The 113,840-nt window shown below is 56.9% G+C and carries 106 protein-coding genes and 1 pseudogene (2 of these 107 only partly in view); 76 read left to right on the plus strand and 31 right to left on the minus strand.

The features are described from left to right. Positions 1-468, plus strand: partial view of an ATP-binding protein gene (locus FQB27_RS08750; protein WP_169560573.1) — the end only. It extends 1,425 nt beyond the left edge of the window; only the last 468 of its 1,893 coding nucleotides appear in the window; its start codon lies off the left edge, out of view; it ends in the stop codon at positions 466-468. 16 nt (positions 469-484) lie between these two features. On the opposite strand, the gene FQB27_RS08755 is transcribed toward FQB27_RS08750, so the two are convergent. Next, complete coding sequence (locus tag FQB27_RS08755) at positions 485-1,279, minus strand: DUF1428 domain-containing protein (RefSeq protein ID WP_169560575.1); 795 nt, start codon at positions 1,277-1,279, stop codon at positions 485-487. A gap of 82 nt (positions 1,280-1,361) precedes the next feature. Here FQB27_RS08755 and FQB27_RS08760 point away from each other — a divergent pair, with 82 nt between their 5' ends. Further along, positions 1,362-1,811, plus strand: coding sequence for a MarR family transcriptional regulator (locus FQB27_RS08760; protein WP_169560577.1), 450 nt, complete (start codon positions 1,362-1,364; stop codon positions 1,809-1,811). A 27-nt stretch (positions 1,812-1,838) separates the two neighbouring features. Here FQB27_RS08760 and FQB27_RS08765 read toward each other — a convergent pair whose 3' ends face one another. From FQB27_RS08765 to FQB27_RS08775, 3 genes are read right to left on the minus strand one after another with little or no spacing between them, the layout of a single operon-like run. Then, positions 1,839-2,717: an alpha/beta fold hydrolase gene (locus tag FQB27_RS08765; protein ID WP_169560579.1), complete on the minus strand. Its 879-nt coding sequence runs from the start codon at positions 2,715-2,717 to the stop codon at positions 1,839-1,841. A 10-nt stretch (positions 2,718-2,727) separates the two neighbouring features. After that, positions 2,728-4,101 carry a sigma-54-dependent transcriptional regulator gene (locus tag FQB27_RS08770; protein WP_169560581.1) on the minus strand — a complete coding sequence of 458 codons (1,374 nt, stop codon included), beginning with the start codon at positions 4,099-4,101 and terminating at the stop codon, positions 2,728-2,730. Continuing rightward, positions 4,101-6,482 (minus strand): ATP-binding protein, encoded by a 2,382-nt coding sequence (locus FQB27_RS08775; RefSeq protein WP_169560583.1) that lies wholly within the window; start codon positions 6,480-6,482, stop codon positions 4,101-4,103. The genes FQB27_RS08770 and FQB27_RS08775 overlap by 1 nt, the downstream gene beginning before the upstream one ends. A gap of 336 nt (positions 6,483-6,818) precedes the next feature. On the opposite strand from FQB27_RS08775, the gene phnD reads away from it, so the two are divergent. The 5 genes from phnD (at position 6,819) to FQB27_RS08800 (ending at position 11,902) form a co-directional block, all read left to right on the plus strand. Then, on the plus strand, positions 6,819-7,835 hold the full coding sequence (gene phnD, locus FQB27_RS08780) for a phosphate/phosphite/phosphonate ABC transporter substrate-binding protein (protein ID WP_169560585.1): 1,017 nt from the start codon (positions 6,819-6,821) through the stop codon (positions 7,833-7,835). A gap of 161 nt (positions 7,836-7,996) precedes the next feature. Then, positions 7,997-8,800 carry a phosphonate ABC transporter ATP-binding protein gene (phnC, locus tag FQB27_RS08785; RefSeq protein WP_169560587.1) on the plus strand — a complete coding sequence of 268 codons (804 nt, stop codon included), beginning with the start codon at positions 7,997-7,999 and terminating at the stop codon, positions 8,798-8,800. Continuing rightward, the gene (phnE, locus tag FQB27_RS08790) at positions 8,797-9,597 is read left to right on the plus strand and encodes a phosphonate ABC transporter, permease protein PhnE (RefSeq protein ID WP_169560589.1); all 801 of its coding nucleotides are present in this window, start codon (positions 8,797-8,799) and stop codon (positions 9,595-9,597) included. Before phnC ends, phnE (FQB27_RS08790) begins: the two co-directional genes overlap by 4 nt. Then, the gene (gene phnE / locus FQB27_RS08795) at positions 9,594-10,415 is read left to right on the plus strand and encodes a phosphonate ABC transporter, permease protein PhnE (protein ID WP_206374473.1); all 822 of its coding nucleotides are present in this window, start codon (positions 9,594-9,596) and stop codon (positions 10,413-10,415) included. Before phnE (FQB27_RS08790) ends, phnE (FQB27_RS08795) begins: the two co-directional genes overlap by 4 nt. Positions 10,416-10,564: 149 nt before the next feature. Next, positions 10,565-11,902, plus strand: a complete 1,338-nt coding sequence (locus FQB27_RS08800; protein WP_169560590.1) for an adenylate/guanylate cyclase domain-containing protein — start codon at positions 10,565-10,567, stop codon at positions 11,900-11,902. A 9-nt stretch (positions 11,903-11,911) separates the two neighbouring features. Here the strand turns inward: FQB27_RS08800 and FQB27_RS08805 are convergent, their stop codons facing one another. Continuing rightward, positions 11,912-13,063 carry a sensor histidine kinase gene (locus tag FQB27_RS08805; protein ID WP_169560592.1) on the minus strand — a complete coding sequence of 384 codons (1,152 nt, stop codon included), beginning with the start codon at positions 13,061-13,063 and terminating at the stop codon, positions 11,912-11,914. 203 nt (positions 13,064-13,266) lie between these two features. Further along, a complete protein-coding gene (locus FQB27_RS08810; protein ID WP_169560594.1) occupies positions 13,267-13,665 on the minus strand; it encodes an HIT domain-containing protein in 399 nt (132 codons plus the stop codon). A gap of 246 nt (positions 13,666-13,911) precedes the next feature. Here FQB27_RS08810 and FQB27_RS08815 point away from each other — a divergent pair, with 246 nt between their 5' ends. The 7 genes from FQB27_RS08815 (at position 13,912) to FQB27_RS08845 (ending at position 21,655) form a co-directional block, all read left to right on the plus strand. After that, positions 13,912-15,504 (plus strand): class I adenylate-forming enzyme family protein, encoded by a 1,593-nt coding sequence (locus tag FQB27_RS08815; RefSeq protein WP_169560596.1) that lies wholly within the window; start codon positions 13,912-13,914, stop codon positions 15,502-15,504. A gap of 164 nt (positions 15,505-15,668) precedes the next feature. Next, positions 15,669-16,577: an SAM-dependent methyltransferase gene (locus tag FQB27_RS08820; protein WP_169560598.1), complete on the plus strand. Its 909-nt coding sequence runs from the start codon at positions 15,669-15,671 to the stop codon at positions 16,575-16,577. 125 nt (positions 16,578-16,702) lie between these two features. After that, positions 16,703-16,828 (plus strand): type B 50S ribosomal protein L36, encoded by a 126-nt coding sequence (ykgO, locus tag FQB27_RS08825; protein ID WP_169544712.1) that lies wholly within the window; start codon positions 16,703-16,705, stop codon positions 16,826-16,828. 157 nt (positions 16,829-16,985) lie between these two features. Beyond that, entirely contained in the window at positions 16,986-18,476 is a 1,491-nt protein-coding gene (locus FQB27_RS08830; RefSeq protein ID WP_169560600.1) for an FAD-linked oxidase C-terminal domain-containing protein, read from the plus strand. A gap of 9 nt (positions 18,477-18,485) precedes the next feature. After that, positions 18,486-19,718 (plus strand): FAD-binding protein, encoded by a 1,233-nt coding sequence (locus tag FQB27_RS08835; RefSeq protein ID WP_169560602.1) that lies wholly within the window; start codon positions 18,486-18,488, stop codon positions 19,716-19,718. A 3-nt stretch (positions 19,719-19,721) separates the two neighbouring features. Then, positions 19,722-21,014 carry a glycolate oxidase subunit GlcF gene (glcF, locus tag FQB27_RS08840; RefSeq protein WP_169560604.1) on the plus strand — a complete coding sequence of 431 codons (1,293 nt, stop codon included), beginning with the start codon at positions 19,722-19,724 and terminating at the stop codon, positions 21,012-21,014. A gap of 140 nt (positions 21,015-21,154) precedes the next feature. Beyond that, complete coding sequence (locus tag FQB27_RS08845; protein ID WP_169560606.1) at positions 21,155-21,655, plus strand: tetratricopeptide repeat protein; 501 nt, start codon at positions 21,155-21,157, stop codon at positions 21,653-21,655. A 54-nt stretch (positions 21,656-21,709) separates the two neighbouring features. Here the strand turns inward: FQB27_RS08845 and pyk are convergent, their stop codons facing one another. Beyond that, positions 21,710-23,146, minus strand: a complete 1,437-nt coding sequence (pyk, locus tag FQB27_RS08850; RefSeq protein WP_169560608.1) for a pyruvate kinase — start codon at positions 23,144-23,146, stop codon at positions 21,710-21,712. Between the two features lie 256 nt (positions 23,147-23,402). Between pyk and FQB27_RS08855 the strand changes: the two genes are divergently transcribed. The 6 genes from FQB27_RS08855 to FQB27_RS08880 all read left to right on the plus strand — a co-directional run bounded on the left by FQB27_RS08855 (position 23,403) and on the right by FQB27_RS08880 (position 27,234). Continuing rightward, entirely contained in the window at positions 23,403-23,924 is a 522-nt protein-coding gene (locus FQB27_RS08855; RefSeq protein ID WP_169560610.1) for a hypothetical protein, read from the plus strand. 102 nt (positions 23,925-24,026) lie between these two features. Further along, positions 24,027-24,779 (plus strand): N-formylglutamate amidohydrolase, encoded by a 753-nt coding sequence (locus FQB27_RS08860; protein ID WP_169560612.1) that lies wholly within the window; start codon positions 24,027-24,029, stop codon positions 24,777-24,779. 22 nt (positions 24,780-24,801) lie between these two features. Next, positions 24,802-25,938: a carboxylate-amine ligase gene (locus FQB27_RS08865; protein ID WP_169560915.1), complete on the plus strand. Its 1,137-nt coding sequence runs from the start codon at positions 24,802-24,804 to the stop codon at positions 25,936-25,938. 35 nt (positions 25,939-25,973) lie between these two features. Continuing rightward, the gene (locus FQB27_RS08870; RefSeq protein ID WP_169560614.1) at positions 25,974-26,270 is read left to right on the plus strand and encodes a DUF1244 domain-containing protein; all 297 of its coding nucleotides are present in this window, start codon (positions 25,974-25,976) and stop codon (positions 26,268-26,270) included. Positions 26,271-26,376: 106 nt separating this feature from the next. Beyond that, positions 26,377-26,685 (plus strand): DUF2312 domain-containing protein, encoded by a 309-nt coding sequence (locus FQB27_RS08875; protein ID WP_169560615.1) that lies wholly within the window; start codon positions 26,377-26,379, stop codon positions 26,683-26,685. A 183-nt stretch (positions 26,686-26,868) separates the two neighbouring features. Further along, positions 26,869-27,234, plus strand: a complete 366-nt coding sequence (locus tag FQB27_RS08880; RefSeq protein ID WP_169560616.1) for a hypothetical protein — start codon at positions 26,869-26,871, stop codon at positions 27,232-27,234. Positions 27,235-27,281: 47 nt separating this feature from the next. Here FQB27_RS08880 and FQB27_RS08885 read toward each other — a convergent pair whose 3' ends face one another. Further along, the gene (locus FQB27_RS08885; RefSeq protein WP_169560617.1) at positions 27,282-30,749 is read right to left on the minus strand and encodes an indolepyruvate ferredoxin oxidoreductase family protein; all 3,468 of its coding nucleotides are present in this window, start codon (positions 30,747-30,749) and stop codon (positions 27,282-27,284) included. A 186-nt stretch (positions 30,750-30,935) separates the two neighbouring features. Between FQB27_RS08885 and FQB27_RS08890 the strand changes: the two genes are divergently transcribed. From FQB27_RS08890 to FQB27_RS08925, 8 genes and pseudogenes are all read left to right on the plus strand, one after another. Further along, positions 30,936-31,919, plus strand: coding sequence for an NAD-dependent epimerase/dehydratase family protein (locus tag FQB27_RS08890; protein ID WP_169560619.1), 984 nt, complete (start codon positions 30,936-30,938; stop codon positions 31,917-31,919). 7 nt (positions 31,920-31,926) lie between these two features. Beyond that, entirely contained in the window at positions 31,927-32,400 is a 474-nt protein-coding gene (locus FQB27_RS08895) for a PaaI family thioesterase (protein ID WP_169560621.1), read from the plus strand. A 2-nt stretch (positions 32,401-32,402) separates the two neighbouring features. Then, on the plus strand, positions 32,403-32,849 hold the full coding sequence (locus FQB27_RS08900) for a PaaI family thioesterase (protein ID WP_169560623.1): 447 nt from the start codon (positions 32,403-32,405) through the stop codon (positions 32,847-32,849). Positions 32,850-32,902: 53 nt separating this feature from the next. After that, positions 32,903-34,678, plus strand: a complete 1,776-nt coding sequence (locus FQB27_RS08905) for a M3 family oligoendopeptidase (protein WP_169560625.1) — start codon at positions 32,903-32,905, stop codon at positions 34,676-34,678. A 243-nt stretch (positions 34,679-34,921) separates the two neighbouring features. Continuing rightward, the gene (locus tag FQB27_RS08910; RefSeq protein WP_169560627.1) at positions 34,922-35,050 is read left to right on the plus strand and encodes an aa3-type cytochrome c oxidase subunit IV; all 129 of its coding nucleotides are present in this window, start codon (positions 34,922-34,924) and stop codon (positions 35,048-35,050) included. 105 nt (positions 35,051-35,155) lie between these two features. Then, complete coding sequence (locus FQB27_RS08915; RefSeq protein ID WP_169560628.1) at positions 35,156-36,310, plus strand: Re/Si-specific NAD(P)(+) transhydrogenase subunit alpha; 1,155 nt, start codon at positions 35,156-35,158, stop codon at positions 36,308-36,310. Positions 36,311-36,321: 11 nt separating this feature from the next. After that, positions 36,322-36,606, plus strand: a pseudogene (locus FQB27_RS08920) (NAD(P) transhydrogenase subunit alpha part 2); the annotation flags it as partial. Positions 36,607-36,618: 12 nt separating this feature from the next. Continuing rightward, the gene (locus FQB27_RS08925) at positions 36,619-38,010 is read left to right on the plus strand and encodes an NAD(P)(+) transhydrogenase (Re/Si-specific) subunit beta (protein WP_169560632.1); all 1,392 of its coding nucleotides are present in this window, start codon (positions 36,619-36,621) and stop codon (positions 38,008-38,010) included. Between the two features lie 446 nt (positions 38,011-38,456). On the opposite strand, the gene rpsU is transcribed toward FQB27_RS08925, so the two are convergent. Beyond that, the gene (gene rpsU / locus FQB27_RS08930; protein ID WP_169560634.1) at positions 38,457-38,657 is read right to left on the minus strand and encodes a 30S ribosomal protein S21; all 201 of its coding nucleotides are present in this window, start codon (positions 38,655-38,657) and stop codon (positions 38,457-38,459) included. Between the two features lie 421 nt (positions 38,658-39,078). On the opposite strand from rpsU, the gene FQB27_RS08935 reads away from it, so the two are divergent. Both FQB27_RS08935 and FQB27_RS08940 read left to right on the plus strand, forming a co-directional pair. Then, positions 39,079-39,735, plus strand: a complete 657-nt coding sequence (locus FQB27_RS08935) for a COQ9 family protein (RefSeq protein ID WP_169560636.1) — start codon at positions 39,079-39,081, stop codon at positions 39,733-39,735. Between the two features lie 39 nt (positions 39,736-39,774). Continuing rightward, positions 39,775-40,506: an SDR family oxidoreductase gene (locus tag FQB27_RS08940; protein ID WP_169560638.1), complete on the plus strand. Its 732-nt coding sequence runs from the start codon at positions 39,775-39,777 to the stop codon at positions 40,504-40,506. A 28-nt stretch (positions 40,507-40,534) separates the two neighbouring features. On the opposite strand, the gene FQB27_RS08945 is transcribed toward FQB27_RS08940, so the two are convergent. Continuing rightward, positions 40,535-41,623: a 5-(carboxyamino)imidazole ribonucleotide synthase gene (locus FQB27_RS08945; protein WP_169560640.1), complete on the minus strand. Its 1,089-nt coding sequence runs from the start codon at positions 41,621-41,623 to the stop codon at positions 40,535-40,537. A 9-nt stretch (positions 41,624-41,632) separates the two neighbouring features. Further along, positions 41,633-42,139 (minus strand): 5-(carboxyamino)imidazole ribonucleotide mutase, encoded by a 507-nt coding sequence (purE, locus tag FQB27_RS08950; RefSeq protein WP_206374477.1) that lies wholly within the window; start codon positions 42,137-42,139, stop codon positions 41,633-41,635. Positions 42,140-42,365: 226 nt separating this feature from the next. On the opposite strand from purE, the gene FQB27_RS08955 reads away from it, so the two are divergent. Next, on the plus strand, positions 42,366-43,088 hold the full coding sequence (locus FQB27_RS08955; protein ID WP_169560642.1) for a GGDEF domain-containing protein: 723 nt from the start codon (positions 42,366-42,368) through the stop codon (positions 43,086-43,088). Positions 43,089-43,207: 119 nt separating this feature from the next. Here FQB27_RS08955 and FQB27_RS08960 read toward each other — a convergent pair whose 3' ends face one another. After that, on the minus strand, positions 43,208-43,417 hold the full coding sequence (locus FQB27_RS08960) for a YdcH family protein (protein ID WP_169560644.1): 210 nt from the start codon (positions 43,415-43,417) through the stop codon (positions 43,208-43,210). Positions 43,418-43,604: 187 nt separating this feature from the next. On the opposite strand from FQB27_RS08960, the gene FQB27_RS08965 reads away from it, so the two are divergent. Further along, positions 43,605-44,186 (plus strand): TIGR02444 family protein, encoded by a 582-nt coding sequence (locus tag FQB27_RS08965; protein WP_169560646.1) that lies wholly within the window; start codon positions 43,605-43,607, stop codon positions 44,184-44,186. On the opposite strand, the gene FQB27_RS08970 is transcribed toward FQB27_RS08965, so the two are convergent. Next, entirely contained in the window at positions 44,183-44,794 is a 612-nt protein-coding gene (locus FQB27_RS08970) for a UbiX family flavin prenyltransferase (RefSeq protein ID WP_169560648.1), read from the minus strand. The genes FQB27_RS08965 and FQB27_RS08970 overlap by 4 nt on opposite strands. A gap of 133 nt (positions 44,795-44,927) precedes the next feature. Here FQB27_RS08970 and FQB27_RS08975 point away from each other — a divergent pair, with 133 nt between their 5' ends. The 3 genes from FQB27_RS08975 (at position 44,928) to FQB27_RS08985 (ending at position 48,566) form a co-directional block, all read left to right on the plus strand. Beyond that, the gene (locus tag FQB27_RS08975) at positions 44,928-45,101 is read left to right on the plus strand and encodes a YdcH family protein (RefSeq protein ID WP_169560649.1); all 174 of its coding nucleotides are present in this window, start codon (positions 44,928-44,930) and stop codon (positions 45,099-45,101) included. Between the two features lie 547 nt (positions 45,102-45,648). Then, positions 45,649-47,544: a ribonucleoside-diphosphate reductase subunit alpha gene (locus tag FQB27_RS08980; protein WP_206374479.1), complete on the plus strand. Its 1,896-nt coding sequence runs from the start codon at positions 45,649-45,651 to the stop codon at positions 47,542-47,544. 62 nt (positions 47,545-47,606) lie between these two features. Continuing rightward, a complete protein-coding gene (locus FQB27_RS08985; RefSeq protein ID WP_169560650.1) occupies positions 47,607-48,566 on the plus strand; it encodes a ribonucleotide-diphosphate reductase subunit beta in 960 nt (319 codons plus the stop codon). Here the strand turns inward: FQB27_RS08985 and FQB27_RS08990 are convergent. Then, positions 48,559-49,074: an NUDIX domain-containing protein gene (locus FQB27_RS08990; protein WP_169560652.1), complete on the minus strand. Its 516-nt coding sequence runs from the start codon at positions 49,072-49,074 to the stop codon at positions 48,559-48,561. The two genes, FQB27_RS08985 and FQB27_RS08990, sit on opposite strands and share 8 nt — an antisense overlap. A gap of 216 nt (positions 49,075-49,290) precedes the next feature. Here FQB27_RS08990 and FQB27_RS08995 point away from each other — a divergent pair, with 216 nt between their 5' ends. The 3 genes from FQB27_RS08995 to FQB27_RS09005 all read left to right on the plus strand — a co-directional run bounded on the left by FQB27_RS08995 (position 49,291) and on the right by FQB27_RS09005 (position 52,535). Further along, the gene (locus tag FQB27_RS08995) at positions 49,291-49,923 is read left to right on the plus strand and encodes a 2-hydroxychromene-2-carboxylate isomerase (RefSeq protein ID WP_284347821.1); all 633 of its coding nucleotides are present in this window, start codon (positions 49,291-49,293) and stop codon (positions 49,921-49,923) included. Continuing rightward, positions 49,920-50,624: a glutathione S-transferase N-terminal domain-containing protein gene (locus FQB27_RS09000; RefSeq protein ID WP_169560654.1), complete on the plus strand. Its 705-nt coding sequence runs from the start codon at positions 49,920-49,922 to the stop codon at positions 50,622-50,624. The genes FQB27_RS08995 and FQB27_RS09000 overlap by 4 nt, the downstream gene beginning before the upstream one ends. Positions 50,625-50,834: 210 nt before the next feature. Beyond that, complete coding sequence (locus tag FQB27_RS09005; RefSeq protein ID WP_169560656.1) at positions 50,835-52,535, plus strand: putative bifunctional diguanylate cyclase/phosphodiesterase; 1,701 nt, start codon at positions 50,835-50,837, stop codon at positions 52,533-52,535. Here the strand turns inward: FQB27_RS09005 and FQB27_RS09010 are convergent. Both FQB27_RS09010 and FQB27_RS09015 read right to left on the minus strand, forming a co-directional pair. Then, the gene (locus FQB27_RS09010) at positions 52,532-53,971 is read right to left on the minus strand and encodes an FAD-binding oxidoreductase (RefSeq protein WP_169560658.1); all 1,440 of its coding nucleotides are present in this window, start codon (positions 53,969-53,971) and stop codon (positions 52,532-52,534) included. The genes FQB27_RS09005 and FQB27_RS09010 overlap by 4 nt on opposite strands. Before the next feature lie 6 nt (positions 53,972-53,977). Further along, positions 53,978-54,949 (minus strand): L-threonylcarbamoyladenylate synthase, encoded by a 972-nt coding sequence (locus tag FQB27_RS09015; RefSeq protein ID WP_169560660.1) that lies wholly within the window; start codon positions 54,947-54,949, stop codon positions 53,978-53,980. Between the two features lie 131 nt (positions 54,950-55,080). On the opposite strand from FQB27_RS09015, the gene FQB27_RS09020 reads away from it, so the two are divergent. The 4 genes from FQB27_RS09020 to FQB27_RS09035 all read left to right on the plus strand — a co-directional run bounded on the left by FQB27_RS09020 (position 55,081) and on the right by FQB27_RS09035 (position 59,718). Next, complete coding sequence (locus FQB27_RS09020) at positions 55,081-56,883, plus strand: acyl-CoA dehydrogenase (RefSeq protein ID WP_169560662.1); 1,803 nt, start codon at positions 55,081-55,083, stop codon at positions 56,881-56,883. A 100-nt stretch (positions 56,884-56,983) separates the two neighbouring features. Then, a complete protein-coding gene (locus FQB27_RS09025; protein WP_169560664.1) occupies positions 56,984-58,042 on the plus strand; it encodes an MBL fold metallo-hydrolase in 1,059 nt (352 codons plus the stop codon). A gap of 28 nt (positions 58,043-58,070) precedes the next feature. Continuing rightward, positions 58,071-58,871, plus strand: coding sequence for an enoyl-CoA hydratase/isomerase family protein (locus tag FQB27_RS09030; protein ID WP_169560666.1), 801 nt, complete (start codon positions 58,071-58,073; stop codon positions 58,869-58,871). Positions 58,872-58,893: 22 nt separating this feature from the next. Continuing rightward, positions 58,894-59,718 carry an SDR family oxidoreductase gene (locus FQB27_RS09035; protein ID WP_169560667.1) on the plus strand — a complete coding sequence of 275 codons (825 nt, stop codon included), beginning with the start codon at positions 58,894-58,896 and terminating at the stop codon, positions 59,716-59,718. 58 nt (positions 59,719-59,776) lie between these two features. Here FQB27_RS09035 and hemA read toward each other — a convergent pair whose 3' ends face one another. From hemA to FQB27_RS09050, 3 genes are all read right to left on the minus strand, one after another. Beyond that, the gene (hemA, locus tag FQB27_RS09040) at positions 59,777-60,994 is read right to left on the minus strand and encodes a 5-aminolevulinate synthase (protein WP_169560669.1); all 1,218 of its coding nucleotides are present in this window, start codon (positions 60,992-60,994) and stop codon (positions 59,777-59,779) included. A 163-nt stretch (positions 60,995-61,157) separates the two neighbouring features. Beyond that, positions 61,158-62,039: a universal stress protein gene (locus tag FQB27_RS09045; RefSeq protein ID WP_169560671.1), complete on the minus strand. Its 882-nt coding sequence runs from the start codon at positions 62,037-62,039 to the stop codon at positions 61,158-61,160. Positions 62,040-62,101: 62 nt separating this feature from the next. After that, positions 62,102-63,550, minus strand: coding sequence for an MATE family efflux transporter (locus FQB27_RS09050; protein ID WP_169560673.1), 1,449 nt, complete (start codon positions 63,548-63,550; stop codon positions 62,102-62,104). Between the two features lie 111 nt (positions 63,551-63,661). Here FQB27_RS09050 and FQB27_RS09055 point away from each other — a divergent pair, with 111 nt between their 5' ends. Next, positions 63,662-64,129: a winged helix-turn-helix transcriptional regulator gene (locus tag FQB27_RS09055; RefSeq protein WP_169560675.1), complete on the plus strand. Its 468-nt coding sequence runs from the start codon at positions 63,662-63,664 to the stop codon at positions 64,127-64,129. Here FQB27_RS09055 and FQB27_RS09060 read toward each other — a convergent pair. From FQB27_RS09060 to pdxH, 3 genes are read right to left on the minus strand one after another with little or no spacing between them, the layout of a single operon-like run. Continuing rightward, positions 64,126-65,730: a bifunctional aminoglycoside phosphotransferase/ATP-binding protein gene (locus FQB27_RS09060; protein WP_169560676.1), complete on the minus strand. Its 1,605-nt coding sequence runs from the start codon at positions 65,728-65,730 to the stop codon at positions 64,126-64,128. The genes FQB27_RS09055 and FQB27_RS09060 overlap by 4 nt on opposite strands. Before the next feature lie 7 nt (positions 65,731-65,737). Continuing rightward, positions 65,738-66,694 carry a cation diffusion facilitator family transporter gene (locus tag FQB27_RS09065; RefSeq protein ID WP_169560678.1) on the minus strand — a complete coding sequence of 319 codons (957 nt, stop codon included), beginning with the start codon at positions 66,692-66,694 and terminating at the stop codon, positions 65,738-65,740. 41 nt (positions 66,695-66,735) lie between these two features. Then, positions 66,736-67,326 (minus strand): pyridoxamine 5'-phosphate oxidase, encoded by a 591-nt coding sequence (pdxH, locus tag FQB27_RS09070; RefSeq protein ID WP_169560680.1) that lies wholly within the window; start codon positions 67,324-67,326, stop codon positions 66,736-66,738. Between the two features lie 223 nt (positions 67,327-67,549). Between pdxH and FQB27_RS09075 the strand changes: the two genes are divergently transcribed. From FQB27_RS09075 to FQB27_RS09105, 7 genes are all read left to right on the plus strand, one after another. Next, positions 67,550-68,029 carry an RT0821/Lpp0805 family surface protein gene (locus tag FQB27_RS09075; protein ID WP_169560682.1) on the plus strand — a complete coding sequence of 160 codons (480 nt, stop codon included), beginning with the start codon at positions 67,550-67,552 and terminating at the stop codon, positions 68,027-68,029. Between the two features lie 81 nt (positions 68,030-68,110). Next, positions 68,111-69,646, plus strand: a complete 1,536-nt coding sequence (locus FQB27_RS09080) for a tetratricopeptide repeat protein (protein WP_169560684.1) — start codon at positions 68,111-68,113, stop codon at positions 69,644-69,646. A gap of 117 nt (positions 69,647-69,763) precedes the next feature. Further along, entirely contained in the window at positions 69,764-70,696 is a 933-nt protein-coding gene (locus FQB27_RS09085; protein WP_169560686.1) for a DnaJ C-terminal domain-containing protein, read from the plus strand. Positions 70,697-70,792: 96 nt separating this feature from the next. Next, on the plus strand, positions 70,793-71,608 hold the full coding sequence (gene fabI, locus FQB27_RS09090) for an enoyl-ACP reductase FabI (protein WP_169560688.1): 816 nt from the start codon (positions 70,793-70,795) through the stop codon (positions 71,606-71,608). 28 nt (positions 71,609-71,636) lie between these two features. Continuing rightward, positions 71,637-72,710 carry a chorismate synthase gene (gene aroC / locus FQB27_RS09095; protein ID WP_169560695.1) on the plus strand — a complete coding sequence of 358 codons (1,074 nt, stop codon included), beginning with the start codon at positions 71,637-71,639 and terminating at the stop codon, positions 72,708-72,710. 81 nt (positions 72,711-72,791) lie between these two features. Further along, a complete protein-coding gene (locus FQB27_RS09100) occupies positions 72,792-73,370 on the plus strand; it encodes a peroxidase-related enzyme (RefSeq protein ID WP_169560697.1) in 579 nt (192 codons plus the stop codon). Positions 73,371-73,477: 107 nt separating this feature from the next. Beyond that, the gene (locus FQB27_RS09105) at positions 73,478-74,242 is read left to right on the plus strand and encodes a hypothetical protein (RefSeq protein WP_169560699.1); all 765 of its coding nucleotides are present in this window, start codon (positions 73,478-73,480) and stop codon (positions 74,240-74,242) included. On the opposite strand, the gene FQB27_RS09110 is transcribed toward FQB27_RS09105, so the two are convergent. Further along, the gene (locus tag FQB27_RS09110; RefSeq protein ID WP_169560700.1) at positions 74,232-75,164 is read right to left on the minus strand and encodes a LysR family transcriptional regulator; all 933 of its coding nucleotides are present in this window, start codon (positions 75,162-75,164) and stop codon (positions 74,232-74,234) included. The two genes, FQB27_RS09105 and FQB27_RS09110, sit on opposite strands and share 11 nt — an antisense overlap. Positions 75,165-75,291: 127 nt before the next feature. On the opposite strand from FQB27_RS09110, the gene FQB27_RS09115 reads away from it, so the two are divergent. Next, positions 75,292-75,687 (plus strand): DoxX family protein, encoded by a 396-nt coding sequence (locus FQB27_RS09115; RefSeq protein WP_169560702.1) that lies wholly within the window; start codon positions 75,292-75,294, stop codon positions 75,685-75,687. A gap of 52 nt (positions 75,688-75,739) precedes the next feature. Here the strand turns inward: FQB27_RS09115 and dusA are convergent, their stop codons facing one another. Then, positions 75,740-76,705: a tRNA dihydrouridine(20/20a) synthase DusA gene (dusA, locus tag FQB27_RS09120; protein WP_169560704.1), complete on the minus strand. Its 966-nt coding sequence runs from the start codon at positions 76,703-76,705 to the stop codon at positions 75,740-75,742. 85 nt (positions 76,706-76,790) lie between these two features. Beyond that, positions 76,791-78,623 (minus strand): potassium/proton antiporter, encoded by a 1,833-nt coding sequence (locus FQB27_RS09125; RefSeq protein ID WP_169560706.1) that lies wholly within the window; start codon positions 78,621-78,623, stop codon positions 76,791-76,793. Between the two features lie 394 nt (positions 78,624-79,017). On the opposite strand from FQB27_RS09125, the gene FQB27_RS09130 reads away from it, so the two are divergent. From FQB27_RS09130 to FQB27_RS09185, 12 genes are all read left to right on the plus strand, one after another. Continuing rightward, positions 79,018-80,382, plus strand: coding sequence for an MBL fold metallo-hydrolase (locus tag FQB27_RS09130; protein ID WP_169560707.1), 1,365 nt, complete (start codon positions 79,018-79,020; stop codon positions 80,380-80,382). 108 nt (positions 80,383-80,490) lie between these two features. Continuing rightward, the gene (gene metG / locus FQB27_RS09135) at positions 80,491-82,188 is read left to right on the plus strand and encodes a methionine--tRNA ligase (protein ID WP_169560708.1); all 1,698 of its coding nucleotides are present in this window, start codon (positions 80,491-80,493) and stop codon (positions 82,186-82,188) included. 660 nt (positions 82,189-82,848) lie between these two features. Next, positions 82,849-83,094, plus strand: a complete 246-nt coding sequence (locus FQB27_RS09140; RefSeq protein WP_169560709.1) for a Flp family type IVb pilin — start codon at positions 82,849-82,851, stop codon at positions 83,092-83,094. 83 nt (positions 83,095-83,177) lie between these two features. Continuing rightward, positions 83,178-83,399, plus strand: coding sequence for a Flp family type IVb pilin (locus FQB27_RS09145; protein ID WP_169560710.1), 222 nt, complete (start codon positions 83,178-83,180; stop codon positions 83,397-83,399). Positions 83,400-83,473: 74 nt separating this feature from the next. Beyond that, a complete protein-coding gene (locus FQB27_RS09150) occupies positions 83,474-83,989 on the plus strand; it encodes an A24 family peptidase (RefSeq protein ID WP_169560711.1) in 516 nt (171 codons plus the stop codon). Between the two features lie 74 nt (positions 83,990-84,063). After that, positions 84,064-84,957, plus strand: coding sequence for a Flp pilus assembly protein CpaB (gene cpaB / locus FQB27_RS09155; RefSeq protein ID WP_169560712.1), 894 nt, complete (start codon positions 84,064-84,066; stop codon positions 84,955-84,957). Positions 84,958-84,970: 13 nt separating this feature from the next. Continuing rightward, positions 84,971-86,383 (plus strand): type II and III secretion system protein family protein, encoded by a 1,413-nt coding sequence (locus FQB27_RS09160; protein WP_169560713.1) that lies wholly within the window; start codon positions 84,971-84,973, stop codon positions 86,381-86,383. Positions 86,384-86,387: 4 nt separating this feature from the next. Beyond that, the gene (locus FQB27_RS09165; RefSeq protein ID WP_169560714.1) at positions 86,388-87,059 is read left to right on the plus strand and encodes a CpaD family pilus assembly lipoprotein; all 672 of its coding nucleotides are present in this window, start codon (positions 86,388-86,390) and stop codon (positions 87,057-87,059) included. A 17-nt stretch (positions 87,060-87,076) separates the two neighbouring features. Then, positions 87,077-88,318, plus strand: coding sequence for a CpaE/TadZ family protein (locus tag FQB27_RS09170; protein WP_169560715.1), 1,242 nt, complete (start codon positions 87,077-87,079; stop codon positions 88,316-88,318). Continuing rightward, positions 88,315-90,237, plus strand: a complete 1,923-nt coding sequence (locus FQB27_RS09175; RefSeq protein WP_206374481.1) for a TadA family conjugal transfer-associated ATPase — start codon at positions 88,315-88,317, stop codon at positions 90,235-90,237. Before FQB27_RS09170 ends, FQB27_RS09175 begins: the two co-directional genes overlap by 4 nt. Further along, positions 90,237-91,238 carry a type II secretion system F family protein gene (locus FQB27_RS09180; RefSeq protein ID WP_169560716.1) on the plus strand — a complete coding sequence of 334 codons (1,002 nt, stop codon included), beginning with the start codon at positions 90,237-90,239 and terminating at the stop codon, positions 91,236-91,238. The genes FQB27_RS09175 and FQB27_RS09180 overlap by 1 nt, the downstream gene beginning before the upstream one ends. A 12-nt stretch (positions 91,239-91,250) precedes the next feature. Then, on the plus strand, positions 91,251-92,228 hold the full coding sequence (locus FQB27_RS09185) for a type II secretion system F family protein (protein WP_169560717.1): 978 nt from the start codon (positions 91,251-91,253) through the stop codon (positions 92,226-92,228). Between the two features lie 97 nt (positions 92,229-92,325). Here FQB27_RS09185 and FQB27_RS09190 read toward each other — a convergent pair whose 3' ends face one another. Together FQB27_RS09190 and FQB27_RS09195 are read right to left on the minus strand one after the other, a co-directional pair. Continuing rightward, positions 92,326-94,062 carry an SPOR domain-containing protein gene (locus tag FQB27_RS09190; protein ID WP_169560718.1) on the minus strand — a complete coding sequence of 579 codons (1,737 nt, stop codon included), beginning with the start codon at positions 94,060-94,062 and terminating at the stop codon, positions 92,326-92,328. Positions 94,063-94,217: 155 nt separating this feature from the next. Beyond that, positions 94,218-94,736 (minus strand): hypothetical protein, encoded by a 519-nt coding sequence (locus FQB27_RS09195; protein ID WP_169560719.1) that lies wholly within the window; start codon positions 94,734-94,736, stop codon positions 94,218-94,220. A 170-nt stretch (positions 94,737-94,906) separates the two neighbouring features. On the opposite strand from FQB27_RS09195, the gene FQB27_RS09200 reads away from it, so the two are divergent. The 8 genes from FQB27_RS09200 (at position 94,907) to phoB (ending at position 103,133) form a co-directional block, all read left to right on the plus strand. Beyond that, a complete protein-coding gene (locus tag FQB27_RS09200) occupies positions 94,907-95,653 on the plus strand; it encodes an SIR2 family NAD-dependent protein deacylase (protein ID WP_169560720.1) in 747 nt (248 codons plus the stop codon). A gap of 85 nt (positions 95,654-95,738) precedes the next feature. Beyond that, positions 95,739-97,103 (plus strand): phosphate regulon sensor histidine kinase PhoR, encoded by a 1,365-nt coding sequence (phoR, locus tag FQB27_RS09205; protein ID WP_169560721.1) that lies wholly within the window; start codon positions 95,739-95,741, stop codon positions 97,101-97,103. A gap of 124 nt (positions 97,104-97,227) precedes the next feature. Then, positions 97,228-98,259 (plus strand): PstS family phosphate ABC transporter substrate-binding protein, encoded by a 1,032-nt coding sequence (locus FQB27_RS09210; RefSeq protein ID WP_169560722.1) that lies wholly within the window; start codon positions 97,228-97,230, stop codon positions 98,257-98,259. Positions 98,260-98,326: 67 nt separating this feature from the next. Further along, positions 98,327-99,568, plus strand: coding sequence for a phosphate ABC transporter permease subunit PstC (pstC, locus tag FQB27_RS09215; protein WP_169560723.1), 1,242 nt, complete (start codon positions 98,327-98,329; stop codon positions 99,566-99,568). Continuing rightward, positions 99,561-100,868, plus strand: a complete 1,308-nt coding sequence (pstA, locus tag FQB27_RS09220) for a phosphate ABC transporter permease PstA (RefSeq protein ID WP_169560724.1) — start codon at positions 99,561-99,563, stop codon at positions 100,866-100,868. Before pstC ends, pstA begins: the two co-directional genes overlap by 8 nt. Positions 100,869-100,888: 20 nt before the next feature. Beyond that, on the plus strand, positions 100,889-101,683 hold the full coding sequence (gene pstB, locus FQB27_RS09225; protein WP_169560725.1) for a phosphate ABC transporter ATP-binding protein PstB: 795 nt from the start codon (positions 100,889-100,891) through the stop codon (positions 101,681-101,683). 26 nt (positions 101,684-101,709) lie between these two features. Continuing rightward, positions 101,710-102,456: a phosphate signaling complex protein PhoU gene (gene phoU / locus FQB27_RS09230; protein WP_169560726.1), complete on the plus strand. Its 747-nt coding sequence runs from the start codon at positions 101,710-101,712 to the stop codon at positions 102,454-102,456. Next, positions 102,453-103,133: a phosphate regulon transcriptional regulator PhoB gene (gene phoB, locus FQB27_RS09235; RefSeq protein ID WP_169560727.1), complete on the plus strand. Its 681-nt coding sequence runs from the start codon at positions 102,453-102,455 to the stop codon at positions 103,131-103,133. The genes phoU and phoB overlap by 4 nt, the downstream gene beginning before the upstream one ends. A gap of 78 nt (positions 103,134-103,211) precedes the next feature. Here phoB and FQB27_RS09240 read toward each other — a convergent pair whose 3' ends face one another. Continuing rightward, complete coding sequence (locus FQB27_RS09240) at positions 103,212-103,853, minus strand: MlaC/ttg2D family ABC transporter substrate-binding protein (RefSeq protein WP_169560728.1); 642 nt, start codon at positions 103,851-103,853, stop codon at positions 103,212-103,214. Between the two features lie 15 nt (positions 103,854-103,868). Further along, positions 103,869-104,729 (minus strand): MlaA family lipoprotein, encoded by an 861-nt coding sequence (locus FQB27_RS09245; RefSeq protein WP_169560729.1) that lies wholly within the window; start codon positions 104,727-104,729, stop codon positions 103,869-103,871. Between the two features lie 296 nt (positions 104,730-105,025). Between FQB27_RS09245 and FQB27_RS09250 the strand changes: the two genes are divergently transcribed. From FQB27_RS09250 to FQB27_RS09270, 5 genes are all read left to right on the plus strand, one after another. Further along, a complete protein-coding gene (locus FQB27_RS09250; RefSeq protein WP_169560730.1) occupies positions 105,026-105,982 on the plus strand; it encodes an ArsR/SmtB family transcription factor in 957 nt (318 codons plus the stop codon). Then, complete coding sequence (metF, locus tag FQB27_RS09255; protein WP_169560731.1) at positions 105,979-106,899, plus strand: methylenetetrahydrofolate reductase [NAD(P)H]; 921 nt, start codon at positions 105,979-105,981, stop codon at positions 106,897-106,899. The genes FQB27_RS09250 and metF overlap by 4 nt, the downstream gene beginning before the upstream one ends. A gap of 50 nt (positions 106,900-106,949) precedes the next feature. Further along, positions 106,950-110,660: a methionine synthase gene (metH, locus tag FQB27_RS09260; RefSeq protein WP_169560732.1), complete on the plus strand. Its 3,711-nt coding sequence runs from the start codon at positions 106,950-106,952 to the stop codon at positions 110,658-110,660. 78 nt (positions 110,661-110,738) lie between these two features. Continuing rightward, a complete protein-coding gene (locus FQB27_RS09265) occupies positions 110,739-111,200 on the plus strand; it encodes a YHS domain-containing (seleno)protein (protein WP_169560733.1) in 462 nt (153 codons plus the stop codon). Positions 111,201-111,258: 58 nt separating this feature from the next. Next, complete coding sequence (locus FQB27_RS09270; RefSeq protein ID WP_169560734.1) at positions 111,259-112,191, plus strand: ornithine cyclodeaminase family protein; 933 nt, start codon at positions 111,259-111,261, stop codon at positions 112,189-112,191. Here the strand turns inward: FQB27_RS09270 and FQB27_RS09275 are convergent. Both FQB27_RS09275 and FQB27_RS09280 read right to left on the minus strand, forming a co-directional pair. Further along, the gene (locus FQB27_RS09275) at positions 112,180-112,695 is read right to left on the minus strand and encodes a hypothetical protein (protein ID WP_169560735.1); all 516 of its coding nucleotides are present in this window, start codon (positions 112,693-112,695) and stop codon (positions 112,180-112,182) included. The genes FQB27_RS09270 and FQB27_RS09275 overlap by 12 nt on opposite strands. A gap of 89 nt (positions 112,696-112,784) precedes the next feature. Then, positions 112,785-113,840, minus strand: the 3' portion of a protein-coding gene (locus FQB27_RS09280; protein WP_169560736.1) for an adenylate/guanylate cyclase domain-containing protein. It continues 108 nt past the right edge of the window; only the last 1,056 of its 1,164 coding nucleotides appear in the window; the start codon falls outside the window, past its right edge — the gene reads right to left on this strand; the stop codon is at positions 112,785-112,787.

Consider the following 113,840-nt stretch of genomic DNA (forward strand, 5'->3'; position numbering starts at 1 on the left):
ACCACGGTCCGCCTGTTCCTTCCCCGATATACAGAAGGGCTGCCTTCCGGGGGGACGGTATACAGGGAAAGCCTGTCAGGAAGCCTTGGTCAGGAAGTCATTCTGTTGGTTGAGGATAATAGCGAGTTGATGGACCTGATTGGTGAGTTGCTGAGATCCTTGCGCTATGAGGTTTTGAGCGCGGCCAGCGCCGACCATGCGTTTGAGGTGCTTCAGAGCGGAAAAACGGTTGATCTGATCCTGACCGATGTCATGCTGCCGGGGCAGACAAACGGGATCGACTTCGTTGCAGAGGCAAGGAAGATGTACGGTCCCATTCCCGCCCTTTACATGTCCGGCTATACCAAGGCCGCGGCCAGCCATCTGGACCGGTTTGAAAAGGATATCACCCTGCTTCAGAAACCGTTCCGAAAAGTTGAACTGGCGGGCCAAATCCGCAAGACCCTGTCCCGCACCGCCGTTTCCTGAAGCCGGGCGGAGGTGTTCAGCCAGCCTGTATGTCTGGATACAGGCCAGCAGGACCGAAACGGTGCTGAATTTTGGAAATACTGCTATGCCGTTCGGGAATCGTAAAGGGGGTAAAGCCACCAAAGACCCGCCGTTGATGATCATAAAGAGAGGACGCCCCTATTTGTTCCATACGGGGGTCAGCCCATATTTTCTGCCATCCTTCATCACGTGCCTTCTTCGATGGCCATTGAACCCAAGACAGGGCGACATTCTCCTGTTCCGTTGCCTGTACGGCACGGAAAAAATCGGTGAGCGTTCCGTTTGGCAGGGAATCTCCCCACGCTTCGGCAACCTGCAGGGCCCCGTGTTCCTTGAAAATGCGGGCGGCGTGCCGGGCCTGCTGTTCGTAGGCGTCCCTGTTCGAGAAGGGCACTGCAAGAAGGGACACATCCATATAGCCTGCGTCCAAGGCGGTGGGGGCCTCGGTTAGGGGGGTGAAGCCCCCAAAAATCATTCTCTTTCCATCGAACGGCATTTCTGTTTCCAGACGGCGTACCTCCTCGTTTTCTGCCATTTTCTGATAGCTGCTGTCGGCCGTTGCCTTGTCGGGAAATTCCAGCAGGGAAAAGACAATGGCTTCGCCCGCTTGTGCCAGGACTGACCGCCGGAAATCCGTGATCTTTCCATCGGGGATGTCGTTTTCCCAATATTCAAGCAGATAGTTTGTGCCGATCTCCTTGAAGTAGGGGGCCAGACTGTCCGTGTGTTGGCGATAGGCGTCCTTGTTTTTGATCGGAATCGCAGCAACGCATCCAATGAAATGTGGCAATGATTTTCCTCCCTTTTCTCGTTTAGCAAAAACCTTTGGGTTCTCGTATTGACAATTAGGTTGGTATCAACATAATTTGCGTATGTCAAATATGAAGCAATTTCCATATGCCGCGACCCTTGATGTCCGGGATCATTGTCTGTGTCTGGCGGCGCAACGGGCTGCACGGGTTCTGGCCCGTAAATTCGATGTGGCTTTTCAGGCGGTCGGGCTGACCAATGGGCAGTTCTCGCTGATGATGTCCTTGAACCGGCCTGCGCCGGGTCTCACGATCGGTGCGGCTGCGTCTTTTCTGGCCATGGACCGAACAACCTTGACCGCTGCCCTGAAGCCACTGGTAAAGCGGGGGCTTGTCGATATGACAGAGGACCCGTCAGATCGGCGCAGCCGTCTTCTGACCCTGACGGAGGAGGGGCATGCCGTGTTGCTGAAGGCCTACCCGATCTGGGAGGCAACCCACCGTGAAATTGACCAGAAGCTGGGTGAACCGGGGGGGGAGGCCTTAAGGGGCGGATTACAGGCTGTCCTCTAGAAAGGGGTGCCTTTTCCGAACGGCTGATTACCGCGCCTTTTCGGTAATGAACTCAAGAACGGTCTGGTTGAAAAGGTCCGGCTCTTCCAGATGGAGGAAATGCCCGGCCTCTGGCAGCAGGACTTTTTTCAGGCCTTCTGGATAAAGCTGTTCCATGCCGTCGGCCAGATCCACCCCCATGCAGCCGTCTTTCATCCCCTGAAAATAGAGGCCGGGAACAGGGATGGGCTGGGTGCCGAAGCCGCTTTTCTTCTGGCCGGGGCGCGCCTTTTCCGGGGCGGGCCCAAAGGTGTGCCGGTAATAGTCAAGGGCGCTTTTAAGGACGCCGGGGCGGCGGAACGTTTCCTTCAGGTGTGCCATATAATCCTCGTCCCGTATCCATCCCGGTGACCAGTCGGCCCACAGGCGGTCAAGAAAGGCGAAATCATCATGCCGAACTGCCGCTTCGGCAAACGGGGAGAGAAAAAAGAACATGTACCACGAACGGCGCTGCTGATCGGGATCGGTGATCAGGGCTTCGGCGAAGCGACGCCCATAGGGCACGGCAAGGGTGACCAGTTTGTGAATACGCTCCGGCGCGCGTAAGGTCGCGGCATAGGCGGCGGTGGCCCCCCAGTCATGACCGATCAGAAGTGTTTTCTCGATATTGAGGGCATCCAGAAGATTAATCACATCAAGGGACGTTTCAGAGGCTGTAAAGCGGGGGTTCTGGTCCCGAATATCCGGGCCGTATCCGCGCATGAAGGGGGCGATGACGCGGTAGCCTTGGTTGCTGAAAAACCGGATCTGGTGTTGAAAGCTGTAGGGGTGATCCGGGAAACCGTGCAGGCAGAGGAGGGCAGGGCCGTCCCCGGCCTCAAGATAGTCCACCGGGGTTCCGGCAATCGTCAGCGTCTTTTTATCCATGATCCCTGTCTCAGTCTGGTTCCGCCTTTACGGCGTTTTTATCGATGCCATATTTTCGAACTCTAAGGTACAGGGTTTTGTAGGGGATTTTCAACTCATCCGCTGTTTTCTGCATGGAGCCCCCATGGGCCGCCAGTGTTCGGAGGATGAGGCTTTTCTCGAATTGTTCAAGGCGCTGTTGCAGGCCATGCCCCTCCGAGGTGGGGGAGGGCGTTTCCTTTCCGCCTGAGGAGCCGGTAAGCGGAAGCCCAAGCACATATCGTTCCGCCGCGCTGATCAGTTCGCGAACGTTGCCCGGCCATGTATGGGACAGCAGGTCCTGATCCAGTTCCGGCGAGACCGGGGGCAGGGGGCGGTCCAGCCTGTCCGCAGCGCGGGACAGGAAGGTGCGAAACAGAACCGGGATATCTTCGTGGCGTTCCCGCAAGGGGGGGATGAAAATCTCGGCCACATGCAGGCGGTAATAGAGGTCTTCGCGGAAGCTGCCAGCCAATGCCCGTTCGTGCAGGTCATCCTTGCTGGCGGCGATGAAGCGGATATCCACGGGGACAATCCTGTTGCCGCCAATGGGCTCAATCACCTTGTCTTGAAGGACCCGCAGCAACCGGACCTGAAGATCAAGGGGCATGGATTCGATTTCATCCAGAAACACCGTGCCCCCATCCGCATGTTCCAGTTTTCCGATCCGCCGCTTGTCGGCGCCCGTGAAGGCGCCTTTCTCATGGCCGAACAGTTCGCTTTCAATCATGCTGCCCGGGACGGCGCCGCAGTTGATGGCGACAAAGTTCCGGTCCTTGCGGGGGCCAAATTCATGCAGGCAGCGGGCAACCTCTTCCTTGCCGGAGCCGGTCTCGCCGCGAATGAGGATGTTGACATCTGTGGTCGCAAGGGCAGCAACGGTTTCCCGCAGCGATACCATTCCGGCGCTTTGTCCGATCAGGCGTTCCCGAATGCCGGTTTGGTCCTGAAGCGAGTTTCGAAAAGCCCGGTTTTCCAGAACAACGGCCCGGTGGCGGGTGGCCCGCTCAACGCATTCGACAAGTTGCCGGGGGTGAACCGGTTTTTGCAGGAAGTCCCACGCACCGTTTCGCATGGCGGTGACCGCCATATCCACATCCCCGTGCCCGGTCAGCATGATGACAGGCAGTTCGCCGTCAAGGGACACGGCCTCTTTCAGAAAGGCATGTCCATCCATTCCCGGCATCCGCACATCCACCACCACCACGGCGGCAAGATGGGGGGAGATTTCCTCAATCGCCTCAGCCGCATTGTCAAAGGTGCGAACGTGAAAGCCGGACAGCTCAAGGGTTTGGGCCGCGCTGGTCAGGACGGCCGGGTCATCGTCAATAAAGAAGACGGCAATGTCCGGGGTTTTGCTTTCCATTACCAGATTTCCTCTGCTTGTACGGGAAGGGTGGCCGGATGCCCTTCTGTCGGCAGCGACAGGGTGAAGGTGGCGCCTTGCCAGTCCCCGTTATTGTGGGCGGTCAGTGTGCCCCCCAGTGTTCTTGCGATATTATACGAAATGGACAGCCCAAGTCCCATCCCCTGTCCGACGTCCTTGGTCGAGAAAAACGGGTCGAAAACATGGGGTAGAACCGCTTCTTCAAGGCCGGATCCGGTATCGGAGAAGGACAGGGTCAGCAGTCCTGTATCCCCGGTCGTTGCGGTGATGGTCAATTCCCGTTCCTCCTTGCCCTGCATGGCGTCAAAGGCGTTGGAAATCAGGTTGATGAAGATTTGCTCAAGCCGCAGGCCGTCGGTCTGCAGGGAAAAGGCCCCTTCCGGGATTTGGCGGCTGACCGTAATGTGGTCCTGACTGATCCGGGTGCTGAACAGATCAAGGGCCCGGCCCAGACATTTTGCCGGGTCCGTGGGGGCAAAGCTGAGGTCGGGCTGCCGTGCAAGGGTGCGGAGGTGCGAAGCAAGCTCAATCATTCGAACCACCTGAACATCCATGTCCTGAAGGGCCTTGCCCGCAGAAGCAAGGTCGCCTTTGTCGATGAGCAGGGTAGCATTGTGGATCCAGTTGGAAACGGCCATCAGGGGCTGGTTCAATTCATGGGAAATGCCCGATGCCATCTTGCCAAGGGACGCCAGCTTGCTGGCCTGTACCAGTTCCTCGCGGGTGTTGCGCAAGGATTGCTCGGCCTTTTTACGGATCATGACCTCCTGCCGCAGTTCATCAACCACGGAGCGGAGGTCAGCGGTTCTGAGGGCAACAGTTTCTTCCAGCTTTTCCTGTGCCTGTTTGCGGTCAGTGACATCATAAATCGTGAAAATCCGCTTGATGCCGGATCGCTGGCGAACGGTTCGGCAGGCGATGTCGCCGGGAAAACAGGTGCCGTCTCGCGTGCGGAAGGTCAGTTCGATGATGGTGGGTATCCAGGTGTCCTGCTGGCCGGGGACCGGTTCATTCCCGGCGCTCAGGAGGGCGGCAAGGGCGGGCCTGTCCTTGTCGCTGATCAGGTCCGCCATGAATTTTTCGGATTGCCCGGATATGTCGGCGGGATAGCCGAAAAGCTGCCTTGCGGTATGGCTGAAAAATTCGATCCGGCCGGCATCATCCGTCATGACCAGTCCGGCAACGGAGCTTTCGATAATGGCACGGGTCTGCTGCTCTTCCACCTCTCTGGCGGTATTGCGGAAGATGACAAGGGCGTCGGCCATGCGGGATATCTCGTCATGACCACGGGTGTCGATCGGGGTATCCAGTTGCCCTTCGGCAATTTTCTGCATGGACTGCCCCAGTTTGGTCAGGCGCCGGACAAGGGACCGCCGAACAAAAACAAGGCTGGCGAAAAAGGCGGTCAGGACCACCACGATCACCGCAAGGGCCAGTTGCGCCGTCCGCAGGCTGATCAGGTTGCGGGCGGTGTCGGTCGCTTCCTTGATGGCATCTTCCGTTCGCTTGACGGTCAGGGACAGGACCAGCCTGATCTGGGTAATCTTGACCTGTATCTTGTCCAGTTCGCGGGTGGCGTTCTCTTCGGTTTGAAGTTGCTGTTCCTTCAAATGGACCAGATTTTGATCCCCGTGGATGTGGGATGTAAAACGGCTGACGGCTTTCTGGACATAACTTGGCATTTGGGCGGCCGTGTCCGTCATGTCCTTTTCAAGTTGTCGCAACTGGTGCACAGAGGCTGAAAACCCTTCAACGGACAGGGTGTTCAGATCGTTGGACAGAATGTCGTGAAAGCGGTTCGACAGACGGTCCAGCGAGACAAGTTCGCTGCCCACGGTTGTGCGGATGGAGGCCATGTTGGAGAGCAGCTTTTGCAGGTGCCGGTGATCGGCCTGAAGCAGGGCCTGTCGGTCCTGCTGAAAACGCAGCAGGCGGATGCGATACTGGGCCGAGGTGTTCAGCAGGGTAAGGCTGGTTTTCAGGCGTTCAACCAGATCGTCAATGCGCCCCTTGTTGTCTTCATCCAGACCTTCCCGTTCGTAGGCGATATTCAGGATGCCCATCCGGTTCAGGTAATCATTCAGACGGCCATAGATGGCGCGCCGCTGGGCCTCGTCCGGGGCGCGGGCCAGTGTTGGTCCCGCCTCATGGAAGCTGTTGGCAATACCAAGCAGGTTGATGGACTTGGCAAGCGAAGGGGTGCGGACCTCACTGAATTCGGTGATCTGGTCCCCCAGTTCCTCAAACGCCAGCCAGGACAGGACAAGGGTGCCGATCATGACCGAGCAGATGACCGCAAATGCCAGATTGACCTTGGCCCCAATACCGCGAGGAATAAATCTTGGCGAAAAACTGCGCATCTGCTTCCTTGACTGACCCGTGATTTCCCTAGTTTTAGGGCGCATTGGGCCCTGCCTGCAAGTGTTTCGGTGGTTGGGCGCGGTGGGGAGGAGAGGGGCGAGGAATAAAATCTGACAAATTTGGCAGATTGTTTGTTTTTCGGCCTGCCAAAATTGTCCGAATGTGTCGCCGGTCACAGAATTAAGCTAACGTAATAAAGTTATAAAATCAGAACCTTGTTTGATTGTTTGCCAAACTGGCGCAATCCTTGCTGATGCGAAATGGAATGCCTGTAGCATCGCACGAAGAGGTGTGGGCAGTTCAAGATGGAAAGAAATCAAGGGAGGATCGTTGTAATGCGTTCCAAATTATTGCTTTGTGCTGCTGTTGGCGGCGCCATGATCATGGGAGCTTCTGCTCCTGCTTTTGCGGATGAAAACTGTCCGCGTGGTTCACTCGATACACTCTATTGTGACGTTGACGGGGACCTTGTCGCCGACTCACCGACCGATGAGTCCAAGTGGAAAGACCCGAGCACGCTGGTCTTTACCTATACTCCGGTTGAAGATCCGGCTGTATATCGTGACGCATTTGCCGATTTCCAGGAGTATCTGTCCAAGGCAACTGGCAAGAAGGTTGTCTATTACACCGTTCAGTCCAACTCTGCTGAAATTGAAGCCATGCGCTCCGGCCGTCTGCATATCGCCGGCTTCTCCACCGGTCCGACCGGCTTCGCCGTCAACCTTGCCGGTGCGGTTCCGATCGCTGTTAAAGGGACACCGGACGGGTTCCAGGGCTATAACCTGATTATGATCACCCGCAAGGACAGCGGTATCAAATCCCTTGCCGACCTGAAGGGCAAGAAGGTTGCGCATACCTCTCCTTCCTCCAACTCCGGCAACCTGGCGCCGCGCGCCCTGCTGCCTGATGAAGGTCTGGTTCCGGGCGAAGATTACGAAATCGTTTTCTCCGGCAAGCATGACCAGTCCGTCATGGGCGTTGTCTCCGGTGACTATGATGCCGCTCCGGTTGCATCCGACGTTTACACCCGGATGGTTGCCCGTGGTGTCGTGAACGGCGACGAGATCGAGGTTCTGTATCGCAGCCCGAAATTCCCGACCTCCTCCTTTGCCTATGCACATGACCTGCACCCGGACCTGGTTCGGAAGATTGTCGGTGCTTTCCACACCTATCGTTTCCCGAAGCCCATGCAGGACGCCTTCAAGGGCGCGGATCGTTTCTACCCGATCACCTACAAGGCTGACTGGGACGTGATCCGCACAATCGCTAACGCAACCGGCGCTTCCTATGACCGTAAGGGTCTGGACGCAATGGCCGCGAAGGAAGCGGAAAAGAAAGCCAAGAAAAAGTAACGCATGACGGGGTCAGGTTGGAATTACCGGCCTGACCTTGTTTTCGGGTGGGACAGCCTGTCGTTTCCGGCCTGCTGTCCGCCCTTGATTAGTTATTGAATTACGCCCCTTCTTCGGATCGGTTTCGGGCCGTCAGGGGGTCAGTTGACAGGAAATCAATTATGAATCAAACGGCTGCCTCGTCTTTGGCACATGCGGATGCTGAGACGTCCCGTGCACTTGTCATCAAGAATCTTGTTAAGGAATATACTCCGGGGAAACCGGTTCTCTCCGGTATTTCACTTGAACTGGAAGCCCGGGGCATCACGGCCATCATCGGGCCTTCCGGAACCGGTAAAAGTACCCTGATCCGGTGCATCAATCGTCTGGTTGATCCGACCAAGGGGGAAATCCTGTTCAAGGGGAAGGACCTGGCAAAACTGAGCGGCAAGCAACTGCGCCTTGCCCGCCGTCATATCGGCATGGTTTTTCAGGAATATAACCTTCTGGAACGCCTGTCCGTCATGGAAAACGTTCTGAGTGGACGGCTTGGATATGTGTCCCCGTTCCGCGCCTGGCTGCGGAAATTCTCGGAGGCGGACATGCAGCGCGCCTTTGAACTTCTGGATCAGGTTGGCATGGCAGACTTCGCCGACCAGCGGGCCGATGCCCTGTCCGGTGGTCAGCGCCAGCGTGTCGCCATTGCCCGCGCCCTGATGCAGTCCCCGGATATTCTTCTGGCCGACGAGCCGACCTCCAGCCTTGACCCGAAAACCTCGGTTGAAATTCTGGACCTGATGACGGAACAGGCGAAAATTCGCAACATCCCGGTTGTCATCAACATCCACGACGTGACACTCGCCAAGCGGTTTGCCGATCGCATCGTTGGCATGTCTTCCGGTCACGTGGTTTATGATGGCGCCCCGGACGGATTGCAGGACGAGCATCTCAAGGCCATCTACGGCGGCGAGGACTGGCTGTCATGACGTCATCCGATACCACCACTGCCGTGCAGAGGAGATACAAGCCAAAGCGCAACTGGCTGGCGACGATCTCCTATATCCTGCTCGGGGTTTATCTGGTTTACGTCCTCAGCCTGTTTGACGTGAACACAGGCCGCCTTGCAGACGGGATGGAGCATGGCGCCAACTTTCTGGGCCGGATGTTCCCGCCCAACTTTGAACGCTACAATCTGCTGATCGAAGGTTTGCTCGAAAGTATGCAGATTGCCATCATCGCCACCACCGCCGGGGTCGTTCTGTCCTTGCCGGTTGGTTTTCTGGCGGCACGCAACCTGATGCCTGCCTGGGTGACCTGGCCTGCGCGTCTTCTGATTGTGGCCTGTCGGTCCTTCCACCCGGTGATTGTTGCGATCCTGTTCGTGAAGGCCGTTGGCTTTGGTGCCCTGGCGGGTACTTTGGCGCTGGTGGTTGCTTCCATCGGCTTCATTGCCAAACTGTTTGCCGAGGCGATCGAGGAAATTTCCCTGAAGCAAATCGAGGCCATCCGGGCCACGGGCGCCCCGTTCGGCAGCGTGATCATTTTTGGTGTTCTGCCGCAGGTCATGGGCCGCTTTATCGGTTTCACCTCCTACCAGCTTGATTCCAATCTCAGAAACTCGACCATGGTCGGGATCGTCGGTGCCGGTGGCATCGGGGGCACCTTGTTTGCTGCCTTCCAGCGGTTCGACTACGACTTTGTATCTGCGATCCTGATCTCCATTATTGCGCTGATCATGGCAGCAGAAGGCATCAACAACATCATGAGGAGGCTTTATCGATGAGCGAGAATACGGCTAACGCCTCTTTCATGGAAAAGAGGACCTGGTCCCGCTTCACCCCCATGGAACGGACCGCCCGGTTCCTGTTCTATTTCGTAACGGTTGCCGCCATCGTTGTGTCTGCACAGACCATCGAAATTATCCCGGAATTCCTGATGGATGCCCCGGAGCAGATTGGTGACATGTTCAACCGCATGTGGCCGCCGGCCCTCAGCTATTATCCAGACAGCATTCACGAGGCGCTGCTGGAAACCATCCATATCGCCACCCTTGGCACCTTGATCGCGCTTATTCTTGCGGTCCCTGTCGGGGTTATGGTTGCCGAGAACGTGACCAAGAATAAGTTCCTGAACTGGTTCGGTCGCCTGATCCTTGTGTCTTCACGCAGCATCAACTCCCTCGTCTGGGCGCTGTTGTTCGTTGCCATCCTCGGCCCGGGACCGCTGGCGGGTGCCTTTGCCATTGCCTTCCGGTCTGTCGGTTTTGTCGGCAAGCTGTTCGGTGAGGCGCTGGAGGAAAGTCACAAGGGGCCCATTGAGGCGCTGGAGGCAAGTGGTTCCCCGTGGTTCAGCACCATGATGATGGGGTACTGGCCGCAGGTCCTGCCCACATTCTGGTCGGTTGCCCTGTTCCGCTGGGACATCAACCTGCGCGAATCCGCTGTCCTTGGCCTTGTCGGTGCCGGTGGTATCGGTGTGGCCCTGAACACGGCACTGGAGCTGTTCTATTGGGATCGTGTCGCCATGGTGCTGATCAGCATGCTGGTGGTTGTCGGTCTGGTGGAGCTTCTGGTGACCCAGATCAGAAAGCGCATTATCTGATCCTTCTATCGGAAAAAAGCAGGTTTGATCCTGTTTGATGGAAAGCCCGGTTCATGTCTTGAGCCGGGCTTTTTTTATAACCGCGGTTATGTTTTTATTTGAGCATTATTAAATGAGGATATACCATCTGGGGTGGAGGCGCAGTCTGGATGCCCATACGGGATATTGATATTGCGGCAACGTTCCGAAAGGCGGAGCAAGCCGGCTTGAGAGTGGCCTTGAAAGGCCGGTTGATTGCGATCGCCATTATCGGCACTTTCTTTGTGCTGTCGCGCATGATGGACCCGGATATCGCCCTAGGATATCTGATCGCCTTTTCCGGTTTTTTTCTGTTGGGGGCCCTGCATCTGAAGCTGCTGGGGTCGCGGTTTGACTGTTACTGGGTCAAATATATCTTCGTGACCATTGATTTCGCGGTTTTTGCGGCCCTGATGGCGACGCAAAAGGTATATCAGTATATGGACCTGCCCGTTGTCATGAATTTCCGTCTGACCTATTTCCCCTTCCTGTATCTGGTGCTGGCCATGGCGGCGTTCAGCCTGTCCCCGTGGCTTGTCCTGTGGGCCGGTGGGGTCGGGGTGGTGGCATGGCTGGGGGCTTGGCTCTGGGCCATTCGGGACATGCCGGTTCGGTTCGATTGGCAGGATATCGGGGCGCAGCCGGACAAGGAAACCTTTCTTTATATCTTCTTCAACGAGAACTTCATTGGATTGGGTAGCCGGGTGCAGGAAAGCATTGCCTTCCTGATTGTCGCGGTCCTGATTTCCATGGTCATCTGGCGGGCCCGCAATACGGTGTTCCGGCAACTGGAACTGGATCAGGAACGCCAGACGATCACCGAGGTGTTCTCGCAATATGTGCCGGAGGAAATTGCCAACGCCCTGATTGCCGACAAGGGTTTGCTGGAACCGGTAGAGCGGGAGGCCACGGTCCTGTTCGTGGATATCGCAGGCTTTACAAAAATGACGGAGGATGATGGCCCCCAGCGGATTGTCAGGGTCCTGAACGAGTATTTCGACGGGGCAACGGCCATAATCTCGCGCCATCAGGGGGTGGTGACCAGTTTTATTGGCGATGCGATTATGGCAACCTTCAACCTGCCGGTGGAAGACCCGGATCATGCCCGCCACGCCATTGACGCGGCCCATGATATTCTGGCGCTGGTGGAGAGGGCGCGGTTCGATGGGAAAAAGCTGGATGTCCGGATTGGCCTTAGCACCGGTCCTGTGATCGGGGGCAGTATCGGCGGTGCCGGACGGCAGAGCTATACGGTGTATGGCGATACGGTCAATCTTGCCTCGCGGCTTGAGGGCATGAACAAGGAGCAGGGAACCCGCCTTCTGATGACGGAAACAACCGTCGAAGCGGCGGGCCATCAGGCCGCCGAAAAGGTGGGTGAGTTGCCGGTTCGGGGATTGGCCCGGCCAGTGAGTGTGTTCAGGAGTTCGGCCTCGTCCCCATCCCCCAGCCCCATCGCTGGTCCGTGAGGGAGACGATTAGGGCAGTGCGAGGGCGCTGTCGGTCTCGCCGGTTTCGGGGGCGGGCAGGTACAAATTGCACTGGGTGCCATTGGTCCCGTCACTTTGAATGTCAAGGCGTCCGTTCTGGACCTCGGTCATTCGGTAGCAAAGGGCCAGTCCCAGTCCTGTACCGCTGCCATCATCGGCGGTGGCCCCCCGGTTTTGCCAGCGTTCTGCCCGGCTGAACAGTTCGAAGATAGAATCCAGAAAGTCAGGATCTATTCCGGGTCCCTGATCCTTGATGGAGACCTTGACCTGTCGGTTGCTGCCTTGGCCGGTAAAGCCGCTTTCAATGGTGATTTCGGAATTTGCGGGGGAATATGTGACCGCGTTGTCCAGTAACCGGATCAGGACATGACTTGTGGCCGTAGCATCAAAAATGGCGGTAGGGGCCTGTTCCGGCGGCGGGGTGCAGGTGATGCCGATATTCTTTGTCTGGGCCTTGGGGCGGGCGACGCTCAGGCTCTGCTCAAGGGCGTCTTCAAGGGATTGTTGCTTCAGGCTGGGGGCATAATCGTCCGCCCTGATACGGGCAATTTCCAGAATGGTATCAATGGTTTTCAGAAGGGTCCTGCCGGAGGTCAGGATCATGCCTGCGAATTCTTCTGCCTGCCGGGCGTCTTTCGCCTGTCCTGATTTCAGAATCTCGGACAGGCCGATAATGGCGTTCAGGGGGGTGCGCAGTTCATGGCTGGTATTGCGCAGGAAGTTGGTCTTGGACTTTTCCGAGGCGATGGCCGCCTCCCGCTGTTGCAGGTAATCGACCGTGCGGATTTCCAGATCCCGGCTTTTTTCCTGCAGGCTGGCATTTTGCGCGATCAGTTCATCCTTCAATTCCCGGACTTCCTGAAGGGTGGATTGCAACACGGCAACCGACAGGGACCAGCGATAGATGCCAATCACGATGAAGGCCACGCCCAGAATATAGCCGCCGAAATTGATGGCAATCTGGAAGGGAACGGCGGCGTTGGGAATGGGGATGATGCCGGTTTTGACAAGTTCGTTGTAGAAAATATCCAGGGCGCCGCCAAAGGCCAGCAACAGAAACCCGCCAATAAAAAAGCGCATCCCCTGTTCTTTACGGGAGATATGGCTCTGGATAAAAGCCACATAGATAAAGATACCCACGAAGAGTACCAATCTTATGGAGGCAAATATCATGGGGGCTCTGTCCATCTTTCAGATACTCTCCTCCGTCATTGCCCTGTCCAACCAACTCGTCTGAACGCTATTATAATAATACTAAAATTACCTTAAAGGGGCGCGGGGGGTGTTCTGGCCGAGAAGTCGCGCCCCCGGATTGGCGCCAACCCACCCCGCCCGGGGGCGGGTTACAGCAGGCTCTGTAATTCCTTCAATCGGGCGGTCAGGGCCTCTTTGTCGTATGGGATGGCCTGTCCCTGTCCCCAGACCGGCCCCGGCCATGCGGCGTCCTCCGGGGTGCGGGCAATGACATGGATATGAAGCTGGGGGACCAGATTGCCAAGGGCGCCTACATTGATCTTGCAGGGGACATACAGGGCGGAAAGGCTTTCGGAAACCGTGCGGATATCGCCCGACACTTTCTGATAGGTGTCCGGGTCCAGATCATGAAGTTCCGTGATGTCGTCAACTGTCGGTACAAGGATCACCCACGGGTAGCGGGCATCATTCATGAGCAGGGCGCGGCAGGCGGAAAGATCACCGATGGAATGGGTGTCGGCCTGCAGTCTGGGATGAAGTTTGAACATGGGGGGCTCTCGCGGTTGAATGACAGGATACTATCGTTGAAGCCTTGGAATGACAAACCGGTTTTACCCTGCTGCAGGGCTCTGGGCGCCTGCGGGCAGGGCCGTGCCGGGAATGAAATAGTCAGTTGGCATCCGGGGTTTTGATGCGTATTCTGGCGCCGTCAAAAGATAACAAGATGGCGATCAGGACAGGTCGGCAGAGGGGAGCCTCGCTGGCATCGTTGCGCCAATAACAAGGAAGTAGATATGACCACTCACCCTCTGCCGGAGACCGGACTTTTCAGCGAGCGCAGCACAGAGGCCCCCTTCATCAGTTTTCCAGAGCGTATCCGAAAAGCGGCCGCCGACCATCCTGACATGGAAGTCCTGAGAGTTGGAGAGCGCGTTCACACCTGGCGGACTTTCATGCCAAGGATCAACAGGGTTTCGAACCTGCTGCAAAGCCGGGGCATCGGGCGCGGTGACAAGGTGGCTGTTCTCGCGACCAGCAGCCTTGAATATATCGAGGTCTTTTTGGGTACCGTTCAGGCAGGCGCCTGTTTGGTCCCCCTGTCCGGCATGGCATCTTCCTCGCAGCTTCAGGGCATGATCGAGGATAGCGGGGCGGCCATGGTGTTTGCCTCGGCCTCGACGCGGGGCCTGATCGACCCGTTTCGGGGGCAGGTCAAGGGTCTCCCCGATGATGGATATGTGGCCTTTGATTTCACGGCAGACGGCTGGGCGGCGTATGAGCAGGTATTGGCGGCGCAATCCGATCAGGAGGTGATCATCCCGATCCAGCCAGAGGACGCGTTCAACCTGATCTACAGTTCCGGGACAACAGGCGTTCCCAAGGGAATTGAGCAGAGCCACCACATGCGCAACCAGCATGTGGCCCGTTTTGAAAAACTGGGCTTTGAGGTTGGCGCTGTGACATTGAGCTCAACCGCCCTTTATTCCAACACCACGCTGGTGGCCATGCTGCCGACGCTGGCGCTGGGGGGGCAGGTTGTCCTGATGCCCAAGTTCAATGTGGATGAGTATCTGAAACTGGCCGAGAAACACAAGGTCACGCACACCATGCTGGTCCCGGTCCAGTATCAGCGGATTCTGGCCTCCCCGGATTTTGACAGCTATGACCTCAGTCATTTCCGGATGAAAATGTCCACAAGCGCCCAGCTTCGGGCCGATGTGAAGGCGGATGCCCTGAAGCGATGGCCGGGCAAGCTGATCGAGATTTATGGCCTCACCGAAGGGGGGATTGGCACGGTACTGGTGGCGACCGACTTCCCGGACAAGCTGGCCTCGGTCGGCAAGCCGGGCGAGGGCGTTGATCTTCGCATCATCAACGAGGCAGGCGAGGAACTGCCGCAAGGCGAGATCGGTGAGGTTGTCGGGCGTTCCGATGCCATGATGACCGGTTATCACAACAAGCCGGAACAGACATCGGACATGCTGTGGACGTCCCCGGAAGGAAAGATTTTCTTCCGCAGCGGCGATATGGGGCGTCTGGACGAGGACAATTTCCTCTATTTGCTGGACCGCAAGAAAGACATGATCCTGTCCGGTGGGTTCAATATCTATGCCGCTGATATCGAGGCGGAGCTGTTCCCGCATCCGGCGGTTGCTGATGCCGCCGTGATTGCTATTCCCAGCGAGGAATGGGGGGAAACCCCGTTGGCGCTGGTGGTGAAAAAAGCCGGGGACCAGACAACGGAAGCGGAACTGATGGCCTGGGTGAATGAGCGGCTTGGCAAAACACAGCGGGTATCCGGTGTGAAATTCCGCGATGACCTTCCGCGCAATACCATTGGCAAGGTCATGAAGCGGGAATTGCGGGAAGAATATAGCGGCAAATAACTGCATGTCTGGAGGGGCAAATTGATTGCATTTGCCCCTTCCTGACTGTTAAACCTCTGTTAACGACAATGTTGCAGTATGGTCGGCATAATCTGGCGGTATTTCGAGGCCGGACAGATAAATGGGGCGTATCGGGTTGAGTACAGGATCAGGCAGCGCGAGAGATGAGTGAGGTGAATAATCTCCCCTTGAAGGAGCGATTGAAGCTCTGGTGGGAGGGATATGAACTGCACAAGGTTGCAAAGAAGGTGGAGGTGGAGCCGGAGCCGGTCCATGATGATGGTCCTCCTACCGTTCACGGCTGGAGCCTGAGTCGTCAAAGGTCCGTTGTCACCCTGTTCGGTGTGGGCATGACCCGCTGTATTCCCGACAATGTCAAGGCACGCCTGACAACCCCCATGGGCATCAACAAGACAATGAGCGTGGTCGAACTTGGGTCCGGCCTGTGCGGGTTTTCCCATTGGGTGGTGGATCAGTACGAAACCTATATCACCGCCTATGAGGAAGATGCCGACCTTGTGGAGGCAGCGTCCACCCAGACACGGATGGCTGGCCTGTCCCGGAATGTCCGGGTAGAGCAGTGCAATTTCGAGAATTTCGAACCCAAGCCCAAGTCTGCCAACGCGGCCTATGCGTCAGAGGCCCTGTTCCATGTGAAGAACAAGCAGGACTGTTTCAACCGGATTCATGAAATGATGAAGCCGGAAGGCCAGTTCATGATGTCCGATTACATGCTGGACGGCAGCAAGGCCGATCACCCTGCCTTGCAGGAATGGTTCGGTCTGGAACGAGAGGTTCCGCATCTTCACGATGTGAGAGAGATTCGCCGCATGCTGACCAAGGCAGGTTTCGAAGTCAGTATCGCAGAGGATACAACAGACGAATACAAGGCCAACGTCTTGAAGGCCTTCTCCGAATATGCCGCCAGAACCGGCCGGGGTGAAAAAAGCGGTCATCTTCATGACTGGGTTCTGAAAGAAGGGGAATTGTGGACAGCACGGGTGAAAGCCATGGAAGCCGGAGCGTTGAAAGTGTTCCGTATCTATGCCCGCGTGCCGGCGCAAATCCTTTAACGCCGTCAGGGCGCCCGCCAGCGGATATGAATCGCAGGAACCGGGCGTTTTCGGCATTGACAGACGGGGGACGGGCAAGTATGGTCCGGCCTTCAAATTTGAACAGTTATTGTAGGGCCTGTACAATGAAAGTCATTAACTCGCTGAAATCTGCGAAGAAACGTCATCGCGATTGCCGCGTAGTCCGTCGCAAGGGTCGTGTCTATGTTATCAACAAGACAAACCCGCGCTTCAAGGCACGCCAGGGCTGATACGCTTTGAAAATAAAAATCTGGCCAGAATTTCTGGATAGTGAAAAAAAACCGCACTGAGCTTCAGCTGCGGTTTTTTTATTGCCCGCATGACACTATAGTCTCTTCAACTAAGAGAATCTGGCCCTGAAGGCCAGACGCAGTGTGGGAAGCCATTATGAAAATGCCGGAACCGGATCAGGAAGTCCTCGCCAAGAGAGACTATCTGGTTCGTCGCTTGAAAGAAATTGTCCGAAACCCGGAAGGTGTGATCGACCGGGAAACGGACCTGCGAGCCTTTGAATGTGACGGGTTGAGCGCCTATCGGCAGCTCCCCATGATTGCCGTGCTGCCGGAAACGAAGGAAGAAGTTGCCGAAATCCTGAAATTCTGTGCCCGCGAAAAGGTCAATGTGGTGCCGCGCGGGGCCGGGACGGGGTTATCCGGCGGGGCCTTGCCCCTTGCGGACGGTGTCTTGCTGGGGCTTGGGAAATTCAACCGTATCCTTGAGGTCGATTATGAGAACCGCTGCGCCGTGTGCCAGCCGGGCGTTACCAATCTGGCCATCACCGACGCGGTCAAGGCCGACGGGTTCTATTATGCGCCGGACCCGTCCAGCCAGATTGCCTGTACCATCGGCGGCAATATCGCCGAAAATTCCGGCGGGGTGCATTGCCTGAAATACGGGCTGACCACCAATAATGTCCTTGGCGTGGAAATGGTGACCATGGAGGGCGAGATCGTCCGTCTGGGCGGCAAGCATCTGGATGCGGAGGGGTATGACCTGCTGGGCATTCTGACCGGATCGGAAGGATTGCTGGGGGTTATTACCGAGGTTACCGTGCGCCTGCTGCGAAGCCCGGAGCATATCTCGGCCCAACTGATCGGTTTCCCCACCAGCGAGCAGGCCGGTGATTGTGTTGGCCGGATCATCGCCGAGGGGATTATTCCCGCCGGGATGGAGATGATGGACCGTCCGGCCATTCACGCGGCTGAGGAATTCTGTCACGCCGGATATCCGCTGGATGTGGAGGCCCTGCTGATCGTGGAACTGGACGGGCCGGAAGTGGAAATCACCTATCTGAATGACCGGATCGGGGAGATTGCCAAGGCATGCGGCGCCACGGTTATTCGCCAGAGCCGGACAGAGGAAGAGCGGATGACCTTCTGGGCCGGACGAAAGGCGGCGTTTCCGGCTGTGGGGCGGATTTCCCCCGATTATATGTGCATGGATGGCACCATCCCGCGCAGCCAGCTTCCCCATGTGCTGGCGCGGATGAATGAACTGTCAGAGCACTACGGGCTGCGGGTTGCAAACGTGTTCCATGCCGGGGATGGGAACCTGCATCCCCTGATCCTTTTTGATGCCAACGTGCCGGGAGAGCTGGAGCGGTGCGAGCAGTTCGGGGCTGATATCCTGAAATTATGTGTTGAGGTTGGCGGCGTCCTGACGGGCGAGCATGGCGTCGGGATTGAGAAGCGCGACCTTATGGGCGAGATGTTCTCGGAAGAGGATTTGAAACAGCAACAAAGACTGAAATGCGCGTTCGATCCGGAAGGGCGCCTGAACCCCGGAAAGGTGTTCCCGGTTTTGCACCGCTGCGCTGAACTGGGCCGGATGCATGTGCATCATGGCCAGTTGCCGTTCCCGGACATTCCCAGATTTTAAGGGCTGAAGATGCGTCAGATAGAAATCAAGACAGAAGACCAGATCAGCGATGTTCTGGAGTGGGCACTGGCGGGCAAGCACCGGCTGGCAATTGCCGGGGCGGGGACCAAGATCGGTATTGGCCGTCCCGTTGAGGCCGATGCAGCCGTTCGGCTGGAGGGGTTGTCCGGGGTGGAGTTGTATGAACCGGCAGAGCTTGTCATGCAGGCACAGGCGGGAACCCGGCTGACGGAAATTCGCGATATTCTGGGGCGTGAAGGGCAGAAACTGGCCTTTGACCCACCGGATTATGGGCCGCTTTTGGGGCACCCGGCCGGGCTTGGCACCATCGGCGGTATTTTCTGTTGCAATCTGTCGGGCGCGGCGCGGGTTAAGGCGGGCGCAGCGCGGGATCACCTGCTGGGTGTTCAGGGCTTTACAGGCCGGGGGCAGGCCTTCAAGACCGGAAGCCGGGTCATGAAAAACGTGACGGGCTATGATCTTTGCAAACTTGTGGCGGGCAGCTACGGCACCCTGACCATTGCCAGCCGCATGACATTCAAGGTGCTGCCCCGGCCAGAGAAAACCCGAACCGTGCTGGTCTTCGGTGTGGGCGAGGCCGAGGCCGTGGCCGCCATGCGCGATGCCCTGTCCTCAGAACATGAGGTGTGCGCCGCTGCCTATCTGCCGGAAGGGGTCGCCCGGCGAAGCGGGGTTTCCTACCTTCAGTCGGAAAACCGTTCAGTTGTGGCTTTGCGGATCGAGGGGCCGGGACCATCGGCTGAGTTTCGCTGCGTGGCCATCCGGGGGCTGATGGCCGCCTATGGTGAGACCGAAGAATTACATGGACAGAATTCCGGAACCCTGTGGCGCTTTGTCGGCGATGTGGGGGCCTTTGTTCAGGATGACCCCGGCGTTGTCTGGAAGGTTTCCGTTCCGCCCGCCGGTGCCCCGGCTTATCTGAAAAGGCTGCGCGAGCATGTTCAGGACATGGAATATTATCTGGACTGGGGCGGGGGGCTGATCTGGATTGCCTTGCCGAACCATACGGCGACCGGGGGCGAGTATGCAATCCGGCAGTCCTTGAACGGGGAAGGGCACGCAACCCTGATCCGGGGCAGTGAGAGCCTGCGCGCTTCCATTGCGCCGTTCCAGCCACAAAATCCGGTCCTGGCCCGGATTTCCGAGAAAATTCGCGAGGGGTTTGACCCTCACCGGATTCTTAATCCGGGACGGATGTATGCGTTTGGCGGAGAAGGCTAGGCCATGAAGACTGATTTTTCCCTTGCCCAGCTCGCCGATCCCCGGTTTGCGGCTTCCAATGATATCCTGCGAAAATGTGTTCATTGCGGTTTTTGTACAGCAACCTGCCCGACCTATGTGGAACTTGGCGATGAACGGGACAGCCCGCGGGGGCGCATCTATCTGATCCAGCAGATGCTGGAAAGCGGAGAGCCGGCGCCGGACAGCACCGTAACGCATGTTGACCGCTGCCTGTCCTGCCTGTCCTGCATGACCACCTGTCCGTCCGGTGTGGACTACATGCATCTGGTCGATCATGCGCGGCAATATATTGAGGAAACCCATGAGCGACCGCTTCGGGAGCGGGTGCTGCGTAAAATTCTGGCGGGTCTTTTGCCATCGCCGACCCTGTTCAGGCTGTCGCTGATCGGGGCGTGGGCTGCCCGGCCTTTCAGAAAGCTGTTCTTTGGCCGGGTTCGGGCCATGCTGGAGATGGCGCCTGCGACGATCCCGTCGCCGTCAACCCTTGACACCCAGCCCCGTCATGAGGCTTCGGGCGGCGGGGCACCGGTGAAACGGGTTGTCCTGATGACGGGCTGTGCCCAGAAAGTCCTGTCCCCCGACATCAATGACGCCACCATCCGCCTGCTGACCCGGTTGGGGGTTGAGGTGATTATCCCCCCGGCGGCCGGATGCTGCGGGGCGCTGCCCTTGCATATGGGGCAGGAGGACCCGGCGCGGAAACTGGCCCGGGACAATATTCAGGCATGGTATGAAGAACAGGAACGGGCAGGGCTGGATGCCATTGTGATCAATACGTCGGGATGCGGGACCACGGTCAAGGATTATGGCCACATGTTTCGCGACGACCCCGGTCTTGCAGAAAAAGCCGCGGTGGTTGCGGGCCTTGCCAAGGATATCACCGAGTTTCTGGTGGATCTGGACCTGAAGCCGGTTCTGGACATGCAGGGCTACAAGGTGGCGTATCATTCTGCCTGTTCCCTTCAGCATGGACAGAAGGTGAAAGAGCCGCCAATGCAATTGCTGCGACAGGCAGGATATACGGTTCTGCCGGTGCCGGAGGCGCATTTGTGCTGTGGTTCGGCGGGGACCTATAACCTGCTGCAGCCAGAGCTGTCGGCCCGCTTGAAAGAACGAAAGGTCCGGAATATTGCTTCGCTTGCACCGGATATGGTTGCTGCCGGGAATATCGGCTGTATTACCCAAATCGCTTCGGGAATGCAGGTGCCGGTTGTTCATACGGTCCAGCTTCTGGATTGGGCAACGGGCGGGCCGAAGCCGGGTGGGGTGAGCTGACCGGCTCGCTCCCCCTTGTCTTGTCCCGGTCCCTGACGGACTGAAATTTTGCCCGTAGGCCTGTGCCGCCCTAGATTTCTCTTATGAGAAACTCAAAAATTCTGTGGGTTGTCTTGTGTCTCATACTTTGGGGTGTCGGGGTGGCTAATGCCCGGCAGGACGATAATCGTCTTGATCCGCTGTTTGAGAAGCTCACCAACGCCACGTCTGTTTCCGAAGGCAAGGATATAGAGCGGGCCATATGGGAAATCTGGCTTGTATCGGGGAATGATGCCGTGGATTCCCTGATGACGCAGGGGATCATGTATCTGTCCCTTGGGCAACTGCCGCAGGCCCTGTTCTTTTTCACGGCAATCACCGAGATGGACCCCGGTTTCGCGGAGGCTTGGAACAAAAGGGCCATGGTCCTGTTCATCATGGGCGATCTGAACGGCTCCCTCAAGGATGTGGGAAGAACGCTGGAACTGGAGCCGCGCCATTTCGGGGCAATGGCCGGGCTGGGTCAGATCATGGAAAGCAAGAGGGCCTACAAGAAGGCATTGGCGGCGTTCGAGCAGGCAATCCGGGTGAACCCGCACATGACAGAAGTCCAGAAACGGGTTCGCCGATTGCGTCTGGAATACGGGGACAGAAAAATCTGATCCCCGCCCAGTTCCCCCGGTGTCCGGGGGGTGTTCGGGTGTTTCCGACTGCGGTCAGGTGGATTGCAGGGGCTTTTCGCCAACCCACGCAATTCTGAGAATATTGGTTGAACCGGGGGTCCCGAAGGGGACACCGGCCATGATGACGATGCGTTCTCCCGGTTGGGCGAAGTCTTCGGAAAAGGCGATGTTGCACGCCTTGCCAACCATGTCGGCAAAGTTTTCGGCATCGTCCGTATGGACGCAGTGCAGGCCCCAGACAAGGGCCAGCCGCCTTGCAGTTGTCAGGGACGGTGTCAGGGCCAGTACCGGGGTCTCCCCCCGTTCACGGGCAGCCCGAAGCGCGGTGGAGCCAGAGGTGGTATAGGTCACAATGGCCGAGGCTCCGATGGTACGGGCAACCTGTGTTGCGGCGGCGCTGATCGCGTCGGCGGTGGTGGCTTCCAGTCCACTATGCTTGGCGGCCATGATGGTGCGGTAATTGGGATCGTTTTCCGTTTCTTCCGCAATGTCGTTCATCATGGTCACGGCCTCAACGGGAAACTCACCCGCCGCACTTTCCGCAGACAGCATCACCGCATCCGTGCCGTCATAGATGGCGTTGGCCACGTCAGTGACTTCCGCCCGTGTCGGAACCGGCGAGGAAATCATGCTTTCCAGCATTTGCGTGGCGACGACCACGGGTTTCCCGGCTTCCTTGGCAAGACCGATGATTTTCTTCTGGATGACCGGGACTTCCTGCACCGGCAGTTCGACCCCCAGATCGCCGCGGGCGACCATGACCGCATCGGACAGTTCAATGATGTCGGTCAGGTGTTCAATGGCGGCCGGCTTTTCAATCTTGGCCATCACGCCCGCCCGTCCGGCAACGATTTTCTTGATTTCGGCAATATCCTCGGGCCGCTGAACGAAACTGAGGGCGACCCAGTCAACGCCGAGTTCAAGGGCGTAATCCAGATCCCGCCGGTCCTTGTCGGTCAGCGGGCTCATGCGGATCAGGGCATTGGGAATGTTGACCCCCTTGCGATCGGACAGCTTGCCGCCGGTGATGACCGTGCAGTCCACATGGGTTTTGGATGTGGCTGTCACCTCCAGCTTCAGTTTGCCATCGTCCAGCAGCAGGTTGGTACCTGTCTCAAGCGACTGTATGACTTGCGGGTGGGGCAGCGAGACACGGGAAATGTCGCCGGGTGTTTCGTCAAGGTCCAGCCGGAAGCGGGCGCCTTTTTCAAGCCGGACAGGGCCATCGGCGAAGGTGCCGATCCGGATTTTCGGGCCCTGCAAATCCGCGAGAACGCCAATGGGCCGCCCCAGTTTCTGTTCCAGATTGCGGATGATATCCAGCCGTTCCTTGTGGTCGGCATGGGCGCCGTGACTGAAGTTCAGGCGGAAAACATCTGCGCCTGCCAGAACCAGCTTTTCCACCATCTCTTCGCCGGAGCTTGCCGGACCCAGGGTTGCAAGGATTTTGGTTTTTCTCTGTCGTCGCATGGTGTTGTTTCTTCCGGGCTGAAAAGTATGTGGAACGCCGGGGCGCAATCTTACCTCCACAGGGAGAATGTTACTGTCGGTAAGAATTTTGTGAACCTTTTCTTATACGTAGCATTATCCGTAAAAGTTGCAAAGGAAATTGTCAGTGTATTGCTTTCGTTTGATCTTCGCTATCTTTCGAATTTGAGAGGGTGTGAAGGGCTGAAAAAGAATCGATTTAAGGAATTTTTTACGATATTTGTGGCATAGGAGGGGCATGGAACGAGTGGAGAAAACCCGGCCCCCACGCCGTCTGAAACAGAAGCAGGTTGCCGAGTGTCTGGCAGCGGGCGTCTATTTTATTGCGGATTGTATCGGGTTTGTGGTGGGAGAGTTCCGCCTTCATGTTGTTCCGGCCGTTCGGGTGGGGGTTCGCCATCTGCGGTGGCGCTGGCGTCAGTACCGGGCCCGGCGGCATGATGTCCCGCGCGGCGCCATTGCACGGCAGGAGCCGGAATTTCAGGTTTTGATCCGGGACCATCAGGCATCAGGCGGGGGGAACCCCAGCGGTACGGCGCCGCTTCCCCAGACCGAGCCGCTATCCGTCAGGCGATACAAGTATGATTACGACTGGGCGGTTGCCCGCATCACAGAGCTGGAGGCATTTGGGATTAGTGATCCCATCGCCTATTTCAATAATGAAATGACAGACTGGTGGCTGGCACCGGGCGGCATGATGGAAGAAGAAGCCGATTTCGTCGGCATTGCCCGTGTGATCGAGGAACACTGGCACACCTGAACGGGCGACCCGCCGCCCCATCACACCGGGCGGATTGGACCTTTTCAGCCTATCCCATTTGTGACATACCATTAGGTCCCAGACTGAGCGAAACGGTGCCCCATGTTCAAGGCTTTTCATATCCAGAATGAAACGAGTACGTCTCCTGTTTTCCTGATTGCGGATCATGCCAGCAATGCCATACCGGAAGACTACGGGACGCTTGGGATTGAGGATCCCGTCGCGCTGCGGCGTCATGTGGCGTGGGATATCGGGATCGAGGATGTGACCCGCCGCCTTGCCGATCATTTGCAGGCCACGGCCATCTATTCAACATTCTCGCGTTTGCTAATCGATGCCAACCGGTATCCGGACGATCCGGCATCAACCCCGGTGATCAGTGACGGGGTCTCTGTCCCTGCCAATGTGGATATGACCAAGGCCGAACGTAAAAAGCGGGTCGATACCTATTTTACGCCCTATCATGATCAGGTTAGCCGCCTTCTGGCCGAAAAGCGGGCGCAGCATGCCCTGCCGCTGGTCTTTTCCATGCACAGTTTCACACCGGTCATGAATGATTTTGAACGACCGTGGCATGTGGGCGTTCTGTGGGATCAGGACGACCGGATTGCGGCACCGCTTTTGGAGATACTGGGCAAGAACCCGGCCCTTGTGGTCGGGGATAATGAGCCTTATTCGGCGCGGGAGCCGTTGGGATATACCATGAATGTTCATGGCACCGAATTGAAGGTTCCCCATGTGGTCATTGAAATCCGGCAGGACCTGATTGATACCCATCATGGGGCGGAACAATGGGCTGGCCTGATGGCCGATGCCATTCGGCAGGTCCAGAAGCGGCTGGAGGGAGCCGCCTGACACAAGGGAGACAGGGATGGGTTTGAAGGAACCTTCTTTTACGCTGGGAATTGAGGAAGAATATCTGCTGGTTGATCCGGAAACCCGTGATCTTGCCATTGATCCCCCGGCTTCCATTTTGAAGGAATGCCAGCGGCGCCTTCCCGATCATCAGGTAACCCCTGAATTTCTCCGCTCCCAGATCGAGATCGGGACGCGGGTCTGTACCGATATTTCAGAAGCGCGGGCGGCGCTGGTGGAATTGCGATCGGTTGTTGCCGGGGTGGCCGAAGAACATGGGTTGGGGTTGATGGCGGCCTCGACCCATCCGTTTGCGGACTGGCACCTTCTCAAGCATACCGCGAAGGAGCGGTACGAGATTATCGCGCAGGATTTGCAGGCGGTGGTGCGGCGACTGATGATCTGTGGCATGCATGTGCATTGCGGCATCCCGGACCCGGAAATGCGGATCGATCTGATGAACCAGATGTCCTATTTCCTGCCGCATCTTTTATCGCTGAGCACGTCTTCCCCCTTCTGGCGGGGCGAGGTCAGTGGCCTGAAATCCTATCGGCTGAGTGTGTTCGACAGCCTGCCCCGAACCGGTATTCCCGACCGGTTTGACAGCTATGGTGAATTTGAGCGCTTGGTCAATGTCATGGTGGAGGCAGGCAGTATCGAGGATGGTTCGAAAATCTGGTGGGATTTGCGACCGTCCTCAAAATTCCCCACGCTGGAAATGCGCATGACCGATGTGTGCCCGCTGGTGGAAGATACCCTGTGCATCGCGGCCCTTTATACCTGCTTGCTGCGGATGCTGTATCGGTTGCGGCGGCGAAATCAGCGCTGGCGGATCTATCCGCGTACGCTGGTATCGGAAAACCGGTGGCTGGCCCAGCGGTTCGGCGTGGAGGGGCGTTTGATTGATCTTGGTATTCCGGGGCAGGTGCCGGTAGCGGAACTGATGGAAGAGATTATCGGGCTGGTGGAAGAGGATGCCGATGCGCTGGGCTGCAAGAAGGAGGTCTTGCATGTCCGAACGATTTTGGCGCGGGGAACATCGGCGGATCGCCAGCTTGAGGCCTATAACAAATCCCTGCAGGAAGGGGCCTCGGTCAAGCAGGCCCTTCACACTGTTGTGGATCTGGTCTTGAAAGAGACGGTCAGCGGATTAAACTGACCTGCAGACAAAACCCTATTTTTAAGGATGAGAAGATGACCGACCAGACAACACTGGAACTGGAAGCCGCTGCATTCAGGCGTTTGATTGACCATTTGCAGAAACGGACCGATGTTCAGAATATCGATCTGATGAATCTGGCGGGGTTCTGCCGCAACTGTCTGTCCAACTGGTATCAGGAAGCAGCCGAAGGCAAGGGGATTGAGATGGACAAGGCCGCGGCCCGTGAAATCGTGTATGGCATGCCCTATGACGACTGGAAAGAGAAATACCAGACCGAGGCCACACCGGAACAGCTTGCGAAGATGAAGGAAGTCCATCCCGGCCATTGATCGGTATAAATCGTAATATGGGGATAGGCGGACGGTTTCAAATAATGTAGAACCGTCCCCGAAGAAATTTTTGACCTGTCACAGATTAAGCAGAACGAGGTAGACAATGGCTGACGTGGGCGGCGTTGCTGCGGATCACTTGCGGTCCTACATCGAGCGTATCGAACGTTTGGAAGAAGAGAAAAAAGGCATTGCGGATGACATCAAGGAAATCTTTGCGGAAGCAAAGGGGACCGGATTTGATGTCAAGGCCATGCGGGCGATCCTGCGTTTCCGGAAAATGGACAAGGCGGAATACCAGGAACAGGAATACATGATTGACCTGTACAAGCATGCCCTCGGGATGCTGGAAATGCCCGGCAATCCGAATGACGCGGATCAGGACGACATGCCCCCGGAAGGCGACGCCTTCTGATATCCGTATCGAGACAGGAAAAGCGGCACCGGAAACGGCGCCGCTTTTTTTTATGGCCAGCGGCACCGCATGGCAGCGAACGGATGATGGGTATTGGAGGGACTTGAAATAAGAATTTTCTCTTATTAAGTGCAAAAGGGCTGCCCTGTTCTGGTTGGTGGCCTTTTGTAAGACGCTGGAGCCATGCAGGATTTTTCCGTTCATACCGCCGGATTTGCGGCCCTGACCCTTTCCGAGATTTTGTTGCAGGAATGCCTGATGAAGGGTGTCCTGACGGAAGAAGAGGTCAGGCGGGTGCTGACGGCCGCAGCACGCCGTCATGAAGATGCCGCGAGCGGTGATGCGGAGCGGGTCGATATGAACATGGAGGCCGCCCGCCTGATCCGGCATATGCAATCTGGCCTTGTCCCCCTTTTTGAGCGGCTTGCCGAACAGCAGGCGCACCAGAAAGCCACCGCAGAGCAGAAGCGGAAAAAGGCCAAAAAGAAGAAGCGCAAGGCCGCAAAAAGGAGGGCCAAGAGCGGGCTGGAAACGGGAAAGGCGGGGTAGCCGGTTGACCCTCTGACAGGGAAAGTCAACCGGCAGCAGGGGTAAGGTTACTCGGCAGCCTCAGCCTTTGGGGCCGGGGTATTGAAGCCGGTCATCAGGTTCTTCCGTTCTGTGTGATAACGCTGGATGGCCTGCTCCTTGATATGGCCATAGCCGCGCAGCATCATGGGAAGTTCGGCAATCTCGACAGCAAGGGCGTGATTATCCCGGTTCAATCCATCAATCAGGTGCTGGATATCCTGTTCAAGCTCGGTGATCAGGCGGCGTTCCTGCTTGCGTTCCTCCTGATATCCAAAGGGATCAAAAGAAGTGCCACGCAGGCCCTTGAACCGGGCCAGCATCCTGAACGCCTTTGCCATCCATTGCCCGTATTCCTTTTTCCGAAGATGGCCCGTATCCGGGTCTTGCGCGGCGAACAGGGGCGGGGCCAGATGGTATTTCACCGTATAGTCCCCTTCGAACAGGCGATCCACCTTTTCCAGAAAACCGGTCTGGGTATGCAGGCGGGCCACTTCATATTCATCCTTGTAGGCCATGAACTTGAACAGGGAGCGGACAACAGCACGGGTCAGAAGATCGCTGTCGGTTTTGCGTTTTTCCGCCTTCTGGACCTTGCGGACCCACTGCAGATAGCGGTTTGCGTATTTGCGGTTCTGGTAATCGGTCAGGAATTCCACCCGGCGGTTGATCATTTCCTCAAGATCATCGGTCGGGTGGACGATATCCACCGGTCCTTTCAGGGTATCCACCTCTTTCAGGACCTCCTCCGGGTGATGGGCCATGGCCCGCCCCCATGAGAATGCCTTCTTGTTGCTTTCAACGGCCACGCCGTTCAATTCAACAGCCTCCATCAGGGCCTCAAGGCTGATCGGGATGAACCCTTTTTGCCACGCATAGCCAAGCATGAACAGGTTGGTGGCGATGGAGTCGCCCATCAGGGTCGTGGCGATTTCACTGGCCTCGATCAGGTAGCAGGCATCCTCGCCGACGGCATCCCGGATATGGTCAATGGTATCCTGAACGGGGAAGGGGGCATCCGGGTTGAGGGTGAAATCCATGGTCGGGGCCGGGTGTGTGTTGACCACCGCCTTGGCAATCCCGACATCCAGCTTGGCCAGCGAGTCATAGGACCCGGCCACCACCATGTCACAGCCAATCAGAAGGTCGGCGCGCCCCGCAGGAATGCGGACGGCGCTGATGGCTTCCGGGGTCGGGGCCAGATGGATATGGCTGGTGACGGCGCCGCCTTTCTGTGCAAGACCTGCCTGATCCAGGACGGTGACCCCCTTGCCCTCGATATGGGCGGCCATGCCCAGCAGGGCGCCGATGGTCACGACACCGGTGCCGCCAATCCCGGTAATCAGGATGCGATAGGGATTGACCAGTTCCTTGGGGGTTGGCAGGGGAACGTCAGCGGCCGGATCATCGGCGGAGCTTGGTGCCGCTTTTCGAAGGCCGCCCCCCTCAATGGTGACAAAGCTGGGGCAGAAACCCTTGACGCAGGAATAGTCCTTGTTGCAGGTGGACTGGTTGATGGTCCTTTTTCGCCCAAACTCCGTTTCCAGTGGCTCCACGGAAATGCAGTTGGACTTGATGGAACAATCCCCGCATCCCTCACACACCAGATCATTGATCAGCACCCGTTTGGCCGGATCGGGGTAGGTACCCCGCTTGCGGCGGCGGCGTTTCTCGGCGGCGCAGGTCTGATCATAAAGCAGGATCGTCACGCCTTCCTCCTCGCGGAGGGATTTCTGGATATGGTCCAGCTCGTCGCGGTGATGGATGGTTGTACCCTTCGGCCACGGGGTGCCTTTCGGGTATTTGTCCGGCTCGTCGGTGACAACGCGGATGATCTCGACGCCTTCGCCGGCCACTTGCTGGGCAATGTGCCAGGGGGTCAATTCCACATCCAGCGGCTGCCCGCCGGTCATGGCAACAGCATCGTTATAGAGAATTTTATAGGTGATGCGGGCCTTGGCCGCGATGGCCTGACGAATGGCCAGCAAACCGGAATGGTGATAGGTGCCATCCCCGAGATTGGCGAAAATATGCTTCTCGTCGGTGAAGTGCATCTGACCGACCCACGGCACACCTTCGCCGCCCATCTGGGTGAATTCCGTGGTGTTGCGGTTCATCCATGTGACCATGTAATGGCAGCCGATACCGGCAACGGCGCGGCTGCCGTCCGGCACCACGGTGGATGTGTTATGGGGGCAACCCGAACAGTAAAACGGGGTCCGGGTCAGTTTGGCAGGGTGGGCCAGAAGCTGCCGTTCCTTGCGCTCAAGAAAGGCGAGGCGGTTCTCGATGGACTCGGATGTGTAGAAACGGCGAATGCGTTCGGCAATGACCTGAGCCACGCGGGCCGGTGTCAGTTCCCCGCGGGACGGCAGGATATGTTTGTGGCTTTCGTCATACTCCCCGATGATCCGGGGGCGAACGGTTGTCTCCCAGTTATAAAGCTGCTCCTTCATCTGGTTTTCGACGATGGCGCGCTTTTCCTCGACAACCAGAACCTCTTCCAGACCTTCGGCAAAGTTGCGAATGCCGGTCGGCTCCAGCGGCCAGGGCATACCCACCTTGTAAACGGTAAGGCCGATATCCGCCGCCAGTTCATCCCCAATCCCGAGATCGCGAAGGGCCTGCCGCACATCCAGATAGGCCTTGCCCGTGGTGACGATGCCAAAGCGGCGTTTCGGGGAATCCATGACCACCTTGTCGATCTGGTTGACGCGGGCAAATTCGCGGGCGGCATAGATTTTATGCTCGTTCAGGCGGATTTCCTGATCAAACCGGTTGTCGCCGCCCCGGATGTTCAGTCCGCCGGGAGGCAGTTCAATATCGGGTCGGATGGTTTGCGCCCGGTTCGGCCCGACCCGGACAGAGGCGCCGCCCTCGATGGTTTCGGAAATGCACTTGAAGCCGACCCACAGGCCGGAAAAGCGGGACATCTCGATCCCGATCAGGCCATAGTCCAGAACCTCCTGCACATTGGCGGGGTGCAGGACGGGCATCATCCAGCCGATAAAGCCGTGTTCGCTCTGGTGGGCGACGGTGGAGGAAACAATCCCGTGATCATCCCCGGCAAGGGCCAGAACCCCACCATATCGGGACGTGCCGTTGGAATTGGCATGGCGGAAGACGTCACCGGTCCGATCAACGCCGGGGCCTTTTCCGTACCACAGGCCGAACACCCCGTCATAGCGGGCGCCCTTGTACATGTTGAGTTGCTGGCTGCCCCAGACGGCGGTGGCGGCCAGATCCTCGTTCACGCCGGGTTCAAAATGGATATCGTTATCCTTCAGGCGCTGGCGGACTTTCCACAGGGCCTGATCATATCCGCCAAGGGGGGACCCCCGGTATCCGGAAATGAAACCGGCGGTGTTCAGACCGGCGGCCCGGTCTCGCTGCTTTTGCAGCAAGGGAAGCCTGACCAGTGCCTGAATACCGGTCAGGAAGACACGGCCTTCCTCCAGATCGTATTTGTCATCGAGGGATACATTCGCCAACTGCATATAAATACTCCCATCCTCCCAAGGATAATCTTATTATAATATAAGGAGAATAGTGGAGTTAGCAAAAAAGGTCAATAGGGCTGACCTTTAGAAAGAATGTTACGCGGAAATTTCTTTTGACTTTTGAGGCTATTCAGTGCTTTTCAAAGGCAATCAATCTGTAAAACCGTTCTGGAGTGTTCTGACATGACGATACTGGTAACCGGTGCCGCAGGGTTTATCGGTATGCATGTTTCGCAGGCGCTACTGGCCATGGGCCAATCCGTTGTCGGGCTGGATAACATGAACAGTTACTACGACCCGGCCTTGAAAGAGGCGCGCCTTGAGCGTTTGCAGAGGTTTGAGAATTTCTCCTTTGTCCGGGCCAGTGTCGCGGATGAGGCCGCGCTGGCCGAGGCATTGGCGCCCTTTGGCGATATCACCCATGTCATTCATCTGGCGGCACAGGCGGGGGTGCGCTACAGCATTGATCATCCGCTCAATTACGTGGATGACAATATGCGGGGCTTTCTGAACATCCTGGAATATTGTCGTCATAATGACCTGCTGGAGCATCTGATCTATGCCAGTTCCAGTTCGGTCTATGGCGGGAACCGGGAATTACCCTATTCGGTTTCCCAATCTGTGGACCGGCCGGTTTCGCTTTATGCGGCCAGCAAAAAGGCCAATGAACTGATGGCCCACAGCTATAGCCACCTGTACCGCATTCCAGCGACGGGCTTGCGGTTCTTTACGGTATACGGGCCGTGGGGCCGCCCGGACATGGCTTACTGGCTGTTTGTCGATGCCATGCTGAAGGGCGATCCGATCCGGATCTTCAATCACGGCGACATGCGGCGGGACTTCACCTATATCGATGATATAGTCTGGGCCATTGTCCGGCTTGTGGACAAGGCGCCGGAGGACGGCGGGGCGGAAAAGCCGCCTTATGCGCTCTACAACATCGGGAATAATCGCCCGGAACAGCTCCTTGAAATGGTCCATATTCTGGAAGACCTTCTGGGGCTTGAAGCGGAAAAGGTTCTGTTGCCCATGCAGCCGGGCGATGTAAAAGAGACATTCGCCGATATTGAGCCCTTGCGGCAGGCTATCGGTTTTGAACCACAAACGGACTTGCGGACCGGGCTTGGCCGCTTTGTGGAATGGTATAAAAGTTACAAGAAGGAATGACACGCAGATGTCAGACAGTTTCGATATCAACCAGATACAGAACATCATTGATGCCGGAATACCGCAATGTGCGGATATTGGCGTCAAGGTGCATGAAATGGATGAGGGGGGCGTGACCTTCCGCCTTCCCTATGATGAAAAACTTGCAGGTAACCCGGTGACGGGTGTTTTGCATGGCGGCGTGATCACCACCCTGATCGACAGTGCATCTGGCATGTGCATCTATGTAAAACTGAAGAAATATATTCCCATCGCGACGCTGGACCTGCGGATTGACTATCTGAAACCGGCAACCCCCGGCGAGATGCTGTATGCCCATGCCTATTGCTACAAACTGACCGAGAAAATCGGGTTTGTACGGTCCGTAGCCTATCACACCGATCGGAACGACCCCATCGCCAACAGTGTCAGCACCTTTATGCTGCGGTCCTCGGCAACGCCTCCGCTTAACGAGGTGTCAGAAAGCATGAAGAAGGTATAACCATGGACATGACATCAGAACAATTCCTGGACGTGATCAGCAAGGCCCGGGAAACACGGGAATGGAAGCCGGTTTTCGAAATCATCCCCTATTTCAGCTATCTTGGGCTGGAATTGGAAGAATGCGAGGGGCGGATTATCTGCCGCTTGCCCAAAGACAAGAAATTCATTGGCAACCCGGTTCTTCCGGCCTTGCATGGTGGCATTGTCGGTGCGTTTCTGGAGACGACCGCGCTGGTCCACATGCTGATGACGCAGGATGTCACCAGATTGCCAAAAATCATCAATATCACTGTTGAGTACCTTCGCTCTGCCAAGCTGGAGGACAGCTTTGCCGAGGCCGTGATCACCAAGCCGGGCCGGCGGGTTGCCAACATGCGCGTCCGAGCCTGGCAGGAGAGCAAGGACAAGCCCATCGCAACCGCCAGTGCAAACTTTCTGGTCAGCTAGTCGCGTTAGGTTTTCAGTGAAATACAGAAGAAAAATTACCTGAGAGGATCAGAATGTCTGAAGCAGCTTTGACAAATCTACCGGAATGGGATCTGGAGGATTTGTACCCGTCCCGCACTTCTGCGGAATTGAAGGATGACCTTCGGAAGGTCGCGGATGGGGCCAAGGCATTTGCGGAAAAATACAAGGGCCGGGTGACCGAACTGGATGGCGCCGGTCTTGGTACGGCCATTGCCGAATATGAGGAACTGGAAGAGGTGATGGGGCGGATCATGTCCTATGCCTATCTTGTTTATGCAGGCGATATGTCCGACCCGGACATTGGCAAGTTTTTCCAGACCATGCAGGAAAAGATCACGCTGGTTTCAACGGACCTTCTGTTCTTTACGCTGGATATCAACCTCATTGCGGAAGACCGGTTGCTTGGCCTTTATGAGGACGCGACGCTGGCCCGCTACCGGCCGTGGCTGGATCAGGTGCGCGCCCTGAAGCCGTATCAGTTGTCTGATGAGGTCGAGAAACTGCTTCATGAAAAGGACATCGCCGGTCGGAGCGCGTGGATCCGGTTGTTTGACGAGACCATGGCGGGCCTGCGTTTTGACATGAACGGCGAGAAATTGCCGTCGCAGCAGGTTCTGCATCTGCTGTCCAGCAAGGACCCGGTAGAGCGCAAGGCAGCCGCCAAAAGTCTGGGCAAGGTGTTTGGCGAGAATGTGCGCCTGTTTGCCCTGATCACCAATACGCTGGCCAAGGACAAGGCCATTGTGGACGAGTGGCGGAAAACCGAAAGCCCCATGACCCTTCGAAACCTGTCCAATCAGGTGGAGGATGAGGTTGTCGAAGCCCTGTCCACGGCGGTTCAGGATGCCTATCCCCGTTTGTCCCATCGCTATTACAAATTGAAGGCGAAATGGATGGGGCAGGAGAAACTGGATTATTGGGATCGGAATGCCCCCTTGCCGGAAGATGATGACCGGCTGATCCCGTGGGACGAGGCGCGGGACATCGTGCTTGAAGCCTATGGCCGTTTTTCACCAGAGCTTGCCGATCTTGGGCGGGAGTTTTTTGACAAGCCGTGGATCGACGCAGGTGTTCGGCCGGGCAAGTCCCCCGGTGCCTTTGCCCATCCGACCGTGCCGAGTGCCCATCCGTATCTGTTGCTGAACTATCAGGGGCGCATCCGGGATGTGATGACGCTGGCCCATGAACTGGGGCACGGGGTTCATCAGGTGCTGGCAGGCCCGCAAGGGGCGTTGCTGTCCGACACCCCGCTGACCCTTGCGGAAACCGCCAGTGTGTTCGGGGAGCAACTGACGTTCCGGGCGCTTCTGGAAAAGGAGCAGGACCCAAAAAAGCGCCGTGTCATGTTGGCTGGCAAGGTCGAGGACATGCTGAACACCGTCGTTCGGCAGATTGCTTTCTATGAGTTTGAGGTTCGGGTCCATACTGCAAGGCGGGAAGAGGAACTGTCGCCTGAGCAGATCGGCAAGATCTGGATGGATGTGCAGAAGGAAAGTCTGGGTCCGGCAATCCGGATGCATGACGAGTACCAGTATTTCTGGTGCTACATCCCGCATTTCATCCACTCGCCCTTCTATGTGTATGCCTATGCCTTCGGGGACTGTCTGGTGAACGCACTGTATGCGGTTTATCAGGATGCGGAAGAAGGATTTCAGGAGAAATATTTCGACATGCTGAAAGCGGGCGGGACCCTTCGTCACAAGGAACTGCTGGCGCCGTTCGGCCTTGATGCTTCGGACCCGGCGTTCTGGCTGCGGGGCCTGAAGATTATCGAGGGGCTGATCGATGAATTGGAGGAACTCTCCTGACGCGGGTGTCGCTGTCACGGGATCAGGGGAAGGCGGTTGCCTTCCCCTTTTTTTTATGGGCCTTTCAGGAGGCTTGGGAAAACAGGCGCGGGGGCTACGAAACGGGCCGGTCCGGTGCAAATCTACCCTGAATTTCTGTATGAATGCCGAATGAACACACAATTTGTTGCTCGAAATTCGTGGTTTGGTATATTGCACCGCAATGAGACTAATAAAAAGTAGCTTGATTTAAGGGGAAATAGCATGAGCGAACATGGCAACATGAATATCGAGCAGCAGCAGGGAGCCTACGGCAGCTTTGTAAATTTGTTCACCTGGGGCACAATTATTGTGTGCGGCATTCTGGCCCTGATGGCCCTGTTTTTGCTGTAGACAACAAGGCGCACTCACCAGGAATGTTTGAGCGTGCCTGACACCAATTGACGTTTGCGGGGGCGTCGATCACCCACCTAATAATAACCAGAATGAGGATCGATTATGCAAATCGCTATCCCCAGGGAACGGCGGGAGCACGAGAAGCGTGTTGCTGCGTCCCCTGACACAGTAAAGAAGTTTGTGGGGCTGGGGGCTGAAGTCGTGATTGAAACGGGAGCGGGTCTGACCAGTTCCTTCTCCGATCAGGACTATATGGACGCTGGCGCCAAGGTGGCTGCGGATGAAGCTGCAGCCCTGAAGGATGCCGATGTGGTCCTGAAGGTTCAGCGCCCTTTAACCGAGGCCGAAGGCGGACCGGATGAACTGTCCCTGATGAAAAAGGGGGCGACGCTTGTCTCCGTGCTGGCTCCGCTTCAGAACCGGGAGCAGGTCGAGGCCTATGCCAAGGCCGGTATTGAGGCCCATGCCATGGAACTGGTTCCGCGGATCAGCCGGGCGCAGTCCATGGACGTTCTGTCCTCACAATCGAACCTGGCCGGTTACAAGGCCGTTCTTGACGCCGCCTATGAATATGGCAAGGCCATGCCCATGATGATGACGGCTGCGGGGACGGTTGCCCCGGCAAAAGCCTTTATCATGGGGGTTGGCGTGGCCGGTCTTCAGGCAATTGCCACGGCCCGTCGCCTTGGTGCCATCGTGACGGCAACGGACGTCCGGGCGGCAACCAAGGAACAGGTGGAAAGCCTTGGCGCCAAATTTGTCATGGTTGAATCCGAAGAAACCGGTGAAGGCGAAGGCGGTTATGCCAAGGAAATGTCCGATGAGTATAAGCGCAAACAGGCCGAACTTGTTTTCGAGCATGTGAAAAAGCAGGATCTCATCATCACGACGGCCCTTATTCCGGGGCGTGCGGCACCGGTCCTGATTACGGACGAAATGCTGGCTGTCATGAAGCCGGGCTCTGTGATTATCGATCTGGCGGTTGAGAATGGCGGCAACGTCACCCAGTCCCGACCGGGCGAAGTGGTCGTGACGGACAATGGTGTCAAGATTGTTGGGCATCATAACGTTCCAAGCCGTCTGGCCAGTGACGCGTCCGCGCTCTATGCCAAGAACCTCCTGAATTTCCTGACGCCGATGATCAATAAGGAAACCGGCGCACTGGATATGAACTGGGAAGATGAAATCATTCTGGGCACCGGCCTGACACGGGATGGCAAGGTTGTTCACCCGCTTCTGACAGAGGGAGGTAACTGATCATGGATATTGTCGATCCTACTGTTTTCCGGCTGGCCATTTTTGTCCTGGCAATCTTTGTCGGTTATTACGTTGTGTGGAGCGTTACACCCGCCCTGCATACACCGCTGATGGCGGTTACCAACGCCATTTCCTCCGTTATCATCGTGGGTGCATTGATTGCTGCGGGTCCCGCAGACATGAACCTTGCCAAGATCTTCGGCTTTGTTGCCATTGTTCTGGCCTCGGTGAATATTTTTGGTGGCTTCCTTGTGACGCAACGGATGCTGGCCATGTACAAGAAAAAACAGAAGTAAGGGGGAAAGCCAGTGTCAGCTAACTTTACGGCGCTTGCCTATCTGGTATCCGCCATTCTATTCATCCTGTCCCTGCGGGGCCTGTCTTCTCCGGAAAGTTCCCGTCGCGGTAACGTCATGGGTATGCTGGGGATGGCCATTGCCATCGTTGTCACCATCCTGAGCCCCAATGTCCTGTCCTATGAGTGGATCATTGGCGGTATTCTGGTGGGCGGTGCCATTGGTGCCGTGATCGCACAGCGTATCGCCATGACTGCCATGCCGCAGCTTGTGGCCGCGTTCCACTCTCTCGTGGGTCTGGCAGCGGTTCTTGTGGCCGCAGCGGCCTTCTACAACCCGGAAGCCTACGGCATTGTCGATGCGGGAGGGGAGCTTAAAGTCCTCAGCCGCGTGGAAATGGGGATTGGTATCGTTGTCGGTGCCATTACATTCTCCGGCTCTATCGTTGCCTTTACAAAACTGCAGGGTCTTGTCTCTGGCAACCCGGTCGTTTTCCCGGGACAGCATATGCTGAACCTGCTGATCGGTATCGGCATTCTTGGCCTGATTGTCTGGTTCTGCATGGACATGAACCCGACCGTCTTCTGGGCGATGACAGCCCTTGCCTTCCTGATCGGCTTCCTGATCATCATCCCCATCGGGGGTGCGGACATGCCGGTTGTGGTATCCATGCTGAACTCCTATTCAGGCTGGGCGGCCGCGGGTATTGGCTTCACACTTGAAAACACGGCGCTGATTATCGTCGGTGCGCTGGTCGGCTCTTCCGGTGCCATTCTGTCCTACATCATGTGTAAGGCCATGAACCGGTCTTTCTTCAGCGTGATTCTGGGCGGTTTCGGCGGCGAGGAAGGCGGCGCAGGCCCCGCGCAGCAGACCGACCGTCCGTTCAAGGCAGGGTCTGCGGACGATGCCTCTTTCATCCTGAAGAATGCCGGCAAGGTTATCATTGTTCCGGGGTATGGTCTTGCCGTTGCGCAGGCCCAGCATGCCCTGCGTGAAATGGTCGACGAACTGAAAGAAGAAGGGGTCGATGTGGCCTACGCCATTCATCCGGTTGCCGGACGTATGCCGGGTCATATGAACGTGCTTCTTGCCGAAGCCAGCGTTCCCTATGACGAGGTGTTCGAGCTTGAGGAAATCAACTCTGACTTCTCGACGGCTGATGTGGCGCTGGTCATCGGTGCCAACGACGTGACCAACCCGGCAGCGCGGGATGATCCGCAAAGCCCGATCTATGGTATGCCGATCCTTGATGTGGATAAGGCCAGAACCGTTCTGTTCGTCAAGCGGTCCATGTCCGCCGGTTATGCCGGTATCGACAACGAGCTGTTCTACAAGGACAACACCATGATGCTTTTCGGCGATGCCAAGAAGATGGTCGAGGATATCATGAAAGGATTCTGATCCCCCGTTGGATCAGGACGCTAAGCCGCAGGGGTAACCCTGCGGCTTTTTTTGTGCCCAAAGTACGGATTGGATACAGGAAAAGCGCAAGTCGCGGCTTTCCGAAGGCGATGGATGCAACCAGATCAGGGTGCGAAGGGAAACAGAAAGGCACGTAAGGCCAAGCGAGGCAAGGGCGGCACGGCGCAGCATGTGACCGGGAACAGGGTGCGCTCAGGGGCAGGCCGGGGTTTCTGTCTTTGCAAGGAGGGACGGGAGAGGCCGCAGGCTGAGGCGGGCTGGGGGAGGCGCGGAGGTGAGGCGACCGTGATCGCATCAGGGGGTGTGTTGCGCGTCCCGCCTGATCACGGTACAAGAACCAAAAGCCGCAAACTGGTTTCCCAGTGCGGCTTTGATCGTTTTTGATCGCTGGTTAGGGATACGGCTGTATCCCTGAAAGGCGAGACTTAACCTTCGCGGAGAGCGCGCTTGCGGGCCAGCTTACGGGCGCGGCGAACAGCCTCTGCCTTCTGGCGAGCACGTTTCTCGGACGGCTTTTCGTAGGCTCCACGGAGTTTCAACTCACGGAAGATGCCTTCGCGTTGCATTTTCTTTTTCAGTGCGCGTAGCGCTTGGTCGACATTGTTGTCGCGAACATGTACCTGCACAGCTAACAGTGCTCCTTCGCTAGTATTCGGTTAAGTCTGATCACAAAGTGGCCGGTTAAGTAACACGCGCTCAGAACCTTGTGAAGTGATAATGTATAAAATATGTACATTATCGCTAATGTCATGCTTTTTAACATAAACCTGCCCCCTCTGATAGGGTAAAAATCCGGGAAATGGTCAGTCCAATGCCTTGAATCGGTGTATAAAAGGGTTGGAAATGAACGGAATCGCCTTCGAATCGACCAGAATCGCCTGAACACGGGAAGATGGCGGTTCGGGGCAGCGGATCGATGTTCCCGGCCCGGAAGGGCAAAAGCCGTTCTGAAGGCATGACAGGGATCGGGTATCTGGTGTATGAAAGGGAAAAGGGGGGCGTTACCCACGCCCCGATGAACGTTCAGGAAGTAACGGAGAAATCTTGATGAACAGAAGAGATGAGGAAAAAAGGCGGCTTCTGGATGCTGTTTTGCCCCATGTCATGTTTGACGGGTGGTCCCGTGAGGCGTTCAAGCATGCCGCCAAGGACCTTGATATTGATCTGTTGACCTTTGATCGGTTTTTTCCGGGCGGCCCCGTGGACATGGTTTCCTTCTTCATTCGCGATGCGGATGACCGTATGGAAGCGGAACTGGAAAAGCGCGGTGTCCTGTCCATGAAAATTCGCGACAGGATTACACTGGCCATTCGCTTGCGCTTGGAAATGTATGCCCCGCACAAGGATGCGGTTCGCAAGGCCCTGACCCTTCTGGCGTTGCCCCAGAATGCCGCCTTGGGCATGAAACTGACAGCGGGCACCGTTAGCCGCATGTGGTATGCGACCGGCGACCGGTCTTCCGACTTCAGCTATTATACAAAGCGCCTGACCCTGTCGGCGGTTTACAGTTCAACCCTGCTTTACTGGCTGGATGATACCTCGGACGATTGTCAGAATAGCTGGGGCTTTCTGGATCGGCGCATTGAAAATGTGATGCAGTTTGAAAAGGCCAAGTTCAAGACCCGGCAGGTCTTTTCCCGGCGTCCCGATCTGGGCTTCTTCCCGTCACCGGGCCGGTTCATCCGAAACCTCAAGGCCCGTTAGGGGCGGGGTCCTTTTCGCGCAAACCTCAGGACAAGAAACATGCTGAACAATAAAATCATCCTGATGACAGATGCTACCCATTTTCTGGGAACGCCCGGAACAAAGGCCCTGCTGGCGGAGGGCGCGACTGTGTATGCACAGGACGCGTCCTTTGAGGCCGAAGCAGCACGGCAGGCGTTTGAGGCGGCCCTGCCGGGCGCCGTCGCGCTGGCAGAGCAGGAACCTGCCGAGGTTGTCAGTGCCGTTGTTGAGGCCGCCGGGCGCATTGATGTGCTGATTAATAACGATGCCTATCCGGCGGTTCGTGCCCCCATTGACGAGGCGGATGTGGACGAGTTTCGGAAAACCCTGGACGCCCTGATGGTGCGGGGGTTTGCCTATGCCCATGCGGTTGCGCCGGGTATGAAGCAGGCGGGCCGGGGCAAGATTATTTTTGTCTCGTCCGCTGCGCCAAAACATGGGTTGCCCAATTACTCCATGTATGTGGCGGCGCGGGGCGGCACCAATGCATTGGCGGTGTCCCTGTCCCGCGAGTTGGGCCGCTTTGGGATTCAGGTGAACGCGCTTGCGCCAAATTTTGTGGAAAGTCCGACCTATTTCCCGGATGACCTGCTGGCCAATCCCGATGCCATGAAAAAGATCACGGGGCAAATCCCGCTTGGGCGTCTTGGCAAGCCAGAGGAGGCCGGGGACTATCTGGTCTTTCTGGCGTCAGACAAGTCGGATTTCATTACCGGACAGGTTCTGTATTTCGCGGGCGGCTGGGCCTGAGGATTTCAGGCCCCTTGGATTGAGACGCTCAGGTCTTGGGCTGCACATCCATCGGGAACAGGCGGGTGACATGACCCATCTTGCGACCGGCCCGAACTTCTGCTTTTCCGTATAGGTGCAGGCTCATTTCCGGGTGGGCAACAATCTCTTCCCAGTGATTGGCGTCTTCGCCGATCAGGTTGCGCATCAGGGCATTGGCGTGACGCTCGGCTGAGGCCAGCGGCAGACCGGCAACAGCCCGGATGATCTGTTTGAACTGACTGGTGGTGCAGGCCTCGATTGTCCAGTGGCCGGAATTGTGCGGGCGCGGGGCCAGTTCATTGACCAGCACATCGCCGTCCGGGCTGATGAACATTTCGACAGCGATCAGGCCAACAAGGTCAATCTGGCGGGCGATTTTCTCGGCCAGTTGGGTGGCGCGCTGGGCCACATCTTTCAGAATGCCAGCCGGGGCAATGGTCACGTCCAGAATGTGGTTCCTGTGGCGGTTCTCGACCGGGACATAAGACTGGATGTCGCCGTTTACGCCGCGGGCCACAATGACGGAGACTTCAAGCTCGAAAGGAACAAAGCCTTCCAGAATTGAGGGTTGCTCCCCAATCTGCTGCCACGCATCGTCAATCTCGGTCGCGGCATTGATCTTGACCTGACCCTTGCCGTCATAGCCGAATTTGCGGGTCTTCAGGATCGCGGGTGTGCCAATCATCTCGACCGCCGTGCGAAGGTCGGCCAGACTTTCCACATTGGCGAACGGGGCGGTGGGAACCCCCAGACTGTTCACGAAACTTTTTTCAAGGTGACGGTCCTGCGTGATCTCCAGAACCTTGTGTCCGGGACGGACAGGGACGGTCTTTTCAAGATATTCCAGTGTTTCTGTCGGGATATTCTCGAATTCAAGGGTCACCACATCCACATCGGCCGCAAAATTGTCGAGCGCGGCATGGTCATCCCAGTCTGCCTGCGTGGTTTTGGTGGCCACCTGAAAGGCCGGGCTGTTGGCGTCCTGTCCGAAGATATGGGTCTTGTATCCCATTTCCGCCGCCGCGATGGCCATCATGCGGCCCAGTTGGCCATCACCAAGGATGCCGATCGTCTTGCCGGGTGCGATCACAGTCATGTGGATTTCCTATTCAGGCAGGTCAGTCGGTTCGGCCGCAACAGCCGCTGTCTGCTTTTGCCGCCAGTCGTCAATGGCGGCGGCGATGCTTGTGTCGTTCAGGGCCAGAATTTGTCCGGCCAGAAGGGCGGCGTTGATGGCGCCGGCCTTGCCAATCGCAAGGGTGCCAACCGGAACACCGCCGGGCATCTGAACGATGGACATCAGGCTGTCCATGCCTTTCAACGCCTTGCTTTCGACGGGAACACCCAATACGGGAACCGGTGTCATGGAGGCCGCCATGCCGGGCAGATGCGCCGCGCCGCCGGCACCGGCGATGATCACCTGAATGCCCCGATCCTTGGCCGTCTTGGCGTATTCCACCAGCCTGTCCGGGGTGCGGTGTGCCGACACAATCTTGCTTTCGAAGGGAATATTCAATTCGGCGAGGGTGTCTGCTGCGTGCTTCATAATGGGCCAGTCGGACTGGCTTCCCATGATAATACCGACGCGCTTGGTGTCCTGACCCATACTCATTCAGCCCCGCTTACTTTTGGGTAAGAAAAGTGTTATATTAAAATGATGGCGGGATTATAGACTTGCCGTTACAGGAAGCAAGTGCGAGATGGCGATCTTTTGCCAGAAAGATTCAACAAAAGGGCCGAGAGAGTTTGATTTATCCGGTTAATAGCGTAAATAGGCGTCAATCGCTTGAATCACGTGAGGTGAAGAGGCGGAAAAACAAGGCTTGCGAGTAGAGTAGATGAAAATTGGACCCGGTAATCGCACGACACGAACGATGCCAGCGCGAGGGGCTACCTCTGCGTCTGCGGCCGCAGCCTATTCAGGGGCGCCGGCGCCCCGGTCTATCGCCGACACCACCTCCATCATGGGGATCCCGGAAACGGAACTGACCCCCAAGGTCAAGGAAGCCATTTTCACACTGATGGAAGAGGTGGACAAACTGCGACACTCCGTTGAAGGATTGAACCGCAGATTGGCCGAAGCCGAGCAGGCCGCCGATCAGGATGTGTTGCTGCCGATCTATAACAGGCGGGCCTTTGTGCGCGAACTGACCCGCGTGCAGGCAACGGTGGAACGCTATAACTCGCCGGGCAGTCTGGTCTATATCGACCTGAACGGTTTCAAGGACATCAATGACAAATACGGCCATCAGGCCGGGGATGCGGTTCTGGCGGAATTTTCAGCAAGACTGATCCACTCCGTTCGTGAAACGGATATTATTGGTCGTCTTGGCGGGGATGAATTTGGCCTGATCCTGTCGCGGACAAATCAGGAATCTGCAACCTTTCTGACAGCGCGCCTGACGCGAGAACTGGAAGAGCGGCCCATCCTCTGGCAGGGGGAGGCGGTGCAGGTGGGGATGGCCTATGGCATTGTCCCGATTGAGCCCGGAAAGAATGCCGAACAGGCCCTGTCCGATGCGGATAGTAAAATGTATGCCCACAAACGCCAGGATCGCTAGTCATCCGGTTTGATAACAGGCGCAGCTTGGCGTCCCTTTCGGCGCTTGCATGAAAGCCTGATACCCTTTTTTCGGAAAGCCGGTGCGGGGCGATAGTGCCTCGGCGGGGCAGATGCAAATCAGGCGATAATGTCTGGCAGCAGGGCGTTTGCCGTCACAAAGATCTGGTCTTTCAGGATCAGCTTGCGTTTCTTCAGGCGCTGCAGCTGGATACTGTTGAAACTGCCTGACTTGATGAGCGCATCAATGGCAAGGTCCAGATCGCGATGCTCTTCCTTAAGCTCGGCCAACCGCTGTTTCAACGCTTCCTGATCGTCAATTGCAGTCATTGTGTCGCATGCCCCGGTTACAAACAAATACGTCCACAAGTATCGATGTTTTGAAACTTGTGATATGAAGTCAGAGAAATTTCCAGTTTAATGCAAACATATTAGCATTTTTTGGAGAGTTGGCATAGATCAAGCGCCATTTTTCTTTTATGGGAAGGTTTGCGGCGCAAGTCAAGGGAGTGGTGTTTTGGCCGTCTATTCGTCTGCCTCCTTTCCGCCGTGTCCGCTCTGGGATTACGCGGTCAAACTGTACAGCAACGAGCCGGTTCAACAGGCCTGCCTCCGGTTGCAGGACCGGTTCGGGCTGGATGTCAATCTTGTGCTCTTTTCGGTCTGGATTGCCGCCAGTGGCCGGGGTCATTTTGCTTCCGGCGAACTGGAAGCCGGAATCGCCATCGGGCAGCAGTGGCAGGAAAATGTGGTCATGCCGCTGCGGGCGCTCCGGCGGTTTTTGAAGCGCCCGCCCAAGGAAGCGGGGATGCGTCTTTCCAGTGACCTTCGGCGGGTTGTCTCGGACAGTGAGCTTTACTCCGAACGGATGGAGCTTCAGATGCTCCACGAAATTGTCGGCGCTCGTCCGGCCACAGGGTCGTTTGACGGATTGGAATGCGCCAATGCGGCGGCCAGCAATCTGGTGTCGTATTTTGCCCTGAGCGATAAGCCGTTGGATGGGGAAGGGCTTGGCTATCTGCAGCAGATTGTTGATGTGGCCTTTCCAGAGACTGTCCCGGATTGGAACAGTCTGACAGGTCGTGCGGCGGGAAGCTAGTCCCGGCCTCCGTCGTTTTCTTGTGATCGGGTGCGGGCATTCTTCAGCCCGTCCCATCGTTCCGCCAGGTTATTCTCAATCGCCAGCAGATCGAGGGTCCGCCCGACGGTGTGATTGACCATGTCGTCAAGGCTGGTCGGGTGCGTATAGAAGGCAGGGACGGGCGGCGCAATAATCGCCCCAAGGTCGGACAGGGTCTTCATGGTGGCAAGATGTCCGGAATGCAGGGGGCTTTCGCGCACCATCAGGACAAGGCGGCGCCGTTCTTTCAGGGCAACATCGGCGGCACGGGTCATCAGGTTGCTGGTGACGCCGGTGGCAATTTCAGACATGGAGCGGATGGAGCAGGGGGCGATGACCATGCCCGCATTGCGGAAGGACCCGGAGGCAATGGCCGCCCCGATATCGGCGATCTTGTAGGATTTTGTAGCCAATGCCCTGACGTCCGACACGGCAAGACCGGTTTCGTGATGCAGGGTCATCTCGCCCGCCTTGCTGATAACAAGGTGGGTTTGCACGCCAAGATCGCGGCAGGCCTCAAGAAGGCGAATGCCGTAAAGGGCGCCGGAAGCCCCGGAAATACCAACGATAAGGTTATGAGTGTTCATTGCCTGTCCGATTTGTCAGAAAAAACCCTGAAAATGGATTGAATCGTATCAATTCCGTTCACATTTCTGTAATATATTAACTGTCAGCAGGCGGGAAACCGCTTGCCTGCCTTTTTAGTAGAGGAGATGCAATATGAGCACAACACAGTATGTCGCACAGTTGACTGAAAAACATCACCGCATAGAAGAAGAAATTCACAAGCAGATGATGCATCCGTCCACCGATCATGTGCACATCACTGAGCTCAAACGGGAGAAGTTGCGTTTGAAGGAAAAAATCGCTGAACTGAACGGCGATCTAAACTGATCGGCGTGATGCCGACACATTAATCTCTCTTTCGAAAAATTGTTTCAACCATGCGCCGGAAGTTTTTTCGGCGCATTTTCCGTTCCGGGGCACAGGGGCGGTGATTGAAGGGGTGCTAATCTGACTGTAATGCCGGGGGGTTAGGTCGCATCCTTTAAAGGGTATCTGAAAACGTAAAATTTAAGGGAATTTATACGGCATTCTTACCTGCTTTTCGTGTGCCCGACACACCATTTTCGAGGCTGTCATTCAGGAATGGCAGAATTGAGGCATCCCCGGTTCGTCAAGCTCTTTTTTTTCCAAATACCCTCTACAATTTGTTGACGGGTGGGTGGGGTTTCTACAATATATAGTGGTTTCCACGGGAATTGAGCGATTTGGGTCAAGAGTGTTGATTCTTGCGAAAATTCACTGTGATACGAAGCATTTTTATGGAATTTTGGTCTGGCGCGTAATTTTTTTTCAAAAAATGACGGGGCTGGACTTTGTGTGAACCAAAGGTCCGGAAGACAGACCGGACAGGCTTGCAGGACGCAAGAGATTGCTGATGACGAAGGGTGAGCAGATGTTGGATACGGTCGAAATGCTGACGGATGTGGTTCAGGTAAAGGACGGCGCGCGGGTTCATGTGGACCATAGTCGCGACGAGAACCTGACCGAGTTTGGCAAGGCTGTTCTTGAAGATCGTTACCTGCTGCCCGGCGAACGGTTTCAGGACTTGTTTGGTCGTGTGGCCAGCGCCTATGGGGCGGATGACGCCCATGCGCAGCGGATTTATGATTACATCAGCCGTCTGTGGTTCATGCCGTCCACCCCGGTATTGAGTAATGGCGGTAGCACCCGTGGTCTGCCGATTTCCTGCTTCCTGAACGAGTCCGACGACAGTCTGGACGGCATTGTCGATCTGTGGACGGAAAATGTCTGGCTGGCCTCCAAGGGCGGCGGGATTGGCAGTTACTGGGGCAACCTGCGGTCCATCGGTGAAGGCGTTGGCGCGGTTGGTAAAACATCCGGTGTTGTGCCGTTCATCCGGGTTATGGACAGCCTGACGCTGGCCATCAGTCAGGGGTCCCTGCGGCGCGGTTCTGCGGCCGTTTACCTGCCGGTGTCCCACCCGGAAATCGAGGAATTCGTTGAAATTCGCCGGCCGACCGGTGGTGACCCGAACCGGAAAACCCCGAACCTGCATCACGGTATCCTGATTTCCGATGACTTCATGCGGGCTGTGGAGGGCGATCTGGAATGGGGACTGACCAGCCCGAAAGACGGCGCGGTCATTCGTAAAATCAGCGCGCGCAGCCTGTGGATCCGTATCCTGACGGCCCGCGTTGAAACCGGCGAGCCCTACATCATTTTCAATGACCGGGTGAACAGCCTGATCCCGGAACATCACAAACTGGCCGGCCTGTCCGTCAAGACATCCAACCTGTGTGCGGAAATCACCCTGCCGACCGGGCGTGACCATCTTGGTCAGGACCGGACCGCCGTGTGCTGCCTGTCCTCCCTTAATCTGGAAACCTATGACCAGTGGAAGGATGACGAGACCTTTATTCAGGATGTGATGCTGTTCCTTGACAACGTTCTGCAGGACTTTATTGACCGGGCCCCGGACAGCATGGAACGGGCCAAATATGCCGCCATGCGGGAGCGGAGCGTGGGCCTTGGCGTCATGGGCTTCCATTCCTTCCTTCAGGCGAAGCGGGTTCCGCTTGAATCCGTCATGGCCAAGGTCTGGAACAAGCAGATTTTCACCCATATCCAGAAACATGTGGATGCGGCCTCCAAGTCGCTGGCGGAAACACGGGGTCCGTGCCCGGATGCGGCTGATTACGGCTTTATGGAGCGTTTCTCCAACAAGACGGCAATCGCACCAACGGCTTCCATCTCTATCATTTGCGGCGGTGCCAGCCCGGGGATCGAGCCGACAGCGGCCAACAGCTACACCCACAAGACATTGTCCGGGTCCTATAACGTGCGCAACCCGCATCTGAAGCGGTTGCTGGCCGAAAAAGGCCATGACGACGAGGATACCTGGAGCTCCATTACCGTGAATGAAGGGTCCGTCCAGCATCTGGATTTCCTGGATGATCACGAGAAGGACGTGTTCAAGACCGCGTTCGAGCTGGATCAGCGCTGGATCATCGAACATGCCGCCGACCGGACACCGATGATCGACCAGTCCCAGTCCGTGAACATCTTCCTGCCGGCCGACGTGCATAAGCGCGACCTGCACCAGATTCACTTCCAGGCATGGAAACAGGGCGTGAAAAGCCTGTATTACTGCCGGTCCAAGTCCATCCAGCGGGCCGAGGTTGTTGCAACCAAGGGTCAGGTTCCCAGTGAATTGCAGGAACTGGTGGACAATGCTGCCGGGGGCAAAAAGCCGCAGTTGGAAGTGGTTGCCTCAACGACAGATTACGAGGAATGTCTGGCCTGCCAGTAAGGCGGGCCGGATTTTCCGGACCTATTCATTCTCCCGACCATTTAAGAATATTCGAGTGATACATGTCTCTTCTTGACGCCAAACCGGTATACAAGCCCTTTTCCTATCCCTGGTGCTACGATGCGTGGTTGATGCAGCAGCAGATCCACTGGTTGCCGGAAGAAGTTCCGCTGGCGGATGACGTAAAGGATTGGCACCAGAACCTGTCCGATGACGAGCGCCACCTGCTGACCCAGATTTTCCGGTTCTTCACCCAGTCCGACATTGAGGTGAACAACTGCTACATGCGGCATTACACCCGTGTCTTCCAGCCAACGGAAGTGCAGATGATGCTAGCCGCTTTCTCCAATATGGAAACCATCCATATCGCGGCCTATTCCCATCTTCTGGACACCATCGGGATGCCGGAAACAGAATATTCCGCCTTCCTCCACTATAAGGAGATGAAGGACAAATACGATTACATGCAGCAGTTCAACGTGGACAACAAGGCTGCCGTTGCCAAGACGCTGGCCGTGTTCGGTGCGTTTACGGAAGGCCTGCAGCTGTTTGCCAGCTTCGCGATCCTTCTGAACTTCCCCCGTCATGGCAAGATGAAGGGCATGGGGCAGATCGTGACATGGTCCGTCCGAGACGAAACCCTGCACTGTAACTCCATCATCAAGTTGTTCAGGACCTTTGTTCAGGAAAACCCGGAAATCTGGGATGAGAATCTGGAACAGGAACTGTATCAGGCTTGCCGCGATATCGTGGAGCATGAAGACGCCTTTATCGATCTGGCCTTCGGCGCCGGAAATATTCAGGGCATGACCGCTGACGAGATCAAGAACTACATCCGTTATATCGCGGACCGTCGTCTTGACCAGTTGGGGCTGTCCCCGATTTACAACATCGGCAAGAACCCGCTGCCGTGGCTGGATGCTATCCTGAACGCGGTTGAGCATACAAACTTCTTTGAGAACCGGGCGACGGAATATTCCAAGGCCGCGACCCGCGGTTCATGGGACGAGGCGTTCAGCTAAAGGCTGCGCGTTCAAGGTCTTCTGCGGAAAATCCGAAAATGGCGGGATCAATCTGGTCCCGCCATTTTTTGTGCCTGTCCCGCAGCGCCTGAACGGCTGTCTGCAGGATATGATCATGATCGAAGGCAAGGGCGGGAGGTGCGGACAGGGGGAACCAGTCCGCTTCAAGAGCGTCATCGGCCGCGCGGACGGTTTGCTTGGCTACGGGGATGATCGAAAGATAGGCCACCGTGATGGTGCGCCCGCGGGGGTCCCGGTCCGGGGCACCAAAGGTGTGAAACTGGGACAGGGTGACATCCTTGAGGCCGGTTTCTTCTTCAAGTTCGCGGCGGGCGGCATGGGCAAGATCCTCGTCCATATCCACAAAACCGCCGGGAAAGGCCCAGCACTGGGCGAACGGATCGAATTTCCGTTTCACAAGCAGAACGGAAAGGGCGCCATCCTTCATTGTGAAGGCGACCACATCCGTGGTGACGGCTGGCCGGGGATAATCGTAGGTAAAGGGCATATGGTGCCTCCAAGGGCCTGCCGGTCTGGTCCGGGCTTGTTGGTCTATCGTGGCGGTCTGTGGTCAGAAAACGCCTTTTTGTCCCGTTGGTCAAGTTTCCGGGGGCAAGAGCGCGGATATCCCGGATTGACGGTTGGCAGGGAATTGATCTAGCCTTTTGGCGGCAATGTTTTCGAAGAAATCAAAAAGATCAACCGCATTGCCAGAGGAGGTCCCGTGTTTAGTCCAAACGCAAGCCCGAGTTCGAGCATCGAGTTTTTCTTTGACTGTTCCAGCCCATGGACATATCTGGCGTTCGAGTCCCTGCAGGAAGTGCATGGACGAAACCCGGAGCTGTCCGTGATGTATCGTCCCGTTCTTGTCGGCGGCGTTTTCAACAGTGTGAACCCATCCGTCTATAACAACCGGGAAAACCCGGTGCCCGCCAAACAGGCCTACGGAAAGAAGGACCTGCAGGATTGGGCGCGGTATGTGGGTATCAAAATTGGTGCGCCGCCGGTGTTCCCGGTCAACAGTGTAAAAGCCATGCGCGGGGCTTTTGTCGCGCTGGAGGAAGGCTGCCTTGTTTCTTATGCGCGGGCTGTGTTCCAGCGGTACTGGGGCGACCTTCAGGACATTTCACAAGATCATGTCCTGACCGATATCGTTCGGGATGTGGGGCTTGAGCCGGAGAACTTTTTCAGCCGGATCACGGAGCAGCGATACAAGGACATGCTGCGGGACAGTACAGAGGAATTGATCCGCCGCGGCGGCTTTGGATCGCCGACCCTGTTCCTGAACGGGGATGACATGTATTTCGGCAATGATCGTTTGCCGCTGGTTGAGGCAAAAGTGAGGGGCGAGGGATGATTGACCTTTATTACTGGCCGACCCCGAACGGCTGGAAAATATCCATCGCGCTGGAGGAAATGGGGCTGGATTATACGGTCAAGCCGGTCAATATCGGGCGCGGCGAGCAGTTTGACCCGGAGTTCCTGAAGATCAGCCCCAACAACCGTATGCCGGCCATTGTCGATCATGATCCGCCCGGCGGCGGAGCGCCGGTATCCGTGTTCGAGACCGGAGCGATCCTGATCTATCTGGCAGAGAAAACCGGGCGCTTCATGCCAACGGACCTGCGGGGCCGTATGACGGTGATCGAGTGGGTCATGTGGCAGATGTCGGGACTGGGGCCCATGCTGGGGCAGAACGGGCATTTCAAGTTCTACGCCCCGGAGACGCTGCCCTATGCGCAGGAGAGATATGGAAACGAGGTGTTGCGACTGTTCGGTGTCATGGATCGCCGATTGGAAGGGCGGGACTATCTGTGTGATGAGTATTCCATCGCGGATATGGCGTGCTGGCCGTGGGTCATCACCTATAAAAAGCAGGAAATAGATCTGGATCAGTTCCCCCATGTGCGGGCCTGGTATGACCGTCTGAAGGTCCGCCCTGCCTTGCGCCGGGGATATATGGTTGGCCGGGAACTGGGCAAGCCCAGCGGAAAATGGGATGAGGAGGCGCGCAAGAACTTGATGCCGAACCCGACCCTTCCCCAGAAAACGGATTGAGGTGCCGGGCTGTTTTTATGGTGGACTTGAGGGGCAGGGAAATGGCAATAGACTGGAGAGCGCACATGATTTGCCAGACCCTCCCGTCCGAATGGGGGAAAGGCATACCGTTGCCGACAGCTAGAAGGCCCAGCAATTGAAGTCATGCCGATGAAGCCAAGTGGTTCAGTAGTTCGTGAACCGTCTGTCCCTCAAAAGGGGGACATCGCCATGGAGGCGCAGTTTCTTGCGTCTTTTTCCAGTATTCAGCAATGCGCAGACCGGACTGATTTTCCCGCGATTGTTTTGCAGGAACTGAACATCCTGATGGGGGGACGCCTTGCGGAGCCGGGGGCTTTTTGTCAGGGGCCGGATGATCCGCACCTACCGTCTTTTCTTGGCGATGTGGCCCAAACGGTTTTCGAGACCGGTATGCCCTATTGGCGGGACAGGCTGGCCCTTCTGGCATTGCCGGGGCGAAAAGGGGTGAACGGCCTTTTATACGTTCCCCTTGCCGCCCCCTTGAGCCGGGCAGACCAGATTTCCTTCAATATTTTCGCGGAAACGGTCGGGCATTGTTTCGATATGCTGTTGCATCTGGAAAGAACGCGGGAACTGGCCTATCGGGATAGCCTGACGGGGCTTGGCAACCGGGTGAGGTTCCGAAAGGAAATCCAGCGGGTGATCGACAGCCCTGTCCGGGGTGATGATGGGAATGACAGGGGAACACCCCTTCAGTTTGCGGTGGTCCAGTTTGTTCTGGATCACCTGCCGGAACTGAACATCGCCCTTGGTCATGCGGCGGGGGACCGGCTGTTGCTGAATACGGCGGCCCGGTTGCGGCGGGCCTTTCCGGCGGCCATCGCCCTTGCCAGAACATCAGGGGACGGGTTTGGTGTCTGTGTGCCCTATGAGACGGATCACGAACTGGCCCTGATCCCGGAACAGATCAACGGCTTGTTCGGGGGCGGGTCCGGTGAGGGGATGTTCCTGCCCCATCTTGAGCCCCGGATCGGGATTACCTGTTACCCGGAAGACGGGCGCGATGCTGACAGCCTGTGGAAGAATTCCAATATCGCGCTGGCCCACAGCAAGGGACCGGAACAAAAGAATTTCAGTTTCTATGACAACCGGATTGAAGAGCAAATTCACGCCCGCGTGCATATGAGCAATTCCCTTCGGCATGGCATTGCCGATAACCGGTTTTCCCTTCACTATCAACCCAAGGTGTGCCTGCAATCCGGGAGCATGAGGGGGGTGGAGGCGCTGCTTCGCTGGCAGCGCGAGGACGGCACACCGGTTCCGGCCAAGACCTTCGTTCCGCTGGCCGAGGCATCGGGCCTGATCGACCCCATCAGCGAATGGGTGTTGAAAGAGGCCTGCCGGCAGAGGGCGGTCTGGCTTGCAAACGGGCTGGCAGGGTTCCCGGTTGCGGTGAATATTCCGGCGTCACAGCTTCAACAGAGCGAGTTTGTGGATCAGGTCAGGCAGGCATTGGCGGCAGCGGACCTGCCGCCGGACCTACTGGAAATAGAACTGACTGAAAGTGTGGTTATGGAAAACCGCCAGCAGGTCATGACCAATATGCGCCAGTTGTGTGATCTTGGGGTGTGCTTTTCCATTGATGACTTTGGGACGGGTTACTCGTCGCTCAGCTATCTGACCCATTTACCGGCATCGGTCCTGAAAATAGACAAGTCCTTTGTGGACGGGGTTTTATCCCGTGCCGACAATGCCACCATTACCCGATCCATCATTGCCCTTGGCAATAACCTTGGGATGCGGGTTCTGGCCGAAGGGGTCGAAACGCGGGAGCAGGTGGCCTTCATGAAGGCGGCCGGATGCCTTGAGGCGCAAGGTTTTGTTTTCTCAAAACCCGTTGCGCCCGAATACATCCCCGAGATGGCAGGGGAAGGGTATTTCAGCCTTTAGGCGACGCCGCCGGTTTTTGACCCATTCGTTTCATCCGGCAGGACCTTGCCGGGGTTCATGATCCCCTGCGGATCAAGGGCTGCCTTGATTTTCCGCATCATGTCAATCTCGACGGCCTGTTTGTAGCGGGGCAGGTCGTTTTTCTTCATTCGGCCAATCCCGTGTTCAGCACTGATGCTGCCCCTGAAAGAGGCGGCGATGTCATGGACGGTGCGGCTGACTTCTTCCCATTTGCCAAGGAACTCCTGCTTGTCCATCCCTACGGGTTGAAGGGGGTTATAGTGCAGGTTGCCATCCCCGATATGGCCGAAGGTGACGGGCCTGAAGCCGGGAACAACCTTGTCCACGGCCTCGTCCGCCGCCTTGATGAAGTCGGGGATTTTTGAGACCGGGACGGAAATGTCATGCTTGATGCTGCCGCCTTCCGGTTTCTGCGCCCCTGAAATTTCCTCGCGCAGCATCCACAGGCGTTCCTGTTGGGCGATGCTGTCCGGGATGATGGCATCCAGCACAACCCCGGCCTCGAACCCTTCTTCAAGAATGCTTTCCATCAGGCCTTTCAGATCGGGGGTCGCGCTGGAGGACAGCTCGACCAGAATTTGCCAGTCATAGGGGGCGGGCATGGGATCGGTAAAGTCGGGAACATGCCGCACCACCAGATCGATGGCGATGCGGGGGATCAGTTCAATGGCGGTCACCTGATCACCGCTGAGGCGGCGGGCCAATCCAAGGAAAGAGACCGCCGCAGCCGGATCGGGAATGGCGATCATGGCCACCTGCTGATAGCGGGGGCGGGGATACATTTTGACGACAGCGCCGGTGATAATGCCAAGCGTGCCTTCCGCCCCGATGAACAATTGTTTCAGGTCATATCCCGTATTGTCCTTTCTGAGGCTGGTCAGGCCATCCCAGACCTGCCCATCCGGCAGCACGGCCTCGATCCCGAGAACCTGTTCGCGGGTGTTCCCGTAATGGAGGACCTGAACCCCCCCGGCATTGGTCGAGATATTGCCGCCGATCTGGCAGCTTCCTTCCGAGCCGATCCGAAGCGGGAACATGAAGCCATGTTCCTCGGCGACCTTTTGCAGGTCGGCAAGGATACAGCCCGCATCCACGGTCAGGGTGCCGCTGCCCGCATCGACATCGCGAACCTTGTTCATGCGCCGCAGGGACAGGATCAATTCGTCCCCGCCGTCAAAGGGAATGGACCCACCGACAAGGCCCGTATTGCCCCCTTGGGGGACGATGGGCGTTCCGGTTTCGGCGCACAGGCGGACAATTTCGGCGACCTGTTCGGTACTGTCGGGCAGAGCGATGGCAAGGGCCTTCCCCTGATATTTGTCACGCCATTCCGTCAGAAAACCGCCCATATCCTTTTCGTCCGTGATCAGGCCTTTGGGGCCGACGATGGCCGCCAGCTTTTCAATGAATGACATGGCTTTTTATCCTTCTTGTTCTGGTCTTGGGGCCGCAGCGCGGCGCAGGCGATCATTGATGGCCACACCCAGCCCGACCTCTGGGATCGGGGCGACGGCAATGGATGTGTATCCCTTGCTGTCCAGCAGGTGCAGGGCGGAAAACAGGTTGGCTGTCGCCTCTGTCAGGTTGCCGGACGCACTGAGATTGAGGGTGGAGAGGGCCTCATATTCCGGCCCGAAGCCGAGAAAGGCCTCGTCCTCATTTTGCTTGTCGGTCGCATTCAGGCGAACCGGGCAGGACGGGGCATAATGGCTGAGCAGCATACCCGGGCTGGTGATCTTGCCATCGGGACGGGGGGCTTGAACGGGGCCGACCTCGGCCTCCAGCATTTCCTGTGTCACCCCGCCGGGGCGGAGCAGAACCACACCGTCTTCGCCAAAGCCGATGACCGTGCTTTCGACCCCGATGCGACAGGGGCCGCCATCCAAGATCACGCTGACCTTGTCCCCAAGGCCGTCGGCCACATGCCGGGCGGTGGTGGGGCTGATCTGACCCGAAGGATTGGCGCTGGGCGCTGCAAGGGGGCGCTGACAGGTGCGCAAAAGATCAAGCGCCAGCGGGTGGGCCGGAACCCGTACCGCCAGTGTATCAAGGCCCGCGCTGGCAAGGCGGGACACCGTGCAATCCTTACGCCGGGGCAGGACCAGTGTCAGGGCGCCGGGCCAGAATTTCCGGGCCAGTGATTCTGCCAGTTCGCTGAACAGGACGTGGTTTTTCGCGGTTTCCAGATCGGGCACATGGATAATCAGCGGGTTGAAGCTGGGGCGGCCCTTGGCCTCGAAAATCTTGGCGACGGCCGTATCGTTTGTGGCGTCGGCACCCAGCCCGTAGACGGTTTCCGTAGGGAAGGCAACGAGTTCACCGGCATGAATGGCCCGACTGGCTTCGGTCAGGCTTTCAGGGGAGGGAGTTCTGATGTTTTTGTGTTCTGGCATACCGCTACATTAACCTTCATCAGGGCCGGCTCCAATACCGTTAAAGGCATTGAATTCGCTTTTTTTTGTCGTGCGGGATATGGCATAACGACAATAGATTGACTAGGCAAATTGATTGAAGGGATATTTCAATGGGCGAATATGTTGCTCCGCTCAAGGACATGCGTTTTGTTCTGAACAACATTGTAGACCTTGAGGGGTTGTCGCAGATCGATACATTTTCACATGCGGAAAGTGATGTGGTCGATGCGGTACTGGAAGAGGCTGCGAAACTTTCCGGAAATGTGCTGTCGCCGCTGAACTGGTCGGGGGACCAGGAAAAGACATCGGTCAAGGATGGCGTGGTAACGTCTCCTGCAGGATGGCGCGATGCTTACCAGCAGTTTGCCGAAGGGGGATGGAACGGCATTTCTGCACCGGAGGAATTCGGCGGCGGCGGTATGCCGCAGGCGGTTTCCCTTGCCACCGTTGAAATGTGGAATTCGGCCAACCTTGCGTTTGCCCTTTGCCCGTTGCTGACGCAGGGCGCCATTGAATCCCTGATCGCCCACGGCACCGAGGAACAGAAGAACAAGTATCTGGAAAAGCTGGTCACCGGGGAATGGACTGCGACCATGAACCTGACCGAAAGCCATGCGGGTTCCGATGTGGGGGCACTCCGGACCAAGGCCGAACCGGCAGAAGACGGAAGCTGGCGGATCAGCGGCCAGAAGATTTTCATCACTTACGGTGAACATGAACTGGCTGAAAATATTATTCATCTGGTCCTCGCCAGAACACCGGGGTCCCCTGCAGGGACGAAGGGGATTTCCCTGTTCATCGTGCCGAAATATCTGGTTAACGACGATGGAAGCCTCGGAGAGCGCAACGATCTGCAATGCGTTTCCCTTGAAGAGAAAATCGGTATTCATGCCAGCCCGACCGCCGTCATGTCCTACGGGGATAACGGCGGTTGCATCGGTTATCTGATCGGCGGCGAAAATAACGGCATGGCCTGCATGTTCACCATGATGAACAATGCCCGCCTTGGCGTCGGGACGCAGGGCCTTGCCATTGCGGAACGGGCTTACCAGAAGGCCGTTGAATACGCGCTGGAACGCCGTCAGGGTCGTGCGGTTGGTACCCCGAAGGGGGAAAGTGCCCCCATCGTGCGTCATGCGGATGTGCGGCGGATGCTGATGACCATGAAGTCCCAGATCGAGGCCATGCGCTGTCTGATCTACCTGAACGGTGAGAGCCTGGACAAGGGGCATAATCACCCCGATCCGGCCACCCGGCAGAGCGCGCTTGATCTGGCTGAACTGCTGACCCCGCTGTCCAAGGCATGGTCCACCGATTTGGGTGTTGAACTGTCCTCGACAGCGGTCCAGATTCACGGCGGCATGGGTTTCATCGAAGAAACCGGTGTGGGCCAGTTTTACCGGGATTCCCGCATCCTGCCCATTTACGAGGGTACCAACGGTATTCAGGCGCTTGATCTGGTCGGACGCAAGCTGGCCCTGCGGGGCGGGGAGCCGGTCCGGAACCTGCTGAGCGAGATGGCGCACTATGCCGAGGAGATGCGTGGCAACGACGAAGGGTTGAACGGTATTGCCCGCCAACTGGACGCTGCCGTCACGGCCCTGAAGGACGCGACCGACTGGATGTACAGCAATGCGCCGAATGATCCCAATGCGGCACCGGCCGGCGCAACGCCGTATCTTCGCATGTTTGCCACAACCGTTGGCGGGTATCTGCTGGCGAAATCCGCCGTCAAGGCCCGCACACTTCTGGATGCGGGAGACAGCGATACGGACTTCCTGAACGGCAAGATCACAACAGCGCGCTTCTTTGCGGCGCAGATCCTGCCGCAGGTGGCAGGGTTGCTGGGGCCGGTTACGGAAGGCGCTGATCTTCTGTTTGCCATTGACGAGAACAACCTTGTCGCCTCTTGAGGGCGGCTTTGGTTGACGTGAAGGTCAAGCATCCTCATATTAGGAGGAGCAGGTGTGTGGCGGCCAAGGCCGCCACAGCCGTTTGAGACGGGACAAAAAAATGAAAAAACAAGAAATAAGCTACCCGCTTGGAACCCGACCCGGTGACGGTGAGGTTCTGGAAGTTACCGAAGGCGTCTTGTGGGTTCGTATGCCCATTCCTTTCAAGGGACTTGATTTCATCAACCTGTACCTGATCGAGGATGATCAGGGCTGGACCATGGTGGATTCCGGTTTCAGGTCGCAAAAGATCAAGGACCTGTGGGAAGAAGTGTTTGCCAATCACCTGAAGGGGAAGCCGGTAAACCGGTTAATCTGCACCCATTTCCACCCGGATCACATGGGGCTGGCCGGATGGGTGTGTGAGCGCTGGAATATTCCGCTGCATATGACTTTCGGGGAATGGACGTTCGGGCGGATGCTGTATCTGGAATGTGCCCCCGAAGTGCCGGATCAGGTGATCGATTTCTATACCCGCATCGGGTTCACGGAAACCATGCTGGACAGGGTGAGGGCGCAAGGGTTCGGCAATTTCCAGAAGGCGGTTCATGAACTGCCTGTCGGGTTTGGTCGGCTTGAACATGATGATATCCTGACCATTGGCGGGTCTGACTGGCAGGTTCGCGTTGGCCGGGGGCATTCCCCGGAACATGCCTGCTTGTATAACGAGGAAAAAAATATCCTCATCTCCGGCGATCAGGTCCTGCCCCGGATCACGCCCCATATCGGGGTCTATCCGGCGGAGCCGCAGGGAAACCCGCTGCGCAAGTTCCTGGACAGTATCGATATTTTCGAGACCCTGCCCGAAGATGTACTGGTCTTGCCTGCCCATAATGATGTATTCGTGGGCCTGCATAATCAGCTATCTTATTACCGGGATCATCATCAGGAACGTCTGGCGCGGTTGAAAGCCGCCTGTAGTTCACCAAAATCGGCCCTTGACCTGCTGCCTGTGCTGTTCGATCGGGAACTGTCTGAAAAGGACATGTCCCTTGGAATCGCAGAGGGGCTGGCTCATTGCCATTATCTGGTCGGAACAGGAGAGCTGGAGAGGACCGTCGGGGATGACGGTGTCTGGCGCTTTCTGTGTTGCAAGGAAGCCCGGTCAAAAGTTGCTTGAAAAACAAAAATAAAAAAGGAGAAAAGCGATGACAGATCATTTGCTTGTAGAAAAAAGTAACGGCATTGCCACCCTGACCATGAACCGTCCCGAGGTTCGGAACGCCCTGTCCCTTGAAATGCGTGAGGAACTGTTCCGCCAGATGGTGGCACTGGAAACCGATGATACGGTTCGCTGTATTGTGATCAAGGGCGCCGGTGAACATTTCATGGCAGGCGGCGATGTGAAAACCTTTGCCGAACTGGTGAAAACCCATTCCGGCGAAGAACGCCAGAAAATGTTCGAGGCCCGCATCCATAACCTCAGCCCGACAATCTTTGCCATGCGCCGGATGGAAAAGCCGATTATTGGTGCTGTTCAGGGCGGGGCCGCCGGTTTCGGTCTGAGCCTTGCCATGGCCTGCGACCTTGTCGTCGCGGCGGACAATGCGTTTTTCACCATGGCCTATGTCAATATCGCGACAACGCCGGATGGGTCCGGGACCTATTCCCTGCCGCGCATGGTGGGTTTGAAAAAAGCCATGGAAATTGCCATGCTGGGCGACCGGTTTGATGCCGAGGAAGCCTATCGTCTTGGATTGGTAAACAAGGTTGTACCGGTTGCGGACATGGAAGGGGAAACAGCCCGGTTGGCCCGCCGCTTGGCAAATGGCCCGACCGTGGCGATCGGACGCACCAAGAAGCTGTTGCAGGCATCCTTGAATAACAGCCTGGAAACGCAACTGGCGCTGGAAGCCGAGAATTTTGCAGCCTGTGCAGTAACCGATGACTGGGCAGAGGGCGTAACCGCCTTTGCCGAGAAAAGGAAGACTGAATTTAAGGGAAAATAACACTTAACTGATGAGGTGAGGAATGACTGATCTATCCGGTAAAACACTTTTTATCACGGGGGCCAGTCGCGGTATTGGCCTTGCGATCGGAAAACGGGCGGCACAGGATGGCGCCAACGTTGTCATCGCGGCAAAGACAGCCGATCCTCACCCCAAGTTGAAGGGAACCATCTATACGGCGGCCGAAGAGATTGAGGCCGCCGGTGGCAAGGCCCTGCCTCTGGTGGTGGATGTTCGCGACGAGGACATGGCGGAAAAGGCCATGAAACAGGCTGCGGACACGTTCGGCGGGATTGATATTCTGGTAAACAACGCCTCCGCCATCAGTTTGACGGGAACGCTTGAAACCCCCATGAAGCGATATGACCTGATGCATCAGGTCAATGTCCGCGGGACGTATCTGTGTTCCCAGAAGGCAATCCCCTATCTGAAGAACGCGGATAATGCCCATGTTCTCAACCTTTCCCCACCCCTGAATTTCGAGGACCGCTGGTTCAAGCCGCATGTGGCCTATAGCATGGCCAAATACGGCATGAGCCTGTGTGTTCTGGGGATGGCGGCGGAGTTCAAGAAGACCGGTATTGCCTTCAACGCCCTGTGGCCGAAAACCGCGATCGATACGGCGGCCATGGATATGATTGGCGGCAACCGCGTCAACAAGCTGTGCCGGAAGCCGGAGATCATGGCCGATGCGGCCCATGTGATCCTGACCAGCAAGGCCCGCGAGTTCACGGGCCAGTTCTGTGTGGATGAGGAAATCCTGCAGGCCGTCGGTGTTACCGATTTTTCCATTTACCGGCATGAGGGTATCAAGGAAGAGGAACTGCTTCCTGATTTCTTCCTCTAGGAAGCGGGCATTTGAGATTAAAAAAAAAGGCTGCCGAAGGGCAGCCTTTTTTGTGTTCTTATGCGGCCTGTTTCAGGCCGAGGCGGTTCCACACATCTTTCAGGGCGACCACCAGTTCCGCCATCATGTCATCCGTATGCAACGGGGATGGGGTGATGCGGAGGCGTTCCTCGCCGCGGGGGACCGTCGGGTAGTTGATCGGCTGGATATAGATCCCATACTCTTCCAGCAGCATGTCACTGGCCTGCTTGCAAAGGGCCGCATCATAAACCATGACCGGCACAATATGGGTCGGAGTTTGCAGGACCGGCAGCCCGGCTTCTGCCAGCAGGCGTTTCAAGGTGGCAGCCCGTTCCTGATGGGCGTCCCGTTCAGCCTGACTGTCTTTCAGGTGTCGGACACTGGCCACCGCACCGGCGGTAATGACCGGGGGCAGGGAGGTGGTAAAGATGAAGCCGGACGCGTAGGAGCGGATGGCATCAACGATATTCTTACTGGAGGTGATGAAGCCCCCAACAACACCAAAGGCCTTGCCCAGCGTTCCTTCCATGATGGTCAGGCGATCCATCAGGCCTTCGCGTTCCGCGATGCCGCCGCCCCGTGCACCATACAGGCCAACGGCGTGGACTTCGTCCAGGTAGGTCATGGCGTTGTATTTGTCCGCCAGATCACAAAATTCCCGGATCGGGGCAATATCCCCATCCATGGAATAAACGGATTCGAAGGCAATGACCTTCGGCCGGGACGGGTCGATTGTTTTCAGCTTGGCTTCCAGATCGGCCACATCATTGTGACGGAAGATCATTTTCTCGCAGCCGGAATGCCGCACCCCATCAATCATGGAGGCGTGGTTCAACTGATCGGACAGGATCACCGCGTTGGGAAGCAGCTTGCCGAGGGTGCTAAGGGTCGCATCGTTGGAGACAAAACCGGATGTAAAGACAAGGGCGGCTTCCTTGCCGTGCAGGTCCGCCAGTTCCCGTTCCAGTTCGCAGATCATGTGCGTATTGCCGGAAATGTTCCGGGTTCCGCCAGCGCCAGCGCCGTATCGGACCAGAGCATCCTGCATGGCATCCAGAACCTTGGGGTGCTGGCCCATGCCCAGATAGTCGTTGGAACACCAGATGGTGATTTCCGAACAACCGTCATCGGTAAATTTGGTTGCTCTCGGGAAGTTGCCGGCATGGCGTCCGAGTTCTGTGAATACCCGATATCTTTGTTCGTCTTTCAGGTCCTTGATCGCCTGACCGAACACTTCGTCATAATTCACAGCCATGTTATCCCTATCCTCTTACGCTCGGCATGGTATATTATACTTTAATGATAAAATAATCATTAAAATTGAATACCGATTATACCCCTACTTTGGCAAGGGACAAAAGGTCGCATAAATCCGATTTCCCGAACCCGGAGGGGTTCGGTAGTCGATACCGGAACCCTTAATGAGACATCAGGGTCGGTAAATCGCACTTGTCGAGAACCTCTCCCGTGACGGCGCCAAGGAACAGCCGGCGAAGCTGGCTTCGGGTATAGGCTCCCATGACAACCAGATCCGCATCACATTTGTGGGCTTGGGTCATCAGGGATTCGGCTGTCGTCCGCCCGCTGGTTCCGTGTATTTTGCAGGAGTTGGCCGCCACCCCATGCAGGGCGAGATATTTTCGGGCCTCATCGGGATTGATATCCTCGTCCAGATCATCCACGGCGCAGATCAGCATGACCCGTTCCGCTGCTTTCAGGAAGGGAAGGGCATGGGTAATGGCCCGGCTGCTTTCAACGGACCCGTTCCAGGCGACCGCGATGCGCTTGCCAAAATCATCGCCGATGGTTTCGCTGACGATCAGGACCGGGCGCCCGGTTTCCCGGAGGGCCGCATTGAGGACAAGGCTGTTGCTGGTATTTTCGTCCGTGGAGACCTTGCACATGACGATCAGGTCGAAAAGCCGTCCCACGGAAAGCAGAACATCTTCCCGGTTGCCGATCCGCACATCAAATTCGGCGGTGACGGTTTCCGGGGTGCCGAAAACGGGGTTGTCCGTAATCTCGATCTTTTGTTCCTGACAAATCTCGTTGAACAGGGACAGTGCGGCGTTTTTGCGGGTCTCGCCATCCTTTTCCGCCATGTCGATAACGCTTTCGATCATGGCAGAGGTCATGCCTTCGCCGACAAAGGCTGCGGCGGAGCGGGGATCCAGTTTGACATGCAGGGCCACCACATGGGCCCCAATGCGCCGTGCAACCTTGAGGGCGCTGGTCAGGGCCGCCGTGTCGCAAAAACTGTCGGAACCGGAAAGGGGTACGAGTATTGTTCTCAGGGACATGTTCGCCTCATAAGGAATTGATCCTTATAATATAACGCTAAAAGGGTAACACGAATAGGGGTTTATCCACTTTTCTGTTGCAAGGCGGGTTGGTTGGGCGGTGTGGGCAACTGATTTGATCGTCGCCATGCCCCAAGGTACAGGGACAGGGCAGTGCCAAGCCCGAAGACCGCAAGGCCAAGTGCCACCAGATACAGAATGTGCTGGAACTCCGCCCCGCGATATTCAGCGAGATAGGTACCAATTCCGGCGGCAATAAATAATCGGGCAAGCCCGGCCACAACCGGCCATATGACAGTGTGCGCCCCTTGCGAAGCAAAATAGAGGGACAGTCCCAACCCGAAGAACGCATAGGCCGGACCCACCACAGCCTGATACTCGGCCGTGAAGCGGAAGACGTCCGGGTCCGTGGTGAACAGGCCAGCCCAGCTTTGCGGCCACAGGGCGACAGTAACGCCAATGGTGCCGCAGATTGCGGCAGCGATCAGGCCTCCGGTCCAGCCAACCCGCTCGGCGCGGCGGACCTGTCCTGCCCCCATATTGGCGCCGACGAAGGAAATCATGGCGGCACCAATGCCGAAGACGATCGGGATCAGGATAAACTCAAGGCGGGCCCCGATGCCAAAGCCCGCAATGGCGGTTTCACCATAGTTGGAAACGATCCGGGCAATAAGCAGGATGGACGATACGGTCAGGAAGGGGTTGAGGGCGGCAACCGCGGCAACCCGGGCAATGCTGACAGCCAGCGGACGGGACCATCCCATATGATGCCGGGACAGGGTGATCCCTGATTTCCCCGACAGCAGGCGGACCCCCAGAAAAACACAACCAAAACCAAAGGCAATCAGGGTGCCAAACGCAATCCCCCGTATCCCGAGAGAGGGGATGCCGAACCAGCCAAGGCTCAATGCTCCTCCGGCGAAGGTCTGAAGGGTGGCCATCAGGATCATGCCGACTGCGGGCGAGCGCATGTCGCCAGCACCGCGCAGGAGGCTGCTGAGGGTGTTGAACAGCCACACCAGCAGGATGCCGGAAAACAGCACCGAGATATAATCCATGGTTTCCTTCAGGTTGTCGCCCGACGCCCCGAAGGCGGTGAAGATAACCTCGCCGAAAATCAGGAAAACGGCCGTAAAGAAAGCGGAGGCAAGACAGGCAAAGCCAATGGCGTGCCAGACGATCTGCAGCGCGCGATCCCTGTCATTGGCCCCGAGGGAGCGGGCAACGGATGCGGCAACCACCCCGCCAATGGACCCGGAACTCAGCATCTGCATCAGCATGGCCATGGGAAAGGCGAAGGCAAAACTGGCCAGTGTGGCAGTGCCCAACTGTCCCGCATACCACATTTCAGCCATGGCAACGACCGAGGAGGCAAGGAAGCCAAGGGTGTTGGGGGCGGCCATTTTCAAAAGCGGCCAGGCGATCGGACCAGACAGAAGGGCAGAAAGACGATCGGAACGCGGGGCGGGCGGTGAGGCCGGCTGGGAGGGGGAGGAGGGGGTATGGACCATGTGCTGGACTCTTGTAAGTTTTAAAAGTGAACTTAAAAGTAAGTCTAAAATTTGAACCTGTCAAACTGTTCCGATATACTGGCGCTTCGGCAAGCCCCAACGGAGGGTCCAATGAAGTGGCAGGAATTAAACTCGGAAAGATGCTCGATCGCACGGGCCCTTTATGTGGTAGGGGACCGGTGGACTATTCTGGTGTTGCGCGAATGCTATCGCGGCGTCACCCGGTTTGACAAATTCGAAAGCCGCCTGAAAATTCCCCGGCGCATCTTGTCTGAACGCCTGAAAAAACTGGTGGAAGAGGGGCTTCTGGTGAAAGAGCAATACCAGAACCACCGTCTCCGGTTTGATTATCTTCTGACCGACAAGGGGTGGGAACTGAGGCCGGTCTTGCTGTCCCTGCTGGCGTGGGGAGACAAATACCTTGCCGAGGGAGAGCCGCCCATGTCCCTGCGTCATGAGGCTTGCGGGCATGTGACCGTTCCGGCGCTGGTCTGTTCCGCCTGCGGTGAGCCGGTTGATCCGCGAGAGATCAAATCCTTTCCCACCCACAAGGCTGCCCCCAAGACAGAGGCTGGCTAGGGGCGGACGCCCTCGCCAACGGCCGCCAGTGCATTTTGCAGGGTCTGTTCCGGGGTGCCATTGCCGTCTACCTGTTGCCAAAGAACCGTTTTTTTTGACAATTTCTGAAGCTGCTGTTCCAGAATGGCAACGGTCGCATCCGAGGCGTCCCGGCGGCGCCCCTCGATACGGGCGGCCATCACCTCGGGCCGAACCGAAAGCCACAGGCCGGTAAAGGGAACTCCGCAATCAACGGCAAGCTGCTGGAAGGCTTTCTGGTCTTCCGGGCGGTCCGAAACCGCATCCATGATAACGGAATGACCGGTGGCCAAGGTCTGGCGGGCAATGGCCTTCATGGTATCGTAAACCTGTTCCGACATTTCGGGGGTGTAGGCCGTCTGGGGCATGGGTGTATAGTCGTCCCAGCCGATCAGCAGGCGCCGGATCACGTCGCTGCGGATATGAACGGCGCCGGGCGCCGCCCCGATCCGCGGTGCAAGGGCGCGGGACAGGGTTGACTTGCCGCTGCCTGACAGGCCCCCCACAGCCACCAGTGAGGGCGGCGGCGGGGACAGATAGGCCGATGCGTCTTCAAGTAACTGCCGGGTCTGTTGGCGGAGGGCCTGAAAGTCGTCCGGTTGTTCCGACTGGCCGGCGCGGGCCGCTGCCACATGGGTACGAATGCCGGCCCGCATGGCAAGATAGAAGGGCAGCAGCTTCAGGGCCGCCAACTCATCCGGTTTTGTCAGCCAGCCGATCTTGGCCAGATAGCGATTGAAAATGCGATTGGCGGCATCGGGATAGCATTTGTCGATCAGGTCCATCAGCAGGAAGGACAGGTCGTACAGAATGTCTGAAATGACAAATTCGTCCAGATATTCAATGGCATCGAAGGGAAGCGGGGTGTCATCAAGGACACAGATATTCTGCAGATGCAGGTCCCCGTGGCCAAAGCGGACCCAGCCGCATTCAACCCTTTGCCGGAAGGCTTCCGCATGCTGTTCCGCCCTCCTGTAGAGGGTGTCTCGGAACTGTTCAGCCTTCCCTTTATCGAGGATATGGGAGCAGAAATCATCAAGTTGGACAAAGTTGCGGGTGATCACATCCTTGAAATCGGGGGCGTCTTCCGGGGCGCTGACTTTCTGCGCCTTCCGGTGCAGGCTGACGATCGCGTCGGTCAACTTGTCCGTCAGGATATCGTCAATGCCTTGCCGGGCGGCATATTCATCAAGGCGAGCGCCCGCGGGGAAGCGCCGCATCCTGACGAGCCAATCAAGGGCCGCGCCAGACCCATCCAGTTCTACATCCCCGTTGTCGTTCAGTGTGACTTTCAGCAAACCCAGATAGAGTTGCGGTGCTGTGCGACGATTATAGTCCAGCTCCCGCCCGGAAAAATAGTGGCGCAGGTCCGGCGTGCTGTAATCCATATGCCCGAACAGCACCGGCTTTTTCATCTTGATGGCATGATGGCGACCAAGAAGGACCGTCGCCCCGTGGGTTTCGATCCTTGAAATATCCTCTGCTGTGCTATCAGGCCCATCCCATGCCGGGTTTTGGGTCAGGCCTTCAAGCAATTGTTTCTGCCGGGCGGCCTGTTCTTCCAGAGAGGGCGTCGTGGTCATCGACCGGTTATTCCTGTCCTTGGGCGGTGGCGTTCTGGTGCGCTGCCTGCAACAGGTGTTCCGGTGCCGGGTCCTGATGGATGATGGCCTCGGCATCGGGGTACAGGGCCATGACCCGCATTTCCACATCCTCGGAAATGGCGTGGGCCTCGGTCAGGTTCATGGTCGGGTCCAGATCAATATGCATCTGGATGAAGATATTCTGGCCGGAACGCCGGGTCCGAAGGTCGTGAACGCCAAGGACTTGCGGGTTTTCGCAAGCGGTCTCGATAATCTTTTCCCGTTCCTCGTCCGGCAGTTCCTCGTCCATCAGGTCGGCGAAGGAGGTGCGGACAATGCTCCAGGCGTTGTAGATGATGAAGACGGCGATCCCCATGGCGAACAGCCCGTCCGCATAATGCCAGCCAAGATTGGCGGACAGGAACAGGGCGATGATAACGCTGATATTGACCAGAACGTCCCCCGCATAATGCAGGGAATCAGCGGAAATGGCGACGGAGCGCGTCCGCCGGATCACGTAGCGCTGATAGGACACCAGTGCCAGGGTCAGCACAATGGAAATGACCATGACAGTCATCCCGATGTCGCTGGCGGAAACCGGTTTCGGATGCAGTAGCCGTTCCGACGCCTGCAGCAGCAGGAAGATCGCGGAGCCCACAATGAAGGCGGCCTGAAACAGTCCGGCCAGTGCCTCAGCCTTGCCGTGTCCGAAACGGTGATCCTTGTCCGCAGGCACAAGGGCATGGCGAACCGCCAGCAGGTTGACCAGGGAGGCCCCCAGATCCAGCATGGAATCCACAAGGGTGGATAGCATGGAAACGGAGTCTGTGCGCCAGTAGGCCCACAGCTTGATCAGGATCAGCAACAGCGCCACGGTGACTGCCGCATAGGTCGCGCTTTTCATCAACGTGCCATTGCTGGGGCCGTCCTGCTGAGGCCCGGAAGCAGGGGATGTGGAATGCATTTTTACTGATCCTTACGGACTATGGGTAACAGATTACGGAGTTACGGGTACAAAACGGCTTCGGTCCAGCCTTGCTCTGTCCGGGTGTATTGTCGCCTTTCATGCAGGCGGAACGGCTTGTCTTTCCAGAATTCGATCCGGTTCGGGATAACCCGGAACCCGGACCAGTATTCCGGCCGGGGGATCGTGCCAACCGCATATTTGGCGGCATATTTGGCGACGGCGGCCTCAAGCGTGAAGCGCCCTTCCATGGGACGGGATTGTTGGCTGGCCCACGCGCCGATCCGGCTGTCACGGGCGCGGGAATTGAAATAGCTGTCCGCTTCCTCGTCCGAGACAACCTCGATATCGCCTTCCACGCGAACAACCCGCCGCAGGGATTTCCAGTGGAAACACAGGGCTGCCTTGCGGGTGGCCAGAAGTTCCCGGCCTTTCTGGCTTTCGAAGTTGGTGTAGAAGGTGAAACCCCGTTCGTCGACCTCTTTCAACAGCACCATCCGGACGGAGGGCTGGCCTTCCTCGTTCACGGTTGCCAGAGACATGGCATTGGCATCGTTCAGCTCTGATTTTTCGGCCTCTTTCAGCCAGCTTTCAAATTCCTCAATCAGGTCGGATGTCTGTTTCACACTCATGTCACGCGGCTCGTCATAAAGTCAGAGAACTGTTGAGGGTCAATTTAACCGTGCGCTTCCCCGATGTCGACATCTGTCTTAATCGGGCCACAAAGTTGTGGAATTTAAAGTTTGAATTATTCTGTAAAACTGTGATTTGCTCATCTATATTGGTTAAAAGTCGTGTTTCCGAACAGTTTCTGGCACGATCAGTAGGATAGCGGGATTAAAAAGGATTGAAGCCATGGTTACGTCTAAGACACTTCTCGCGGGTGCTGTTGCCATCACCCTTGCGGTTTCCGGTTGCGCCTCGCAACAGAACAACCCGAAGCAGGCCGGCGGTGCAGTTATCGGCGGTATCGGCGGTGCGTTGCTGGGGTCCATGTTCGGGTCCGGAACCGGCCGGTTGGCGGCAGTTGCCGCAGGGACGCTGGTTGGTGCCATGATCGGTCAGGAGGTTGGGCGGTCACTGGATGCGGCTGACCGGGCTGCCATTGATCGGGCCGAGCGCCGCGCGACGACCGCGCCCGTGGGTGAAACCATCAAGTGGAACAACCCAGACAGCGGCAATTCCGGAACCATTACGCCGGTGCGCGACGGACAGGATACACGGGGTCGGTATTGCCGGGAATTCCGTCAGACAATTGAAGTTGGCGGGAAACTGGAAGAAGGGTATGGTACAGCCTGTAGACAGGAAGATGGCTCCTGGCAAATTATGACCTGATGCCCAAAAACCTGGTCCCCGGCCTGCGGTCTGGTTCGGGGGCAGGGTGACACTGGACAACTGAACTGTTAGACTGATTTGATGTTTAAATTACACACTTCGCTTGTTGGAACGGCCGTTGCGGCCGTTCTTGCTGTTTCTGCCACCTCTGCCGTTCATGCCGGCTTTGATGAGGGTGTAAAGGCCTATGAGGCCGGGAATTATGCAGACGCCCTGCAGGAATGGTTGCCGTTGGCGCGGAATAACGACCCGGCGGCCATGCGGAATGTCGGACATCTTTACCGGCGCGGTTTGGGCGTTCCAAAGGACCCGGCCGCAGCGGTGAACTGGTACAGGAAGGCCGCCGACCTCGGGTTTGCCCGGGCGCAGGCCAATCTTGCTACCATGTACCTGAAAGGCGAAGGGGTCGATCAGGATGACGCCCAGGCCTTCGAATGGTTTGAAAAGGCCGCCCGTACCGGGCATGTGATTTCTCAGTATAACCTTGGCTTGATGTATGAGTATGGCAAGGGGGTTGAGAAGGATCAGCCGAAAGCCCTTGGCTGGTACAATATGGCCGCAAAAGCCGGCCATCAGCCGTCCCTCGACAAATTGTCCGTACTGGTTAGCGGATCTGCGGCGGATACCGCCCCCTCCCATCAGGAGGAGGAAAGCGCAACCGCAACCGCTACCGCCGCCGCCACTCCCACTGTAACCCCGCTCCCGAAAGAGCCTGTCAATAATGAGCCTGTAGAGGCGGCGAAGCCGACCGTGGAAAGTGCGGAAAAGGCGGTGAAAACCGTACCGGAAACCGCTGCCCCGGCCAAGGCACCCGCACCGGATCATCAGGCCCTGATGGCCAAGGTCCAATCCGCTGAAGGGCAGAGCGAAACGGCGCCGGTGCAGGCGAGCATGCCTGCCGAAACGGGAGCAACGCAGCCCAAGAAGGACCCGTTCGCGCCATCCTCCACCACCGGACAGCCGACGGTTTTCAGTAAGCAGAAAAGCCCTGAGCCGGTCTTGGAAGGCAAGGTCGCGGAAAGGCAGGTCGAAACCACACCAGCCTCTCAGGATACGGAAAGCAAGGGTTTCTTTGCGTCCCTGAAATCCCTGTTTGTTGAAACACCTGCGCCAGCCGCAAAAACGACGGGCGTGGCCACTTCCGCTGCTGCGGGCGCAACAGCCGGTGCCGCCGCCGCTGTCTCCTCCGCCCCTGAGCGGGATGCACCCGCCGATCAGTCAGTCCTAAGCCGGGAAGACGTTGCTTCTGCCACTCCGGCAGGGGAGCCAGCCACGCCATCCCGTCCGGCGGTGGTGGCCTCCACGGCGGTGACAACCGGCGCTGGATTGTCCCTGAACGAACAGCTGGAAATGGCGGAACTGGCCTATAGCCTGCAGGAATATCAGCAGGCCTTGACCGTCTGGGCCCCCCTTGCACAGCAGGGAAATCCCGAGGCGCAGTACAATCTTGGGCGGATGTTCCATGATGGAAACGCCGTGCCGGTGGACCGGGTTCGTGCCTACTACTGGTGGCAAAAGGCCAGCGCGAATGGTTCTGCAGAGGCAGGCCAGTCCCTATCCGAACTGGAGAAGTCTTTGACCTTCCTTGAAAAGCGGCAGTTGAACAGAAGTAACTGACCGAAATATAAGGAATAAAGTCTGGTCAAGCTGGTTACAGTTAATATATCCTTGTTACAGGACAGTGATATTGTCCGGTGTCACGCTATTCAACGGTAATGGTTGGTAACTCCTTCTATGAAAGATCCTTACAGTATTCTGGGCGTATCAAAAAGCGCCAGTCAGAAAGAGATCAAATCGGCCTACAGGAAGCTCGCGAAACAGTATCACCCGGACACCAATCCGGGGGATGACAAGATCGCGGATAAATTCAAGGAGATTTCTGCGGCCTATAATATCATCGGGGATGAAAAACAACGCGCCCGCTTCGACCGGGGGGAGATTGACGCCTCCGGTCAGGAACGGGCGGCCTATGGATTTGGCGGCGGCGGTGGCGGTTTCCGGGGCGGTCAGTCCCGAAGCTATCGTCAGGAAGACGACATTTTTGGCGGCGGCGCCGAGGATATCTTCTCCGAGATTTTCGGCAATTTTCGCCGGGGCGGTGGCCGTGGCAGCCGCCCGGTCAAGGGCCGGGACAAGGTTTTCGCCATCGAGGTGACGTTCAGCGAGGCCGCGGTTGGCAGCACCCGCAGGCTTACCCTTGGTCAGGGGGGGAAGACCCTTGATGTAAAGGTTCCCGCCGGGATTGAGGATGGCAAGCAGATCCGCCTGAAAGGTCAGGGGGATCCCGGGGCTGCAGGTGGTCCGCCGGGCGATATCCTGATCAATGTTACGGTCAAGCCCAGCAGCGTTTTTGTGCGCGACGGCGACAATGTAATCGTGGAACTTCCCGTCAGCCTGCCCGAGGCTGTTCTGGGCGCGAAGGTGCCCGTCCCGACAGTGGACGGAACCGTTAATTTGAAAATTCCTGCCGGATCCAATACCGGATCGACCCTGCGCCTGAAGGGCAAGGGGATCATGCGGGCAAAAGCCGGAACGCGAGGGGATCAGTTGGTCCGCCTGAAAGTTGTGCTGCCGGAAACGCAGGATGAGGAATTGCAGGATTGGGTGTCGAAATGGTCTGAGGGCCATCAGTATGACGCCCGTTCCAAGTTTGCCGGAAACACATAGTTTCCAAAGCGGGTTTAAGTCTTTGACTGCATTTTTGTTGCAGGATAAGTAAAGAGCGTATGATCAAATTAGGTTACTAGATAACGGGATTCACGTATGACTGAGCACAAGGGCCTGATGGCAGGTAAAAAGGGATTGATCATGGGCGTTGCCAACGGTCATTCCATTGCCTGGGGAATAGCCAAGGCGCTTCACGAGCATGGAGCCGAGATTGCCTTTACCTATCAGGGGGAAGCCCTTGGTAAACGGGTAAAGCCGCTGGCGGAAAGTGTCGGGTCCGATACGGTACTGGAATGTGATGTAACCGACGAGGCGTCCATCGACGCTGTGTTTGGGGCGCTTGAGGAAAAGTGGGGTAAGATCGACTTTCTGGTCCATGCCATTGCCTATTCCGACAAGAACCAGCTTCGGGGCAATTTCACGGATACAACCCGTGACAACTTCCTGATGTCCATGGATATCTCCTGCTACTCTCTGATTGCGGTATCAAAGCGGGCGGCCCCCCTGATGAGTGACGGCGGCAGCATTGTGACCCTGACCTATTACGGCGCAGAACGGGTTATTCCCCATTACAACGTCATGGGCGTTGCCAAGGCCGCGCTGGAAGCGTCTGTTCGCTATCTGGCGGTTGAGCTGGGACGCAAGAATATCCGCGTCAACGCCATTTCCGCCGGTCCGATCAAGACGCTGGCGGCATCCGGCATTGGTGATTTCCGGTATATCCTGAAATGGAACGAATATAACTCGCCATTGAAGCGGAATGTCACCATCGAGGATGTGGGCGGCTCAGCGCTGTATCTTCTCAGTGATATTGGCGCAGGCGTTTCCGGTGAAACCCATCATGTGGATGCCGGGTATCATGTTGTCGGCATGAAGGCGGAAGACGCCCCCGACATGACACCCGGTTCCTGATTTTTCCTAGTTCCAGACGGTATTCATTATGTCTCATAACAGTTTCGGCCATATGTTCCGGGTCACAACCTGGGGGGAAAGTCACGGTCCTGCCCTTGGCTGTGTTATTGACGGGGCGCCGTCCCTGATCGAGATCACGGAGCCGGAAATCCAGCATTGGCTGGACCGCCGAAAGCCGGGGCAAAACCGCTTCACCACCCAGCGGCGGGAGCCGGATACCGTCAAGATCCTGTCTGGCGTGTTCGAGGGGAAAACCACCGGGACGCCGATCAGCCTGATGATTGAGAATGTGGATCAGCGGTCCAAGGATTACGGGGACATCAAGTCCAAGTTCCGTCCGGGCCATGCGGATTTCACCTATCAGACAAAATACGGCATTCGCGATTACCGCGGCGGCGGTCGGTCCAGTGCCCGCGAGACAGCGGCCCGTGTGGCCGCCGGTGCCATCGCCCGCAAGGTTCTGGGGGACGGGGTGCAGATCAAGGGATACCTGACCCAGATCGGTGACCGGAAAATTGATCGCAGCCGTTTTGATGAAGCCGAGATCGACAAGAACGCCTTCTGGTGCCCCGACCCGGTTATGGCCGCGGAATGGAGTGAATATCTGGATGGTATTCGTCTTGGCGGGTCTTCGGTTGGTGCGGTGATCGAGGTCGTTGCCTCTGGTGTGCCGGCCGGACTTGGTGCCCCGATCTATGGCAAGCTGGATTCCGATCTGGCCGGTGCCATGATGACCATCAATGCCGTAAAGGGTGTTGAAATTGGCGAGGGCTTTTCTGCGGCGGCGCTGACCGGTGAGGAAAATGCCGATGAAATGCGGAAGGGCAACGAAACCTCTCCCCGTTTTCTCAGCAATCACGCGGGCGGCATTCTGGGTGGTATCTCAACCGGGCAGGATGTTGTTGTCCGCTTTGCCGTGAAACCGACCTCGTCCATCTTGCAACCCCGACAGACAGTTGATCTTGAAGGGGCCGAGACCGATATCATTACCAAGGGTCGCCACGATCCTTGTGTGGGAATCCGGGCTGTGCCGGTTGGCGAGGCCATGATGGCCTGCGTACTGGCGGATCATTTGTTGCGCCACCGTGGCCAGAACGGATAAATGCCCAGAAATCAGTACCAAGTAAAACCAAAAAAGGGTTGAGAACTGACCCGAATAATCAAAAAAAACCAGGAGGAAGTTATGTCCCAGCCAGATTATATCCACGCCCTTGATGTTCCGGTGCCGTCTCGTGACGAACTGGATGAGGGAACGCGGAAATATTTCGAGCTTTGCGACGAAAAGCTGGGGATGGTCCCGAATGTTCTGGCGTCCTACAGCTTTGATGCCACCAAACTGCGCGCCTTCTCTGACATGTATAACGACCTGATGTTCAGTGAGTCCGGCCTGAGCAAGCTGGAACGCGAAATGATTGCGGTCGTCGTTTCTTCCGTCAACAGCTGCTACTACTGCCTGACAGCACATGGTGCGGCCGTACGCGAACTGTCCGGTGATCCGATCCTTGGCGAACTGATGGTCATGAACTATCGCGCTGCGAAACTTGAGCCGAAGCAGAAAGCCGTTCTGGACTTTGCCTACAAGCTGACAAAGACCCCGAACGAGATCGAGGAAGCGGACCGTCAGGCCCTGCGCGATGCCGGTTGGACTGACCGCGATATCTGGGACATCGGTGCGACCGTCGGTTTCTACAACATGAGCAACCGCATGGCTGCCACCATCGACATGATGCCGAACAAGGAATATCACTCCCAAAATCGTTAAATTCGATTAATCGAATATTAATGTGATCCTGCTAGGGTCAGTCTTGGTTCTTGCCGTTCAGGCTTCAGAAGGAAGCCGGAAACTCTTGAAAAGAGAAAGGTAAAACGATGACTGACCTGATTGCGGGCTTTACGGCCTCACGTTCCTATCGTTCTTTTGCCGAGGCCTCTCTCCTGACCCGCCCCGATACGGGGTTGCGGTCTTTCTCCCTGCAACGGGTGCAGGAAGCCTCCTTCAGCTTTGATGCCCTACTTTTGGATGATCACAGCGCCCCGCTTGTCTCCCTGCCATTTGGCGAGGGTGACAAGTCAGCCGATGATATTCTGGCGGCCTTATCCGAAAAACTTGAAGGTTTTTTGCAGCCCTTCGGAAAGGCCGGGGGGGACCTTGTCGCTCTTCAGGCCAAGGCGCTTCATTCCCTGTCCGATTTGATTGAGGGCACTGCTGCGGATGCGGCGGCCTTGTCCATTGATATCCGTTTCGCCCGGACCGAGCAGACCTATGGGGTCAGTGGGTCCGGCCAGACGGGAATTTTCAGTGGTTTCGCGCTGGAAATCAGTGTGTCGACGGCACTGGTGGATTTCGATCCGGGCCGTTCAATGGTGATCAGCATGGCCGGGGAGCGGGTTGAGTTTTCCAGCCTTCAGATGATCGAGGGGCACCGCCTGGGGGTGTTCCGCCGTCCGGCCCCCGGACTTGGGGTCATGCCCGAATGCGCCTCGGAACAGGCGGAGGAAGCCCGGAAAATTATTGCCTTTCTGAAAGAGACGCGCAGGCAGATCAAGGCCTTTCAGGAACCGGAAGAGCGGGCCTATCGCGGGGTTCTCTATCAGGCTGTACAGAGCTTTTCCGGGGTCAGCGTCAGGGTGTGATACGGCTGCCTTCCGGTAGCGGGGGAAGGGCCTTGCGGGCTTCCGCCCGGATCAGGTCGGCCATCAGGTTGGTCCCCGGTCCCGCCTGATCCGCCTTGGGAACCACAAGGCACAGGGTGACCGAGCGATGCAGTTCGTGCCGGGTCTCGATAATTTTTAAATCGCCCCGCTCGATGGCATCCGCAAAGACATGCTTCGGGGCCCAGCAGAACCCCGTGCCGGACAGCAGGATTTCCCGGGCATGTTCAAAACTGCTGACCGTCCAGCGTTGCTCTGATTTCAGCCATCCCATATCTTTCCGGCGGGGCGAGGTGGTCTTGTCGCTGATCACCAGTTGCAGGGAACCTGCCAGTTCTTTCTGTGTGGCCGGGCGCCCGGCCTTGATCAGGGGGTGGTCCTTGTGGGCGTAGGGATACAGAACCATATGGGTCAGCGGTGTCCCGAGATAACCAGACGGCACATAGGGGGCGATGACAATATCCGCTTTCCCTTCCTCAATGGCTTCGATGGCACTGTTCAGGACCACTTCATCAATGCGCAGGCGGGTTGACTGGTTGCGTTCCCGAAAGGCATGCAGGGCCGGGGTCAGGGCGTGTTTTGGAAAGATATTTTCAACGGCGATGGTGATTTCCGGCTCCCAGCGTTCCTTGGCAAGGCGGGCGAAGGTTTCCAGTTCGTCCGCGTCTTTCAGAAGTTGTTGCGACCGGCGGCGCAGGACCGTCCCAATGGGCGTCAGTTTCAGCTTCTTCCCCTCCACCGTTATCAGGGTCAGGCCCAACTGGTCCTGCAACTTGGCAATGGCGTGATGCAGGGATGAATGGCTGCGGTTCAGATGCTCTGCTGCTTTCAGGTATCCGTCATGATCAATCACGGCATTGAACAGAGCCCATTGTTGCAGGGTGATGGTGGGAAAGCGGCTCATTCGGGGCCTCGTCTGGAAAGTATAATTGTCTTTAAAATAGACAATTATTGGTGAAAAATATCAATTTCTTTTCTTTTCGTAGACTATATTTTTCTGGTGAGAGTTATTCCGGTTTGGAGATAAGTAAATGGAAAAATTGAACCCGTTTGTCAGCCTGGTCGCCCGCATTTTGCTGTCCATCATGTTTGTCATGGCCGGGTACGGAAAAATTGGCGGTTATGAAGGCACGCAGGGCTATATGGAGGCCATGGGGGTTCCGGGCAGCCTGCTGCCGTTGGTGATCCTGCTTGAACTGGGCGGGGGTATCGCCCTGATCGTCGGGTTCCAGACCCGCATTGTTGCGTTTCTGCTGGCCGGCTTTACGTTTCTGGCAGCCCTGCTGTTCCACCTTCAGCCTGACGACCAGATGCAAATGATCATGTTCATGAAGAATGTGGCTGTGACAGGCGGCTTGCTGCTGCTGGTGGCGCATGGTGCCGGTGCGCTCAGCATTGATGGCAAGCTGAAAGCCTCAAGAAGCTAAGGTCTTATCAAGGTCTCGCATGAAAAACCCCGCTGTATGGCGGGGTTTTTTGTTATCGGACCTTGGATGCGGCCTCTTGCAGCAGGGACGGTTCCGCACCCTCCAGATGGGCGTTTTCTGAAATATGCCGCCGCCAGGCCTTGGCGCCGGGGCGTCCCTGAAACAGGCCCAGCATATGCCGGGTGATGGATTTGAGGGGGACGCCTTTCTTCATTTCCCGCTCAATATAGGGAATGATTTCGGTGACCACCTGATGGCGCTCCGGGGCATCGTCGCTGACGCCGTAATAGCGGGCATCGATGGCGGCCAGAAAATAGGGGTTCTGATAGGCTTCCCGTCCGATCATCACGCCATCCACATGTTGTAGATGCTCGTCAATCTCTTCCAGCGTCTGGATGCCGCCATTGATGATGATCTCCAGATCGGGGAAATCCTGTTTCAGCCGATAGACACGGGGGTAATCCAGCGGCGGAACGGTTCGGTTCTCTTTCGGGCTGAGGCCGGTCAGCCAGGCCTTGCGGGCATGAATGATAAAGGTCTCGCAGCCCGCGCCCCGAATAATGTCCGTAAACCGGCTCAGATGTTCATAGCTGTCCAGATCATCAATACCGATGCGGTTCTTGACGGTGACGGGAAGGGCTGTGCTGTCCTTCATGGCGCGGACGCAGTCGGCAACCAGTTCCGGCTCTGCCATCAGGCAGGCGCCAAACCGCCCGTTCTGGACCCGATCGGACGGACAGCCCACATTGAGGTTAATCTCCTGATAGCCATACCCTTCGGCAATCCGGGCGCATTTCGCCAGATCGTCCGGGTTGCTGCCCCCCAGTTGCAGGGCCAGCGGTTGCTCCGCCGGATCAAACGCCAGATGCCGCGCCTCATCCCCAAACAGGATGGCCCCGGTGGTCACCATTTCCGTATAGAGCAACGCCCGCGACGTGATCAGCCGCAGGAAATACCGGTCATGACGATCCGTCCAGTCCATCATGGGCGCAACGGATACGGTTCTGTCGATCTGCATGGAGTCCAAACCTCTACGATATAAACTGCCCCTGATATATGAAAAGCGGGGCCGATAGGGAAGGGAAAACCGGTTTTATTGCGGATCAGGCGTCGGTTTTGTCCCTTTTGCCGGGCAGCGGGTGCCACAGGCGGGCGCGGGCGATGATCAGGAATTCCTGTGCGCGCTGCACTGCCGGTGACTTGGCGGCCGCAGGCACGGACGGTTCAAGGGCGAGGCCGATGGACAACTCGCCGGTTTCCGGGTCCATATCGCGAATGATCAGTTCCACATCTCCCAGCAGCATGCGATCCCCCCGCCCCAAGGGCTTGGTCAGGTGCTTCTTGAGGAAGTCACCGGTGGAAATGCCGGCCTCTTCTTCGGGAACAGGAAAGCCGTACAGGGCGGAAATGCTGCCGATCGGGGTATCCGGCACAATGGAAAATTCGCCGAAATAGTCCAGATCCTCGTCCGACAGCACCAGTTCGCTGGCGAACAGGCGGTCCAGCAGGGGGATCAGGCGGGGCGGCACGAAGATATAGACATAGTCGCCGGGTTGCGGTCGTCCGGCTTCGTGCATCTGCATGGAGCGGTCATTGCGGACCACAAGGGATGGCCGGGCCCAGCGGGGAATGCGCTCCCCCTTCGAGACGGGGCAGTCTTCGGCAATCCGGTAGGAAACCAGTTCATGATTGGCGTTGCCGGGTAGCTCCAGTTCGATTTTCTCGACCGCGCCGGTATCGGGAGGGATGATCAGCCCCAGCCATTTGGCGAGCGGGCGCACGGTCCAGCCCTGCAGGAGGAGGGAGGTCAGCACAATGATAAAGGCGGCGTTGAACAGGGTCTGCCCGCTTTCCAGCCCACCAACAATGGGCAGAATGCCCATCAGCACCGATACTGCCCCGCGCAGACCGACCCAGGCGATAAAGGTTGTCTCGTTACTTTTGAAGCCAAACGGCATCAGGCACAGCCAGATGGCCACGGGGCGGGCCACCAGCATCAGCAGCAGGCCGATCACCACCGCCTGCCACGCGATGGCGGGAAAGGCGGACGGTGTGGCCAGAAGACCCAGCATGAGGAACATGGTGATCTGGGCAATCCAGGTCAGGCCTTCCTGAAAGCGGCGAAGCGTCAGACTGCCGGTCAATTCCATGTTGCCCATGACCAACCCGGAAATATAGACGGCAAGAAAGCCGCTGCCACCCAGCAGGCTGGTGGCGCCGAAAATGCTGAGGGCAAAGCCAAGAATGATGATCGGGTAGAGGGACGGTTCCAGACGGATGCGGTTGATGGCATGCACCGCCAGAAACGAAAAGCCGAGCCCGCAGGCAATGCCAAGCCCCATCTGGGTCACGAAGGCATTCAGGAAATCCCATGAAAGGACCTGCTGGCCCTCGCCGCCAGCCATGGCCATTTCCACCAATGTCACGGTCAGGAAGATGGCCATCGGGTCGTTGGAGCCGGATTCCACTTCCAGAACCGAACGGATACGGTCCCGGATATGAATGCCACCAACCCGCAGCAGGAAAAACACGGCCGCCGCATCGGTGGAGCCGACAATAGCCCCAAGAAGCAACGCTTCCAGCCAGCTCAGGTCGAGAAGGTAGCGGGTGGGGATGGCAATCAGCAGGGCGGTCAGAACAACCCCGATGGTCGCCAGCAATATGGCCGGGGCCGCCGCCACCCGAAAGGTCTTGAGGCGGGTGCCAAAGCCACTGTCAAACAGGATGACGGCAAGGGAGATACTGCCGACAAAATAGGCGACAGGGGCATTTTCAAACGCGATACCGCCAATGCCGTCCTCGCCGGCGATCAGGCCAATACACAGAAAAACCAGAAGAAGAGGGGCGCCCACCCGAAAGGAAATCAGGCTGGTGAAAACCGAAATGACCACAAGCCCCGCACAGATCAGGGTGGCAAGTGCAATTGTTTCGGTCATTCAGGGTCTCTCCTTGTCAGGTAAGTGTCGGCTCGTTTTCCCCGCCGCATCAGGCCGGTTATGGTGCTGTGTAATCGTGGCGTTTCCGTGGCCTTCGCCCGTTGCGAAGACAGCGGGCCGGTCTCCAAAAGAGCACCAGAGGCATATGGGCGCCGGACTGGAAGTCGGGTTGGGTTTGGTTGCAGGAATATAACAGGGGCAGTGTATCCGTTTCGCGCCGTTTTTTCCAGTCGAAGACGGGCGGAGGTGTTGTTTTTCTTGTCAAAAGTCCGCGTCCGGCGTCGATGCCACGGAAGTGGGGCAAGGGCGGTTTGGGGTGGATTGACCGGGGGATTGATGTTTATGCTGGCCACCATGAATTTCCGGTCCGGTTAGGGGAAAGGTGGTCAGGGATATGGCAGCCCGCATTGAGTTTGTTAATCATTCATCGGTTCTTGTGTCCAGTGACACGGTCGCGGTGTTGAGTGACCCCTGGTATTTCGGATCGGTGTTCCACAAGGGGTGGAGCCTTCTGGTGGAAAATGACGATGCCTATATTCGGCAGCTTCTGGAGCGGACCACCCATATCTGGATCAGCCACGAACATCCCGATCATTTTTCGCCGCCTTTCTTCATGAAATACCGGGATATCCTGCAGCAGCGGAACATCCCGATCCTGTTCCAGAAGACGCGGGATGGCCGGGTCACTGACTTTCTGGAGGGCAAGGGGTTTCAGGTAATCGAAATCCCGGAGGGGGAGCGTTATTCCCTGTCCGAGGATTTCACTGTCCGAATTGCGAAAAGCGATCTTTATGATTCCGCCCTGCTGATGGAGGTGGAGGGGCAGACGGTGTTCAACCTGAATGACTGTCCGCTGCATGAAGACAGGACCTTGCAGGCCTTTCAGGACCGATATGGCACCTGCGATGTGCTGTTGACGCAATTCAGCTACGCGGCGTGGAAAGGCGGGCGGGATAATGCAGCATGGCGGCGGCGGGCGGTTCGCTCCAAGCTGAACGCCATGCGAAAGCAGTTCCGCTATCTGTCCCCCAAGAAGTGTATTCCGTTCGCGAGTTTTGTTTATTTCTCAAACGACCTGAACCGCTACATGAATGACGAGGTGAACACCCCGGACAAGGTGCTTGCGGCCCTGAAGGATGAAACGCCCGAGATTGTGTTCATGCAACCGGGCGAGGTTCAGCCGCTTGAAACGCTGGCCGCCCGGCCGGAGAGTGCCCGCTGGTGGCAGGAGGCTTTTATCCGGGCATCGGACCTGCCGGGTCTTCGGTATGAGGAGAGTTTCAGGCCTGAGGAACTGGCGGCGGGTTTTAAGGAATACCAGAAACGGATATTCCGGAAAAATTCCCGGACCATCATGGGGCTGGCGGCCCGATTGCTGCCCCTGAAGCCTTTCGGAAAAACCCGCATCCGCCTTGCGGAGAGCGGGCAGGTGGTCGAGATCGACATGATGAAGGACTTGCGGGTTGCGGCAGGGGAGGCCGATGTGGAGATGCATTCCGCATCGCTCGACTTCATGTTTCGGAACGAGTTCGGCTTTGACACCCTGTTTGTGAACGGCTGCTTTGAGGAAAGCGCGCCGGACGGGTTTTCCCGGTTTGCCAAATGTTTTGCCATTGGCAACCTGAACGCCATGGGGCTACATATCGGGCTGTCCCTGCTGGGGCGTCTGGATGTGATTTTCCTGCTGATCCGCAAAATGAACTCGGTTCGAAACAATGTCTCGAATGGCGGTGCGGCGAAGGAAGCCACCAGGGGATAGGGGCGGGAAACCGGGCCGTTTGTAAAAGGTCTTTGATCCGGCAGGCCTGTTCCTGTAAAAGAAGGCGCAGTTAAACCCGCATTTACGTACAGCATCAGGATTGCTTTCATGACCCGTCATCTTATTACGTCCGCTTTGCCTTACATCAATGGTGTCAAGCATCTGGGTAATCTTGTCGGATCCATGTTGCCTTCCGATCTGTATGCCCGTTTTCTGCGGGCGCGGGGCGAAGAGGTTCTGTTGATCTGTGCGACGGACGAACACGGCACCCCGGCAGAGCTGGCAGCGCGGGCCGCAGACCAGACCGTAGAGCAGTTCTGTGCCGAACAGCATGAGGTTCAGGCCCGGCTTGGCGAGGCGTTTAACCTGTCGTTCGATTATTTCGGCCGGTCTTCCTCGCAGCAGAACCACGAACTGACCCAGCATTTCGGCAACAAGCTGTTTGAAAACGGCTTTATTGAAGAGCGCGTGACGAAGCAGGTTTTCTCTGTGGATGATGACCGCTTCCTGCCGGACCGGTATGTGGAGGGAACCTGCCCCCACTGCGGATATGACAAGGCCCGGGGCGACCAGTGTGAAAGCTGTACCCGTCTTCTTGATCCAACGGATCTGGTCGAGCCGCGTTCCGCCGTTTCCGGCAGCACCAATCTGGAAGTCCGGGAAAGCCGGCATCTGTTCCTGCTGCAATCAAAACTGTCCGATGAAATTCGCGCCTGGGTGAATACGCACCCGGACTGGCCGGTTCTGGTGTCCTCCATCGCCCTCAAGTGGCTGGACGAGGGGCTGCATGACCGGGGGATCACCCGCGATTTGAAGTGGGGCGTCCCCGTTGGCCGCGAAGGCATGGAAGACAAGGTTTATTATGTCTGGTTCGATGCGCCGATCGAATATATCGCCGCCACCAAGGAATGGGCAGACAAGGACCCTGAAAACCGGGACTGGAAGTCATGGTGGTACGAGGCCGAGGATGTGCGCTACACGGAATTCATGGCCAAGGACAATATCCCGTTCCATACAGTGACCTTCCCGGGCACGATTCTGGGCAGCCGCGAGCCGTGGAAGATGGTGGACTATATCAAGGGCTTCAACTGGCTGAACTATTACGGGGGTAAATTCTCCACCAGTCAGAAGCGCGGTATCTTCATGTCCGATGCCATCGAGATGCTGCCTGCGGACTACTGGCGCTATTATCTGCTGGCCAACGCCCCGGAATCATCTGACAGCAGCTTTACCTGGGACGGGTTCGCCGGAACCGTGAACAAGGACCTGGCGGATACCCTTGGCAACTTTGTAAACCGCATCCTGAAATTCTGTTCTTCCAAGTTCGGGTCCGCCCTGCCGGAAGGCGGCGAGATTGGCGAGCGGGAAAAAGAACTTGCCGCGACCCTTGCCAAGCGGATTGAGGCCTATAACACCCATATGAGCGAGTTGCAGATCCGTAAGGCCATGCAGGAGCTGCGCGCTATCTGGGTTATGGGCAACGAATATCTGACGGAAGCAGCCCCGTGGACGGCCTTCAAGACCGACCCGGATGCGGCCGCCGCCAGCTTGCGCATTGCCATCAACCTGATCCGGGTGTTTGCCATCCTTGGTGCGCCGGTTATCCCGGACGCGTCTTCCCGCCTTTCCGAGGCGCTGGGCCTTGGTCTGACAGATCGGGACTGGATCGAAGGCGATATGATGGATGTCTTGCAGACCCTGAAGCCGGGCCACGAATTTACGGTGCCCGATGTTTTGTTCCGTAAGATCAGTGATGAAGAAATTGCGGAATGGGAAAGCCGGTTTGGCGGAAGCGATGCCGAATAAGCTGCAATAAACGGTTTTTCCAGCAATGGAATGGAAGGGGGCTTGACGGTGGTTAAGCCCCCTTCGTCGTTTTCAGGGGAGAGAGGCAGGTCAGGCGACCGGGGCAATTGTTAATGTTCTGGAATAAAATTGTGAAATTTCAGCAAGGGGCGACAGGCATCGCGAGTGATTTTCAACAATGAAGCGCCTGATTTCGGGAAAACCAGAAAGTGAGTCTGGTTTTTTATTTAAGTAAATATTTTCCTCTTTCATTAAAAGTAATTAAGTTTTGATTTTAAGTGTAGTTGTTTATTGTCGTTTTTAAGTAGAGTTATACTCATTTGCAGTTTTTATGTTTTGTTTTTAAGTAAAAAAAATAATTTAAATAAATAATGTATTTATTATTATTTGTTTCGTAAATTTTTACCAAATAATTAATTAATAATTTACCTCAAAAAACGCACCCCGTTTAACTATTGATTAATTATTTGATGTCAAATTCCTAATCAAGGCGCGAGGCAAGGCGAAAACTTGGAAAGCGCTTTACGAAGATAAAGGGCTTTTCGAGGGGCTGCATGACGCACGCTAAGAAAGTCTGAACAAGGGGGAGAGATCCTCCGTTTCAAAAAGCCAAGTTTGAAATTCAGGATGACCGTCCTGTAGCTTGTTAGGAGAATGACTATGCTGAAATTGTTCCGTTCATTTGCAAAAGACGAATCTGGTGCCACAGCGATCGAGTATGGCCTGATTGCCGCTCTGGTTGCTCTGGTTGGTGTTGTCGGCTTTACCGCCCTCGGCGACACAATCCTTGAATCTTTCGGTGAAATCGCCAGCACACTCTGTGAAGGTGCCGGGGGTACTTATACTGCTGCTGCCGCAGCGACTGCTGATGCAGAGGCAACGGCTGCCGACTGTTCATTCAGCTAATGAATGCGGGGGCTGCGCTGGCAACAGCGCAGCCCCGTTTTTTCAGGGGCATGCCCTGTTTTTTTGTCTGAGGGGAGGGTGTCGTGGATTTTCGGAAACGTCTCAAGGCCAATGAAGCCGGCGCAACCGCCATCGAATATGCCCTCATTGCCGCCCTTATTGCCGTGGCCGGGGTTGTGGCCTTCACGGCGACCGGCACGACCATCAACGAATCCTTTATTAACATTACCGATGGTTTCTGTGCGGCGGTTGGTGGTACCTTCTCTACGGATGAGGGTGGCACCGGAAGTTGCACTTTCTCGTGATCTTCGGAACAGCGGCGCAGATATTGTTTCCGAGAGATGAGCTCCGATAAAGGGATAGCCCCTAAAGGAAAGATATGTGGGTACAGACTGTTTATAATCTCACCATCCTTATTGCCGCCTGTCTGGTTCTGTATGCGGCTTTCTCGGACTTCAAGGCTTTCCATATCTCAAATTATATCAGCATTGCGCTGGTTGCCCTTTATCCCGTGGCGGTTCTGACCGCGCCGGTTGATGTGAACTGGGTTGCCGGGCTTTCTGTTGGGGCGGGGGCGTTTGTCCTTGGTTTCGGGCTTTTCGCGCTGGGGCTATTTGGCGGCGGCGATGTCAAACTGATCTCTGCGCTTTGTCTTTGGGCGGGGATTGATCACCTGTTTTCGTTTCTGATCTATATGGCCTTGGCGGGCGGATTGCTGGTGGTTTTTGTGCTGGGGCGGGAGGCGTTTCGGAAATCTGATGAGGCTTCTGGCACACGCGGCGGGCTTCGGGCCGCTTTGCGGGCGCGGGCGCCGGTTCCCTACGGTGTTGCCATCGCGCTGGGTGGTCTGAAAGTGTTTTATTCCTACGCCTATATTAGTGGAATTGATTTTTAATTTCCCGGTTTAACAGGAAATTAAGCAGTCCCGCGATAGATTTTCTTCCAATCGAAATATCTGGAATTGTTACTATGGCTCGCAAAATCATTCTTGTCGTATTCGCGTTGCTGATTGCCGGAACAACCATATGGTTCGTTCGCAATTGGGCCGGAAGTCAGACACAACCGGTTGTCGCCAGCCCGGTCGCCGAGGTTGTTCAGAAGAAAGAGGAACCCAAGGTCAAGATTCTGGTTGCCGCACGGGATTTGCCCGCGGGGACGCTGGTCCGCGAAGAGCATCTTACCTGGCAGGTCTGGCCCAAGGCGGATGATCTGCAAGAGCGATATGTGGTTGAAAATGTCCGGCCGATGAATGAGTTTTTTGGAACCGTGGTCCGGCGGGGTATCACAACCGGCGAGCCAATCACCGACAGCCGCACCGTCCGGCCCGGCCAAAGCGGCTTTCTGGCTGCGGTTCTCAGCCCCGGAAGTCGGGCCATTTCCATTGATATTGACGCAACATCGGGGATTGCCGGTTTCATCTTTCCGGGGGACCGGGTTGATGTTGTCCTGACCCACAGCGTGACCCGGGGCGCGGAAGGGGGCGAGGGGAGTACGCGCCATGCCAGCGAAACCGTTCTGACAGATGTGCGCGTGGTTGCCATGGACCAGTCCACCAACGACCAGAACCAGCAGGCCGCCGTGCGCCGGATTGCCACCCTTGAAGTGTCTCCGAAAGAGGTGGAGATCATTTCCGTTGCCCGCGAAATTGGCCGTTTGTCCCTGTCCCTCAGAAGTATCGCCAGAACCGAGGATGAAGAAAAATCCGAGGGTCAACCGGTGACCCTGACCGAAGAGCGGGGCCGGGGATACACATGGGATAGTGAAGCCAGTGCCCTGATTTCTGCACCGCGCCGTTCCGGCGGTACAGGTAAAACCGTTGTCGTGGTTCGCGCAGGAGCTGCGGACAAAAAGTCCTTCGATTAGGAGTATGGGAAATATGTCCAAGTTTCTGTCAAATCTGGCTGTTGCGGGCCTGATCTTCGCCTTCGCGGCCTTCCTGCCGAAATCCGCGGAACTGGCCGAAGTGATCAATGATGCGGGGGATCCGCTGCAACTGACCGTTGCCAACGGAAAGCTGATCAAGCTGGACCGTCCGGCCGCATCGGTTTTTGTGGGGAATGCGGACCTTGCCGACGTGCAGGTGCAGTCACCGACGATTATCTATGTGTTTGCGAAAACGACAGGCAAGACCAACCTGTTCGCGCTGGACAACAAGGGCAAGGTCTTGATGAATTCCCCGGTCCATATTTCCCATGATGTGGAATCTTTGGGGGCGGCCCTGAAGGATCTTGATCCCACTGGCGGATTGAAGGCCGTTTCCATGCAGACCGGGATTGTGCTGACAGGCCGGGCCGCAACACCGGATGTGGCCGAGGATGCCCGCCGCCTTGCAAGCCTGTATGCGGGGGACGGTAACGTCTTCAACCGGATTGTTGTCGAAGGGTCCATGCAGGTGAACCTGCGGGTGCAGGTGGCCGAGGTGGCGCGTTCTGTGACCAAGCAGTTGGGCGTCAACTGGGAAAATATCGCCACACCCGGAAAATTCCTGTTTGGTCTTGGTACAGGGCGGGATCTGGTTCAGGGAACCAATATCCTGCGGAGTGGCAACCAGTCAGCTCTGGCCCTTGGGTTTACGGACGGGACAACCAGTGTTTCATCGGTGATTGACGCGCTTGAGGAAGAAGGCCTGATCACGGTTCTTGCCGAACCCAACCTGACCGCCCTGTCCGGCGAATCAGCCAGTTTCCTTGCGGGCGGCGAATTCCCCATTCCGGTGCCGCAGGATGACGGGGTGATTTCCGTTGCCTATAAGGAATTTGGTGTTTCCCTTGATTTCACGCCCAACATTGTGGGGAACCGGCGCATCAACCTGAAAGTGCGCCCTGAGGTTAGCCAGTTGTCATCCCAGTCCGCGTTGAATGTGGGCGGCGTGTTCGTTCAATCCCTAATTACCCGGCGGGCGGAAACCACGGTGGAGCTTGCCAGTGGTCAGAGCTTTGTTCTGGGCGGCCTGCTGAACAGTGATCAGGACAATAACGTCACCAAGACACCCTTGCTGGGGGATCTTCCCATCATTGGCAGCCTGTTCCGCTCTACCGCGTTCCAGCGGAATGAAACGGAACTGGTGATCATTGTGACCCCGTATCTGGTCGAGCCGGTCAGTTCCCGCATTGCCCTGCCAACAGACGGCTATATCCCGCCGAACAGCAATGACAGCTACGTCAAGGGTGAACTGTTCAAACCGACAGCAGAGGCCCCGAAACAATCATCCGGAACACCGGCCCCGGCAACCGCGCTGGCAGGCCCGGAAGTCAAACTCGTCGGTCCCGCCGGCTTTATTATGGAGTGACGCAATGACGATGGTAATTTCGAACACGCGCCTGAAACAGGCCGGTATGGGGCTTCTTTTGGCCCTGACAGCGGCGGCCTGTGCGCCCATCGATCCGGAAACCGGCACCTTCGTCCAGACGGCATCGCCGGAAAATGCGACGCTGCAAAAGCAGATCAGCGTGGAAAAGGTGACACCGATCCTCAAGGTTTCCTTTGACCGGGGACGGGCGGACCTCTCGGACCTTGAAAAGGGAAGAATTCTGGATTTCGCGGTGGCGCAAAAGGCCCGCTATCGGGATGTGTTTCTTCTGGAATTGCCGCCGTTTAATGATGCTGCGGGCCTGAACGAGAAGCGGTTCGGCTCCATTGGCGGCTTTCTGGAAAATCAGGGCTTTCGCGTGGAGCCAAAAATCGTGAACGAAGCGGTTGGGGACGGCCTCCGCATTTACCGGGAACAGTATGTTGCAACTGTCAGTGATGAAAGCTGCAACAAGGGCTGGACCCGCCCGGCGGGCCTCAACTACGAAAACCTGCCGTTGCCCCATGTGGGATGTTCGACCGCCTCTGGATTGGTGCAGATGATTTCCAATCCCAAAGACCTTGTCGATCCTGCCCCCATGGGTGGATATGACGGTGAGCGGGCCGCAGCCGCGATCAAGGCCTATCGCAGCACTGGCGCGGATTCCGGCAGTTAATCGGAGAGAGATTTAGCATGGCAAGCGTAGCACCCAATCTCGGTACTCTTTTTGGAACGCAGGTTCATGAGGAATTCATGGCCTTTGTGGATGACGAGCATAGTCTGGGCATTTGCCGGGAGGCTGCCACCGGAAATGACTGGTCGGAAGACTGTATTCAGGATGGCGGCATCGGCGAGGCCGTTCAGCGGATCGAGCCGGGCAACGCGCCAAAGACCGTGATGGCGGATATCAGTCGCAGTCTGGACCCTGAAGGGGATATCACCCGCCTGATCCGTAAATTGGGACCGTCCGGGAACCTGATTGTGATCGGGGCCTCCAATGATGTGCAGGTGTTTCGCCGGATGATCGCGCTTGGGGCGTGTGACTATATCGTCAAGCCGCTTACCGTGGATGTGGTGCAGGACGCCATTCTCAGTATCGACAAGCAGGCACAGGCCCGCCAGACCGCCCAAAGCGGTCGCCTGACCGTCATCATCGGGGTGCGCGGCGGTGTCGGGGCCTCTACGCTGGCCACCAACCTTGCCTGGATCATGGCGAACGAGGAAAAACTGGGCACGGCCCTGATCGATCTTGATCTTCATTTCGGGACCTCGACCCTGTCGCTGGATATTGAAAGCGGCGGCGGCTTCCGCGAGGCGCTGGAAAACCCGCATCGTCTGGACAAGCTGTTTCTGGACAGCGCCATCACCAAGGCGGGGGAACGTCTGGCCGTTCTCGGGACGGAAGAGCCGATTGAGGAATTCGTTGATCTGCACCCGGAGTCGGTCGATACCCTGATCGGCGAGATCAGTCAGGATTACAATCAGGTGCTGATTGACCTGCCCCGGCATCTGTTGCCAACACAGGGGGCGCTGCTTGCGGCGGCGGATACGGTTGTGCTGGTGTCGGATCAGACGCTGGCGGGCATTCGCGATATTAACCGGATCACGCAGGCCATGACATCCCTGTCCACAAAAGGGCGCATCTTGCGGATTGTCTCTCGGGTCGGCAGCGAGCGCGTCGCCCAGGTTTCCAAGTCCGATTTTGATCGGGCGCTGAGCGACCATGTGGATTATTACGTCCCGGAAGATGGGAAAACCCTGTCTGTGTGCGCCAATGTGGGCAAGGCCATCGCCGCCGAGGCCCCGCGCGCGCCCATTACCAAGGCCTTGCGCGATATCGCAGCGGATATTTCCGATTATGAAAAGCCAAAGAAGCAAAGTTTTCTTGGCAAGATCGTTGGTTCCGGCAAAAAGAAAAAAGGCACTAAGGCGTGAGTTTGTGGCGCTCATCATCGGGACAGAAAAACAAGTCGGCCCCGGCTGCGCCTGAAGCGGCGAGCGGGGCGGCGGATACCACTGGCCTGATCGACAAGCTGGCGCCGGCGGCGATGGATGCCCTGCTGGGCACGTTCCATGACGGGGCGTCCCGTTCCGACATCAATCAGGCGGCCCGGGGGTTTGTCCGTCAGGCGCTGGAAAAAGACAATATTCGCCTCAACGTTCTTGAGCAGCGAACCCTTGTTTCCGCATTGTCCGACCGGCTTTGGGAGGCCTTCGCCGCCTCTCGCCAGGAAGCCGAAGTCGCGACGGAGACAGAAAATCTGTCAGTCCGTGAGGATGTGCCGCCCCCGTTCACGGTTCCTGAAAGAACCCAGATCGTTGAGGAAGGGGTCACGGTTTTCGGTGCGGATATCGGCGCTCCGGCGGAAGTGACGGCCGAATTTGAGCAGCCGATCCTGTCCCCGTCAGACTTTATGGACAGGGCCGAACCTGAGGACGAACCCTATGAGGAGCCGCTGGTTCCTGTCGCGGGATCGGTCAAGCAGAGCGAACTTGGTGCGCTTGGCAACGAGGTGGCAGCGGCATTGGAGGAAAAGGCGGAGGAGGCGGACAAACTGCGTCTTCTTGCCGTTACCGAGAAACAGGCCCCCCGGTCCGCGACCCAGACGGAACTGACCAAGGAACGGGTCCAGCCGTTGTTGTTGGAGCGCATTGATATCAGTGCTGCCGTGACAATGGACCGCCTTGATCTGGCGCGGGATATTTCGGACATCGTCGCGGATATTCTGGTCGAGGAACGCATCCAGCTGAACCAGCGGGAACAGCGGGAACTGATTGAAAGCCTGATGCATGACATGCTGGGGCTGGGACCGCTGGAGCCGCTGCTGGCGGATGAGGCCATTACGGATATCATGGTCAATGGCCCCAAGCAGGTTTATGTGGAAAAGAAGGGCAAGCTGACCCTGTCAGAGTGCCAGTTCCGGGACAATGCCCATGTTCTCAGCATTGCCAGCCGGATCGTCAGCCATGTGGGACGGCGGGTTGATGAAAGCAATCCGCTGGTGGATGCGCGTCTTGCCGATGGTAGCCGTGTGAATATCATCATTCCCCCGCTTGCCATTGATGGGCCCAGCATTTCCATCCGTAAATTTGCCAAACAGAAGATCACGCTGGATGTGATGGAGCGGCAGGGCAACCTGTCTCCTTCGGCGGCGACGGTCCTCAGGGTGGCAGGGCGGTGCCGGCTGAATATCCTGATTTCAGGCGGAACAGGGTCGGGTAAAACGACCATGTTGAACGCCATCTCGCAATTGATCGATCCGGGTGAACGGATTGTCACCATCGAGGATGCGGCGGAGCTGCAATTGCAGCAGCCCCATGTGGTGCGGTTGGAAACCCGCTCTGCCAATCTGGAAGGGTCCGGCGAGATCGGCATGCGGGACCTGCTCAAGAACTCCCTGCGGATGCGACCGGACAGGATTATCCTGGGTGAAATTCGTGGCGGCGAGGCCATCGACATGCTGCAGGCCATGAATACGGGCCATGACGGGTCTCTTTCCACCATTCACGCCAACCGCCCCCGCGAGGCCCTGACCCGGCTTGAAAACATGGTCGGGATGTCCGGGGTGAACCTGCCCGCGAAGGCAGTACGGACGCAGATTGCGTCGGCCATTGACCTGATCGTGCAGGTCAGCCGGATGCGCGATGGGGTGCGCCGGGTCACCTATATTTCCGAAGTTGTCGGCATGGAAGAGGACATCATCACCATGCAGGACCTGTTCTGGTACGAGTTTCAGGGCGAGGACAAGGGCGGACGCCTGTTGGGGGAATACAAGTCTTCCGGCTTGCGGCCCCATTTCGCCCCGCGGGCTGCCTATTACGGGTTGGACAAGATGTTGATAGGAGCGATGTGATGTTTGGCGGAGATGACCAACTGCTCATGATGGTGATTGTCGGTGGGGGAACCCTGCTGGTCACCCTGATCCTCGGCTTTGCCTTTGTTGGCGGGGATGGATCATCGGCCGCACTGAAACGCCGCCTGAGCGAGGTTGGAAACGGCACCAGACGGGCACCGGACAAAGTCGGCCATCGCAGTTCGGCCCGCATTCAGAACCCGAAAGGCAGTTCCCAGTTCATTGATGCGCTGGCCCGAAAGATGCTGCCGAAACCGGCGGAATTACGGTCCCGGCTGGAAAAAACCGGGTTTAATATCTCCATCGCGCAATATTTCCTGATTACCGTTGCGGCCGTTGTCCTGCTGACGGTTATGTGTCGCTTTGTTTACGGGTTTTCCCTGTTTCTGGCCATTCCCGTTGCGCTGGCCGGGGGCATGTTCATTCCCCATTTCATCATCGGGTTTCTGGGGCGGCGCCGGATCAACAAATTTATGAAGGCCTTTCCCGAAGCCATCGAGTTGCTGTGCCGGGGCTTGCGGGCGGGACTGCCGATCAGCGAGGCGATCAATACGGTCGGGCACGATTCCCCGGAACCTGTCGGTAAGGAATTCAGGGTTGTCGCAGATACGGTACGTATGGGACGGACTGTGGAAGATGGCTTGTGGGATGTGTCGCGTCGGATCGATCTGCCGGACTTCAAGTTCCTGATCATTGCCATTTCCATTCAGCGGGAAACAGGCGGTAACCTTGCGGAAACGCTGGGGGGACTGGCCAGCACCCTTCGGAAAAGACGGCAGATCAAGCTGAAGATCAAGGCCATGTCCTCCGAGGCCCGGGCCAGTGCGTGGATTATTGGCTCCCTGCCGTTCATCATGTTTTTCCTGCTGTGGCTGGCCAATGACAGTTATGTGATGACCCTGATCCATGACCCGCGCGGGATTTACATGATCGGGGCGGGCCTGACCATGATTGGTTTTGGCGTCATGGTCATGGCCAAGATGGTCCGGTTCGAAATCTAGGAGGGCCGTCTTATGGATATTACCACACTCCTTCCGGGATGGATGAAATCAGAGGATATCATGGCCATCGTGGCAGGCATCGCCGCCATGGTGGTGTTCCTGATGATCTGGAATGCCCTGCTGGTGAAGGACAGTCTGCCCGAACGGATCAAGAGCCTTGAAAAGCGGCGGAGCAAGCTGAAGGCGGAAGCCGTGGCCGAAACCCGGCAACGCAGCCAGTTGATTGCCCGTGAAAACCTGATGCACCGGGTCGTCAAGAAGATGAAGCTGATGCGCGGGGAAAAGGCGCGGCAGATTTCGGCGCGTCTTGCGCAGGCTGGCTGGCGGTCCAAGGATGCGCTTGTAACCTATCTGTTTGCGCGGATTGCATTGCCGGTGGTCGTGGGTCTGTTCGCGGTTATTTACTGCGTGGTCCAGAACCCCTTTGACTGGCCGCTGTCGGTCGGGTTGATGGTCTCCCTTGGGGCGGCCCTGTTTGGCTACAGCCTGCCGGGAATTCTTCTGAAAAACCAGATTTCAAAACGCTATGCCCTGATCCGAAAAGCCTTGCCGGATGCGCTGGACCTGCTGGTGATCTGTACCGAGGCGGGCCTCAATCTGGACAGCGGGCTTGACCGTGTTTGCCGGGAAATTGCCAATTCAGCCCCGGAACTTTCCGATGAATTCGGCCTGACATCCATTGAGCTGGGGTTTCTGCCCGACCGGAAAGAGGCCCTTGGCAACCTTGCCAAACGGGTTGATTTTCAGGCAATGACGACGCTGGTCAATACCCTGCTGCAAACCGAGAAATACGGAACGCCCCTTGCGGTGGCCTTGCGGGTCCTGTCTGCCGAGATGCGGGATGAACGCCTGATGAAGGCCGAGGAAAAAGCCGCCCGGCTGCCCGCCATCATGACCGTTCCCATGATTGTCTTTATCCTGCCAGCCCTGTTCATCGTGCTGATCGGCCCGGCGGTCCTGAAAGCCATTGATGCCTTTTCGGGAAGCTGAGAGAGCGGACACCCCTCACATTTGACCTGGCGGAACCCTGCACAAAAAAATGCCCGCCTGTTGGAGCAGGCGGGCATTGCAGTGAATGGCATTTCACTCAGTACGCTACAAAAGCTGTCTCATAGGTCTTGTTTGTAGAGCCGTCCCGCTTTTCTGCCGGGCGGTGTTCGTCCGTCTTTGCTGGGCCGGGAGCTATCGTGTCAGAGGCCGGGCGGGCAACGGTTTCGCCGCTGTCCTGTGCGGCGGCTTCCGGCTGGCTCATGAAGCAGTCAGACCCGCGATCCCGCAAGGCACCGCAAAGCCGGACCGGGGCATCCTTATCTGTATAGCCACCAATACGAACCCGGTAATAGACCCCTTTGCCTTCGCCAAGGTCAATGCGGGAATATGTGGGTTTCAGGTCAGACAGCAGGTCCCCATGCTGGGAATGCAGGATTTTCCAACCCATTTCGGCCCGCTCAGCCGTTCTGAAAGATCCGACTTGCAGGAAATATCCGCTGGTGGCGGAATTTGGCAGCGGCAGCGAAAAGGCTACCTTTTCGATCTGTGCCGGGGCCGCAGGGGTTGGGGCAGGGGCCGCTTCGACCTTTTTCGGGGCCGGTTCACTTGTCGCCGGTTTTGCGGCGATCGTCGGCTCCGCTGCCTCGGTTGCCTTTGTGGTGCCGGACTTTTGCGCTTCGGCAGTGGGGGCAACCGGGATCAGGTCAGCCGCCCGCTGTTGGGGCTTCCCTTTAGTGTCTGCCAGTTGTGTTGCCGGTTTTGTCGCGGGTTCTGTCGGCGGGGAAAGCGGTGTGCTTTCAACCTTGCCTGTCGGAACCGCCGCCAGCATCGTTGCAGATGGCATATAGGACGGCTTTGCAGGCGTATCCTGTCTTTCCGTTGTCAGGCGCTGCGTGGTTTTCCGGGCTTCCAGCGGTGTTGTCGAGGGAACGGCGGATGGCGCCGGGTTTTCGGTCTTCTTTCCGGCCATGGCAAGAACATGGTCACGGCGGCTGCCTTCGGGCGCTGCCAGAGGTCCGGTGTCATTGTTCAGCGCCTGAAAATACAGGGCGTTGTTGCGGGCATCCCGCTCGTTCAGATCCATGCGGGAATAGCGCATGGCCTCGGCGGTTTTGCCAGCCATGCCATAGACAAGCGCCAGATTCTGGCGGTGTTTGGCTGTTGCGTTCGGGTGGGCCGTGATGATTTCCAGCATGGCGATGGCCTGATCCGTCCGCCCGACAAGGGCAAGGGACAGGGCCAGATTGTTCTGATAGGTCAGGTTGTTCGGGTCGGCCTTGATGGCCTGCCGATAAAGATCCTGTGCCTTGTCATGGTCACCGGCGGTGTCATGGGCCACGGCCATACCACCGTGGGCAACCGCATAATCGGGGTCATGTTCAAGTGCCTTTCTGAAGGCCTGCAGGGCGAGGAACGGCTTGTCCAGTGACAGCAGGCTGTATCCGATGCCGCTGTGGGCCTCAAGCAGTGCCGGGTCCTTCTGAAGAAGGTTTTCATAGATATCAAGGGCCGCTGTCGGCTGGTTGTTCTTGCGGAACGCATCCGCAATCTTCAACGAGGGCAGCGGGCTTTCCGGGTCTTTTTCGGCGGCCATGGAATAGAAACGGAAGGCGGTTTCCGGATCCCCTTTTTCAAGCGAACGGTCGCCAATCCGCAGCAATCGTTCAAAGGTGAGGCCTGTCGACAAGTCCTGTTCTTCGGCTGCCGAGGCAACCGGTGTGGGCTTCGTGCCTGTCTGTTGCTGGGCAACCGTGTTACAACCGGCGGCGACCAGACTGGTTGTCACCAGAAGCATGGCGCGGCAATAAGGGGTTCGACGACTTGACTGGGGCATTCTCCCGACTCCTGTATTCCATTCCGGAAATCAGCAGGCAGTCTAACAGTCGTGTCCTTAAAAAATCTTAATATTCCCCCCGGATTTAATGATAATTTTTAAGCAATTCCCATTGTTCCGCTGCCATTGCCTCACGGGCAAGGATCATTGCCGGGTTACGAGTCGGCAAGGCGTCTCCGCCCGGCAGGCATCTGTGAAAGTCCGTCTGAAAATCCAACCCCATCATTGGTCGCGGCGGGATGGGACGGCACGAAGGCCGGTGCAGGCGCAGGTGCTTGTTGGCTGGCGGGATGTAATCCGGGTTGCGCTTGCGGGGGTATAAAGTTCTGCGGCATCCCCGGAATCGGGGGCGGTTGGTGTGCTGGTGACATATCCGGGTAGTGAGGCTGATATCCCGCTTGATAGCCCGCGTTCTGGAGGGGGCGGGCGGGCGGCTGGTTCTGCTCGATTTCCGGGTTCATGTATTTGTCGAAGATGCCGGATGCGATATGCTGGGGCAAGGCCTCGAACAGGGACAGGGTGTTTTGCATGCCGATCTTGTTGATAAAATTGGCAATTGTGATGGTCAGAAGGCCTGTTCGTACGGATTGTTCGTCAATGCCCCGCTGTTGACAGCGGGCAAGGGCATCGGACAGTTCCTTTGCGACGCCGTTGATCCTTTGTCCATTGCTCATGTCTGGTCCCCTCTCTGGTCTGGTACGGGCGATCGGTTTGTTGCTGTACACATGCTGAAGGGTTAACGTCTGGCTGTTCTTTATGTGAATATTAATGCCTAGGCAGGTCTTCGCAGAGACGCGGCAGGTCTCTCGCGGATGGCTGGAATGGATGGAGAAGGAAGCGGAAAATGGAACGGGAACTGGGCAGGTTGGCCGCCCTGATCAAGGCCAGTAACAGGATTGTCTTTTTCACCGGTGCGGGGATCAGTACGGAATCCGGAATTCCCGATTTCCGAAGCCCGGGCGGATTGTGGGAGAAAAACCAGCCGATCGAGTTTTCCGACTTTCTGGCTTCCGAGGAAATGCGGCGGGAATCGTGGCGTCGCAAGTTCGCCATGGACAGTGTCATGTCAGCAGCGGAGCCCAATGCCGGGCATCTGGCGATTACCGAACTGTACCGCCGGGGGCAGGTCTCGAAGGTGGTGACACAGAATATCGATGGCCTGCAACAACTGGCCGGTGTGGACGAGAAGGATGTGATCGAACTGCACGGCAATACCACCTTTGCCAAATGCTTGGATTGCGGAGACCGGATGAGCCTGAAGCAGGTAAAGGCTGTTTTCGCGGTCAACGAGACCTTGCCGGAATGCGGTCGTTGCGGTGGAATTGTTAAAACAGCGACCATTTCCTTCGGCCAACCCATGCCTGTCCGGGAGTTGCAGGAGGCGGAAAAAGAGGCCGTGGCCTGTGACCTGATGATTGTGGCAGGGTCATCGCTGGTTGTTTATCCAGCCGCAGATATTCCGTTGATCGCGCGGGAGGCGGGGGCCGAACTGGTCATCATCAATCGCGAGCCGACACCGCTGGACCCGGTTGCCAGCCTCACTATTCGGGGGGAAATCGGGAAATCTCTCAGCGCTGTCACAAAACCGTAAGGGATAATCAGCAAATTAAGACAAACGATCTTATATTGTAATAAATCGTTCAAAATTCTCAAATTCAGGATGGTTCGGTCTTTTTATGGCGAAGATGTTTGTGTTTATTGCTCTGGTCACGGCGCCCGTGGCGATCATTGCATTCTGGTTGGTCAGTCAGGACCTGTTGGCGTTGGAATATGCAATTCTTTTGACATTGACGCCTGTGGGGCCGGGGGTGCTGATCTATAACCGCCTGCTGATGGAGGTGAATGCCCTCGGTCAGAAGGTGGAGCATGTGACAGAGCCCGGTTTTGATGCCCACAAGCATAATTACAGCCTGCGGTCCGGTTTGTTGCCGGTTGATGACCTGCTTTTGTCCCTGCGCCAGCATCGCCGTGTGCTGCTGCAGCGGATCAATCAGGCGAAAAGCCGGGAAGAGGACACCAACTTCCTGTTTGACATGCTACCAGATCCCATTCTGGTTCTGGATGAACGCCGCCAGATCAACCGGTTCAACAAGGCCGCGCAGGAGTTTTTCGAGACCGCGACCCTGGAAGGGGACCTGACGGAATGCCTGCGCCATCCGGCGCTGATCCGGGCTGTTGACGGGGTGTTGGCCCGCCAGTCAGAAGGGGAGGCGGTGGCCTTTGCCATTCCGGGCAACGTGACCCGCCATCTGCAGGCCTATGTGGTCAGTCTGTGCGGCGACGCGGGCGGAGAATTTCGGGTGATCATCAGCCTGCATGATGTGACAAGCGCCAAGCGCACGGAACAGATGCGGGTCGATTTCGTTGCCAATGCCAGCCATGAATTGCGGACACCACTGGCCATCCTGATCGGGGCCATTGAAACCCTGCAAGGCCCCGCCGCGCAGGATTACAAGGCCTATCCCCGGTTCTTGAACATGATGCATGCGCAATCCCGCCGCATGTCGCAACTGATCGATGACCTGTTGTCCCTGTCGCATATTGAAATGCATGAACACAGCCGACCGGCCGAGAAAGTAACGCTGAACGAGGTCCTGCAGGAAGTGGGGGACCTGATCCAGTCCAAGGCGACAGGGCTTGGTAAATCCATCGCCCTTGACATGCCGGACGACCGGGTTTTTGTGACGGGGGACAAGAGCCAACTGGCACAGGTCTTTACCAACCTGATCGACAATGCCCTGAAATACAGCCGGGACAATACGGAGGTGTCCGTCCGGCTGGAGCAGCGGGAAAGGGATGTGCTGGTTTCCGTTATTGATCAGGGCGAAGGGATTCCCAAGACCCATCTGCCGCGTCTGACGGAGCGGTTCTATCGCGTGGATAGTGATCGTAGCCGGGAAATGGGGGGAACCGGGCTGGGGCTGGCGATCGTCAAGCATATCCTGAGTCGCCACCGGGGAAATCTTGAAATAGAATCTGAAATGGGAAAAGGCTCTGTCTTTACAGTGCGTTTGCCCCTTCCTAATTCAGTAACTATCTAAAAATAAACGACTATTCTCCTGTAACAATAGTGTCATGGTTCTGTAGTATTCCGGTCACCGTGGAGACGCAGAGTGCGGTCATCGACAGGATAGACGCTGTCGCACTACTGAACGGAGAATAGACGTGTTTAAGAAAACTCTCGGCGTTGCTGTCATTGCGACAGTAGCATTTGCAGGACAGGCAATGGCTCGCGACCAGATCCGGATCGTTGGCTCTTCCACAGTATTTCCCTTTGCAACAACAGTTGCAGAAACCTTTGGTAACAAGACAGGCTTCAAGACACCTGTCGTTGAGAGCACAGGCTCCGGCGGTGGTCTGAAACTTTTCTGCGCCGGTATCGGTGACGAGCACCCGGACATCACCAACGCTTCCCGTCGTATCAAGAAATCCGAAGTTGAAAAATGTGCGGCTGCCGGTATCACCGATATCACCGAAGTGAAAGTCGGTTTTGACGGTATCGTTCTGGCCAACTCCAAATCTGCCAAGCCGGTTGAACTGACCAAGCAGCAGGTCTTCATGGCACTGGCCAAGCAGGTTCCGATTGACGGCAAGCTGGTCGACAACCCGTACAAGACCTGGAACGACATTGATCCGTCCCTGCCGAAAACCAAGATCGAGGTTCTCGGTCCGCCTCCGACCAGTGGCACCCGTGACGCCTTTGTTGAACTGGCCATGGAAGGCGGCGCCAAGGCATTTGATATGCTGAAAGACCTGCGCAAATCCGACAAAAAGGCCTTCAAGGCTGTGGCCCACTCCGTTCGTGAAGATGGTGCCTATATCGAAGCTGGTGAAAATGACAACCTGATCGTTCAGAAGCTGGTTGCCAACCCGGATGCCATCGGCATCTTCGGTTTCAGCTTCCTTGACCAGAACGCTGACCGTATTCAGGGCGGTATCATCGGTGGTGTTGAGCCGACCTTTGAAAACATCTCTGCTGGCGACTATGGCATTTCCCGCTCCCTCTACTTCTATGTGAAGGCAGCGCATGCGGACAAGGTTCCGGGCATCAAGGAATTCATCGCTGAATTCACCAGCGAAGATGCCTTCGGCGAGTTTGGTTACCTGACTGAAAAGGGCCTGATCCCGCTGTCAGAAGAAGAGCGTACAAAGGTTCGCAACGATGCGACCTCTCTTACCAACCTGAAGCTGATGTAATCCAAAACCGGGAGGAGGGGCGTTCCCTCCTCCTTTTTTGTACTTCCCGAAAGCAGGGCAAGCACCCATGAGTTTCCTTCCCCTTGTATTGGTCCTTCTGGCAATGTGTACCTTCGGATATTGGTACGGTTCCAGACGGGCAATGGCACAGACGGACAGTTCAGTCCGGCGCGTGGCCGTCAGGCCCCACCAGTTTGGACTGTATGTGGCGATCTGGGGGCTGGTGCCTCCGGTTTTTCTGATTGTACTCTGGGGATTGTTCCAGGAATTCGGTAGCAGCCTCGGACCGGCGCTTTTCGACCAGATCAGGACAATCGTCTTTCCCGTGGTAACCCTGCTTGTGGCCGCTGGCGGACTGTATGTCTCGATCCAGAAAATCAATCCGGCCCTGAAGGTTCGCAAGACAATCGAGACGGCTGTATACGGGGTCTTGATCCTTGCCTCCACCCTGTCGGTACTGACCACGGTGGGCATTGTTTTTTCCCTGCTGTTCGAAACAATCCAGTTTTTTGACAAGGTTCCCCTGTCGGAATTCTTCCTTGGCCTGGAATGGAGCCCCCAGACCGCGTTGCGGGCTGATCAGGTTGGCTCTTCCGGGGCGTTCGGGGCGATCCCGTTGTTTGCCGGTACCATGCTGATCACCCTGATCGCCATGATGGTAGCGGTTCCGCTTGGCCTTTTCAGTGCCGTTTACATGACCGAATATGCAACAGACCGGTTCCGGGCCATTGTGAAGCCCATTCTTGAAATTCTGGCCGGTATCCCGACGGTGGTTTACGGCTTTTTCGCGGCCCTGACCGTGGGGGTGTTCTTCCGGGATGTGGGGTCAGCGATCGGTCTGGACGTGGTTTCAGAAAGCGCCCTTGCCGCCGGTGTGGTCATGGGCATGATGATCATTCCCTTCATTTCATCGCTCAGTGACGACATCATCATGGCGGTACCGCAAAGCCTGCGGGATGGTTCCTACGGCCTTGGGGCGACCCGGTCGGAAACGGTCATGAAGGTGATCCTTCCTGCGGCCCTGCCGGGGATCGTCGGCGCGGTGCTGCTGGCGGTTAGCCGGGCCATTGGTGAAACCATGATTGTGGTCATGGCCGCTGGCTTTGCCGCGAACCTGACCGCCAACCCGCTGGAAGCGGTTACAACCGTTACGGTGCAGATTGTCGGCTTGCTGGTCGGTGACCAGGAATTTGACAGTGCCAAGACCCTTGCCGCCTTTGCGCTGGCACTGGTTCTGTTCGTTATCACCCTGTCCTTGAACGTGATTGCGCTTATCGTGGTCCGCAAATATCGTGAAAAATATGACTGATACTTCCACACCGGGAAAGAAGACCGATTGGGCATCGCCGCAACTGCTTGCCAAGGTCGCGCAGCGCCAGCGGGCAGAGAAACGGTTCCGCCGATTGGGGCTGAGTGCCATCGTGATCGCGCTGGCCATGCTTGCCACCCTGTTGTTCAGTATTGCCGGAAAGGGTTACAGCGCCTTTTACCAGACCCGTCTGGTAATGGATGTGACCTTCAGCGAGGCTGTGATTGATCCCAAGGGAACGCGAAACGAGGATGACCTTCGGGCCGCTGGCTATGGGGGAATTGTTCGCGATACCCTGCGGGAAACCTTCCCGGACGTGAAATCCCGCAAAGACCTGCGCGAATTGTTCGCCCTTGTCAGCAAGGGCGCCCCGATGCAGCTTCGGGACATGGTTCTGGATAACCCTGATCTGATCGGCCAGACCGTTCCTGTCGATTTTATCGCCGGTGACGATATCGACATGTTCAACAAGGGCTTTATCCCCCGCGATGTTCCCGAAGGGGATCGCCGGGTCAAGGATATGGAAATCGCGTGGTTTGACCAGCTTGATGCCGTCGGGGCGGTCAAGATGGTTTTCAATTCCACCTTCTTTACCTCGGGCGATAGCCGGGAGCCGGAACTTGCCGGGATTTGGGGCGCGATCAGCGGGTCTTTCTATACCCTGATTGTCACCTTCCTGATCTCGTTCCCCATCGGGGTCATGTCCGCAATCTATCTGGAGGAGTTCGCCCCCCAGAACAAGTTCACGGACCTGATCGAGGTGAATATCAACAACCTTGCCGCGGTCCCGTCGATCGTGTTTGGCTTGCTGGGATTGGCGCTGTTCCTCAATGTGGCGCATCTGCCGCGCTCCGCCCCCCTTGTTGGTGGGTTGACGCTGGCACTGATGACCTTGCCAACCATTATCATCGCCTCTCGTGCGGCCATCCGGGCCGTCCCGGACAGCATTCGCGAGGCGGCGCTGGGTCTTGGGGCCTCCAAACAGCAGACGGCCTTTCACCATGTGTTGCCCCTGTCCATGCCGGGTATCCTGACAGGAACGATTATCGGTCTGTCACAGGCGCTTGGCGAGACGGCCCCACTTTTGATGATTGGTATGGTTGCCTTTATCGTGGATATCCCTGGCGGGTTTACCGATGCGGCGACGGTTCTTCCGGTCCAGATTTTCCTTTGGGCTGACAGCCCGGAGCGGGCCTTCGTCGAGAAGACCTCGGGGGCGATCCTCGTGCTGCTCGGGTTCCTGATTTTTATGAATGCACTGGCTGTTCTTCTTCGCAAGAAATTTGAACGGCGTTGGTAAGAGGTTATAGGAAAATGCAAATGCTTGCTGACGTAACGACCCCTGAAATTGAAGACGTTGAAGCCATCATTTCTGCAAAGGATGTGTCAGTCTTCTATGGTGACAAACAGGCGCTGAACAATGTCAATCTGGACATTCCCGCCAACCAGATCACCTCTCTGATTGGTCCGTCCGGTTGTGGTAAATCGACCTTTCTGCGGTGTCTGAACCGGATGAATGATACGGTTTTCGGGTGCCGCGTCGAAGGGAATATCACGCTGGATGGGCAGGATATATATGCCCCCGAGGTGGACGAGGTTCTGCTCAGGGCGCGGGTCGGGATGGTGTTCCAGAAACCCAACCCGTTCCCGAAATCCATTTATGATAACGTGGCCTATGGCCCGCGTATTCATGGCCTGACCCGGGATAAGGACGAACTGGACGAAGTGGTCCTGACCAGTCTTGAGAAGGCGGGCCTGCTGAAAGAGGTGAAGGATCGCCTCAACGCAACAGGGACCGGACTTTCCGGTGGCCAGCAACAGCGCCTTTGTATTGCCCGTGCGCTGGCGGTGCAGCCGGACATCATTCTGATGGACGAGCCCTGTTCGGCCCTTGACCCGATCGCAACGGCGCGGATTGAGGAACTGATTGAGGAACTGCGGGAAAACTATACGATTATCATCGTGACCCATTCCATGCAGCAGGCCGCCCGTATTTCCCAGAAAACGGCTTTCTTCCATATGGGCGAGATTGTCGAGGTCGGGGATACGGAGCAGTTGTTCACCAACCCGCGTGATGACAGGACACAGGGCTATATTACCGGCCGGTTTGGTTGATCCGGGTGCGGCGAGGAGAATAGGAAATGAACGGAACAGGACATATCGTGACGTCGTTTGACACCGACCTGACAGAGGTCCGCAAAACCATCATCGAAATGGGTGGTCTTGCTGAATCCCAACTGGAAGCAGCCATTCGCGCCCTTGTGGAACGGGATTCCGAACTGGCGCAGCAGACCATTGAAGGGGATGCGGCGGTGGATGCACTGGAACACAAGCTGGATAATCTGGCGGTCAAGATGCTGGCGCTGCGCAACCCGGTGGCAGATGATCTTCGGCTGGTGATTTCCGCCTTGAAGATCGCGTCCCTGCTGGAGCGTGTAGCGGATTATGCGGCAAACCTTGCCAAGCGGGTTATCGCCCTCAACAAGGCGCCGATCGTGCGTCCGGTATCCACCATTCCCCGCATGGGCGAAATGGTCCGGCACATGATCCATGATGCCCTGACCGCTTATTCAAAGCAGGATGTGGATCTTGCCTATGATGTGTGGCGCCGGGACAAGGAAGTGGATGAACTGTATAACAGCATGTTCCGGGAGCTTCTTACCTATATGATGGAAGACCCCCGGAGCATTACAAGCTGTACCCACCTGATCTTCATGGCGAAGAATATCGAGCGGATCGGGGACCACATGACGAATATTGCGGAAATCCTGATCTATCAGGTCAAGGGCCACGGCCCCGAGGAAAAACGCCCCAAGGGGGACGAAACCAGCACCACCATGATCACATCGGATGAACTGGGTGTAGGGCAGGGAGCAGACAGTAAATGAGAGTTTTGATTGTTGAAGATGAACCGTCCATGGTTGAGCTTTTGAGATACAATCTTGAAAGCGAAGGCTTTGAGGTCAGTTCTGCCCTGGATGGCGAGGAAGCGATGCTGTCCATCGAGGAGCAGACCCCTGACATGGTTCTTCTTGACTGGATGCTGCCAAAACTGTCCGGGATCGAGATTTGCCGGCGTTTGCGGCGGGATAAGGAATACCGCAACCTTCCGGTGATCATGATCACCGCAAGGGGAGAGGAAAGCGACCGCATTCGCGGGCTGGATATCGGCGCGGATGATTATGTATCAAAGCCGTTTTCCCCCAACGAATTGATGGCCCGTATTCGGGCGGTCCTGCGCCGTCACAACCCGGTTCTTGGCAGTGATACCCTGACGGTTTCAGATGTGACCATGGATCTGGTGGCCTACAAGGTCCGGCGCAATGACCGGGAATTGCATCTTGGCCCGACGGAATTTCGCCTACTGCGCTTCTTCATGGAGCGGGCGGGCCGGGTCCTGACCCGTGAACAGCTTCTGGATGGTGTCTGGGGGCAGAACGTCTATGTGGAGGACCGGACCGTGGACGTGCATATCCGGCGCCTTCGCAAGGCCCTGAACGGTGAGAACGACCCGGACCTGATCCGCACGGTAAGGGCTGTGGGCTATTGCTTTGAAAAGGCCTGAGCCCGATAGGGATTTACAGACGCCAAAATAAAAGAGGGCCTGAAAGGGCCCTCTTTTATGTGTGCTGTCCGGCGTGTTTTACTGCGCGGCGGCGATATGGCTTTTCAGGGTTTCGATCAGCCCGTCGACGCCTTTGCCGTTATTGCTGATCACCGATGAAAATTCATCCCGGTGGGTGATGGCCATGCTGACATTTTCCACAATCAGGTCGATGATTTTCAGGTCGCCAGAGTTTGACTTGCGAACCCGCCAATCCAGCTTGATGGGCGGACCGGCCGGACGGATGATCTGGGAATTGACCAGAATTTCTTTCTTGTTCAGCGGTTTGGCTTTCAGGATTTCAAGATTCTCACCCGCATACTCACCGATCCGCTTCTGGTAGGTCGTGATCATGTAGGTATCGAACAGGGACAGGAATTCCTGAAGTTGTTCCGGTGAGGTTTGTCGCCGATACTTGCCCAGCACAAACTTGCCAATCAGGTCCATGTCAAAGCCGTCATTGACGAGATTGGAAAAGCCTTCCCGCTTTGCATCCTCGTCAAGAGAGCCGTCAGACAGGAGTTTGACAGCCCGCTGTCCCAACTGGTCAACCAGATTGATGGCTTGCTGTTCCGCGGCTTCCACCGCCTGTGCTCCCGTGGGGGAGGGCATGATCGCCAGCGGCGAGGCCGCAAGGAATGTTGCCACCAGAGGAACGCTAAGGGCTTTGCAGAGTTTCATCCGCTTCATCCCTGATCAGTTCAGGCCGGTTGAGGCTTGGGCGTCGGTTCCTGTATCATCAATGAACAGGTTTGAAACCTTGCGGGCGGCACCGGGGGCATCATCTTCTTCAAAGTCGAAAGAGATATCCGGCAGCGGGGTGGCTTCTTCGTTGCCATCCATCAGCAGGTTTTTACGGTTCTGACGGTACAGGCTGCGAATCGCGGCATAGAAATCAATGGAATTGCGTTCGATATCATCCACGGAGTCGAGAGACTGGTAGCGGAAGTCGATTGCATGGGCGCCGGTGCGATAAATCCGGAAATTGTCGATGTCATGGTGCTCTGCAACCATGTTGGCCGGGTCGATGAAATATTCACCAACACTGCCGACGGCTTCACGGGTTGTATTGGGACCAAAGACCGGCAGAACCAGATACGGGCCTTCCGGGACACCCCAGACGGCAAAGGTCTGGCCCAGATCTTCATCCTCGGTTTCCAGTTGCGCCACGTCAAACAGACCGCCAACGCCAAGGAAGGTATTGGTGAAGAAAGCGCCCATGTTGTTCCCTGCACCATCCAGATCGCCTTGGGCGACGTTGTTGATGAAGTAGATGGGCTGCGACAGATTCGTCAGGAAGTTGGAAACGCTGTCCTTGACCCCATCGGGAACGGCATCCCGGTAAATATGGGCCACAGGTTTCAGGAACAGGGCATCCAGTGCATTGTTCACGTCAAAGAAATACCGGTTTAGGGGTTCGATCGGATCATAGACATCCTGATACATCATTGTTGAGGACTCGGTGTCCTGTGCTGTCGCAGCGGTCCCGGTCAATCCCACAAGGGAGAGGGCCACGGCGCCAGTCAGCAACGATGTTTTGAACCTGTTCGAACTCATAATAAAACCCAGCTCCAGTTTCAGGAATTCACGTCCATTTAAACAATGGAAGCACATAATATATTACAGAACCCTTTACGTAATGCATTAATCCATTGCGAGAACCAAATTAATGCAAGCAACGCGTATAGCGTAATTTCTATCGCAAGAAAACCTTGTTGTTCAATGTGGTTTATGGGTGACCTGTGACGGGGTCTACAACTGTGTTGCGAAAAAGTCGCGAAAAACGAACTGTACAAAGATATAAAGATATGTTTATATCATTAGGTATTTTTTGAGCGAGGCGAGAGTATCCGGTGGAAAGTCTGTTGCAAGGGTTGAAGGCTGCGGGGGAGGAGACGCGTATGCGTCTTCTTGTTCTGTGTGCCCATTCTGAACTGACGGTCAGTGAACTGATCCAGATTCTCGGGCAGAGCCAGCCCCGCGTGTCCCGTCACCTTAAACTGCTGTGCGAGGCGGGCCTGATTGACCGTTTTCAGGAAGGAAGCTGGGTTTACTACCGGTTGGCCAGCAAGACCGGCAATTCCGAACTGGCCCGATCACTGGTTGATCTGGTGCCCGAGGGGGATTCGGTGGTGGCGCGGGATCTGGAGCGTTTGAGCGCTGTCAAGCAGGCCCGCATGGACGCCGCTTCGGAATATTTCCGGGAAAATGCGTCGCGCTGGAAAGAAATCCGGTCCCTGTATGTTGCCGAGAAGGAGGTTGAGAAACTTCTTTTGAGGGCCTTTGAGGGAATGGAGATCGCCGATTTTCTGGATATCGGCACCGGAACCGGGCGCATTCTGGAATTGATGGGATCACGGGCGGATTATGCCGTGGGGATTGATACCAGCCGTGAAATGCTGGCCTATGCCCGTACGGCAATCGAGGATGCGGACCTTCGGAATTGTCAGGTTCGGCTTGGCGATATGTATAACCTGCCTTTTTCCAATGAAACGCAGGATGCCATTGTTATTCATCAGGTCCTTCACTTTGCCGACCGACCGCAACAGGTCATTGAGGAGGCCGCACGGGTTTTGCGCCCCGGTGGCCGCCTTGTGGTCGCTGATTTTGCGCCTCATTCGGTCAAGTATCTCAGCGAGGATCATGCCCACCGCCAGATGGGGTTCGATGAAAACCTTGTGTGGAACTGGTGCGAAGCGGCTGGTTTGCAAAAAGGGCAGTCCTTTGTCCTTAAAGGGGACCCGCTGACAGTTATTATTTGGGTGGCCCATGCCGCCGAACAGGAAGTAGTATTAGGAGAAGTATCATGAGTTCGCCTTTGGCACAGTTGGCCGCGATCGACAAGGTCGGCCCGTCCGGCAATGGCTCGAAAAACCCGGTCAATATTTCGTTCGAGTTTTTTCCGCCAAACACGGAAAAGATGGAGGCGAAGCTTTGGGAAACGGTAGAGCGGCTGGCTCCGCTCGGTCCCAAATTTGTGTCGGTGACCTATGGTGCGGGGGGCTCCACGCGGGAGCGTACCCACAAGATTGTCAGCCAGATCCGAAAAGAAACGGCGCTTGAGCCGGCCGCCCACCTGACCTGTGTCGGGGCGTCGGTCGCCGAAATCGAGGATGTGGTCAACCAGTATTGGGAAAGCGGTGTGCGTCATATCGTGGCCCTGCGCGGTGATCCGCCGGAAGGGGCCGCCGGGTTCAAGCCGCATCCGGACGGGTTTGCCGGATCGGCGGAACTGATCGAGCATATCCGCAAAATGCACGATTTCGAGATCAGCGTGGGCTGTTACCCGGAAATTCATCCGGAAGCCTTGTCCAGTCAGGCGGATATTGATTACCTGAAGCGCAAAGTGGATGCCGGGGCGACCCGGGCCATCACCCAGTTCTTTTTTGACCCGGAAACCTATCTGCGGTTTCTGGACAGGGTGCAGGCGCAGGGCATTGATATTCCCATCATCCCCGGTATTCTTCCTGTAACCAGTTATACCAAGTTAAGGCAGTTTAGTGGCCAGTGCGGCGCCCATCTGCCCGCGTGGCTGACCCATCTGTTCGAGGATCTGGACGAGGACCCGGCGACCCGCAACCTGGTAGCGGCCATGGTCGCGTCGGAACAGTGCCGCCAGTTGCAGCAGGCCGGTATCCGGGATTTCCATTTTTATACCCTGAACCGGGCCGATCTGGTGTATGCCATCTGTCATACGCTGGGCGTCCGGGCCGTGCAGGCCAACTGAGACCGCTTGAAAATTGTTGATGTATTGTTGTGAAACGCAGGACCGATCCCATGAAAAAGTCTGATGCCTATCTTCGTCTGGAAACTGCCCTGAAAGACCGCATTCTGGTTCTGGATGGTGCGATGGGCACCATGATCCAGTCTTATAAATTGTCGGAAGAGGACTATCGCGGTGATGCCTATCGGGACAGCCCGATTGACCTGAAGGGCAATAACGACCTTCTGTCCCTGACCAAGCCGGACGTGATCGAGACGATCCATGACCAGTTCATGGAGGCCGGTGCGGATATTCTGGAAACGAACACGTTTAACTCAACCAGTATCGCACAGGCGGATTATGGACTGGAAAGTGAGGTCTATGCCCTGAACAAGGCATCGGCGGAACTGGCGCGGCAGGTTGCCGATCGCTGGACGGCCAAAACACCGGACAAGCCGCGCTTTGTGGCCGGCGTGCTTGGCCCGACCAACCGGACCGCCTCCATTTCGCCGGATGTGAACGATCCGGGGTTCCGGAACGTCACTTTCGATCAACTGGTCGAGGCCTATGACGAGGCGCTGGGCGGTCTTGTGGACGGCGGGGCGGATATCGTCCTGATCGAAACCGTGTTTGACAGCCTGAACTGTAAGGCTGCCATCTATGCGGTATTGCAATATTTCGACCGGACCGGCGTGCGCAGGCCGGTCATGATTTCCGGCACTATTACCGACGCGTCCGGCCGGACCCTGTCGGGCCAGACCGCGGAAGCCTTCTGGGTATCCATGGCCCATGCGGAACCGATCAGCGTCGGTTTCAACTGCGCCCTTGGGGCGAAAGATTTGCGCCCCCATGTTCAGGCCGTGTCGCACGTGGCACGGACCCGGATCAGTGTGCATCCCAACGCGGGTCTGCCGAACGAATTGGGTGAATATGATGATACGCCTGCCTATATGGCCGATCAGCTTAAGGAATTTGCGACCAGCGGGTTGGTGAATATCGTCGGAGGCTGCTGCGGAACCCGGCCCGAGCATATCGCCGCCATCGCCGAGGCGGTTCAGGATGTGGCACCGCGTGCCATTCCTGATACTGAGCCGCTGGGGGCGTTGAGTGGTCTGGAGCCGCTATACTTGGATGACACCGTCGGGTTTGTGAACGTCGGTGAGCGGACCAACGTGGCCGGTTCTGCCAAGTTCAAGAAGCTGGTGATGAACGGCGATTATGACACCGCCCTTGATGTCGCCCGCGAACAGGTGGCAAACGGCGCCCAGATTGTGGACGTCAATATGGATGATGCCATGCTGGACGCCCACGAGGCCATGGTGACCTTCCTGAACCTGATTGCATCGGAGCCGGATATCTGCCGGGTGCCGGTGATGATCGACAGTTCCAAGTGGGATGTGCTGGAAGCGGGCCTTAAAACCGTTCAGGGCAAGGGGGTTGTAAACTCCATCTCCCTCAAGGAAGGCGAGGAAAGCTTCATTGAGCAGGCCCGCAAGATCCGCCGGTACGGCGCGGCGGTTATCGTCATGGCGTTTGATGAGACAGGGCAGGCCGATACGCAGGAGCGGATGATTGAAATCTGTTCCCGGTCCTACAAGATTCTGACGGAAACGGTTGGCTTCCCGCCGGAAGATGTGATTTTTGACCCCAATATCTTCCCGATTGCCACCGGTATCGATGAGCATCGGAACTTCTCGAAGGACTATATCGAGGCGACGAAGCAGATCAAGGCGAGCCTGCCCTATGCCAAGGTCAGCGGCGGGGTGAGCAACATGTCCTTCTCGCTGCGGGGCAACAACCCCATGCGCGAGGCCATGCACGCCGTATTCCTGTATCATGCGGTCAATGCCGGCATGGATATGGGGATCGTCAATGCGGGCCAGCTTGCGGTCTATTCCGATATCCCTGAGGACCTGCGCGAGCGGATCGAGGATGCGGTCCTGAACCGCCGGGATGACGCCACGGAACGACTTCTGGAAGTGGCAGAGCAGGCGGTTGGCCAAAAGAAATCATCGGCCGATGACCTGACCTGGCGGGAGGGAACGGTTGGTGAACGGCTGACCCATGCGCTGGTGAAGGGTATCTCTGAATATATCGAGGCGGATACCGAGGAAGCCCGCCAACAGGTCGAGCGTCCCATTCAGGTGATTGAGGGCCCCCTGATGGATGGCATGAACGTGGTCGGTGACCTGTTCGGGTCGGGCAAGATGTTCCTGCCGCAGGTGGTGAAAAGCGCCCGCGTCATGAAGCAGGCGGTTGCCTATCTGTTGCCCTATATCGAGAAGGAAAAGGAAAAAGGCGGCAGCCTTGGCGCCAAGGGCAAGGTCCTGATGGCCACCGTAAAGGGGGATGTGCACGATATTGGCAAGAATATCGTGGGTGTTGTGCTGCAGTGTAACAACTTCGAGGTAATCGACCTTGGGGTGATGGTTCCCTACACCAAAATTCTTGAAACCGCCCGCAAGGAGAATGTGGATATCATTGGCCTGAGTGGCCTGATCACCCCATCGCTTGAGGAAATGGCAACGGTCGCCGCCGAAATGCAGCGGGAAGACTTTGACATTCCGCTGCTGATCGGCGGGGCGACCACGTCCAAGGTTCATACAGCCCTGAAGATCGAGCCGCAGTATAACGGCTCGACTATCTATGTGACGGATGCGTCCCGTGCGGTTGGTATTGCCACGGCCCTGATCAGTGAGGACGGTAAGGCCAAGCTGGTGTCTGATATCAAGTCCGAATATGAACAGGTCCGCGAGAACTATCTGCGCAAGGCGAAACCTAACGCCCAGGCCACCATCGAGGAGGCGCGGGCCAACAGGGTACAGATCGAATGGGACGGGTATGTTCCGCCCAAGCCGTCCTTCATCGGCTTGCGGCAGTTCGATGATATCGACCTTCATGATCTGGTCGATTACTTCGACTGGTCACCGTTCTTCAGGACATGGGAACTGGCGGGGCATTTCCCGGCCATTCTGGACGATCCGGTTATCGGGGAAACGGCCAAGGAGCTTTTCAATGATGCCCAGAACATGCTGGCCTGGATCATGTCCGAGAAGTGGCTCACAGCCAGGGCCGTTGTCGGGTTCTTCCCGGCGGCGCGGGACGGGGATGATGTGATCCTCTATGAGGATGAAAGCCGGACCCGGGAAATTCACCGTTTCCATTATCTGCGTCAGCAGATGAACCGCAGCAACAAGCGGGCCAACCACTGCCTTGCGGACTATATTGCCCCGCTGGACATGGGCATTCCCGACTATATGGGTGTGTTTGCCGTAACTGGCGGTCTTGGGATCGAAAAGAAACTGGCGGATTTCGAGCGGACCCATGACGATTACAGCAATATCCTGTTGAAAGCCCTTGCCGACCGGTTCGCCGAGGCAACAGCGGAATATATGCATGAAAAGGTTCGTCAGGAGTTGTGGGGCTATGCTGCGGACGAGCAATTGTCCAACGAGCAACTGATCAAGGAAGCCTATCGGGGTATTCGTCCGGCACCGGGTTATCCGGCCTGCCCGGACCATTCCGAAAAACCGGGGCTGTTTGAATTGCTGGAAGCAGAGGAGCGGGTTGGAATCTCGCTGACGGAAAGTTTCGCCATGTTGCCGGCGTCGTCCGTATCGGGGTTCTATTTCTCTCACCCTGAGGCCCGGTATTTCGGTGTCGGCAATATTGCGCAGGATCAGGTGGAGGATTACGCCCGGCGCCGTGGTGTTCCCGTCGAGACGGCCGAACGCTGGCTGGCATCGAACCTGTCCTATGATCACCGGCGGAAAGACAAGAAATAGACCTGACGAATTCTTGATTTCCCTTTAGCCTGTTAATGGGGAAAAGTGATGCAGAAACCCTTGCCGAAAGGATGGTTGATGCAAAAACTTTTCCCCTTTTTGCTGTCTGCAATGTTGTGTGTGATCAGTCTGCCGGCTTCGGCCTTTGACGAGATCAATACCGGATTTCTGGGCAATCTGGCCCTGAAGGGGTATGATAGCGTCGAATACCATTCAAGCGCCCGCCCGGTTATGGGGAGCCCCTCCCTGACGGTGAACTGGAAGGGGGCCGTGTGGCGTTTTGCCAGTTCGGCGAACCGGGATTTGTTTGCCGCTGACCCCGAGCGCTACGCCCCGCAATATGGCGGCTATTGTTCCAACCAGATGAGCCTTGGAAACTTGTATGACAGCGATCCTGCCATCTGGCTTATCCATAAAGGCAAGCTGTATTTCTTTGGTCATCAGGCCGGGAAAGACCGGTGGACCCAAACCGGGATCGATGCGCGGATAGAGGATGCGGACCGGCATTGGCAGGACTATCTGACGGGGGCCAAGGGCTGACCCCTTGCAAGGGACGGGATGAACAGTTTACTGTCTCCCCAAGGTGAGGGAGGTCAGAATGAAATTTATCAGCTTTGAAGATGCGGATTCCAAATTATCCTGGACAGAAATGGCCGACGCCCTTGAGGCGGGGCATAAGCTGGACCGGGCAGAAATTGGGGATTTGCTGCTGTCGAAACAGGATCGCAGCCTGCTGAGCCGCGCCGCGTGGATTGACGGATTGGGGATTGCCCTGAAATCTGTGACGGTCTTTCCGGAAAACCCTGCCAAAACCCCGCCGGAACCGACGGTTCAGGGGGCCATGCTGATTTTCGGCAGTGAAAACGGTGCGCTGGAGGCCATTGTGGATGGGCCGTTGGTCACCAAGTGGAAAACAGCAGGGGACAGTGTTCTCGGCGCCCGCTTGCTGGCCCGAAAAGACGCGGCGACCTATCTGGTGATCGGGGCCGGGACCGTGGCAAAATCCCTGTTTCAGGCTTATTCCGAAGTCTTTCCGGGACTGACGCGCTTTCTGATCTGGAACCGGACCCGGCAAAAGGCGGAACAATTGGCCGAGGAAATGCAGCAGGTCGGCCTAGCGGTTGAGGTGGCCGATGATCTGGCCATTGCGGTGGGGGAGGCGGATATCATTTCCACTGCGACCATGGCGAAATCCCCTGTCCTTCGCGGGGAATGGGTTCGTCCCGGTACCCATGTGGACCTGATCGGGGCGTATCGCCCGGACATGCGCGAGGCGGATGATGATCTGTTGTTGAAAGGGTCTCTGTTTGTGGATTCCCGCGAGACCACCATTGGCGAAATCGGTGAGTTGATCATTCCCATGCAGGCGGGTGTTATATCCGCAGATCACGTTAAAGGGGATTTTATGGATCTTTGCAACGGTGCTGAGGGGCGGGTCTCTGACGAGGAAATCACCGTCTTCAAGAATGGCGGCGGTGCCCATCTGGACCTGATGACCGGGGCGATGATTGTCCGCCGGTCAGGCGCGTGAGAAATTCAGCAGGCTGGGGGCTTTTTCAATAATTTCCTGAAGGATCAGTTCGGCAGTGTTCAGGTCGTTAAGGGCATCCTCGCTGAGCATGCCCTGATATTTCGGGCGGTCCAGTTCGCTTTTCAGGCTGTATAGTCGGCGAAGCTCGGATGAGAACAGGTCCTTGGCGCCCAGCGGCAGGGTGGTGGCCGCGCTCAGGATATAGAAGAATTTCATGCTGGCCTGAATTTGTCGGTGTGCCACCACAATTTTCAGCATGTCATACTGATCCTGCAGGCCCTGAACATTGCCGGCCCCGATTTCCACATTTTGAAGGCGGGTTTCCACCAGAATGGACAGGGTGTCAAAGTCTGATGCCGTGCGAACAAACCTGTCATAGAGGGCGAAACTGTTCTTGGTGGCGCCATCCTCGACGGCCTGTGCAATGGTTTGAACGTCTCCGGCTTTTCGCTCCATTGCGGAAAGCATCTCGACGGCTTCGGACTTTTTGTATTTTTTTGCCATGATTCACGCGGATACAGGATTAAACCACACGGCCGGGAGGCCAGCGATTTACTGTAACGATCCTGCGTCGGTTGCCAACTGCTTTTTGGTCAGGGCGTTAAAGAATATACCGCCAACCTGTTCTTTAACCCCTTCAGGGTGAATTCTCCTATAAGCTGTGTTTCCCGGTCTATCTTTGACGCAAAGATATCTGACACCAGAAGGGCGTGTCCGGTCTCCTTGGTCAGGCTTTCCAGGCGGGACGCAAGGTTGACGGCCGGTCCCATGACCGTGAAATCCAGCCGATCCTCGGCCCCCACATTGCCATACAGGGCCTTACCGAAATGAAGGCCGATCCCGACATGAATTTCCGGCTGGCCGCCCCGTTGCCTGCGGACGTTTATGGCCTTCAGGGCCGACAGGCAATCCTCGGCGGCTTCCAGTGCGGATTGGCAGTTTTCCTCGGGCGGGGTGGTGTCGGTCACCGGGAAGATGGCAAGAACGGCATCGCCGATAAATTTCAGGATTTCACCATTTCGGTGCTTCAGGGCATCGGATACGGTCTGGAAATACTCATTCAGAAGACCGAAAACCTCCTCCTGTGAGCGGGTTTCGGAAATACTGGTAAAGTTGCGCAGGTCACAAAACCAGAGCGCGGCCTCTATGGCCTCTCCGCTGCCGCGCTGGATGGTCCCGTTGAGGATGCGCTCGCCTGTTCGGTGGCCGGTATAGGTATCCAGAAGGGTGACGGCAATTGTTCGTGTTGCGTGTACCTCGATGATCGGGGCGATATAGTTGACCAACTCCTGCAGGTCGAGGATATCCTGATCGGAAAAGCCGTCTTTGTGGCGGGTGCAATAGGTGACCAGACTGGTCGATCCGTCCATAAACCCGAGGGGCAGCATGATATAATCCGTATAGCCGGCGACCTGCTGTTCAAACAGGACCAGATGGTCCTTGCCGGGGACCAGTTCGTCCAGACGCTTTCGGAACATGGTCTTGTGATCATGCACCCATTCCGCCGGGCTGCCATAGTAGCTGGAGGAGGAGCGGATGCCATGTTCCCCGCCCCACGTGGAGGCTTTGTTATCCGTGTCGTTCCAGTAATAGGTGCAGACATCAAGCTGGGGATGAATGGTCTGGAAGCCGATCCGAAGGCGGTCGAG

It is taken from the genome of Sneathiella chinensis (assembly GCF_012720115.1).
GTDB classification, from domain to species: domain Bacteria; phylum Pseudomonadota; class Alphaproteobacteria; order Sneathiellales; family Sneathiellaceae; genus Sneathiella; species Sneathiella chinensis.

Excerpts from the sequence above, each read along its gene's own strand:
- FQB27_RS08760 (WP_169560577.1), top strand. The coding sequence starts at position 1,362 with ATGTCAAATATGAAGCAATTTCCATATGCCGCGACCCTTGATGTCCGG.
- FQB27_RS08765 (WP_169560579.1), bottom strand. The coding sequence starts at position 2,717 with ATGGATAAAAAGACGCTGACGATTGCCGGAACCCCGGTGGACTATCTT.
- FQB27_RS08770 (WP_169560581.1), bottom strand. The coding sequence starts at position 4,101 with ATGGAAAGCAAAACCCCGGACATTGCCGTCTTCTTTATTGACGATGAC.
- FQB27_RS08775 (WP_169560583.1), bottom strand. The coding sequence starts at position 6,482 with ATGCGCAGTTTTTCGCCAAGATTTATTCCTCGCGGTATTGGGGCCAAG.
- phnD (WP_169560585.1), top strand. The coding sequence starts at position 6,819 with ATGCGTTCCAAATTATTGCTTTGTGCTGCTGTTGGCGGCGCCATGATC.
- phnC (WP_169560587.1), top strand. The coding sequence starts at position 7,997 with ATGAATCAAACGGCTGCCTCGTCTTTGGCACATGCGGATGCTGAGACG.
- phnE (WP_169560589.1), top strand. The coding sequence starts at position 8,797 with ATGACGTCATCCGATACCACCACTGCCGTGCAGAGGAGATACAAGCCA.
- phnE (WP_206374473.1), top strand. The coding sequence starts at position 9,594 with ATGAGCGAGAATACGGCTAACGCCTCTTTCATGGAAAAGAGGACCTGG.
- FQB27_RS08800 (WP_169560590.1), top strand. The coding sequence starts at position 10,565 with ATGCCCATACGGGATATTGATATTGCGGCAACGTTCCGAAAGGCGGAG.
- FQB27_RS08810 (WP_169560594.1), bottom strand. The coding sequence starts at position 13,665 with ATGTTCAAACTTCATCCCAGACTGCAGGCCGACACCCATTCCATCGGT.
- FQB27_RS08815 (WP_169560596.1), top strand. The coding sequence starts at position 13,912 with ATGACCACTCACCCTCTGCCGGAGACCGGACTTTTCAGCGAGCGCAGC.
- FQB27_RS08820 (WP_169560598.1), top strand. The coding sequence starts at position 15,669 with ATGAGTGAGGTGAATAATCTCCCCTTGAAGGAGCGATTGAAGCTCTGG.
- ykgO (WP_169544712.1), top strand. The coding sequence starts at position 16,703 with ATGAAAGTCATTAACTCGCTGAAATCTGCGAAGAAACGTCATCGCGAT.
- FQB27_RS08830 (WP_169560600.1), top strand. The coding sequence starts at position 16,986 with ATGAAAATGCCGGAACCGGATCAGGAAGTCCTCGCCAAGAGAGACTAT.
- FQB27_RS08835 (WP_169560602.1), top strand. The coding sequence starts at position 18,486 with ATGCGTCAGATAGAAATCAAGACAGAAGACCAGATCAGCGATGTTCTG.
- glcF (WP_169560604.1), top strand. The coding sequence starts at position 19,722 with ATGAAGACTGATTTTTCCCTTGCCCAGCTCGCCGATCCCCGGTTTGCG.
- pyk (WP_169560608.1), bottom strand. The coding sequence starts at position 23,146 with ATGCGACGACAGAGAAAAACCAAAATCCTTGCAACCCTGGGTCCGGCA.
- FQB27_RS08855 (WP_169560610.1), top strand. The coding sequence starts at position 23,403 with ATGGAACGAGTGGAGAAAACCCGGCCCCCACGCCGTCTGAAACAGAAG.
- FQB27_RS08860 (WP_169560612.1), top strand. The coding sequence starts at position 24,027 with ATGTTCAAGGCTTTTCATATCCAGAATGAAACGAGTACGTCTCCTGTT.
- FQB27_RS08870 (WP_169560614.1), top strand. The coding sequence starts at position 25,974 with ATGACCGACCAGACAACACTGGAACTGGAAGCCGCTGCATTCAGGCGT.
- FQB27_RS08875 (WP_169560615.1), top strand. The coding sequence starts at position 26,377 with ATGGCTGACGTGGGCGGCGTTGCTGCGGATCACTTGCGGTCCTACATC.
- FQB27_RS08880 (WP_169560616.1), top strand. The coding sequence starts at position 26,869 with ATGCAGGATTTTTCCGTTCATACCGCCGGATTTGCGGCCCTGACCCTT.
- FQB27_RS08885 (WP_169560617.1), bottom strand. The coding sequence starts at position 30,749 with ATGCAGTTGGCGAATGTATCCCTCGATGACAAATACGATCTGGAGGAA.
- FQB27_RS08890 (WP_169560619.1), top strand. The coding sequence starts at position 30,936 with ATGACGATACTGGTAACCGGTGCCGCAGGGTTTATCGGTATGCATGTT.
- FQB27_RS08895 (WP_169560621.1), top strand. The coding sequence starts at position 31,927 with ATGTCAGACAGTTTCGATATCAACCAGATACAGAACATCATTGATGCC.
- FQB27_RS08900 (WP_169560623.1), top strand. The coding sequence starts at position 32,403 with ATGGACATGACATCAGAACAATTCCTGGACGTGATCAGCAAGGCCCGG.
- FQB27_RS08905 (WP_169560625.1), top strand. The coding sequence starts at position 32,903 with ATGTCTGAAGCAGCTTTGACAAATCTACCGGAATGGGATCTGGAGGAT.
- FQB27_RS08910 (WP_169560627.1), top strand. The coding sequence starts at position 34,922 with ATGAGCGAACATGGCAACATGAATATCGAGCAGCAGCAGGGAGCCTAC.
- FQB27_RS08915 (WP_169560628.1), top strand. The coding sequence starts at position 35,156 with ATGCAAATCGCTATCCCCAGGGAACGGCGGGAGCACGAGAAGCGTGTT.
- FQB27_RS08935 (WP_169560636.1), top strand. The coding sequence starts at position 39,079 with ATGAACAGAAGAGATGAGGAAAAAAGGCGGCTTCTGGATGCTGTTTTG.
- FQB27_RS08940 (WP_169560638.1), top strand. The coding sequence starts at position 39,775 with ATGCTGAACAATAAAATCATCCTGATGACAGATGCTACCCATTTTCTG.
- FQB27_RS08945 (WP_169560640.1), bottom strand. The coding sequence starts at position 41,623 with ATGACTGTGATCGCACCCGGCAAGACGATCGGCATCCTTGGTGATGGC.
- purE (WP_206374477.1), bottom strand. The coding sequence starts at position 42,139 with ATGAGTATGGGTCAGGACACCAAGCGCGTCGGTATTATCATGGGAAGC.
- FQB27_RS08955 (WP_169560642.1), top strand. The coding sequence starts at position 42,366 with ATGAAAATTGGACCCGGTAATCGCACGACACGAACGATGCCAGCGCGA.
- FQB27_RS08960 (WP_169560644.1), bottom strand. The coding sequence starts at position 43,417 with ATGACTGCAATTGACGATCAGGAAGCGTTGAAACAGCGGTTGGCCGAG.
- FQB27_RS08970 (WP_169560648.1), bottom strand. The coding sequence starts at position 44,794 with ATGAACACTCATAACCTTATCGTTGGTATTTCCGGGGCTTCCGGCGCC.
- FQB27_RS08975 (WP_169560649.1), top strand. The coding sequence starts at position 44,928 with ATGAGCACAACACAGTATGTCGCACAGTTGACTGAAAAACATCACCGC.
- FQB27_RS08980 (WP_206374479.1), top strand. The coding sequence starts at position 45,649 with ATGACGAAGGGTGAGCAGATGTTGGATACGGTCGAAATGCTGACGGAT.
- FQB27_RS08985 (WP_169560650.1), top strand. The coding sequence starts at position 47,607 with ATGTCTCTTCTTGACGCCAAACCGGTATACAAGCCCTTTTCCTATCCC.
- FQB27_RS08990 (WP_169560652.1), bottom strand. The coding sequence starts at position 49,074 with ATGCCCTTTACCTACGATTATCCCCGGCCAGCCGTCACCACGGATGTG.
- FQB27_RS09000 (WP_169560654.1), top strand. The coding sequence starts at position 49,920 with ATGATTGACCTTTATTACTGGCCGACCCCGAACGGCTGGAAAATATCC.
- FQB27_RS09005 (WP_169560656.1), top strand. The coding sequence starts at position 50,835 with ATGGAGGCGCAGTTTCTTGCGTCTTTTTCCAGTATTCAGCAATGCGCA.
- FQB27_RS09010 (WP_169560658.1), bottom strand. The coding sequence starts at position 53,971 with ATGTCATTCATTGAAAAGCTGGCGGCCATCGTCGGCCCCAAAGGCCTG.
- FQB27_RS09015 (WP_169560660.1), bottom strand. The coding sequence starts at position 54,949 with ATGCCAGAACACAAAAACATCAGAACTCCCTCCCCTGAAAGCCTGACC.
- FQB27_RS09020 (WP_169560662.1), top strand. The coding sequence starts at position 55,081 with ATGGGCGAATATGTTGCTCCGCTCAAGGACATGCGTTTTGTTCTGAAC.
- FQB27_RS09025 (WP_169560664.1), top strand. The coding sequence starts at position 56,984 with ATGAAAAAACAAGAAATAAGCTACCCGCTTGGAACCCGACCCGGTGAC.
- FQB27_RS09030 (WP_169560666.1), top strand. The coding sequence starts at position 58,071 with ATGACAGATCATTTGCTTGTAGAAAAAAGTAACGGCATTGCCACCCTG.
- FQB27_RS09035 (WP_169560667.1), top strand. The coding sequence starts at position 58,894 with ATGACTGATCTATCCGGTAAAACACTTTTTATCACGGGGGCCAGTCGC.
- hemA (WP_169560669.1), bottom strand. The coding sequence starts at position 60,994 with ATGGCTGTGAATTATGACGAAGTGTTCGGTCAGGCGATCAAGGACCTG.
- FQB27_RS09045 (WP_169560671.1), bottom strand. The coding sequence starts at position 62,039 with ATGTCCCTGAGAACAATACTCGTACCCCTTTCCGGTTCCGACAGTTTT.
- FQB27_RS09050 (WP_169560673.1), bottom strand. The coding sequence starts at position 63,550 with ATGGTCCATACCCCCTCCTCCCCCTCCCAGCCGGCCTCACCGCCCGCC.
- FQB27_RS09055 (WP_169560675.1), top strand. The coding sequence starts at position 63,662 with ATGAAGTGGCAGGAATTAAACTCGGAAAGATGCTCGATCGCACGGGCC.
- FQB27_RS09060 (WP_169560676.1), bottom strand. The coding sequence starts at position 65,730 with ATGACCACGACGCCCTCTCTGGAAGAACAGGCCGCCCGGCAGAAACAA.
- FQB27_RS09065 (WP_169560678.1), bottom strand. The coding sequence starts at position 66,694 with ATGCATTCCACATCCCCTGCTTCCGGGCCTCAGCAGGACGGCCCCAGC.
- pdxH (WP_169560680.1), bottom strand. The coding sequence starts at position 67,326 with ATGAGTGTGAAACAGACATCCGACCTGATTGAGGAATTTGAAAGCTGG.
- FQB27_RS09075 (WP_169560682.1), top strand. The coding sequence starts at position 67,550 with ATGGTTACGTCTAAGACACTTCTCGCGGGTGCTGTTGCCATCACCCTT.
- FQB27_RS09080 (WP_169560684.1), top strand. The coding sequence starts at position 68,111 with ATGTTTAAATTACACACTTCGCTTGTTGGAACGGCCGTTGCGGCCGTT.
- FQB27_RS09085 (WP_169560686.1), top strand. The coding sequence starts at position 69,764 with ATGAAAGATCCTTACAGTATTCTGGGCGTATCAAAAAGCGCCAGTCAG.
- fabI (WP_169560688.1), top strand. The coding sequence starts at position 70,793 with ATGACTGAGCACAAGGGCCTGATGGCAGGTAAAAAGGGATTGATCATG.
- aroC (WP_169560695.1), top strand. The coding sequence starts at position 71,637 with ATGTCTCATAACAGTTTCGGCCATATGTTCCGGGTCACAACCTGGGGG.
- FQB27_RS09100 (WP_169560697.1), top strand. The coding sequence starts at position 72,792 with ATGTCCCAGCCAGATTATATCCACGCCCTTGATGTTCCGGTGCCGTCT.
- FQB27_RS09105 (WP_169560699.1), top strand. The coding sequence starts at position 73,478 with ATGACTGACCTGATTGCGGGCTTTACGGCCTCACGTTCCTATCGTTCT.
- FQB27_RS09110 (WP_169560700.1), bottom strand. The coding sequence starts at position 75,164 with ATGAGCCGCTTTCCCACCATCACCCTGCAACAATGGGCTCTGTTCAAT.
- FQB27_RS09115 (WP_169560702.1), top strand. The coding sequence starts at position 75,292 with ATGGAAAAATTGAACCCGTTTGTCAGCCTGGTCGCCCGCATTTTGCTG.
- dusA (WP_169560704.1), bottom strand. The coding sequence starts at position 76,705 with ATGCAGATCGACAGAACCGTATCCGTTGCGCCCATGATGGACTGGACG.
- FQB27_RS09125 (WP_169560706.1), bottom strand. The coding sequence starts at position 78,623 with ATGACCGAAACAATTGCACTTGCCACCCTGATCTGTGCGGGGCTTGTG.
- FQB27_RS09130 (WP_169560707.1), top strand. The coding sequence starts at position 79,018 with ATGGCAGCCCGCATTGAGTTTGTTAATCATTCATCGGTTCTTGTGTCC.
- metG (WP_169560708.1), top strand. The coding sequence starts at position 80,491 with ATGACCCGTCATCTTATTACGTCCGCTTTGCCTTACATCAATGGTGTC.
- FQB27_RS09140 (WP_169560709.1), top strand. The coding sequence starts at position 82,849 with ATGCTGAAATTGTTCCGTTCATTTGCAAAAGACGAATCTGGTGCCACA.
- FQB27_RS09150 (WP_169560711.1), top strand. The coding sequence starts at position 83,474 with ATGTGGGTACAGACTGTTTATAATCTCACCATCCTTATTGCCGCCTGT.
- cpaB (WP_169560712.1), top strand. The coding sequence starts at position 84,064 with ATGGCTCGCAAAATCATTCTTGTCGTATTCGCGTTGCTGATTGCCGGA.
- FQB27_RS09160 (WP_169560713.1), top strand. The coding sequence starts at position 84,971 with ATGTCCAAGTTTCTGTCAAATCTGGCTGTTGCGGGCCTGATCTTCGCC.
- FQB27_RS09165 (WP_169560714.1), top strand. The coding sequence starts at position 86,388 with ATGACGATGGTAATTTCGAACACGCGCCTGAAACAGGCCGGTATGGGG.
- FQB27_RS09170 (WP_169560715.1), top strand. The coding sequence starts at position 87,077 with ATGGCAAGCGTAGCACCCAATCTCGGTACTCTTTTTGGAACGCAGGTT.
- FQB27_RS09180 (WP_169560716.1), top strand. The coding sequence starts at position 90,237 with ATGTTTGGCGGAGATGACCAACTGCTCATGATGGTGATTGTCGGTGGG.
- FQB27_RS09185 (WP_169560717.1), top strand. The coding sequence starts at position 91,251 with ATGGATATTACCACACTCCTTCCGGGATGGATGAAATCAGAGGATATC.
- FQB27_RS09190 (WP_169560718.1), bottom strand. The coding sequence starts at position 94,062 with ATGCCCCAGTCAAGTCGTCGAACCCCTTATTGCCGCGCCATGCTTCTG.
- FQB27_RS09195 (WP_169560719.1), bottom strand. The coding sequence starts at position 94,736 with ATGAGCAATGGACAAAGGATCAACGGCGTCGCAAAGGAACTGTCCGAT.
- FQB27_RS09200 (WP_169560720.1), top strand. The coding sequence starts at position 94,907 with ATGGAACGGGAACTGGGCAGGTTGGCCGCCCTGATCAAGGCCAGTAAC.
- phoR (WP_169560721.1), top strand. The coding sequence starts at position 95,739 with ATGGCGAAGATGTTTGTGTTTATTGCTCTGGTCACGGCGCCCGTGGCG.
- pstC (WP_169560723.1), top strand. The coding sequence starts at position 98,327 with ATGAGTTTCCTTCCCCTTGTATTGGTCCTTCTGGCAATGTGTACCTTC.
- pstA (WP_169560724.1), top strand. The coding sequence starts at position 99,561 with ATGACTGATACTTCCACACCGGGAAAGAAGACCGATTGGGCATCGCCG.
- pstB (WP_169560725.1), top strand. The coding sequence starts at position 100,889 with ATGCTTGCTGACGTAACGACCCCTGAAATTGAAGACGTTGAAGCCATC.
- phoU (WP_169560726.1), top strand. The coding sequence starts at position 101,710 with ATGAACGGAACAGGACATATCGTGACGTCGTTTGACACCGACCTGACA.
- phoB (WP_169560727.1), top strand. The coding sequence starts at position 102,453 with ATGAGAGTTTTGATTGTTGAAGATGAACCGTCCATGGTTGAGCTTTTG.
- FQB27_RS09240 (WP_169560728.1), bottom strand. The coding sequence starts at position 103,853 with ATGAAACTCTGCAAAGCCCTTAGCGTTCCTCTGGTGGCAACATTCCTT.
- FQB27_RS09245 (WP_169560729.1), bottom strand. The coding sequence starts at position 104,729 with ATGAGTTCGAACAGGTTCAAAACATCGTTGCTGACTGGCGCCGTGGCC.
- metF (WP_169560731.1), top strand. The coding sequence starts at position 105,979 with ATGAGTTCGCCTTTGGCACAGTTGGCCGCGATCGACAAGGTCGGCCCG.
- metH (WP_169560732.1), top strand. The coding sequence starts at position 106,950 with ATGAAAAAGTCTGATGCCTATCTTCGTCTGGAAACTGCCCTGAAAGAC.
- FQB27_RS09265 (WP_169560733.1), top strand. The coding sequence starts at position 110,739 with ATGCAAAAACTTTTCCCCTTTTTGCTGTCTGCAATGTTGTGTGTGATC.
- FQB27_RS09270 (WP_169560734.1), top strand. The coding sequence starts at position 111,259 with ATGAAATTTATCAGCTTTGAAGATGCGGATTCCAAATTATCCTGGACA.
- FQB27_RS09275 (WP_169560735.1), bottom strand. The coding sequence starts at position 112,695 with ATGGCAAAAAAATACAAAAAGTCCGAAGCCGTCGAGATGCTTTCCGCA.